We start from the raw sequence: 115343 nt of genomic DNA, 5'->3' as shown, positions 1-115343 counted from the left end.
GCGTTTTTCCTCTACCTTTTGTTCACTACGGAGCGAAGGAAGCTCTGGATTATAACTTTCTTGAGTTTGCTCGAAAGAAGTAAAATCAATGTCCGCTGCCACTTTTGCCCTTACTCGGCCATAGCCTAAAAGCGGCGTTAAAATATCTTGGATTTTTTGCACGTATTGCTGTTCAAGCATCTGACGGTAATCCATAAACCGCTCGGTATTGGTAAATAAAGTTTGTCCGCCACCCTCACTTAGCAATTGGCCATTTTGATCAACAACCGTGACCCTGCTAGCCGAAAGATTAGGAATACTCGAAGCAACGAGGTTAATAATGGAAGCAATGGTTTGTTTTTTTAACTCAACTCCTGAGTAGACATCGATGAAAACTGAGGCACTTGGTTCACGATTATCTCTTACGAACGCCGATTCGCGTGGAATCGCCAGATGAACCCGAGCTGATTTTATGTCATGAAATTGGCTGATAGTCCGTGCTAATTCAGTTTCTAAAGCTTGTTTATAACGCGCATTCTCCATAAATTGGCTGGTATTAAAGGTGCTTTTATCAGCGAACAATTCATAGCCAGTACCATTTCCACGCGGCAATCCTTCTTTAGCTAACTTCATCCGTGCATCTTGAATCTCATCGGCAGTTACCAAAATTTGGCCTTGATTTTTATCTATTTTGAACGGTATGTGATTACGTTGCAAAAGATCAACAACCTCAGCTGCATCACGTGAATTGATTTCATAGTACAAAGGCAGATAATTTGGTTCCCGAGACCATAAGACCACCGCCACACCAATAGCAACGCTGGCGGCCAATCCTGCCAATAGGCCTATTTGCCTAGGAACAGATAACTCAGCAAACCTTGCAGCCGCAGTTGAAGCATTGTCAACCAATGCCATGATTTACTCCTGTAACTAAAAATCCAACTCAACGAGGTAATTACCCACGCCTATCTCGTTTCGACGTCCAGCAACTTGTGCGCGGGATCCATTCATCGAGGGGTCGCTGGATTCCGCGAATTAAACCGCAAACGACGAAGTCCAGTGCTTTTGTACGCCAATTTTATTAATTCATTTCCCATTAAATCGACATATTCATAATATCTTGATAAACATCAACTAATTTATTGCGAACTCGTAAGACAGCTTCAAAGCCTAAATTTGCCTTTTGCGTTGCAATCATGACCTCTCCAATACTCACACTTGGATCTCCAAGTTCATAGCGGCTCTTTAATGCGTCCGCGGATTGATGCAATTGGTTCACATCTCCTAGCGCCCGTTGCAAAACCTCACCAAAAGGCTCCTGCATTGCATTAAACTCAACACTTGAACCTTCAGCCTTAGCTGCCATTAAGCGCATTTGATTTAATAAAGATACGGTATTAACTTCGCTCATATGCTTCCTTACAAAAATATTCAGCAGCTTAACGTTAAACTGCATACCCTTCTTTTCGCATTTTTGCCAATTTATAACGTAAAGTACGTTCGCTAATTCCGAGCATTGCAGCCACTTGTTGGCGATTTCCATGATGCTCTTTCAGCGTTTGTTCAATCAAATCAAATTCATGATTTTGCAAACTTTTGCCGTCATTCTTACACTCTTCTTTATTTTTACTACCCATATGACTCAGGGGTTTGTTTGTTTTTTCTTCAGCATCTTCCATTTCCTCCGAAGGAAGCTGGAGATGGGACACTTCAATAATACCGTTGGTCTGTAAAACTAAAGCGCGCTGCACCACATTATCCAACTCACGCGCATTACCCGGCCAGCTATATTCTAAAAGGGCAAGCTTAGCCTCCTCACTCAGCGCGGGAATTAAAGGATAGTGATTCTGACAATGCCGCCGTATCAAATAATTTGCTAAAGGAATAATATCGCAAACCCGCTCACGCAAGGGTAACCAGTGTAACGGGAACACATTTAACCGATAATATAAATCCTCGCGGAAACGGCCTGCTTTCACCTCTTCAAGTAATTTTCTGTTCGATGTCGCTAAAACTCGAACATCAAGATTAATGAGTTTATTAGCTCCAATCCTTTCCACTTCTTTCTCTTGCAACACCCGCAATAATTTAGCCTGCAAAGCTAAGCTCATTTCGCTTACTTCGTCGAGCAATAACGTGCCTCCTTGAGCCTGTTCAAACTTTCCAGGAGTCGATTTATACGCACCTGTGAATGCCCCTTTCTCATAGCCAAATAAGGTTGCTTCCAGCATTTGTTCAGGAATCGCAGCGCAATTGATTGCAATGAAAGGATGATTTTTGCGTGGTGAATGATCATGAATAAAATGAGCTAGCACTTCCTTACCAGTACCGCTTTCACCACTGATCATGACTCCCACGTCGGATTGAGCCACTTTCAATGCCATCGACAGCAAAGCTTGGCTTTTTGGATCTTGTGCCACTGGTTGGCTATCATCGTCGGTTAAAGCAGGCTTGATGTAGCGGTTTATTTTTTCAGTCAACGCATGGGCACTGAAAGGCTTTTGGAGATAATCCACTGCACCGTGGCGCATAGCAGCGACTGCATCTTCAACTGAACCGTGCGCTGTCATTAAAATGACAGGTACACCCGGATTACGCCGCTGTATTTCAGCAAGTAACTGCTGGCCGTCCATTTTATCCATGCGGATATCGCTTAAGACAATTGCAGGACTATGGCGTTCAAGCATAGCAAGCGCTTCTTTACCATCCTTTGCTGCCAAATAAGAATGCCCCGCAAGATTCATTGTTTCTGCAAGTGCTTCGCGTAAAACGGGATCGTCTTCAACAATTAATACATCACTCATAACCAAGTCCTTTGTTCAAATATTCATTATCCTAAATTTACCCATAAAATCCATGGGTCTTTTACCCAATTATCCTGGTAGATTAATCGTGATACAACTCCCTTTACCTGACGAAGAATCTAATAAAACCTCTCCACCGTGTGCTTTTACTACTGCGTAAACTACAGCTAAACCTAAACCTGTCCCTTGGGCTTTTGTTGTAAAGAAAGGAGAAAACGCTTGTGCCTTAACTTCCTCTGACATACCTACCCCATCATCGGTAATTCTTAGTTGCACCCCTTCCTGCTCATTTCCCTTAACAATCAGGCTAATGCAATTTGCTTGAGCTTGCAAAGCATTAATAATTAAATTTAACACGGCTCCAATCAAAGATTCACGATGTAGCGCTACCACATCCGCTTTGAGTTGGTTTTCAATCACGAGTTGGGCTGATGCGGCTTGAACCAATGGTTGTGCTCTTTCCATCAATTGCTCACACCAATCCTGCATCGAGGTTGGGACAGATTCGAGTGATTCACCTTTAGCAAACAGTAAAAGATCACGAATCTGTTTCTCAATACTGGCATGACAACCTTGCAATTTCATTATCCATTGAGTGTAGCGGGTGTCATTATAAGATAAATTGGCTAAATGCTCAGTGTATAATATTGCTGAGGACAGCGGGGTTCTAATTTGATGGGCCAATTGCGCTGTCATTCTTCCGATGGCTGCTAACCGCCCTTTGTGCGCTCTTGCTTGTTCATAAGCTCGAGTTGCAGTCAAATCGGTCAATGTGACTAATTGCCCGGGTAAACTATTGAGGGAGGAAATAGCCACATGGACTCGGCGTCCATCAGTTAAAGAGACTTCATGGCCATCGTCCTCTCGCGGAGAGAAAGCCGTATGAATGACTTGCCGCCAAGCGATCCCTTTCAACCCGGTACCGAGTAAGCCCTCTGCAGCAGGGTTTAACCAAAGAATATAACCTTGGGCATTAAGCACAACCAAGCCACAAGGTAAACTTGCCAGCATATCGCGTTCTGGCAAATTCACTTCAACCTGTGTCTTTTTCAAAGGTACTTCCGTACACTGCATAATATTGGCCTTAAATGCTTTTGATAGAACCTAAAATTAAAATATAAATATAATCAGATAATTAGTCTATATCTGTTGGCAATTCTCATCTTTGCATTTCGCGCCCGATAAAATTTCAACGACTTTAGCAAGCCATTGTTTATCCTTTTTCCTTATTATTGTATTGGTACGCCCATAGATAATAGCATTCTTCCCACACGGAATATATTTTGTGATTACTTCATTGCACTGTACTGCAAAATAATGCCGATCATCGTTCAATGTTTCTATCTTGTGTGTTGCTAAAAGCTTCCCGAAAGGAATTTGAGTGTTTAGCACAGCGCTTACTATCTTTTCAGGTAATGCGTTGAAATTGATTGTGATAAAAGCTAATTCCACGACAAGTGCATCTTTTTTCACTTGCGCCATTTTGACGTTATTACGAGCGTGATCCCGATCAACCAACATCGTAATCACCCGTGAATAAGTATTTGCTTTTGCATTTTTTAAAACATGGATTGCTCGTATTTGCGGAGTACGGTGATAATACTGCTCTACACCCATAGTCATGAGATGTTGGGTAAGTAGGAAATCATAAGGCGGCGGCAATTTATTTTGATCTACTTCAGTAAAAACAATTACTTCCCCTAAAAATCGATTCATTTGTTCTAATTGATATAATTTGTTTTCTGTGCGGGAAGAGAAATTTGTTTCAGCTACAGCAGTGCCCAGCATAGTAATTGCGATGAAAAAATGAATGGCTTTTTTAACCCTGATTGCATTGGGCATCGCTATCCTTTAGTAACTCAAAATTTTAGAGATTAACCTTTTTATCATATAACCAACAACTGTCATCCACCAAAGGAACAACAGGAGGCGGTGCTTTTTTGCCGAAAATGCTGTAAGAAGGAACATGTTTTTCTGAAGGAGCCCAATAGGCTTGCCTTAATCTGTTTTTCACGGAATCAAAAAGTGTTGTCGTTTTAATCTCCCAAACCAGAAACTCGACAACAGATCTAAGGTTTGGATCCACAGTTCCGGCTCTAAAATAAAAAGACAATGCATCATGCATTCTTTTTTCAGTCGTTGCCCATCTGTCACTTCCCCAATTATACGAAGCAATTTTACCTTGTGCTAAGAGACCACAAATTAGTAGAGATAATCCATCATTTTTTTTCTCATACCATTTAATTAGCCTATTGAATAACCCTTGATTAATGTTTACTGGTAAAGTAACTTGTTCAAAATTGACACCTTGGCTTCCTTCCCTGGCCACAACTTCTTGTACTTTCCTAGTCAGTAACTCTGCCCACACAGTTGACGGCTCAACAACTTCATCATTACTTAAGTAAAAATGCCTAATATTATCGGGCAAAGCTTCGCATAATTTCTCTATTATCGCTTGTTTTGCATCACCAAAGTGATGGCTATCAAAACGAAGTTCCAAGTTTGGAGGTAATTGACTGAGTGCTTCCCTGACTTGAACAGTCGACACCTGCTGTAAATTAGCCCAATGAATTGAAAGAGATGTTAATGTCGCTTTAAGATGTGCTTTTATTAGAGAAAAGAAGGATTGATCGACGGCATTACTAATTTTTATACTAGTTTTTAGCGCCTTAACAGATGGTGGAATAGCGGATAAAACTCTCACTTGCTCGTCGATTTTTTTTCGTTCAAAATTATTCCAACATAAATCAAGTTCAACAATGTGTTCAGGAATCTTACTTAAAAATTTAATCAGTTCCCCCGTATCCATATTCCCTAAATTGTTACCGCTTAAATTCATCTTGGTCACGGTTTTAGGTAAAGCGGATAAAATGGTAATTAGCTCATCGGCACTGTATCGATTGAATTGATTAACACTTAAATTTACTGAATCAACCCCTACTGAAATAGTGCCCAAAAATTCAGCAACCTCATTCGCTGTTTTATGAGCCAATTCATTACCTGATAAATCCAAATTCCGGGCTTTTGGCAAATTGCCCAGGTTAAAATTTCTAAGATTACCTCTGCCGAATTCGTTTCCTCCTAAATCAAGCGTATCCAATGGATGATCAAAATGACTTAAAAATTTGCTAAATTCTGAGGCTGATAATTCCCTTAATTGGTTTCCAGAAATGTCTAAATAAGAAATAGAAGCTATCTTTTCGGGGGAAGGACAATTAAATTTGTCCTTGATGCGCTGCAATCGGTAATACTTCATGTTTCACTCCTGCAGATAAAAATATCGTCATCGTACTGTTTGTTCAATTTAAAGTCAACCAAGCTTAGCCCCCTCACTTCTATTTCAGGGGTGTTCTTAAAAATTTTTCCTTAATATTTCCTTAAGTTATACGTAATATTTCTTTAATAATTTTTATTTAAACTATACAAAATTATGATCAGAATGTGTTTATAAATATGAAAGCAAGACGTGAAGTTCAATTAGTCATAGATACCAAAGAAAACGTTTTAGTTAAATCTCATCAGGGTAAAATAAAATCTGATGGCACAGTCAAACCACTCAAAGGACAAGAAGGCGTTACTTGCACGATTGCTTCGCGTGAAAGATTAAGAATCTTCTACGGTAAAGAAGCAGAAAAAAGCGAGGATTTAAAAGAAATAAATGGAAGAAAAAACGAATTAATCCTTAAAAAAATCAAAAAAATTATGGCGACACAACCCCTGGATTACTCGGCTTTGCTTGAAGAATGTACCCGTGGTTTGGAGCACTTGAGTTTTGATCCAATCACTGAAATTTTCAAACATCCTGATTTTATCCGTAAAAAGACAGAATATTTTCAATCGGGAAAATCGACAACCTCCATTAAATTTTACAACATGGCAGATGATTGTCTTCGGGGTAAATGGGCATTCTTTGCTTTAATGGACAAACTCGATCAGCAATTTGGTTTCGAAAATCTAGATTGGACTATTCAAGATGGATTTGAAGGTTTACAACAGGCACTGCGAGAAAATGGGCAAATCATTTTTCAAGGCAAATACGGCATGTGTTTCCATGGTAGGGCTAACGTTCAATTTCACTCACAAGAAAGTACAACAAGTCGCCAGGTCTATTTCTTTAAAAAAGGCACATTGCATGCCTCAACATGGACCCATTGCGTGATTGTTGATCAAGTCAAACTCATTGATGGTAGGCCATTTGTTTTCTTCAGGGATCCTTATAATGAATCCATCCCAGGTGAACCAGATAAGGCTTATATGCTAAGTTACGAAAGTTTTATTCAACGAATATCGGATAAATACGGTAATGTTGGAGGGCCGGAAACCACTTATGGTTTGGTTATAGAGCAAGCAAAAGCAGTAGGGCTCGATGTAGATGAAGAAAACGCATCGAATCATGAAATTGGGACAGTAACTTCTACCCCGGATTTTGTATAGTATGAGATAAGAACTCAAAAAGAATACGGAGAGCCAGGAGCATGACTGGGCGCCTTATCGTCCACTTTGCTTCTTGTCCTCTGATGGGCTTCTTGAAAAACCCTACCCACATACCCCTGAAATTGTTCAAAAGTAAGTCGAGTATCTTGAGGCATTGGTAGCGTTTCAACAAGCTCTTCTTGAAGAGCTTTTGTCTCGACTAAACTGGTATTTTTATACTCCTCAAAAGTGAAATCCCGAGGATTAATAGTATAATTCGTGAGCTGACTAAAATTGGGGTCAGTGACCTTAGCTTCTAGCATCACTGCAGTGACTGTCTCATGAAGGCTCTGACGGAAAAAATCGCACAACTCAGGGTAACCCATAGTAAGTTCGAAACAATGTCCTCTTAAATCAATGCGCTGCAATGCCCTTAGATTTCTAAAGTTAGGTAACTCGGTGCTTTGAAATTCATTGCTGGAAACATCTAACTCAAGCAATGGAGGAAGGGCACCACAAATTTTATCCATATGGGCAATGAATTTGTTCAATCCATTTGTACTCAGTGATAACGATCGAATGTGCCTAGGAAGATTCTTTAGGAAAACAAGGAACTCTTCTAAGGACAAATTATCAAAATCATTCTGACTCAAATCCAGGTTAATTAGATGAGGCGGAAGAGATTTTAATCCCACGCTAAAAGGTAAGAAATTTGCGGGGGTAACGTTTTGGTTCGATACAGTAAGAAAATTGATATTGGGTGGAATGGCTTTAATAATTTTTTCTTGGGTTTCTTTATTCCCCGCTGCAAGACCAGGCCCTTCTATGCTTAAATGACTAACTTGAGTAGCACTCAACATAGTTAACAATTGACAGATTTTTTCAGTTGACTGCTGGCGGAAACTCGCTGGATTTAAAGTAAATTTGGTCACATGTGGGGGTAAGTTTTTGATAATTTGTGCAACCGTTTTGCAGTCATCCAGTTGGGTTACATCAATTTCTTTAATCGAGTCGGGCATCCCTGTGAACAAGCTTTCAAAATTAATATCATGATTATTCGGATACTGCGTAAGAATTAACGTATTATTGTCAGTAGGGATACCTCTAATTTCGTTGACTAAAAAATCCATTGATCCACTACTTAAATCCAGCGTATAGAATGACATCTATCTTTTCCTGTTTCATTTGCTCATTTTGCTCACATTCTTTGTCAAAATAACTCTTTTTGCAATTTGTTTTACAAAATTATTTTATTCAATCTTTGACTTAACAATATCCATCGCCTGGAATCATTGCTATCATTTATAAACAGAGATAAGCTTTCGCAACTAAAAAAGTAAAACAGCTCATGGAAAATTTACATCATTTTTTGAACTTTATTTTACATATCGATAATTACTTACTCAATTTTGTTTCCACTTATGGCACTTGGACCTATTTAGTCTTATTCCTTATCATTTTTTGTGAAACAGGTTTGGTCGTAACCCCTTTTCTTCCAGGCGATTCTTTACTTTTTGTGGCAGGCAGTATTGCCGCTCAGCCTACTACCCCACTGCACATCATGCTCCTTCTTTTCCTTCTTATCGGAGCATCGATACTGGGTAATCAATTAAATTACTTTATCGGCCGTTTAATTGGACCGCGCATTTTTTCAGCCGAAACTTCCTGGCTATTTAATAAAAACCATTTAATTGAAACCCATCAGTTTTATGAAAAGCACGGTGGCAAGACAATCATTCTTGCCCGTTTTATTCCTATAATCCGTACCTTTGCCCCTTTTGTAGCTGGGATAGGATATATGGGAACTTATCAATTTTCCCTCTACAATATCACCAGCGCACTGCTTTGGATTGGCAGCTTGCTCGGTTTCGGCTATTTTTTAGGCTCATTACCATTCATTAAAGAAAATTTCTCGCTCGTCATTTACGGCATTATTTTACTTTCAGTGACTCCACCTTTTATTGCTTTTGCGTATCGAAAAATAACCCCAAATGGGCGCAATAAATTAGAAACAGAGATTGATAGAAAATTAAACTGAGCTAAGGAGGGATTTAACTAATAAGCGTGTTTATCAGATGAGCGACTAGTTAACCCGATAACCAAGGATACGGATTAAATAATGACAACTGCAATTACTGCAATCGGTACTGCTAACCCTGCTTATAAATACAATCAGAAGAATGTTGCAGAGATTTTAGCTAATTTATTAAATCTCAATCTCGTTAAAAAAAGGCTGCTCAAATCAATTTACAATTCATCAGGAATTGAAAGTCGCTATAGCGTGTTAGCTGATTCCATTGAAACGAAAGATCAATTTACCTTCATACCTAATACACCAGCAGCGGGCTATCCTAGCACCTCAGCCCGAATGGAGATTTATCGTAAAAACGCACTTAACTTAGCCCTAGCAGCAATAGAAAACTGCCTAGTCAATCGACCCGGTTTTAACAGACAGCAAATTACCCATTTAATTACGATTAGCTGCACAGGTATGTATGCTCCTGGGATCGATATCGAGATTATTCAAACATTGAATCTAAATGCAAATGTCAAGCGCACTGCAATTAATTTTATGGGATGCTACGCAGCATTCAACGGCATAAAAACCGCCGATGCCTTTTGCAAAGCGGATAAAAATGCAAAAGTTTTAGTAGTTTGTGTTGAATTATGCACTATTCATCTTCAGCATAAACAAGATTTGGATAACCTTATATCGAATGCAATTTTTGCTGACGGTGCAAGCTGCGCGCTTGTTGAAGCTGAGCCTCAGCAGGAAAAATATTTTAGCTTAGAGACTTTTCATTGTGATTTGCTTCCTCAAAGCACAAAAGAAATGGCGTGGCACATTGGTGATCATGGTTTTGATATGGTACTTACTTCTTACGTACCCCAGGCCATTAAATCGGGGATAGCAGCCTTCACTCACAACCTTATTGCCCAAAAAAAATTAACCCCTGAAATGATAGATATTTTTGCAATTCACCCAGGGGGAATTAAGATTCTGCAAGCTTGTGAAGAAGCTTTGGCTATTTCAAAGCAAAAAATCAAATATTCTTACGATGTATTACGCCAATTCGGCAACATGTCTTCTGCAACGATCTTGTTCGTTTTAAAAAGTATCTGGGATGAAATTAAACCACATACCGGTCACAACAAAATGATATTTAGCTGTGCTTTTGGCCCTGGATTAACTTTGGAATCCATGCTGCTCAAAATTAAGCACGGTAAAGGAGATCAAAGCCATCTGTAAGGATGGGAATTGCTCAGGTTCCCGATGTTGGATTTGGTACACCAGATTTTGAATATTGGTTGCGAGAATACATGGTAAAAATCGCTGTTTGATGCAAGTAGTTTTTGCTCGGTTTTCTCGCAAGATGAGCCGTTTCCTGATAGGGCTGCTCTATCACTGAAGAAGCGAATAGGAACGGGCGTACTTGTATCCGCTTGCTCATACTCATGGAGGGCTTGGTTAATTTTGCCCACTGATATTTATTTTTTGCCAGCTTCCTCATCCAATTTCCGTAAAAACGCCATCTTTTCGGCAATTTTAGCCTCCAAGCCTCTGGAAACAGGCTCATACCAATCTGGTTCTTTCATTCCATCTGGAAGATAGCTTTCACCGGCAGCATAGGCATACGGTTCATCATGTGCATAACGATAAGCATGTCCATATCCGAGATCTTTCATTAATTTCGTTGGCGCATTGCGCAAATGAATGGGAACTTCCCGGGATTTATCCTGTTTTACAAAGGCCATTGCCTTGTTAAATGCCACATAACCAGCATTACTCTTCGCTGCCATGGCCAGATAAATGACAGCTTGCCCCAATGCAAGCTCACCCTCGGGGGAACCTAGGCGTTCATAAGTCGCTGCAGCATCATTAGCAAGTTGCATTGCCCTCGGATCAGCAAGACCAATATCTTCCCAGGCCATTCGGATAATTCGACGTGTAAGATACAGCGGATCTACCCCTCCATCAAGCATTCGGCATAGCCAATAAAGTGCAGCATCAGGGCTAGAACCACGCACTGATTTGTGCAGAGCCGAGATTTGATCGTAAAAATTCTCTCCCCCCTTGTCAAAACGGCGGCTAGCTGGACTTAATGCATTCCGGATGAGATCCGCTGTCACCTTTGCTTGGCCTTGCGCCTGTGCCACATTGTCAATCTGCTCTAACAAGTTGAGCAATCGGCGAGCATCACCATCAGCATAATGCACAAGATGTCCTATTGCTTCTTCATCAAACTGCAGATGAGCAAGAACTTGCTCCTGTGCACGCTTTATTAATTGTTTTAAATCCCCTTCATTTAAGGGTTTTAAAACATAGACCTGTGCCCGAGAAAGTAGCGCTGAGTTTACTTCGAAAGAAGGATTTTCAGTCGTAGCGCCGATAAACGTAATTAAGCCAGATTCAGTATAAGGAAGTAACGCATCCTGCTGAGATTTATTAAATCGATGAATTTCATCGATAAACAAAATTGTGTGTCTGTGTTGGCTAAGATAATGCTTTGCTTGTTCAACTGCTGCACGAATATCTTTAACTCCAGAAAAAACAGCTGAGAGGGCAATCCATTCGCAATCAAAAGCACTCGCGCTTAACCGAGCCAGAGTTGTTTTACCAGTGCCAGGTGGCCCCCATAAAATCATGGAATGGGGTTTTCCTGATTCAAAGGCAAGCCGTAATGCCTTCCCTTCACCAAGTAAATGATCTTGGCCAATTACATCGTCCCAGTGTTTTGGTCGTAATAATTCAGCAAGTGGCGGCTTTGGTTGCGTGTCAAATAGACTCATTGTTGAACCACATCTGTACCCTTAGGAGGCTTAAACTGGAATAAGCTTGCTGCAACTTTAGGATTAGATTTCACATTAGATAAACTCACAATCGTGTGTTGACCTAATTGATCAAACATTTCAATTGTACTCAATGTGTTTTGATTAAAGATCAACTTTAGCCGTTGGAAATTCGCTTTATTGGATTTGGAGCGCAAATCATAAGATTGCTTTGTACCTGAAACACTTTCAGTAACCTCGAAATCTCGTGTCACCGTGTTGTCGTAACCACTCAAAAACAACGCGGCAGTACCTTCTAAGCTTGCGTCCTGCTTTTTTACAGTCACTTGTTCCAAATCAACATCGTAAACCCATATTTTTTGGCCGTCAGCAACAACAAGTTGCTCCATAGGGTCTTTGGTTTGCCAGCGAAAACGCCCTGGGCGCTCTAACGCCATAGTACCTGAGGAACGTGATATTTCCCGCTCTCTGGTTTTAACAATTTGTTTAAACGTAGCAGTTAAACTACGCATTGCATTGAGCTTAGTTTGTAACGTATCTGCCGCGGATTCACAAAAAGCAGCATGAGCAAAGACAACTAATGCGAGTAGGACAATTTTTCTCATTTCTAATCCTCTGTTACTGTAGACACCAATACATCTCTAAAACCTCCGTCCAGAGGCCCTACAATACCGGTTCGTTCCATTTCTTCAATTAAACGCGCTGCACGGTTATAGCCTATTTTTAAGCGGCGTTGCACCGCCGATATGCTTGCTTTCCTAGTTTGGATGACGAATTCCACAGCTTGATCATAGAGCGGATCAGCTTCTTCTGTATCCTGCCCTCCTTCGTCAGCAAACCCGCTACCATCGGTATCATTAAGAATTTTAGTAATTTCGTCGATGTATTCAGGTTCACCACGCGCACGCCAATCATCTGCAATCCGGTGTACCTCTTTATCATCCACAAAAGCACCATGCACACGTAATGGTGCGCCACTTCCTGGGGCTAAATACAGCATATCCCCATGACCTAATAATTGTTCAGCCCCTTGTTGATCAAGAATAGTACGGGAATCAATTTTCGAAGACACCTGAAAGGAAATTCGCGTCGGTATGTTAGATTTGATCAATCCCGTCAATACATCAACCGAAGGCCGTTGGGTAGCTAGGATTAAATGGATGCCTGCTGCCCGCGCTTTTTGTGCGATGCGGGCAATGAGTTGCTCTACTTTCTTACCCACCACCATCATCATATCAGCCAACTCATCAATGATAACTACGATGTAAGGTAAGGTGTTTAATTCTGGCGCGCTCTCACTCATTGAATCAATCGCCTTCCATAAAGGATCGAGTAAGGGCTCGCCTTTTGCTGCCGATTCTGTAATTTTTGCATTGAAGCCCGCTAAATTTCTTACCCCAAGGGCTGCCATCAACCGGTAACGCCTCTCCATTTCTCCAACGCACCAACGTAAAGCAGATGCCGCTTCTTTCATGTCAGTGACTACAGGGGTTAAAAGATGGGGGATGCCATCATAAACGGATAACTCAAGCATTTTAGGATCGACCATGATCAGACGAACCTCTTGAGGTGTCGACTTAAATAAAAGACTTAAAATCATGGCGTTAATACCAACAGATTTTCCTGAACCCGTTGTTCCTGCAACCAGTAGATGCGGCATTTTTGCCAAATCAACTACCATGGGATGACCCGCTATATCGACCCCTAACGCAAGCGTAAGCGGTGAATGGGCTTGCTGATACACATCTGCCGAGAGTACTTCTGACAAACGGACCATTTCTCGATGCTGATTGGGCAATTCCAAGCCAACTACTGTTTTCCCCGGAATTACTTCGACAACCCGCACGCTTGTTACTGATAAAGAACGCGCCAAATCTTTTGCTAATGCGGAAAGTTTTGATACCTTAATACCGGCTGCTAATTGCAATTCAAAACGCGTAATAACCGGTCCGGGATGGACAGCAACCACGTCTGCTTGAATCCCAAAATCGAGCAGATGCTGCTCAACTTCACGTGATAAAGACTCTAATTCCTGATGGGTGTATCCCCCCATCGCTTTCCCAGGCTGCCCTTTATCCAAAAGATTCAAGGATGGCAAGCTGCCTACTGCTTGAGACAAGGATTTCAATGCTCGTACTTCTTTTACGCTTTCTTTCGGTGGCTTCAAGGCAGGTGCAACAGGGGCATTTACTGATGGCGTAATCATTGGCATTATTGCTGGGGCAATAGCCGAAGTAACTGTTTCGGTGTTTGCAGATGGCATTAAAATAGGTACCGGTTTTTCTTTCGAAAGCTTAACGTCGCTTTCCTTCTTAATGCCAGGGAGTTTCGGCTCTGCTTTGGCCAAAATTTTGGGCTGTTCATGCCCCTTAATGTGTTTTATTTTTGCCCGTACCAGGCGAGAGCTGGCAATTAAATTCCGTATGCTCCAATGGCAAAAACCTAAAGCATACGAACCCAGCGATTCGACTGCAAGAATCCATGAAAGACCCGTTAACAGTGTTATACCGACTAAAAGAATAGCGAATAAAAGCAGGTTTGCCCCCTGCATGTTTAACGCGTATTCAAATCCTTCAGAAACGAATTTTCCAAGAACACCGCCTGCACTATGGTAAGCATCCAAAGGTTCAATTTGCGGTTCTAAGCTTAACAAGCCGCATCCACCAATCATCGAAAAAACTAAGCCGCTAGCCCGCAACCCGATTGCAGGTCTATTTACCATTTTTAAGGCACGATGATCTTTTAGAACCAACCAAGCAATATAAGCGATACATATTGGTAAAAGAAAAGCGAAATAACCAAACATGAAATAAAACGTGTCAGCAATATAGGCACCCACTTGGCCTCCTGCATTGGCGACTTCCGTATTTGCTTTACTCACATGCGACCAACTCGGATCGCTTAATTCATAGCTACTTAAGGAAAGCAAGACAAACAAAGCACAAGCAGTAATGAGGATAAAACTCCCTTCGCTGACTCGTTTGAGCAGAAAAGGGGGCAAGTTTTTCTTAGAATTTTTTGCCTGGTTACCCACTTGATGTTTTCCCATAGGTATTTAAATGTGTGGTATTTTGTCATAATATCAGCAATCTTAACATAACTAATGAGGAAGGCAGAGATAATGGGCAAAAGCAACCACCATCGCTTGATAATTCTTGGCTCAGGCCCTGCTGGATACACTGCTGCTGTTTACGCTGCTCGCGCCAATTTGAATCCTGTGTTGATTACCGGTATGCAACCTGGTGGTCAATTAACCACAACAACCGACGTCGATAACTGGCCTGGTGATGTTGAAGGCCTGCTGGGGCCAGTGTTAATGGAGCGCATGCAACAACATGCCGAACGCTTTGAGACCAAAATTATCTTTGATCATATTGTCAGTGCTGATTTACAGCAACGTCCTTTTACGCTGCAAGGGGATAGCGAAACTTATACCTGCGATGCTTTAATCATTGCCACCGGTGCTTCAGCACGTTATTTGGGCTTAGAATCAGAAAAGGCCTACCAAGGCCGCGGCGTATCTGCTTGTGCAACTTGTGATGGTTTTTTTTACCGCAATAAAGCGGTTTGTGTTGTTGGCGGCGGAAATACCGCTGTTGAAGAAGCCCTATATTTGTCGAACATTGCCTCCACAGTAACCCTTATCCATCGCCGCGATAGCTTGCGTTCTGAGAAAATCTTGCAAGATAAGTTATTTGAAAAGGCAAAAACAGGCAATATCAAGTTACTTTGGCATCACGTTGTTGACGAAGTACTTGGCGACGGAATGAAAGTCACCGGGGTACGCGTCCAAAGTGTACTTGATCATACCACGCAAGAACTTAGTTTTGATGGTGTTTTTATTGCAATTGGCCATGACCCAAATACAGCTTTATTTAAAGGCCAGCTCGAAATGAAAGACGGTTATCTTATGATCAATTCCGGTCTCAATGGTATGGCAACCGCAACAAATATCCCTGGTGTTTTTGCGTGTGGCGATGTTGCTGATCATGTTTATCGACAAGCGATTACTTCGGCCGGTTTTGGCTGTATGGCTGCTTTAGATGCTGAAAAGTATTTGGATTCATGCTCATAAGGGTGGAGCGTTTGGCCTACATTTGAATAGCTCCGAAAAATTGGGTCGACAACAACACTCGGCTAGCATTGAAGTAACAAGGAGATAACTATCCCACTTCCAACATTGCTGAATAAGGATAATCTAGACTTTCCGAACCCAGAACAAAGTGATCCTCATGGCCTCGTTGCTATAGGTGGCGATCTATCGCCACAGCGCCTATTAACAGCCTATAAACACGGTATTTTCCCATGGTATGAACCAGGGAGCCCTATCCTCTGGTGGTCGCCAAACCCTAGGCTTATTTTAAAACCAAACCACTTTAAGTTATCCCGCAGCCTGGCACAATCACTGAAAAAGCCACATTTATTCACTATCGATAAAGCCTTCACTGATGTCATTTCTTCTTGTGCACGAGCGGAAGGCCGAATTAACCACACGTGGATTACTGATGAAATGCAAGAAGCTTATACGAAGCTTCATATCCTGGGGTATGCACATTCTTTTGAAATATGGTCAGATAACAGTCTAGCGGGTGGTTTATATGGACTCAACCTTGGACATGCTTTTTTTGGGGAATCAATGTTCCATCGTCAGCGGGATGCTTCAAAGATGGCTATGTATTACCTTTGCCGGACTCTTGCTTCCTGGCAATTTGATTTCATTGATTGCCAATTACCAACAGCCCACTTACAAAGCCTTGGTGCGGAGGTCATTAATCGACCGGAATTCCTACATCTTTTAGAAAATGCCTTAGCACACCCCACTCGCCAAGGTCTTTGGACATCTTTTTCGTGACTAAACAATACGCCATTGCCATTTTTCTCAATTTAGTGCACTATCTGCGATTTATTCGGACTATTTTTTTGAGAGGCTCATGGCAAAAGAAGATCACATTGAGATGCTGGGTACAGTTATTGACACCCTACCAAACACTATGTTTCGCGTAGAACTGGAGAATGGCCACATTGTAACGGCTCACATTTCAGGCCGTATGCGCAAAAATTATATTCGCATACTTACTGGCGATAAAGTAAAAGTGGAATTAACTCCTTATGACTTAACCAAAGGACGTATTATTTTTAGGGATAAGGGTTAAAACTGGTGCCGTCATTGCGGGCATACTGCTTCGCAATGACGAAGGAAATGTTTAACCAATAACCGACCTATTAATGACCCGCAACCATCATTTCTTCGATCAACACTGAGCCACAACGTGTCGAAATGTTAGGATTAATATCATTCCCCACTGCAGCGATAATCTTAAACATCTCCTTTAAATTACTTGCGATAGTTATTTCTTCAACCGGGTATTGAATTTTGCCGTTCTCAATCCAAAATCCTGCTGCCCCACGGGAATAATCGCCGGTCAAACCATTTACACCCTGCCCCATTAATTCGGTGACTAATAAACCTTTGTCCATTTTTTTTATTAATTCTGGTAAATCGCCAGCCGTGGGATCAATTGTTAGATTATGGACCCCACCACTATTAGCAGTTGTTTTTAATCCTAAGCGACGAGCTGAGTAACTGCCTAAAACATATTGACGGATGATGCCATCTTCGACAAAAACATTATTTCGTGTTGGGACTCCCTCGCCATCGAAAGGTGAACTCCCTAACCCCCCTAAAAGATAAGGTTGTTCATAAATTTTAAATCCTTGGGGAAAGACTTGCTGTCCGATCGAATCCAATAAAAACGAATTTTTGCGATATAAATTTGCGCCATTAATTGCACCAATAAAACTGGAAAAAAGACTACTGGAAATACGTGAGGAAAATAATACAGGCACTTTTTGCGTTTTTATTTTTTTAGCACCCAAACGGCTTGTTGTTCTTTCAACAGCTGTTTTCGCAAGCAATTCCAATGCGGCTAGTTGATTAGGATTTCTCGCGGTGGTGTAGTCATAATCTCGTTGCATGGATTTCCCTTTTTTCGCAACCAAGGAACAGCTTATGCTGTGTCGGGTGCTTTGAATGATGCCTTCTCCTCCGTAGGTATTGGCAAATCCATTACAAAACTCGTAAGTTGAAAAATTAACACCGTCTGAATTAGTAATGCGTTTATCCAAAGACAACGCGTGGGCTTCACAAGCTAAAGCCTGCTCTATGGCTTGTGGCGGCTCAATATCCCAGGGGTGAAAAAGATCCAGATCAGGGTAACGGTTAGTCATTAATTCGCGATCAGCTAAGCCAAAGCAAGGATCTTCAGCGCTAACTCGTGCAATATCGATCGCTGCATTCACCAAAGTATCCAAAGCCGCTGACGAAGTATCGGTACTGCTCGCCCCCCCTTTCCGATGGCCGATATAAACAACTAAGCTCACCCCTTTATCTTCGCTAAAAGCCACTGTTTCAACTTCGCCCATCCGTACATCAACCGAATATCCGCTGTCATGATTTACAGAAACCATTGCATCTGTTGCCCCTTTGGCATGTGCTCGAGCTAAAACATCTTGCATTAATTCAGCTAATTTTCGGGTTGACTTAACTACTACTCTATTGTTATTTTCCGGTAATGTTTGCATGGTGGTTCTGCCGCTATCAAGTTTGTTATAAGGATACAAGATTAATATGCCCAGGCAAACCATTGTTTCTTTAAAATGGCTGACCCGAGTCTTCCAAATTTTAATGACTTCTTCCTTATTGCTTTTAGCGACTTATGCCCACTGCTCGGATGACTGGCGAACTCTTGCGCCGGGCATCGAGTATCAAGATCTTGATGGTAATTTCCTAACCCCTTGGTCACATATTCATGCCTTTCGCATTGATTTAAAAGAGAATGAATTATCACTCATCTCGGCTAAAGATTTATCTCGCGATCATGCTTCTGTTGACGAGTATGCACAACACAGTAACGCATTGTTAGCGATTAATGGCGGCTTCTTTGATAATAATTACAAACCCCTTGGCCTTAGGATTTATAATAACCATCAACATAGTCCTCCTAAACATATCAGTTGGTGGGGAATTTTTTATATTAAAAATCAAAGGGCTTATTTAACCAATATCAGTCAATATCATCCTAGCAGCCAAATTGATTTTGCCATCCAAAGCGGCCCACGATTGCTAATTAACAATCGTATCCCACCTCTAAAGCCAGGAAGGGCAGAGCGCTCAGCTTTATGCATTACCCATGATGGCCACGTTATCATTTTAGTCACTGATAATTTACCTTTATCGACCACCGAACTTGCACAAATTATGAAAGCCCAGCCTCTAAGTTGTGAAAATGCCCTTAATCTTGATGGGGGTAGTTCAAGTCAGTTACGCGCCAATGTAGGTTCTTTTCAGCTCGAAGTTCATGGTTTTTCCAATGTCAGCGATGCGGTGATTGTTAGACCTCGTAGGTAGGCAGCCCCCTTAAAATTTTAGAAAATTAAACTCCACAAATTATCCACAGGTTTTCCCAAATTTATTCCCTTGACCTGAACTTAAAAACACAATATATAGGATTAAAAACTTTTTAACTACAATATATTGTGTTTTTAATCAGCTATACTTAAGATATAGAACTATCTGTTTTGGTATTACCTCCTCCTTTCATGGAATGAAATGAGGCTATAACAACAACACCTTCCGTGGAGAAAATATGTCTGAGATTCTAGAGCCGGTAAAAGATGTATCGCAAACAAGTCAACTGGAATTGACCGCTAACGCCCCAGGTTCATTGAAAACCATTAAGCGTAATGGCAAAGTTGTCTCCTATGATGACAGCAAAATTAAAGTTGCCATTACTAAAGCATTTATTGCGGAAGAAGGTGGTAATGCGGCTGCCTCCAATCGTATCCATCAGCGGGTTGAGGAAATCACCCAACAAATCACGCAAACGTTTAAGCGTCGGCTTCCAAGTGGAGGCACCATCCATATTGAAGACATTCAAGACCAAGTCGAACTTGCGTTAATGCGAAATGGCGAGTACAAAATTGCGCGCGCTTACGTACTTTATCGAGAAGAGCATCGCAAAGCACGCGAGGCCAGTTTAAAACAACAAGCAAGCGATTCCAAAACCCTACTCATTACCATGCCCAATGGCGAACTGGCGCCTCTTGATATGGATCGCGTGAGTACAATTGTTGCTGAGGCTTGCCGTGAATTGGAAAACGTCACAGCAGAACCTGTTATTAAAGACGCACTTCGTAACCTCTATAACCAAGCCAAACTTGAAGACGTTCATAAAGCATTGATCATGTCTGCGCGCACCATGGTCGAAAAGGAGCCTAACTACACTTATGTCAGTGCGCGCCTGTTGCTAGATAATCTGCGTTCAGAAGCATTAAGCAAGTTAAAAATACAAACTGAAGCGACCTTTGACGAGATGGCCGCACTCTACCCTACTTACTTTAAAGCTTATATTGCACACGGTATAGCCCAAGGTTTACTCGATCACCGCCTAGGTGAATTTGATTTAGATAAACTTGCTAAAGCATTGTTACCTGAACGGGATATGATGTTTACCTACTTAAGTTTGCAGACCCTCTACGATCGCTATTTTCTTCATGAATTTGGGGTGCGTTACGAATTACCACAAGCCTTCTTTATGCGTGTGGCGATGGGGCTTGCTATTCGTGAACAAAATCGTGAAGACAGGGCAATTGAGTTCTATCTGCTCCTCTCTTCTTTTGATTATATGTCTTCCACCCCTACTCTCTTTAACTCAGGAACTGTAAGGCCGCAGTTATCAAGCTGCTACTTAACCACTGTACCTGATGATCTGGATGGCATTTATAGTGCGATTAAGGATAATGCCTTGTTGTCCAAATTTGCGGGTGGATTAGGTAATGACTGGACACCCGTACGCGCCATGGGTGCACACATCAAAGGTACTAATGGCAAATCACAAGGAGTTGTACCTTTCTTAAATGTGGCTGATGCCACTGCCGTGGCTGTTAACCAAGGCGGTAAACGTAAAGGTGCTGTTTGTGCATACCTCGAATGCTGGCATCGCGACGTGGAAGAATTCCTCGAACTCCGTAAAAACACAGGAGATGATCGCAGACGTACTCATGATATGAATACAGCACTGTGGATTCCTGATCTTTTCATGAAACGCGTTCATGAAGAAGGTGAATGGACATTATTTTCTCCCGATGAAGTACCGGATTTACATGATCAATACGGCAAAGAATTTGAGACGTTGTATATTGCTTATGAGGAAAAAGCACGCCAGGGTCAAATTAGAAATGTTAAAACCTTATCTGCCCTCAAGCTATGGCGACGCATGCTTTCCATGTTGTTTGAAACCGGCCATCCCTGGATTACCTTTAAAGATCCTTGTAACTTGCGTTCACCCCAGCAGCATGTGGGAGTTATTCATAGCTCTAATCTCTGTACAGAGATTACGTTGAATACCTCAGAAGATGAGATTGCTGTTTGTAACTTAGGTAGCGTCAATCTACCGGCGCATATCCGGAATGGTAAAATTGATCGGGAAATGTTAAGAAGCACTGTCCGCACCGCGATTCGCATGCTCGATAACGTCATCGATATTAACTACTATTCAGTGCCACAAGCACGTAATTCAAACCTAAAACACCGACCAGTCGGTTTAGGACTGATGGGATTCCAAGACGCGCTTTACATGCTTAAACTCGATTATACTTCTAAGGAAGCCATTGAATTTGCCGATGAGTCGATGGAATTAATCAGCTATTATGCTATCGAAGCGTCTTGTGAATTAGCCAAAGAACGAGGTAGTTATTCAAGCTATGAAGGTTCATTATGGAGTAAAGGTATTCTACCTATCGATTCTATCAATTTGTTACAGCAAACCCGGGATAAATACCTCGAGCAAGATCGCTCACAGCGCCTAGACTGGGAGAGCTTACGTGTTAAAGTTCGCACTCAAGGTATGCGCAACTCTAATGTAATGGCAATAGCACCGACAGCAACCATTTCGAACATTTGCGGTGTATCCCAATCCATTGAACCGACCTATCAAAACTTATACGTGAAGTCGAACTTATCAGGCGAATTCACTGTGGTTAATCCTTATTTGGTGGCTGATTTAAAAGCGCTCAACCTTTGGGATGAGGTGATGGTTAATGACTTAAAATACTTCAATGGCAGTGTGCAACCAATCAGCCGTATTCCTGCTGAATTAAAAGCCCGTTATGCCACTGCGTTTGAAATTGATCCGATATGGTTGGTTGAAGCAGCCTCTCGCCGACAGAAATGGATCGACCAAGCTCAGTCACTTAATATTTACATGGCAAAACCATCCGGTAAAAAATTAGATCAGCTGTATAAGCATGCGTGGATACGCGGTTTAAAAACAACCTATTATTTACGTAGCTTAGGGGCTAGTAATGCTGAGAAATCGACTGTTACCGATGGCGCGCTTAACGCAGTTAAAATTGAAGAGCCTAAAGTGTGCTCCATTCTTGACCCTGATTGCGAAGCATGCCAATAATGAGGAGAAAATAAATGTCTAGTGCTACTAGTGGACAACAAACCAAAGCACCTGAGTTTTCAGGTTTAACAGGCTTAGAAGCCATAGAAATGGGTGCAAGCCGTATTCATGTTGATGATAAGCAAATCATCAATTGCCGTGCCGATTTAAATCAATTAGTACCATTTAAATACAAATGGGCTTGGGACAAATATTTAATCGGCTGTGCTAACCATTGGATGCCTAATGAAATTAACATGAGTGCCGACGTGGCTTTATGGAAAGATCCTAATGGCTTAACGGCTGATGAACGTCTTATTGTTATGCGCAACTTAGGCTTTTTCTCAACTGCTGACTCATTAGTTGCAAATAATTTAGTCTTAGCCGTTTATCGTCATATTACTAATCCTGAATGCCGTCAGTACCTTCTACGTCAAGCGTTCGAGGAAGCTTTACATACCCATGCTTACCAATATGTTATTGAAAGTTTAGGGCTTGATGAAGCCGCAGTCTTTAACATGTACAGGGAAATTCCCGCCGTTGCTAATAAAGCGGCTTGGGCTCTACCCTTTACCCAAAGTCTGAGCGATCCCAACTTTCATACAGGAACTCCTGAAAATGATCAGCGCTTATTGCGTGACTTAATCGCTTTCTACGTCGTTTTTGAGGGCATCTTCTTCTATGTAGGGTTCACACAAATTCTTTCCATGGGAAGACGTAACAAAATGGTAGGCACTTCTGAGCAATTCCAATACATTTTACGTGACGAATCCATGCACATGAATTTTGGCATCGATGTGATTAACCAAATCAAAATCGAAAACCCTCATCTTTGGACCCCTGCTTTTAAAGAAGAAATGATTCAAATGATTAAGGAAGGGGTTGAATTAGAGTATCAATACGCTAGAGACACCATGCCACATGGTATTTTAGGCATGAACGCAGAAATGTTTGAGGGATACCTACACTTTATTGCCAACCGCCGCTTTAGCCAGATTGGCCTACCCGAGCAATACCCAGGTGCGGAAAACCCGTTCCCTTGGATGAGTGAAATGATGGATTTGAAAAAAGAGAAAAATTTCTTTGAAACTCGAGTCATTGAATACCAAGCTGGCGGTACATTAAGCTGGGATGATGAGGATTAATTACGAGTTTAGTTTTCCTGTTCGGCAAGCCCAAATGCGGGCTTGCAGAGTGAACATTTGCTTGGCTGCGCTAACGAAGAAGCTCAAAGTATTTTTGATAAACCCCAGTATTCCAACTCTATTGGTTTTCGTCTGATGCACCTAACCAATGATGCGCGTTTTTTAAACACCCTCCTGCAAAGATTATCTAAATCGGAATTCATATTTTAAGTATTTTAAACTAATTTCATATTTTTAAGCATTAGCTATATTCAAGGGAACATGAATGTACCAACGATTCAAAATAGGAAATAAAAACAACGATAAACTAATCCATAAAATTAAGGAGCTGAAAAACTCTGGAGTAGCAGAGCTTGATATGCGTTCAAGCGGCTTTGAAAAAAAAACAGCAGAAGAGATTGTGGCCATCTTGTCTAATCTGAAAGACTCCGGAATAACCCACCTTAATTTAAGTTGGAATAAACTTGGAAAACGAACAACAAATGATCTGGTAATCATTTTAGGAGCTTTAAAAAACTCCGGGGTAACTGATCTCAATTTGACCGGCAATAACCTTGAAGAAAAAACAGTTGAAGAGCTCATAATTATTTTAGATGCTCTCAAAAATTCAGGCGTAACCCATCTTGATTTAAGCTTTAATTATCTTGGAAAAAAAACGGCACAAGAATTAACAACCATTTTCAGTACTCTGAAACAATCAGGCATTACCTATATTAAATGGACCGGTAATGATCTTTGGAATTTAAAAACCGTGGAAGAGATAATAACTATCCTTGACGCCCTAAAAAAGTCAGGTATAACTCATTTAAATTTGGGCGATAATTCCCTCAGTAAAAAAACCACGCCCGAGATAATAACCATTTTCGATACTCTCAAACACTCTGGCATAACCCATCTTCATTTATGCAATAAAGAATTTTTGGGGAAAACAGCGGAAGAACTGGCAACCATTTTAAGTACCTTAAAAAACTCAGGGATAACCCATCTTGATTTAAGTTACTGTGAACTTTGGGGGAAAACAATAGAGGAACTGGTAATTATTTTAGGCGCATTAAAAAATTCTGGGGTAACTGATCTCGATTTGAGCTGGAATAATCTTGGATCAAAAACAGCCGAAGAACTGACAACTCTTTTTACTGCAATTCCATTCGATATTGAATCTGTTCGTTTTGGGCTTTACGAGTTACAATGGATAGCATTAGAGCAACGTCAGGCTATTCAGACGCGTTTTCCGGACTCTGAACATATCATTTTAATCAATGGTTGTTCAGGTAAAGGATTAAATCCAACGTGTAGCAGAGTAGACGCGAATATCTACAGAAAACTGGGATTTAAAATGCCACCTCCATCGCTGCTCAATATGTGTGGCTTTTTTACTGCCAATCGAATATCCCCAAAAAAATGTATGGAAAAATTACCTATTGAGCTCTATGAACAAATACAGCAATTTAGAACATAAATTCGCTTCGGGTTTTATTTGATTCATTTAGCTAAGTGATTAATATCATGAACCATTATTTTCAGTATTCTTAAACATTGGCATAAATTTATTGTTTATCTCCTGCCCAGAAGATTGATTAGAAAGAGCAGCTGAAATTTCTTCTTTTGAGAATTTAACTATCATTTCAGATTTTTTGCATCGAGAGGAGTCATTGCATTTTATATCGGCAATAAAATCGCCTGAATTGTCTATACTCCACCCAATGGAAATGTTGGAAGTGCTTACTCCAGCAGACTTGGCAGTATTGAGAAGTTCTTTATCAATAATTAATAAACCTCGTTGGTAATTTTCAGTACTTGTGCTGCTATACGCTGGATAAAAGGTAAACAGTAGTAATAGATAGCTAATAGACAGAATTTCCTTTTTTGTGAGCATGATAAAATTCCCTAATCAGTTAGTCGCCGCCTTATCTATATGAATATAGCCTAATCTTAAGTTTAGTGGCTACTTAATCCAAAAACTCATAAAGCTCTGTGGGAGTCGAATAGTTGGCCTTCCCTGGATGCGAATAAGATTCGATAGTCAGGCGATCTAACTCATTTCTCCTACCTTGATGTTGACGACAGAAATTTGCTTGTGCTAGCTTGTAATTCGATGAAACTAAAAGGAGTTAGGAATGGATCTAGTCAGTTTGTTGATTAGCTTAATCAGTGGAGGAGTTGGCGGTAATATTCTTGGGGCTGCTTGGAAAGATAAAAGCCTTGGTGCAATCGGTAACTCGATTGCCGGAGCAATTGGAGGAGCAGCGGGTTCTTACATCACCATGGCTGTTGGCGTTTTAAATACGTTAGGTTTAGGCAACATGACAATGGGCTCACTTCTCGGCAATGTCGGTTCCAGCGCGGTGGGTGGTGCTATTTTAACGGCTATTGTTGGTGCTATAAAAAGCGCGATGAGTAAAAAAGCATAATCTCAGCTTATCGCTTGAGAATCAGAGCGTTAATAATTCCTCTCTTGACGTCTTGAGACCGTGCGGGATCCCGTGATGGTAAACATTCCGGATCCCGCGGTAAGCCCACGGGACGTAGGAATAAAGAAAAATGGCAACTACGGTTCGTCCCAACCATCCGGTTGATTGTAACTTCTACGGATTACTATCCTGCGGACGCATATGCGGAAACAGGATAACATCACGGATTGACGGTGAGTTTGTAAATAACATAACCAGTCGATCAATGCCTATCCCTTCACCTGCCGTTGGCGGCATACCGTACTCCAGAGCCTGGATGAAATCACTGTCAAAATGCATTGCTTCCAAATCGCCAGCATTTTTTTCTTCGACTTGCTTTAAGAAACGCTCAGCTTGATCTTGAGCGTCATTGAGCTCAGAAAATCCATTAGCAATTTCTCGTCCAGCAATAAAAAACTCAAACCGGTCAGTGACTTCCGGATCGTTATCATTGCGGCGGGCAAGAGGCGAAACCTCTGTTGGATACGCCGTGATAAAGGTGGGTTGGATCAGCTGATGTTCGACCTTTTCGTCAAATAGGATCATTTGTAATTTGCCCAACCCATCACTGTCCTTATAATCAAACCCGAATTGATCGAGTAAAGCTCTACAACCTTCCACCGTTTCAATCTGTTCAGCTTTAAGTTGCGGGTTGTAGTGAAGAATAGCTTCTTTTACAGTCATGCGTGCGAATGGTTTACCGAAATCGATAGTGTGCTCTTGAAATTCGATTTGCCGCTTACCCAATACAACATCACAAAGATAATGAAGCAACTGTTCAGTAAAATCCATTAAGTCATTGTAATCCGCGTAAGCTTGATAAAATTCCACCATAGTAAATTCGGGATTATGACGAGTAGAAAGCCCTTCATTGCGAAAATTACGGTTAATTTCATAAACGCGTTCAAAACCACCCACCACTAAACGCTTCAGATACAACTCCGGAGCAATACGTAAAAACATCTCCATATCCAGTGTGTTATGGTAAGTGATGAAAGGTCGGGCGACCGCTCCCCCAGGGATCGGATGCATCATTGGCGTTTCTACTTCTAAAAACTGATGATTATCCATGAATTGGCGGAACGCCTTGATTAGTTTCGAGCGTAAAAGGAACGTTTGTCGGCTTTCTTCGTTCGCTATTAAATCAACATAGCGCTTGCGATAGCGCATTTCCTGGTCAGCCAAACCGTGAAACTTGTCAGGCAAAGGGCGTAAAGACTTAGTTAATAGCTCGATATCCTCTGCGTTTACAGTCAATTCTCCAGTATTGGTTATAAACAACTCACCTTTTACACCGACGATATCGCCAAGATCCCAATGCTTAAATTCCTCATAGACTTCGGGCAAGTCATTCTGGCGCACATACACTTGGATCCGCCCTGAAACATCTTGAATATGGAAAAAGCTAGCTTTCCCCATAATACGGCGTAAAACGATACGTCCTGCGACAGCAACTTTCACTCTTTGCGCTGCTAAAGCTTCTTTATCGATTCCTGCATACTGATTTTGCAGGTTAGCTGCCAAATATTGACGGCGAAATTTATTGGGGAAATTAAATCCCTTAGAACGCAAATCCGCTAATTTTTGCTTACGAATTTGGTAAACTTCACTCTCGTCTAAATGCTGTTCTTCTATCATACTACCCCAACTCCCGCTTTCAAACTTGCAACAATAAATTGATCTAAATCGCCATCTAAAACCGCTTGTGTATTCGAAGTCTCAACACTCGTGCGTAGATCTTTCACCCGTGACTGATCTAATACATAGGATCGAATCTGCGAACCCCAGCCAATATCTGACTTAGAGGCTTCAAGCGCTTGTTGTGCTGCGTTCTTTTTTTGCATTTCCATTTCGTATAACTTCGCACGCAGTTGTTTCATTGCCTGATCTTTATTCTTATGTTGGCTTCGATCAGTTTGGCACTGGACAACGATTCCACTGGGCACATGAGTAATTCGCACAGCAGAATCAGTACGGTTAACATGCTGGCCGCCAGCTCCGGAGGCACGATAAGTATCAATACGTAAATCTGCCGGGTTGATTTCAATCTCAATGTCATCATCGACTTCTGGAGAAACAAACACCGCAGCGAACGACGTGTGACGACGATTTCCGGAATCAAAAGGTGATTTTCTTACCAACCGGTGAACACCTGTTTCAGTGCGTAACCAACCATAGGCGTACTCACCACTGAAATGAATCGTGGCACTTTTAATTCCAGCAACTTCACCTGCGGAGCATTCAACTAATTCAGTCGCAAAGCCATGGTGCTCACCCCAGCGTAAATACATACGCAATAACATCTCGGCCCAATCTTGTGCTTCTGTCCCCCCTGAACCGGCTTGGATGTCTAAATAAGCGTTGCAATTGTCCATTTTACCGGAAAACATACGCCTGAATTCAAGCCCAGCAACTTTTTGTTCAATCGCCGTAACCTCAGCAGCCACATCATGAATGGCACTTTCATCCTCTTCTGCACGAGCTAACTCAAAAAGCTCATTTAAATCAGTAATGCCCTGGCTTAACACTTCTAATTGATTTACAACTGCTTCCAGTTGTGCCCGTTCGCGTCCCAAAGCTTGTGCTTGCTCAGGATTATTCCAGATTTCAGGCGACTCTAACTCGCGTATGACCTCTTCTAAACGTTCGCGCTTACCATCAAAGTCAAAGATACCCCCGAAGCGCATGAATTCGCTCATCTAAATCCGCCAAATCAAGAGTAATTTGATTTACTTCTAACATGAATATCCTAATTAAAATTTTTAATCAAAACTGTTATTGTATCGTGAAAGCGAAAAGCTGGCCAATAGAATGACCTCTTTCGCACATCGATTTCTAATATATGTTCATTTTTTAATCATTAAAATGAAAATTATTCGATCATTTTCGAAAATTTAAAATTTTTCCCCTTTTCCTCAATATATAATAGAACTCTAAGTTGAAACCGTCTTGCTATACTATAGAAATAGAGAAGACAGTTGTATCATTACCGGAGATTGAAATGAGTTATGACAAACGTGATGAAGAACTGAGGAAGCAAAAGGCTTTAGAAGAAGAGGCAGCAAAAAAGAAAGCACAAGAGGAACAGGAAGCACAGCGTCTAGTTGAAGAAGAGAAGAAACGTGCAATCGAAGCGAAAGCGGCACAAGAAGAGGAAGAAGCCAAAAAGAAATCTCCTGAAACAGAAAAAACACCTGAACATATTGCCTATCGCGTTTTTGAACATCTTGATGAAAAAACGAAAAAAGAATGGAAAAAGGACACCGATGATCTTATTGGTGACTATAAAAAACAATTCCCCGATAGAGAAATAGACGCAAAAGGAACTTTGGTCTTTCACAGTCAAGAAGAAATGATGAAATTTTTCACTGACCAAGCTCAACAAGGAAGAAAATTCTTATGTGCAGAAGTGGATGCAAGTGGAAAACCCACTGGTCAGTACCAGTTTTCTTGTGGTGATGGTAAGCTTTATTCAGGCAGCCTTGAGCAAATTCAAGCTGCAATGATGAAAAATCAAAGCACTGCTTCCCCGGAAAACCAAAAATTACTATCCGCAGGCCTCACCATGATTGATAAGCTTCTTAATCCGAAGCCTAATCCTACTCAAGATATTAAAGAACGCTTAAAAGCAAGTCAAAGTGGTGCCACACCTCCGAAAAAAGAAGAAGTCAGTGAATCGCAACCGACTGCCCCTAATCCTCTTTCTACTGTCCCGAGATTGTAGTGCGGGATTGGTTTAAGCCGTTTGATTCAACATTTGAACTAAGTAGCAAATGTTGAATCCTTGACAAACCGTCAGGCTAAAAAATTTTTCTTGATGATGAACAAAAATCTCCCTGTAACGCGAAAGAGATTTTTTGGGAAGCAGGAACTATCGCGAGAGAAGAAATAATTAGCGCAGTAGCCTAGGAGCCAGAATTTTAGGGTAGTGTTTAAATAACTGTGTCATCTCTTTTAACTTGTTATAATTTCAACACTTAAAAGAGGTGCCCATGAGTAAGAATAAAAAGATAGATTTATCCAATTTTGATTTCAATGATTTTAAGTCTGAAGCCTTAACGCAATTAAAGTCTGGCCAGTCCCTTACTGGTAAAGACGGTATCTTAACTCCTCTGATCAAAGAGCTTCTTGAAGCAGCCTTAGAAGGTGAAATGGAGGCTCACATTTCTGATTGTCATGATTCAGGCCTAACCAATCGTCGCAATGGCAAAACATCCAAGTTAATGAAATCTACAACTGGTATTTTTGAATTAGACACTCCACGGGACAGAGAAGGACTTTTTGAGCCTGAAATTGTTAAGAAGCGCCAAACAGTATTGAATGAGTCATTAGATAATAAAGTGCTGGCCTTATATGCCCTAGGTATGAGCTATGAAGCCATTAGTGAGCACCTGGCTGAAATGTATGGTCTAGACGTATCCTCAGCTAAAATAAGCCTCATCACGGATAAATTGTTGCCTATGATTACCGAATGGCGCAATAGGTCTTTAGAGTCTATATATCCTATTGCCTTTTTAGACGCGATGCATTTTAAAGTACGTGTTGAGGGCAAAGTCACAAGTAAGGCATTTTACACGGTCCTTGCCGTTACTCCTGAGGGCAAGAAAGATATTTTAGGGCTTTATTTGTCAGAAACTGAAGGCGCGCGGTTTTGGCTTGGTGTCTTAAATGACCTTAAAGCACGAGGGGTAGAAGATATTCTTATTGCGAGTATCGATGGACTTAAGGGTTTTCCCGAAGCTATTGCTGAAGTCTTTCCTAAAACAGAAATCCAACTATGTGTAGTTCACCAAATACGAAACTCCCTGAAGTATGTTGTTAGTAAAGACCAAAAGGCATTCATGGCTGATTTAAAGCTTGTGTATAAGGCCTCTAGCAAAGATTTAGCTGAGCATCATTTGCTTGAACTAGAGGAGAAATGGGGCAAGAAATACCCAGCAGTTATGAAGTCATGGAATAATAACTGGGAGGCTTTGTCTCAATACTTCAAATACCCCGAAGAGCTAAGACGTATCATTTACACCACGAACATCGTAGAGGGGTTCCATCGCCAAATTCGCAAGTACACCAAAAACAAAGGCGCTTTCACTAGTGAAAACGCACTGATAAAGCTTATTTATTGTGCCTGCCAAAAAGTACTGGAAAAATGGAGTCAGCCCATGCACAATTGGGCGCTTATCGCGTCTCAGCTTCATATTTATTTTGAAGACCGTATGAACCTGAGACTTAGATAATCAATGAGGTGACACAGTTAGATGAACACTCTCAATTTTAGGAGAAGTTAACATTACTCTTAGTTCTTCACTCAATGACTGTTCTTGTTTGTTTTTTTATCACCGAACGATAAGCGTGTAAGTTCATGAGTAATTCAGCTTCGGCATTTGATAAATGGCAACTGTCAATGATTTCATCTTTATTGCCTCCCATTTCCAGTATGCGTAAAGCATGCTGATATCCGCCATCGTTATCACGCTTATTTTCTAAAGCTTGCAGTTGATTATCCATGCTGATAAGTTGGCGATTAATTTCGGCAATCTGTTTCGCGAATCCTAAATCCGCATTGACTAGCAAATTGTGCTTAATTTGATACTGTTCTAATTCTGCCTTAATTTCCTTCACTTGGCGGGTTAAGCGAATAAAAGCACGACGATAAGAGAGGATTGCTCTCACAAAAAAGAAAGATAACAGCAATCCTGCGCTTACTAAAGTAATCATGGTATTTCCTTATTATTATTTACATTGGTTGATTCAGTATTCGTCGCTCCAGGAGTTGAGACCCCTGTCTGTCCAGCCTTCACTTCATTACTTGGATTTTTGTTTGTAAGACTCATTGAAGGATCTAATAACCGCGGTACGGCTTTATCTTTCGCGATGATGACATTAACCCGTCTGTTTAGGGCACGGCCTTCTTCTGTATCATTACTGGCAACAGGGTATTGCTCACCATAACCTGTTACTGACATTTGTTTTTGATCCACACCAAAAGATGTCAAAGTACGAGCGACCGCAGCCGCCCTGGCAGAGGACAATTCCCAGTTGGAAGGATATTGCTCGGTGTCAATGGGCATGTTGTCAGTATACCCTTCAATCGCGATTGGATAGGGAAGACTCTTAATGATTGAGGCCAATTTCATTAATTTTACAACCGCTATAGGTCTTAAATCTGCACTACCGCTATCAAACAAAGCACCTGCCTTAATATCCAATTCAACCCAACCATCGCGTGGGTTCATTTGATAATCCGAGTCTTGCAAATCCGATAGAGCCTTAATCAATTGATTGAATTGATCTTTTTCATTAATGGGACTTTCCACGGCTTTTTTTAGTTCTTTTGTTGTCTGCGCAACATTCGACACAGACTGCCCCTCGCCTTTCGAAGTAAACGCGGAGTGCATCCCTTCAGCAAGTGATTTATATTTTGAAACGTTAACCGAGGAAATCGCATACATCACCACAAAAAAAGCAAAAAGGAGAGTGATGAAATCCGCGTAGGAGACCATCCATCGATGGGTATCCTCATGAGGAACAGAGTTCTTACTTTTTCTTCCTCTCATCCTGGCGACGTTGTCCGTAATTATTTAATTTCAAGTTTAGCATATTTGGACTTTCCCCGCTTGCCATTGAAACCATTCCCTCAACGATCATCTCGTCATGATGAGCCCTGTTCGCAATGCAACTCTTTATTTTGTTTGCAACAGGTAGGAAAACTAAATTGGCAAGACCCACGCCATAAATGGTGGCAACGAAAGCCACTGCAATGCCATGTCCTAGCTCATGAGGCTCGGCAAGATTCCGCATGACCTGAATTAACCCTAGAACCGCCCCTAAGATACCAATCGTCGGACTATAGCCGCCCATACTTTCAAAAACATGTGCAGCGCGTAAATCTTGGTCTTCACAGCGTTCTATCTCAGACTCTAATACCTGTCTTATGTTTTGTTTATCAACTCCGACCACCAATAATTCAAGCCCCTGGCGCATCAGCGGATTTTTTTCTCTCTCAAGATGTTCCTCCAAAGAGAGTAAACCAAACTGTCTTGACTTTCGTGCCATCTCAATTAATTGCTCTCGGCTTTTTTCATAAGGCTGCTTGGGCGGGCGAAAAATCCACGGCAGGATCCTAAAAGCATGTAAAAACGTGTGCAGTGGAGTTTGGATCATCACCGCCCCCAAAGTCCCTCCCACCACAATGAATAGAGCGGGTAAATTCATTAAAGAATGGATATCCCCACCTTCAAGCATTTGTCCAAAAATAATTGCTAAAAAAGCGGTCATCAAACCAAGTAAGGTCAAACCATCCATAATTTTATCCCATCACTCTGGTAATCGAGATTTTATACGAAGCATTGCTTGGCTATGAATTTGCGACACTCGCGATTCACTCACGCCCAAAACTTCGCCAATTTCTTTTAAATTCAGATCTTGTTCGTAATACAAAGACAACACTAAACGCTCATTTTTGGGTAAGCTTTCTATGACTTGCGAAAGATGATTAACCATATCATCTCTTAAGACATTCTGCTGAGGTTCACTGAATTCTTCCCCATCTATTTTTAAAATATCATCAGTTACACCAAGATCATCAAACCCATAAAGTTGACTGCCAGCCGTGTCCTTAAGCATTTCATAGTATTCGTCCAAACCCAAACCAAGTTCAGCCGCAACCTCCTGATCCTTAGCATCACGGCCAAGTCGATTTTCTACTGTCCTCACAGCATCAGCAATCATGCGTGCGTTACGGTAGACTGAGCGAGGAACCCAATCATTACGCCGTACTTCGTCCAACATGTGGCCACGAATACGAATTCCTGCATAAGTTTCGAAAGAGGCGCCTTTTGTTGAATCGTAATGTCTCACCGCTTCAAGCAATCCTAACATTCCTGCTTGCACAAGATCATCGAACTGTATGGAGTGCGGCAAACGCCCCAACAGATGGTGTGCTATACGTTTGACTAATAGCGCATGGGTTTTAACCAGCATCTCCTGAGTTTGTTGATTCACTTTGCCGTAGGCAGCCAAAGCATCCACGACTCTCTCCTTTTCGCTGTACTCAGCCCCTGTCAAGGAACGTCGTATTTCGTGCCTCTTGCGAGAAACCCCGCCAAATCCGACCGTTCGATTAAACATCAACTCAGGGACTCTGAGTTAGTACGTTTCGCTTGCCTTGGAAAATACTTCCTTTGCCAATTGCATTTTTAGTGTTACTCAGCCTGTTTAATAAAGAATTACAGAAAATCAATGCAGCTCTTCTAAGTTTAGCAAATCCAAGGCAAACATTTTTTTCAATATTCTCCTGCGACTAACCGTTCAATAAAAAAACTTGTATTACCTCCTAATAATGGCTTATATGGCCAATCCTCCACCGTATCGGCTAATTGTATAAATGACTTTGCCGCTGTTGACTCCGGATAAGAAATAAGCACAGGTTTTTGTTTTTTTACTGCCTCATGGATTTTGTCATCAAAAGGAATCGCCCCTAAATAGTCGAGGCGAACATCTAAAAACTGTTCTGCAACCCGATATAATTTGTTAAAAAGCTCTTTCCCTTCCCGTGTACTTCTCACCATATTGGTAAGAATATGAAAATGGCTCCACTCGTAGCGTTTGGACATGACTTTAATCAGCGCGTAAGCATCAGTAAGTGATGTGGGTTCATCACAAACGATAACAATCAATTCTTGAGATGATCGTGCAAAACTTAACACCGTATCAGAAATACCAGCTGCGGTATCAATAATCATGTAATCGACATCATCCGTTAATTCATTAAAAGCATCGATAATACCGGCATGTTCGACCGAGCTTAATTGAGTCATGTATTCCGTTCCTGAGGCAGCAGGAATTATTCTTATGCCGTTAGGTCCTGTAAGGATAATGTCACTTAAATGACAAAGGCCTTGAACGACATGGGAAAGATTATATTTGGCATGTAATCCCAACATGACATCAATGTTAGCTAACCCTAAATCGGCATCAAGCAATAACACATTTTTTTCTCGTTGGGCTAGAGCTAAAGCCAGGTTAACTGAGACATTACTTTTACCCACTCCTCCTTTTCCTGCAGTTACAGCAATCACCTTAACTGGTTTTGAACGGGATAAATGACGTAATCCGGCCGCTTGGTCTACCATCTCTTCCTTATCCTTCGACATATAACCTCCCTGCAACAGCATGCGGTGCCTTATGTTCCTGACCATTTATTTGGTTAAGCGTAACCTCTTGGCTAGTTAATTGCTCGATTAACTGATGGCGGGTAGCAATTTTAATATCCTCTGGTACACGTTGGCCGTGTGTCAGATAACTGACTCCAATGCCCGTTTCAGCAATGGCACTTAAAATACCTCCTAGAGCAAGCGATTCATCTAGTTTTGTGACGATACATTGTTCAATGCGTTCTACATGAAAGCGTCTAATCGCATCAATGAGCACCTGATAATGATTAGTCGCCTGTAAAACCAAAACGATTGATATCGAGTGCAATCGGGAGCTTAAGATGTCCATCTGCATTTCCACTCTTTCATCAGCAGGATTCATTCCTGCGGTATCAATTAATATTAATTTTTTATCATTGAGTTGGCGAATTACTCGCGATAATGCGACCTCATCCTGTGCAACGCAAACTTGTACTCCAAGAATTTTACCGTAAAGCATCAACTGTTCTTGGGCTGCTATTCGGTAAGTGTCCATCGTCACTAAACCTAATTTATCTGCCCCAAATCGCAAAGCGAAGCGGGCTGCAATTTTGGCAAGCGTGGTTGTTTTTCCAACCCCTGTTGGGCCCACAAAAGCATAAATACCCCCCTCTTCTATCCGCCGGGAATCGCGAATAGGCAGCGCATCGGAAAAAAGAGTAAGCACTTGCTGCCAAGCACTTTGCTGGTTAAGACTTGGATTAATTTTGGTGACCAGAGACGAAGCAGTTGTGTGGCTTACTCCTAGATTGAGTAACTTTTGCATTAATACAGTATGCAAAGGCTCACCATGACCTGCATAACCACGTAATTGAGCTTCTAACATACCCCGTAGGGTAAGAATTTCTTGACGCATATCATCCAAAGGGGATGAAGGAGTTGGGGTATCTGTTGCTTTGGTTATTGGTTCAGCAGTGGCAATAGCAGTGCTGGTCGCCAGTACAGTCTCATCAAAATCAACAGCAGCCACTATCTCTACGCCACCTTCGACACGACTGCTTGATAAGATAACGGCGTCAGGACCAAAAGTCGCTTTAATTTGTTGCATTGCGCTACGTGTATCCGGGGCAACAAAACGTTTTAATTTCATAGAAACTCCATCTATCCTACTGTACCAATAATCCTTATTCGTTTGTTATCAGGAATTTCCTGATACGATAAAACATGTAAGTTACTGGAAATATTACGCACAAAACGTGCCAAAACAGTTCGTATACTTGGTTGTACAACTAATACCGCTAACTCTTGTTTTGCCTGCTGCTGAGCAGCAAGCTGCGTCAACGAATGCTGTAATTTATCGGCCATTCCTGGTTCAAAACTCACTCCCTGGCCGATATTGTTTTGAATAGTATTTTGCAATAACTGTTCCAACTCGGGTTTCAAGGTAATAATTGGCAGTTCCTCATTCAGACCGCTAATTTTTTGCGTGATTAAACGCGACAAGGCAATCCTAACCTGGCTAATAAGATAATCGGTATCCTTCGATTTTGACGCAGACTCCGCCAAAGTTTCGACGATAGTGCGAATATCAGTTAATGGAATGTGTTCAACCAATAAACCTTGTAAGACTTTACTTACCGCGCCTAAAGATAATGCTTCCGGTACAAGCTCTTTCACGAGTTTAGGCGAAGTGCTTGCCAATTTATCCAATAATTGCTGAGTCTCTTCGTACCCTAAGAGCTTATGGCTATTCTGCTCAAGTATCTGACTTAAATGAGTCGCTACCACCGTGGAGGCATCCACCACGGTATAACCAAACGTATGCGCCCTCTCCTTTTGGCTATCGTTAATCCAAACTGCATCCAAGCCAAAAGCAGGATCTTTTGTTTCTTGTCCCTCTAAAACACCAAATACTTGGCCAGGATTAATTGCTAACCATTTATCGTTGAATATTGGCGCCTCCCCCATGACCACCCCGGCTAAACTTATACGGTAATAATTCGGTTTGAGATCCAAGTTATCACGGATGTGTACTGTCGGGATAAGAAAGCCTAATTCTTGGGATATTTTCTTACGGACTCCTTTTATTCGTGCCAACAGCACTCCACCTTGCGAACTATCAACGAGAGGAATTAGGCGATACCCTACCTCTAAACCAATGACATCGACAGGATTTACATCATCCCAAGATAATTCAGCGGTAATGGGCTCGCTGATGGCTGTGGAGCTCACTTCTGTTGGCTTTTCAGCTTTAGATTTTTGCTTAATTTGTTTAATCATTAAGTAGGCTATTCCACCCAATCCTATTGCTAAAATCAGGAATGCGATGTGTGGCATACCCGGAATCAGGCCGATAATGCCAATAATTCCAGCGGCAATGATCAACGAACGCGGATTACCAAAAACTTGTTTCACTACTGCATTGCTCATATTTTGAGCACTAGAAACACGAGTGACCATGATTGCCGCAGCAGTAGATAAAACAAGCGAAGGCACTTGGGCGACTAAGCCATCGCCAATAGTCAGTAAAATATAATTATGCAGCGCTTCGGTTAATCCCATGTTGTGTTGCAGCACACCAATAATCAACCCGCCAACAATATTGATGAGCAGAATTAAAATGCCGGCAATGGCATCGCCTCGTACGAACTTGCTTGCACCGTCCATTGAGCCATAAAAATCAGCTTCTTGCGCAACCTCTGCACGACGATGGATCGCCTGCTCCTGGTTAATCAAACCTGCATTCAGATCTGCATCGATTGCCATTTGTTTGCCAGGCAAGGAATCTAAAGTGAATCGTGCACTGACTTCAGACACACGCCCTGCACCTTTAGTGACCACAACAAAGTTAATGACGACAAGGATGATAAACACCACCAGACCAACCGTGTAATTCCCCCCTATCACCACCTCCCCAAATGATTTAATGACTTGCCCGGCAGCATCTGTCCCGGTGTGACCGTTCAGTAATACAATGCGGGTAGATGCCACGTTTAAAGCGAGTCGTAATAAAGTTGCTATAAGAATAACTGTGGGAAACACAGCAAAATCGAGCGGCCTGTCGCTGTAAATTACAGCAAGAAGAACTACCAATGAAAAAGCGATATTAAAAGTAAAGCAAATGTCTAAAAAAAAAGGCGGCAAAGGCAGCATCATCATGCTAAGCATAACGATAAGCACAAGCGGAGTGCCTAAACCTTGTTGCAGCCACTGACGTAGTGTATGGAAAACCGCATTGACATTCACCATCAGACATTCTCCTCAACATCACGTTTTAGCTCATCGGGTATTGGTAGATTCTGCAAAACTTCCGGCTTTCTTTGATAATTTTGTTTATCTTTTAACTGAAAAATATAAGCCAGGACTTGGGCAACTGCGACGTATAGCCCGCGCGGGATTTCCGCATTTAAATCGGTTGAGTAATAAAGCGCCCGTGCTAAGGGAGGCACTGAAAGTATGGGTATTCGATGGGAGAGCGCAACGCGATTAATTTGTAGGGCAATTAAATTCTTGCCTTTAGCCACTACGATTGGCGCACGATTTCCATGTTGCTGGTATCTTAAAGCAACCGCATAATGAGTTGGGTTAGTGAGTACCACATTCGCTTTGGGCACTTCAGCCATCATCCTCCTCTTGGCAATTTCCTGTTGAGTGCGACGAATTAAACTTTTAACCTCTGGTTTACCTTCAGTTTCTTTAAATTCATCTTTTACCTCTTGTTTAGTCATTTTTAATTGCTTTTTATGCTCATACAATTGAAACGGTACGTCCACAGCAGCTATGAGAATAAGACTTGCACTCATGATTAAAAATGACTTGATCACCAAGCCCATGCCTGTGCCCAAAGCGCCTGCTAAAGGGTAATCGGCTAAAGAAAGCAACACGGGTATTTGCATTTTCAAAACAAGAATAGCAATGGATGCAACAAGTAGAAATTTAAGCAGCGACTTAATCATTTCCACCAAGCCCTTAAGCGATATCATGCGCTTTAAGCCTTTCAATAAACTTAAACGGGAAAACTTTGGTTGCAAAGACTCCACACTAAAAGCCCACCCCCCTATTAATAACGAAGCGAGTAGAGAAAGTACTAGTATCATCATGAAAAGGGGAATGACCGCGCCAAAACCAAGCTTTACCAAGTAGTAGAGCTGATGTATCCCTAAAACTGGCAACGTTAAAATAGAGCTATCAAAGTCAAACGCTTGACGCATCATCAACATAAACTTTGTCGAGATATACTTGCCAAAAATTAAAAGCGCCACTCCAGAAGACAATAAAATTAAGGTCGCATTAAAATCTTTCGAGCGTGCAACCTGTCCTTTTTCTCTTGCTTCTTTAAGCCGCTTAAGCGAAGGCTGTTCAGTCTTTTCTTGTGCTTGTTCTTCAGCCATTTAATGCAGAATTCCTATAATAAGCCGCATTCCTTGATCCAGACTATCCGAAATTTGGGCAGCCACTCCGGGTAAACTAATACGGATAATAACCATTCCCATCATTAGTGTGATGGAAAAGCCGATGGAGAAAATATTTAATTGGGGCGCCACTCTTGTCATTATCCCAAAACCTAAGTTGACGATTAGTAAAGATAATATTGCTGGCAACGCTACAAGTACTGCCTCTTTAAACATCCAGCCCGAAAACGCTAGTACCGATCCAATGGCAGCAAGGCCAAGACTTATTTTTCCTACCGGCATTTTCTGAAAACTACCTAACAAAGCATCAAACACCGCTAAATGGCCGTTAATGGTAAGGAAGATCAGGCTAATCATCATTAAGTAAAACTGACTCACCAAAGGGACAGATGCTTTGGTAGCGGGATCAACCATGGTTGCAAACCCAAGTCCTGCTTGCATGGCAATCACTTGGCCTCCTAGTACAAAAACCTGAAAAACCACTTGCAAAACAAAACCCATTAAGAGACCAAGCAACAACTCATGGACAATAATAGCGACATACCCCCCGTCAAAATGCAAAAAAGAGAGATTTTCGTTTATAAAAGGGGCACATAAAAAAGCTACAGTGAAAGCAAAAACAATCCTTATCCGTGTAGGTACAAGCACAGAAGAAACAAGTGGCATGGTTAAAAATAGGCCACTAATGCGTGGTAGCGGCCATATGATCTGGCTGAATTGGTTAATCATGGCCTGATAATTCAAATTCATGCTTAACCTATCAAATAAGGAATGTTAGTGAACAAGGAATCCGTGTAATTCATCATGGTTTTCAAAAGCCAAGGACCCGCGAACACAAAGACCAAAAATGTAATAAAAAGTTTTGGAATAAAACTTAAACTCATTTCGTTAATCTGGGTTGCTGCTTGAAACATGGAAACCAGTAACCCCACGATGAGGCCGGGAATGATTAGCACCGTTAAGATGATTGTCATGATATATACGCTTTCACTAAATAGTGAAACAACTGTTTCAGGTGTCATCCATTTCTCCTTTCGAATCCCTGTAATCGATCAGTCTGGCCTATTACGAATCCCTCGTGCGAATCAAATAGCCAGAACGCAAGCATTGCCGTAAAAAAGGCTTTATCTTCGATCTCCCCTCATTACAGCGACGACTAGCTCATCGCAAAACTAGAGGCTAATGATCCCAACACCAATGTCCATCCATCTACCATTACAAACAACATGATTTTAAAGGGCAACGAAATAATCAGCGGTGAGAGCATCATCATACCCATTGCCATTAATACACTCGCAACCACTAAATCGATAATTAAAAACGGCAAAAACAAAATAAAACCAATTTGAAACGCCGTTTTTAATTCGCTGGTAATAAAAGCCGGAATCAAAATACTCATAGGAATCTCGGCAAGCGAGGAGTAAGTCTTACTGCTAAATTTTTCAAAAAGCGCCAAATCATTCTTGCGTGTTTGATTAAGCATAAAACCACGCAAAGGCTCCTGCGCTTTGGTCATGGCTTGGGGAAAATCCAATTTATCTGCTAAATAAGGCTGTAAAGCTTGCTCATTGATTTGATTGAAAACAGGCGCCATAACAAAAAAAGTCATGAATAAAGCAATACCTATGAGGATCTGATTGGTTGGTGTTTGTGCCATACCTATGGCTTGCCGCAAAATTGACAACACAATAATAATTCGCGTAAACGCGGTCATTGCCATTAATAACCCAGGCAAAACACTCAGCAGCGTCATAAAAATTAAGATTTGTAAATTGACACTGTAAGTCTGACCACCGTTACTCGCTGGCGAAACGGTAACAGCAGGTAAAGAAGTTGTAGCGGCTTCAGCTATCCAGGGGAAAAAAATTAATGCGGCGCAACTAATTAAAAAAATCCTTTTCATTCTGATTTTCCAAGAGCAGTTTTCAGAAACTCCGAAAATGATGGTTTAGGCTCTGATGAAAAAGATGGGGGTAGTTCTTCACCAAAATCATGCAATGTATTAATGCTTCCGGAAGTTACCCCCAGAAGAAGAATACGCGATCCTACCTGAACGAGCATGATCTTTTCCCTAGCACCTAAATTCATGCAGGCAATTATTTTAAAACCGCTCGCATTCGCGAATTTAGCGCCATTTAAGCGGCGTAGAATCCAAGACAATAAAACAATCACAGCCACGACGATCAGCAAGCCACCGAGGACACGCATGAGCTCGCTGCTGCTTAATGCCGGCGAATTATGAGTGGATAAAGTCGTCGCTCTGGATATTATAGGTAACAAGTTACCAACCAAAAGTCCAATAGAGCCTAAAAAAGTTAATTTCATCTTAGGCGTTTGATGCGTTCTGCTTTGCTCACAATATCAGTTAAGCGCACACCAAATTTGTCATTAACAACCACAACTTCGCCGTGAGCAACTAATGTCCCATTAACCAATACATCCAAAGGTTCACCCGCTAACCGATCGAGAGCTACAATACCGCCTTGGTTGAGCTGTAAGAGATTGCGTATCGTCATTTTGGTACGGCCGATTTCTACTGTGACAGCTACCGGAATATCCAAAATTAATTCCATTTTTTCTACATCTGCATCTTGAGGCACAGCATTCTGTTGTTGGGTTGCTGTTGTTGTCACCTCAGTCTGATTTGCCATTTACTCAACTCCTAGTCCCTAGTAACTAATTTTCTTAATTATCTTTACAGCTCTTTTATCGTTAGCACTCCCAATCGTTGCAGTAAAACCCGGAGTCCCTTCGATATCCAATGTTACAACCTCATTCATTTCCAAAGGAATAAAATCACCCACCTGCCAACTCATTACTTTGCCGAGGGTACTGTTGGTTTGAGCCATTACCGAGCTGACAACCAGCTCCACATCCATTAATTCTTCTTTCAGGGACATCACCCAGTTAGGGTCAATTTCATCATCTGGCCTTGCCGCCCCAAGTTCTAACTGTTGCTTGATCGGTTCTACCATCGAGTATGGAATAACAAAATAGAAAGCACCGCTTTCTTTACCAAAATCAACATTAAAACGACTTACTAACAATACCTCATTTGGCTCACCAATGTGAACCAGTTGAGGGTTCGTTTCATCACCTACTTTGATTGCTTCTAATTTAATAATTGGTGCCCAAGCTTGCTCAATGCAACGAACCAATTTACCAATGACAATTTCCATGACCCGCAGTTCTGTCGCAGTAAAATCGGTTCTGCTTTTTTGTGCAAGAAATTGCGAACTGCCGCCAAAATAATAATCAACCAAATCATAAACAAAGGTACTGTCAAATAAAATTAAGGCCTTACCCCGGAGCGGCTTAAAGCGCCGGATGGTCATCAAGGTAGGGTTTGGTAAGCTGCCTAAAAATTCTCTATGCTTAACGATCGATAACGCTTCTTGCTTAATTTGTAAATCTTTTGCCATTAACTGATAAATATCATTCGCGAAAAAGCGGGCTGCCCGATCATGAATTTTATCCAGAACAGGTAACTCACCCCTGACAGTACGTTCTTGGTTGGTAAAATTAAGAACTTGTACCTGCTCAGGGTTAATTTCAGAAAAATCATTCTCTGCCTTATTATTTTTTAGGTGAGCTTTTTGTGAGTCAGGAGGAGCGCCCTCATCAGTGGATTTTTCTTCAGCTTCCACAGTATTCAGCAGAGCATCAATCTCTTCCTGCGATAAAATTTCTCTGTCAGCCATAATTTTCTCATTATTTTTATAGCGCTATTGTTTAAGGCCATGGTTTACAATGGCCTTCGAGGCATAAGCAAAATGTATGCCAAATTCAAATAATTCCTAAGGTTGTCATCTGACTGCACACGTGCCAAACTTAAAGGAGTTCGCTTGAAGTAATGTGACATGCTCAGTAAAAATAAGCAATTTTCCAATTTTAGTCATGCTAAACAAACCACATCGGATTGTTTTCGTCCGGATGATGAACAAGAGGTTGAGCTTCTTGCCACTTTGTCGTCGGAGAAAGGACTGCTAGCAAGGGGAAATGGTTCAAGCTATGGGGATTGCTGTCTTAACGATGATGGCGTCATCATTGACACCTCTCGCTTAAATCATCTTTTGTCTTTTGATGAAGATTCAGGGCTTTTAATTTGCCAGGGAAGTGTAACTTTTGCTGATCTCCTCCATATTAACCCCCATTACATCCCTCCTGTTATTCCAGGTACTCTACGCGCTACTGTAGCAGGTGGCATCGCTAATGATGTTCATGGTAAAAACAATCATAATGCTGGAAGTTTTGGTGAGCATGTAGAATGGATTGATTTGCAATTAGGGAATCACAATTTTCACTGTGATCGAAAGACCCATTCGGAATTATTTTATGCAACTATTGCAGGGCTTGGTCTAACAGGCATTATTAAACAAGCGGCGATTAACATGCGTAAGGCCTCTCATTTTGTATCGGTTCGCTACGAAAAACATTATGACTTTACTGGATTGTTACAGCAAATGAAAGGCCAGGGGTGTCAGTTTGATTACCAAGTTGCTTGGCTTGATTTACTGAATGAACCTTGTGCTTTACTATCATTGGCTAATCATTGCGACAGTATGAACCACCCTCAGCCCCCCCGTCATTTTACGGTTCCCAAATTACCGGTACGTCTTGTTAATCCATGGGTAATGAAGCAGTTTAATCGTTTTTATTTTAAATTTCATCCATCAACGCAGAGAACACTCACACTCAAGCAATTTAATAATCCGCTTGATTCAATTTCACATTGGAATCGTTTATACGGTAAAAAAGGGCTTTTACAATTTCAAGCAGTTGTTAATGAAGAAATCTCTATGGAAGCACTTAACGAATTACTAAAAATCATTCACGCTCATCAAGCTGTGCCAACGCTTGCTGTACTAAAATACTTTACTAAAGGGGGAATCGGACTCCTGTCTTTTACCCAGCCTGGCTATACCGTGGCTATTGATTTCATTAATAATCCAAACGCCCAAAAGGCGATTTCGGCGATGAATGAATGGATTACTGAGGCAAATGGGAAGGTTTATTTAGCTAAAGACTTATTGTTGACACAAGAGCAGTTCGTTAAGCAATACCCCAATCATGAGCAATTTTCCCAATTACTCAATCAGTATCAAAGCACAATGCGATCTGATTTAAGTCATCGACTGGGTATCACACCATGAATGCCCGAACATGGATTATTTTAGGTGCTACCTCGATTATTGCGGAAGAATTCGCCCATTTTGCTGCTAATGCTGGCAATAGGTTGATTTTAGTAGGTCGTAACACAGGGCAACTTGCCATTATCGCTGCTGATATACGCCTTCGCTATAAGGTCGACTGTGATTTTATTTTTGCTGATTTTTCGAACGATTCAGCTCAGTTAATGCAAATTCTTCTGCGGGATACTGGAGAGGTTGATTTATTTATCGCCTACAGCTCCATTATAGAGAACTGTGGCTTAACCCAAGAAAACATAAGTCAACTCATCAGAGTCAATATCGAAAGCACCGCGCAATTCATCCACGCTTACATCAATAAACAACAGATCGAGCATCATCTTGTTTTTCTAAGTTCTGTTGCTGCGTGTAGGGGTCGGGCTAAAAATAGTCTCTATGGCGGAAGTAAAGCGGCTATAGAAATTTATTTAGAAGGTCTGCAACAAAGTGCAAGGCCTAACGTTCATATTACTATCGCAAGGCTTGGCTTTATCGATACGGCCCAAACCTTCGGCTCACCAGGAATTTTCTATGCTTCTCCCCCAAAAACTTGTGCCAAAGCATGCTGGCGTGCTGCTATCGCGCAAAAAAGACTGATTTATCATCCTTTTTTTTGGCGCTTCATCATGGGGGTAATTCGCTGGTTACCTTTTCCTCTATATAAAAAATTAAAGTTATAAGATTTCTGCGAACACATCATTTTTGCTTAACGAATTAATTTGATCGTTGGCAAAATATTTTTCACCACGCCAAAAAATTGCAAAATATAAATGATTAATACGATCAAAACTAACAGGTTAAGCAAGCTTTTAATCGCTCCTGGCATCGGGATAAACACATTCACCAACCACAAGACAACACCAAATACGATGATAATGAGGAATAGATTGAGTAACTCAGCCATGGAATTTCCCTATCGGTAGCTTCAAGTTAATTGTAGTACAAAAACAAGGTAATTATCTGATTTTTAAAAATATAGAGTTACCGTTGTTCACTCTATAATGATTTTTCCTGTAAGACCGTATAACCTTTACAATTCGACCTTATAAGAAAAGATTATGTCGCTCGCTAATTCCAACCGATTCGCGCCTTAATACTGGAATTAAGTTTATTTATCTCAAATTTTCCAGATTTCATTTGATACAAAAATCAGCTCATTTTGAGCTGATTTTTAAGGCTGAGTAAAAGGCAATTATTATCGTATCTAGTATTAAACACGACGCTTTAACTTGCCTCCGAATGTAGGTGCTTCTGCATGAGGAGATGGTCTTGCCGGAGCAGGTATTTCTTTACCAAGCATACGTCTAGCAGTAGGAGCTGCACCGCCTGCCTCGTTCCCTACAGCTTGGGTTATACTTATTTCTAATTTGCCAGACTCCAGTCCTTCTAGTTTTTCATCAGGTAAATTACAAATTTGTTCCTTAAACTCGGATACTAACGTTTTAATCAATTTGTTACGGTTCATGGCATAATCCTCACAAAATCTAGCACTCCAACGGAATGCAAACCCATCATAAAACAGTCAATCTAATCCTTGAGTAACTTGTCTCTATGACATCTTTCTAGGAGGTGTTTTGACTTACCGCCAGCCTTACCATCCGTAGAAACTAAATCTTGTCTTTCGTTTGCTAGACTTAGCTTCCATTTTTAGCGGTAAATTCCTTGTTTTTCTTTCACATGGAAAGACATCGAAATTAAATAAGATTTCCATTCTCCTATTCAATTTCTTGCGAATCTTGTAAATTACTAGCATGGCTAGTTATATAAGTTTAGTTCAAGGTTAACCCGACTACAAAATGCATTAGAGTAATTATTATTTGATGAGCTTATCTTCTGGACGGCGGCTCCAAACGGATTGGAAGCTCAGTCTTTCCTCTCCTTATGTCTCCTGGTGACCTCATACCAGCCCCACCCGCTTCTTGCCCTACAGGTTGAATTAAGTTTAACTCTAATTTGCCCGATTCCAGTTCTTTTAGTTTTTCATCAGGTAGCTTCCCAATTTGTTGCTCAAAACGTGATACTAATGTCTTAATCACTTTATTACGGTTCATAGCACAATCCTCACAAAAATTTTTACCCAGTAAGGCCAGTCATATAAGCTTAGTTCAAGCTAACCAGACTACAAAGACCCCTTAATTCGATAAAAAAAATCAGCTAAATTAGCCGATTTTAAAAAGAAAATTAAAGATTATTGTTGTAGGAGTTACTAAATCATCCTTGCCTTTGTAGCTGTAGCTGTTGCTGGAGCTGGTTTTGTCGGTTGTTTCTTAACTGGAGCAGCCGCACCGCCAGCTTCGCTACCTACAGCTTGAGTTAAACTTATCTCTAGTTTGCCAGATTCTAGCTCTTCCAATTTGTGATCTGGTAATTTGCTGATTTGTGCCTCAAACTGAGAAACCAAAGATTTAATAAATTTATTACGATTCATCACATAAATCCTCATAAGACTTAGAAAACTAGCATTATAAGTGTAGCCCAAAAAACATGATCGAGAGACGCTGACTCAAGAAATAAAAAAGATGAGCTAACTAGCGATAATCCATTATTAAAATAATGGCCCATAATATGCTTTTATTGGACTAACGTGCCATATTCTGAAGCCAATTTTCTGCTAAATTTTATTTATACTGATAAAAGTTATACCTTTCTTGAGGAGAGGTTATGGAAAAAGATATCGCTGAAAATTTAGAGTTGTTTAATTTCCTGAAAAAACTCGAGTTTTTCAGTAAGCTAAGCAAAAATGCTTTATGGCCCCTGGTTGATCTTGCAACAATTCGCAATTATTCCCCAAATGAGATAATTATTAACGAAGGAGACAATCCTGTCGGTATCTTTATTCTACGCAAAGGTACCGTACAAGTTTTTAAGACATTAGATGACGGCAAAGAGCTTATCATTACCACGCTCAGTCCTGGTCAAATTATTGGGGAAATTTCTGTTATCGATAAATTAAAAACAACCGCTTCTGTGCGTGCTCTAGATAGTGTGGAGTGCGTTTTTATTTCTGAATGGGATTTTACAACTCAAATCCATGCTTATCCTGAAATTGCCCTTGAGCTTCTACCCATTTTAGCTGCCCGTATTCGCATTATGCATGAGAAAATGATATGAAAGATTCCGAGCTATATCGCAAACAAGCTATTGAATCTGCTCAGGAAAGGGATGAATTTCAAAACGCCATTCGTATCATTACGCCTAAGGCATGGATTTATTTAGTTATTTTTTTAATGTTATTTATCGGATGCCTTTTTTGGTTAATATTTGGACAAATATCCGCTATTGTTGAAGGTCAAGGAATAATCCTGGCTAAAAATGCAGCAATCATTAATGTCATGTCTCCCATCTCTGGAGGCTATGTGAAAGCCGTTTTGGTGAATCCGGGGGAAAAAGTCAAGAAAGGCCAAGTTTTAGCGACATTGACTAATCCAAACATGGCTGCAGAAGCAAAAGAATTGCGCAAATATATCGATCAAGAGAAGACTAAATTAAACAACCTCACTGCAACAGCACAAAAAGAAATTGCAATTCGTTTAAAAAGAATTGAAGAATCAATGAATTATGCAAAAACAATTAATGCTAATTTACAAGAAAAAAAACAGCATCTCGAATCTCTGCTAAAAATCCAGGAAACCGCATTTCAAAAAGGCATTTTGTCTCGACTCGAGCTCAATGACATGCAAGTAGCTTATTATGATGCCAAAGAACAAATCAGTAAAAACCAAAATACACTGGTTGAACTTAATCAAAACAGGAATGATTATATCGAGTCGTGGAACACGAAATTGAGGGAGCAACAGGAAAAAGTTGCCCAATCGGAATTCAACTTACGCAAGCTTCTTGAAAATCTCCAATTAACAGAAACTGTGTACAGCCCTGTCGATGGAGTTATTGCCACAAACTATGTCAAGAAAGGCGATTTTTTAACTGAAAAGCAAACACTAACTAACATCCTCACACACAGTAATGATTTAGAAGTGGTTGCCTTTTTTAATGCTGATGAGGGTAAAAAAATTAAAGTCGGCATGCCGGCAAAAGTCTTTCCAAAACACATTAATGCACTCGAATATGGAGGCATTGTAGGACGAGTAACCTATATCAGTGAATTACCAATTAACCCTCCAAGCATTGAAAGTACAGTTGAGAATCAGAAATTAGTTGATAAATTTATTCAACAAGGTCCTGTTTTTAAAGCTAAAATTTCGCTTGTTCATTCGCCAAATACACCCAGTGGATATTTATGGACAACATCAAACGGACCTAAAGAAAACCTGTCTGTTGGTTCTGTTTCAAGTGTGGGAATTATTGTCAAAAAACAACATCCGCTTTCGATAATAATTCCAGTCATTGAATCAGCAAAAAACTGGATGATAAGTAAAAATGATTAAATTTGACTTTGATCTTGGCTTATCCGAAGTTCATCATAAACGCGTGAAAACGCCCAGCATTCTACAAATGGATGCCATGGAATGCGGCGCTGTATGCCTTGCGATTGTCCTCGCTTATTATGGTTTGCACATTCCTGCGGAAACAGCCCGGGAAGCATGTGGCGTAACACGCGATGGTTCTAAAGCAATTAACATTATTAAAGCTGCTCGCAATATGGGCATGAATGCGGAAGGGAAGCGGATAAAAGATTTAGATTCATTAGGCTATATGCCAACACCTTTCATTGTATTTTGGAAATTTAATCATTTCATTGTGGTGGAAGGAATCATAAAAAATACAGTTTATATTAATGATCCAGCCACAGGGCCGCGCAAGATCACACTTGATGAATTTGATAAAGGTTACACCGGCGTTCTTTTACGTATTACCCCCGGCGAACAATTCAAACCGAGCGGAAAAAAAGAAAAATCCGTTTTCGGGTTATTAAGTGATTATCTTGAAGGGGATCTTGTGGAGCTTGGCTATCTCTTCTTTGTTTCTGCCCTGTTGTCGCTGCCTCAAGCCTCTTTAGCACTATTTATTGAATTTTTTGTTGATAAAATTATTGTTGATAATCAAGAGCAATGGATGCTGGGTTTTGCTTTAAGCATGAGTTTTACAATACTCTGCATGATACTTCTTCTTTGGATCCAGCGATACTATTTGGTGCTCTATAAGATTAGATTCTCAATTAAGAAAATACCTCGATTTTTTAATAAAATATTGCACTTACCTATGTCATTTTATATCCAGAGGGCAACCGGAGATATTTCAAATCGTATTTATATTTTTGATGAAATTTCACAGAAAATTACAGATGGATTTTCTGAGGTTATTATCGACAGCCTAAGCATTATTATTTATACACTCATCATTCTTTTAATTAACAAATATATTGGATTAATTGCAGTATTTATAACCATTCTAAACTTTGCCTCAATTATTATCACCAAACGAATAATCATCGACCTTGGCCGTCGATTCTCCCAAGATCAAGCTAAAATGCATGGTATCGAATACAGTGGTGTACAAATGATGGAAGCACTGAAATTCATGAATGGTGAGAATCGATTTTTCAGCCGTTGGTTAAGCTATAAATCTAAGTTGATTGATTCGCAACAAACCATTGATGTTTATACCGCACTTATCTCGCTACTGCCCAATGCACTGTATTTTTTAAATTTAGTCCTATTAATTATCTTAGGTGCTCATTTTGTGATGCAAGGTACAATGACTGTCGGCGGAATTATCGCAATCTATACTTTATTGCTCCTTTATCCTGAACCCGTCATTAGCATTGTTGACAATTTCTTAAAAATAAATGAATTAAAAGGCGATCTGCTACGGGTAAACGACGTGCTTTTATACAAAGGTAGCAAAGAAAAAAACGAAGAAACCAAGCAAATAAAATCACCCAATTTAGTTGATATTAAAGATGTTTATTACGGCTACTGCAAATTAGAAGCACCCATACTATCAGAGATTAATATCAGTTTAAAAAAAGGAGATAGCGTTGCCATTACAGGTATTTCAGGTGGTGGAAAATCCTCCTTATTAAACTTAATCACCGGGCTTTACGACCCTTGGTTTGGCGATATTTACCTTCATGGTAAAAATATTAAAGACTATTCTCCCGATGAATTATTTAAACTCGTTTCCTACGTGGACCAAAATATCTTTCTTTTTGAAGGAACAATTAGAGACAATTTAACGATGTGGGATGGAAGCATTGATGAAGCAACAATCATAGAAGCCCTGCAAACAGCTTGTGTTTACGATGTGGTGAGTATGAAAGGAGGTTTAGATTACCGCATTCTTGAAGGGGGGGCTAATATAAGCCTCGGACAAGCCCAACGCATTGAAATTGCTAGGGCATTAATCAAAAAGCCTGAATTGATTCTTCTCGATGAAGCTACTTCTGCACTCGATTCAGTGACAGAGGCAAAAATTTATCAAAATTTGAGCAAAATGGATTGTAGTTTTATTATTGTTGCTCATCGCTTAAGTGCGATAAGGCACTGTAATGAAATCATTGTGATCGAAGATGGCGCAATCGCAGAGCGAGGGACGCATAAAGAGTTATTGAAGTTAAACGGTAAATATAAGCAATTCATCGAAAAGGATTACTTACTATGAATGACAAAGAATTTGAGAGAATTGCTCCCGGTTTATTAAAAATAAGACAAGTACTCAGTCGAGAAGATTCTACGAAATTTGCTACTTTTGATAAAAAGAAATTATTAATAGACGCTTGTCTTCATCTTGCTGACTTACATGGGATGACCCTTGATCTTCCGAGCGGTGATTTAGAAGATGATATTGATGAAGCAATGGAACGAATCTCTGTTCACTCAGGTGTTCGTATTCAAAAAATTGCTCTCGAACAAAAATGGTGGGAAAAAGACCATGGAATTATCTTGGCTTTTATTGATGGACTCCCTTGTGTTTTAACACCTAAACAAAATGGCGGTTATGAACGATCAACCCCTCTTGGAAAGGTACCTTTGAAACACCATGAATTATCTGCAGTAGAACACTATGCGTTTTCTTTTATCAAACCGCTACCCGATAAAATAAATAAGCTCTTCGACATTTTGAAGTTCTCGTTTGGCCGCTTATTTTCTGATTTAAGATCAATTCTCTATTTGCAACTCATGTTAAGCTTTTTATTGATGAGTTTACCCATTTTCATGAGTTATTTTTTTAATAATTTTACTCATTTTGTTGAGACCAGCCAGATGACTGTTTTGAGTGTTTCACTAATCATGAATACATTCATTTATTTCTTCTTATCAATTAATCAGTCCATTATGATGCTGCACTTACGTTTCAAAGTGCAAATGCGGATTGAACCTGCCATCTGGGATAGACTGTTAAAATTAAATCCGATTTTTTTTCGCCAATTTAATGCCGGGGATATTGCTTACCGGGCTGGGGTTGTTTCAGCCATTCAGGAAATGCTTACCCAATCCACCGTCCTGTCACTTTTTAGTATTGTCGTTTCCATCGTTTCGTTCGGCCTAATGTGCTATTACAGTCTGACCTTGGCATTGTTATCTTTGTTCAGTTTTATCATCCTTGCTATGTTAATTATTAGCCTGAGTAAACGCTTTTTGACCCATCAACGAAAGGTATATGAGTATGTGATTAAGCAAGCGGGGTTCGTTTTCCAAGTCATTAATGGAATTATTAAATTTAAAGTATCAGCAAGCGAGTATCGGGCTTTTAATATCTGGTCTGACTATTTTTCCAATCTACTCATCGCGAAATTCAAAGCCGAAAAAATAGGTATCTATTTACATATTATTCATGGTTCACTACTTATGGTGGTGACATTAATTCTATTTTGCATTTATTTTTATCAAAAAAATCAGTTGCAAATTGGTACTTTCATTGCATTTAATGCTGCATTTTCCCAATTTTTTGCGGCCCTGATTACGCTAACCACTTTCGTTTCTTCTATTCTCCTTATTATTCCTCTTTTCGAACAATCATTAGTGATTTTCCAGGCCAAAGTTGAGCCTCGTCAACGGGGCGGAAGCCACGTGAAACTAGAAGGAAAAATTCAGATTAAAAATTTATCTTTCCGTTACGACGAAAATCAGCCCCTAGTGTATAAAAATATCAGTTTAACCGTTAATCCTGGTGAAGTTGTTGGACTTACTGGAAGTTCAGGTTGTGGCAAATCTACCTTATTCCGCATTTTACTAGGTTTGGAAAAACCGCTAGACGGCCAGATTTTTTTCGACGACGTTAACATGGATATGATTAATTTATCCTCTTTACGACAACAGATTGGAGTAGTTACACAAAAAAGTGTCCTTGTTCCAGGAACTATTTTAGAAAACATTATTGGTAATGATAAGCGGCTCACCCGTAATGATGCCTGGGACATCGTTTATCAGTTGGGTTTAGAGCATATGATTTCTGGATTCCCGATGGAAATGGATACTTTTATTAATGAGGGCATGCAATCGCTCTCTGGAGGCGAGATGCAACGAGTTATCCTCGCACGTGCCTTGGTGAAAAAACCAAAGATCCTATTCCTCGATGAAGCCACCAGTGCTTTGGATAGTCAAAGCCAATTCAGAGTCCAAGAATACTTGAATAAATTAAAAGTTACTCAATTAGTTATCGCGCACCGTCTTTCCACTTTACGAAATGCAAACCGTATTTTAGTCATTCAGGACGGACAAATCATTCAGGAAGGCAATTTTGATCAGTTAGTGAGTGAACCAGGATACTTCGCTGAGCTAGCCAAACTTCAATTTGCCAATTTACAGAACATAGAAGGCAATCCCAGGTCTAAATAATTAACACACTCAACTAGGGTCTGTTGACATTTCCCATCGCTTCCCTTTCAATAAAAAGATTGAATTTATTTAAGTTGTATTGATTCTTTAATCTGCTCATGGCATTCCTGTTTAGCAAGGATCAATTTTGTGTAGTCAATGGTATCTTCAATCGCTTTATTAAAGGCTCGTTCATTACCATTCCACAATAATGTAATCGCATCAATAGTCTCAAACCCCTCAATGAAATTAAAATTATCATTAATTTCAGGGATTTTGAGTACAGCTAAAAATTCATTATATACGTGCCCACCACTATTAAATAATAAACTCGATGTAAAACACTTGAGAAAAGTAGAGAATTTCTCTAGAGAATCAAACTCCATTTGTCCATTCTCTTTTAAACTTTTCATGCATCTTAACTGGCTTAAAGTAGTTCCTGAAATTGAACATGAAAACGGATTAACCAAGGTTGAAAAATTTTTTTTCGGCCAGGATGCGGTTGGGTCGAAAGTATTTTGATCAGATGGTTTAACAAAATTAAAGCCGTTTTCCGCAAAAATAACATCCCCTTTTGGAACAGGCATATAACTTTTCATTAAACCAAAATGGTTAGAATAATAAGGCATTCGTTTTAGGAACTCTTCTGACATTGGTGCAACTTGACCTTGTTTTGTGATTCTACCGCGGTCTTTTTCAGAGAAAAAACCAGTTCCATAAAGATTAAGCGGCAAAGCTGGGAATTTAGCCATAGCCATCATTACCCCTAACCAGGAGCATTTTAAAATTAAAACTAAAGTGTCCTTCTGTGTATCTGAAAAATGAGAATAACTTTCGCTTGTTTTTATTTTTGCAAAAGCATCCATATACTCTGTGGCAAAATTATCATTCTTTGGCACGATTTGCCCTGCAATATAACCATCGAATTTATTTCGAAGCTCTTCGGAAAGCATAGAATATAAAGCATTATAATGAGCAGTAATATCAGCCAATTTAAGTTGATCAAGAGAGACAAATAATGTTTCATAGGCCAGATGGGTTTCAAAATATCTTCTTGAGGAATCTTCATTTATTACACTTGCATCAGTGGAAATTTCATACTGGCTACCTAATCCACTTTTATGAAATAAATCCATTATTTTCTGGTAATCCTCTGCAGTCTCAACTCCTTTGATGTAGATCTTTTTGAGGTTCTCAGTTATTGCTTCATCTGCTCTATAATGATCCATCAGTAATAAAATTGCTTGACCAAAAGATAATACAACCATAGCGCTACAAATCCATACATATTGAATATAAAAATTACATTCAAAGTATAAATGAAGCAGCTTAAATAAATATTAACACCCTTGATATTTTGGGCTTTTGACACAACGAGATATTTAGCGGATCAATCCTCGACTGTGACCAATCAGAATACCATTCATTAACACGCTTAGAATTCCGATTTTCCACTTTCATAATCAGTAACAGGTAAAGCCAATTCTTTGGGGTATAACTTCCTCGTTTATATAAGAACTTTACCTTTTTATAATGGTTATGAAACAAAATGAGTTGTTTTATTCCTCGATTCCTGAACTAATTAATTTCTTATAAAAATCAGGTTCCGGATAATTGCGATAATTAATCGTTGTATCCATTCCGCCTTTTGCATGATAAAGAATATGGCAATGCATAAACCAAATGCCTGGATTATCCGCATCAAACTGCAACTTCATGCTAGAATTGGGCAGAATCAGTACAGTATCATGTAGTGGACCATCCTCTATGGGCTTACCGTTAATTCCGGTTACTTCAAACACATGTCCATGAAAATGCATGGGATGGGCCATGCCGGAGAGATTAATGTATTCAATCTCAACTCGCTGCCCTTTTTCGATAAGAAAAGGGGTTACTTTAGGCCATACTTCATTATTTATTTTCCAAACATAGGTTTTCATATCCCCTTCAAGCTTATAAGTTAATACTTTATCGACTGTTTTTTTAGATAACGGATTGAGTGCTTTGAATTGGTATTCTTGTGCATTAGTTAACGCCGGGGCCGTTGTATTCGCTTTCTCGCTGAGCTGAGGAATTTTGGAGCCGGGGGTTGCTAGGATCACACCAGTTTGACTATTCGTCCCTTCAGGTTGTGCCAAAATAGGGTAAGCCCCCTCTCCTTCTGGGATAGTAAGAAGAATATCCAACCGATTTGCTAATGCTAATTCGAATTGCTCACTGATTAAAGGCTTAACCGCAGCGCCATCCACAGCAATAGCTTTGCCCGATAATTTCCCTGTATAAATCCAATAATTAGTACTGGCTGAAGCATTAACAAGCCGTAACCGAAGAATTGAGCCTGGTTTTACCCGGATAATTTCTGGATTTTTTAATGTTCGCCTATTTGCCAGATAGGCATCAAATTTTACATCGTTTAAATCCATTTTCATCACTCTGTTTTTCATGTCCATTCCTGCCCCACCCATACCCATTGCCATAGGATGTTTATGGCGCAACTCCTCATAAATTTGCAGAGGATTACGAAAGGTGAAATCTTGCAACATGACAACCGCTTCCTGATCAGCCATTTTCCTTTGAGCTGGATCGTGGATAATTAACGGGGCTGCCATCAATTTCTGAACTTGTAACTCCTCATGAGAATGCATCCAAAATGTTCCGGCTTGAACCAGCTTAAATCGATAGTGCTGTTTTCCACCAACAGGGATAGGCAATTGAGTCACATAGGGAACACCATCTTGATTATTAGGGTCAATTAATCCGTGCCAATGAATCACAATGGGAACATTCGTTTTATTCACTACAAGCACGTTAAATTCTTGACCTTTTACCCCTTCAAAACCTGCTTTACCATTGGGTTGGCGAATATTAAATACGCTACTTTGTTTATCATTCACGCGGATTGGCTCACTGACCACATTTAGTGTGATCGGCTGATTTTCAGCCGAAGCCCCATACAGCATAAATGGTATAATCATTAATACACCAAAGACATGCTTGTTTATTTTTAGGATAAATTTCGAATCCATTCGGAATGCTCCCATGAGAGGTAAATGAGAATAAATGTTTAGTATTAGCTTAGACTATTTCATTAAAGTTCAGATTAACTAATTTTAGGTTGGTCTTAAGCTAACATTTTAGAACATTGCATTACCTGAGTGTTGGATTATAACCCAACCCTTTTATTATTTAATCCATAGCCCTATTGTTATCTACAAGCCCCAAGTGCAATAATCAACGTGTGCAAGATTTAAGGGATAATAAATTGAAGAAGAACAAAAAAAACATTACACAGGGCAAACAAATAAATTTTATGTTTTTTCTATTTTGTATTAGTGTTTATTTTCTAGGTATTTCCAATGCGTCCGCCTTTTCATCCAACTACACCAAATACATTTCCTATTCTGATTTCGGGCGGGGGGAACCCTTGGTTTTACTTCATGCCTTTCCCACGGATAAAAATTTATGGTTGCCGCAACACCAGGGATTGAAGCAATATTTTCGCGTGATTAGTTTAGATTTGTGGGGCTTTGGTTATTCTGAGGGAACTACCGGATCGGCAGTCACAATGGAAGAATATGCCGATGAGGTTGCTCAATTGCTTGATCAGCTTTCCATTAAGAAAGCAATTATTGGCGGTACTTCAATGGGGGGGTACATTGCTCTTGCATTTCTTGCCAAATATCCGGACAGGGTCAATGGACTAATACTCTCAAACTCGCAAGCCATCACCGATAGCCCTGAAATGAAAAAATCAGCTAACTCTCTCGCTTCGGATGTCCTTACTGACGGGACACAAAAGTTTGCAAACGATTTTATAAATAAAGCCTTATCAGCCGAAGCTCCTCAACAAATACGCTTATTTTTACAGAACATACTATTAGACCAAACTCCTTTTGGCTTAGCCTCAGCGCTGCGTGGCATGTCGATACGCCAAGATTTTTCTAACGTTCTTGCGACAACATCTATTCCTATGCTTATTATAACGAGTGATAAGGATACTGTGATTCCGCCCCAACAAAGCGCAAACATGCATGCTTTGGCAAAAAACAGTAAATTAGTGGTTATCTCCGATGCAGGACACTTATCGAACCTGGAACAACCCGAGCAATGGAACAAAGCAGTTATTGAGTTATTTGGGCAGAAAGCTCAGGCTTGATCCAGCTCTCTCTGAACTTTCCAAAACAATCCCATGCATTCTCAGGTATTTTCACTGATGAGTGTTTGCGTTAATTAGCAATGCCTTAACTGCATATTTTTCTGCAACCTCAGGATGATTTGCAGCCAGAGCCAGGTTTGATAAGAATATAAGCGTATCACGATCATTTATCAGCTCCTCAGGCAATTGCTGTGCAAAAAAAAATGCTTCCTGAACATGATTCGCTGCCCATAATGCTTTTACTACCTTTAATCCATATGTTTTTTTCTCTGCTTCATTAAACGTCTTACTGTAGATAACTTTGTAAAATTTTGCACTATCTTGTTGGGCATTAGCTTGTAAAGCAATATTGCCTCCTTCAAGTAAATCTTCAGGGGAATTTAACTCATTCATATCAAACAAACGGTTGTAAAAGGTTAACGCTACTTTAGGTTGGGCAACATAGAGGCTTTCTCGAGCGATTGTTTTGAGCTGTTGTGGGTTGAGATCAGCATTTTCTAAAGCCGCGGTCATTTGACGTAATTGGCGTAAGTAAGAAATGCGTTGAGAGGTATTGGGTTTTGAATTGTAGGCTTGATAGCGTAAAATTAGAAAATCTATCCAGCGCAGTTGATTTAAGATATAGGGGTTAGGAGCATTTTTCCTGAGTTTTTCAGCGTTTTCGCGTGCCTGCTTTATTAAACCTAATCCTATTTCTTGTTCGATTATGCGGATGGAGAGTTGCACATCATGGGGATATAATTTGCTAAATGCCTGCAAATAATTCAATACAGCAGGAGATGGCACACTGTAACTTAATGTTTTTTCTAAAAGACGTTGTGGAAAAAATATAAAAAAAGTGAGGCTAACAACGACAATAACGATGATCACTTGCCACCAAGGAAAGAATGATTGCGCTTTTTTTTCTTCAGCAATCAAAATGAATTTCATTATTAGTCTCGGAAGAACTATAACTTATTGTTTTATCAGAATTATGAGTTGCCTTCAATGGAAACTTCGATGACATTTTACATTGAGCAACATTCGCAAAAGTAAATTGTACAGGCATATATCCTGCAAATTTTACACTCAATTTTTTCTTCTTTCTGGAGTAATCTACGATACGCGCATTTGCCTCAATCAGATAAGGTTGAGTGGGTTCAGTTTTTTGATATTTTAACGTTGTAAAATGACTTGAACCCAAATGGATATATAATTCATCATTGATTTTTTTAAAACCAATGACATTCTTGCTGTTAATCAAATCAGGGTAGCCAAAATGGAGTGGGGATCTAAATTCACGCACCTCACCATTTGTAGTAATAACCCAGGAACCATCAATTTTACCGATAGAGGTTTGATAAAAATCCAAAACCTTTTTAATGTAATCCGAAATAAAAATATTCATCACCGGTTGGTTTAAAGCCCACTGATATACTTTTATGAGCGCTTGCAAGGCGGCAGGATAGCTTGCTGAATAAAAATGATAATAAAGATCAATTGGTTTGTAGCGGTGTGGTTTATCCGTTAATTCTAAAGTTTGGATTACTTTTTCGTAACCATACAAAGGCCCCGCTAAATTATTCATATAATAAAAATCCAAATCGATGGGTGCAAAAACCTGATAATAACCGCCAAGCTCAAGTCCCCTTGGCCGAATACCTGTTAGAGAAGGATCATTTTTATCAATATGAGTACCGCTTACCCCATTAATATTCAATAAATTGTCTTTATAAGTCAGGGCTAGCGCTTCTTTACTCGGATCCGCCAAACCTGACCAAAAGAAGAGATGACATTTTTTATCGGCAGGTGCAAGATTCTTATTGATAAAATCGACTGATCCTGTGATCTCCGTAGCTAAGTTAAATTTATAATTGGGAATGCGCATGCCGTAAGTAGATTCTTCACCCAATTCATTGAATCGTTTACTCTGTGGTTGCCAATTAAGTGGATGGGAAAAAGTATGGGAAGCTATCTCTACCCAAGGAAGAGCAAAAATACTTCGGGCAACTTCCATCAATTCTGGCGATTTTTTAGGTTGGTTACCATTAGGTGCTATTTCTCCCGTAATTACTGAAACACTTGTTGGTATGGGAAATCGCGTCAATATTCGATCGCGTAATTCCACCGCAGCAATACGGCCCCCAATCCATCTTGCCGGATAAGAGAAGCCATCGCCATCAATATGCACTGACATCAGTCGCCGGCCGTTTTCGGTTGTTGTATCGGGAATAGGAAAATCTTGCAACCGTAATGCCTTACGAAAAAATGGGAATGGATTAATTACCCATCTTGTCGATAAATTTGGCATGTATTGAATAACATCAGGTATGAGTGCATACCCCCCCCAAGGCGTGATGGCGACAACGTCGGAGGTTTGTTCGTACACGTTTTTTACCTTTAACAAAATTTGGCTGGACGCAGCGTTTAATACAACAAAATCATAAGGTGTCAGTATTGGCGCTATTTCATGCCCTATAAACTTAGGATCCATCTTTGCTATTCGTAAGGATGCATCAGATTCTTTTTCTGAGGAAACAAATAAACCCAATTTAGTCAATTCCGGATCAGCGTAAGGCACTCCAAAACTATTTAAAAAAACAACTGGAATTTTGTTTTCAATTTGCGTTTGTACCCAGCCCATGAATGAGTCATTTTTTACAGGGTCAATCAACCATAAGACAATACCCGCATAGCGTTTACTTAAATCTCCGCTTGGTAGTTGGGTTATTTTGTTTAAATCAAGATATTTAGGGATGTAGCCCATGTGCTCTAGGATTGGACCAACAAACTGCAATGGGGCCCCAAACCGTACCGGTAATTTATTTGTGTATGCCACCAATATTTGCCGTTGCATTTCCGGGTATTTTCTTATGTAGATGGATTGGAGCAGGCTATCCGTTATCCAAGGAATAAAACCTTGCTTTGACAACTGTTCGGCTAGTTCTTTAGCTTTGTATTGTTGATTTGGTGGCAAATAATCAACAATGATGATGGGTAAATTCATCGCACGAATTTTATTAATTTCTTCAAACAATTGTTTTCGCTCTGCAGGTGGAGTTTCCTCATATGCCCTTTCCTGTTGATGCCATGCGTTGTAAAGAGACTCAATAAGTACTGCATAAATATCCGAATGGATGTAAGGTAGTAATACAAAACCACGGTTTAAAATTATTTTCGCATCAGGATGGCGGATTTTGATTTGACGGATAGTCTCTACCATCCCTTTGATTTGTTTTTCTTGCAGCTTAGGATCATGGACAGCTAAGTAATAAGAATCCAAGGTATCTAAAAAAAATCCCCGGTACCCTTTTTGCCATAAGGGCTCAATGATTTGATTTAAGAAAAATTTTTGCCAACCCGGGTTGGTTTGGTCAAGCACTTTATTGTTATTCCATGCTTCATTTTTTCCAATGACCCAATTAGGCTGAATCAACTTAAAATAAGGAGAGTCTAAAGAAACCTCGCCTAGACTTGCATAAGCGAAAATTTTACTGTTAGGGCAATCCCTTTTCGGATTAAGATCGGAATAAGGATCGACGATGATAATATTGTAATTGCAAAGCTGGTTTACTGGAATCTGTGACCCGTAAAAAACTGCAGCGCTTTGTTGGCTAAATGCTTGGTTGCAAAAAATGATTGCTAGCAGTAATAATCGTTTTAAACTGGGAACGCACACAAATATCCTTTTCATGTCAAAACTGTGGTATTAATAACACAGAATCTTAAGGGCCTGCAATATCTAGAAGGGATTGAAACAACTCCGCCCAGGCAGGGATCCATACGATTTGCGAGGGGCTGTATTAGGTCACTTTCCCCATCAAACAGTTCCTTGTTCACGATGAGCAATATCTTTAATCGTTTCTTTAAGATCCCATTTTAATGAATAATCGATTATTGACTTTAGCTTTTTCAAATTTGGCTTACGATTTTGAATAGTAATGTACTCTTTTCCGTAGGCCTCATCGTAGTTTTGAAAAATGAGCTCCGAGTTTGATCGGGTTACGTCTTTCACCAGATTAGCCAGATTCAGAATACTTATCGATTTGTCGCTGCCAACGTTGACAACTTCCCCAACGCTTTTGTCCGTCATTGCCAATTGATGAAGGAGATGGCACATATCACGTACATCACAGAAAGACCTTGTTTGTTGGCCATCTGCGAAGATGGTAATCGGTTTTCTTTCTAGCGCTTGTTTGACGAATCTTGGCACAACCATGCCATAACGCGATGATTGCCTCGGTCCTACGGTATTAAAGATACGCACAATGACTACAGGAACTTGTTTTTCCTTGTAATAAGCTAATCCTGCAAGCTCATTGCACAATTTGCTTACTGGATAGTTAGCGTGCGTTTTATAAGTGGTTTCAAGAATCAACTTATCGCTTTCTTTCATACCACTTAGTTTTGATCCATACACTTCTGAACTTGAGGCGATGACAATAGGCGGCTTATGTTTTAATCGGCTAATTGCAGTGAGTAAATGCTCCGTAAGATTAATATTGATTCGTAATGTTGCTATAGGATGCTCCAATACATTAAACATGCCCACAATAGCCGCCATATTATAAACCAGTTCACAGTTTTCTAAGATTGGAATTAAATCGGGAAAATTGAGCAGATCGGATTGATAAAAGGTAAAATTAGGGTGGTTAAGATGCTTACTAATGTTATCAAATTTTCCAGTGCTCAAATTATCAATAGCAATTACTTCCTTATTTAAATTCAAATAATAATCAACTAAATATGAACCAATAAATCCTGCTCCTCCCGTGACTAAAATGGCCATGCTATAAGCTCCAATATTGAATGTTGTCATAGTTTTTAGTGGAGTCAGCGAATAAATTAGGAATATCCATAATGATTTTTTTACTGCCCATTTTGGTTAAAAATCGTTCTATACCTGCCTCGCGATAAAAATCATGGGCAACGATAATAATTGCAACTGAAATGTCTTTTATTTCTTCAAATTCCTGAATCTGGATATGATATTTATCGAAAACATAATTTTTATCAACCAAAGGATCGTGAATGAAGTAATTCACTTTTGTTTCATTAAGTTCTTTAATAAATTTAAGGGCAAGGCTATTGCGTATATCAGGGATATTTTCTTTATAGGTAAGGCCAAAAATACCTATCGGACAATCCGGAACTGTAATGCGGTTTTTGATTAAAATATTAATCAGTTCATGCTTAACGAATCTTGTTATCCCATCATTTACTTTTCTTGCTGTTAAAATTAAATCGTGCTGGACGTCGACGCGCTTCGCTTTAAAAGCCAAATAAAGTGAATCAACAGAAATACAATGACCTCCAACAAAACCCGGTTTAAAAGGAACAAAATTCCATTTGGTTTTTGCTGCTTCAATGATTTCATGAACATTGAGATTTAAAGCATGCATGATTTCTGAAAATTCATTCATAAAGGCGATATTCACGTCCCTTTGTGTGTTCTCTAAAATCTTAACTGCTTCAGCAGCCATGATGTTAGAAACAGGATAAGTTGTTTGGCAACACGTCTTATAGACTTCCTCGATGATTTTTAGGCTTTCTTTATTTTGTGCAGAAATTATTTTTGGCGTATTGGCTAATGTGTGTTGAAGATCGTTAGGATTAATTCGTTCTGGTGAATAGCCAATGCTAAAATCCTCGGGGCTTTTTAGACCACTGATTTCTTCAAGCAATGGTTGGCAGACTTCTTCTGTTGTACCTGGATAAACTGTGGATTCAAAAACCACTACATCGCCTTTTTTCAAGATGGTAGCGAGCTGTTTTGTTGCTTTAATTAATGGCTCTAAATTAGGCAATTCGTAATAATAGGCTGGAGTCGATACGCTTACAATATAAAAATCGGCATGTTTAATCGCTTGAAGGTCGGTGACATATTCGATGTTGCTCTCAGAAAGTTCTTCCTTAGTAAACAAATGATTGCGGTCAACATTATTTTTTAATTCGCTTATCCTACTTTTAGAAATATCGTAACCTAATACCGGATTATGTTTACCTAGCGATTGCGCTAAACCTAAGCCAACATAGCCAAGCCCTATGACTGCAATCTTTCTCATGTTCAATCCTTTGATATTAAGAAGTTAATTAAATTATAGAATAATACTCATAAGATACTTAAAACATTAACCACCAAATTATAATACTTGGTGTGTGCAATCTAAAATTAATCAACTACTCTTAGACATAAGAGAAGTCTAGAAAGAAAGGGAGGTCATTTGAAAAAGGTATTAGTAACAGGGGGAACCGGCTTTATCGGTAATTATCTGGTTAGACAGTTACTATCCTTAGGTGTTGAAGTACTGGTAATCGATAAATCCATTCATAGGCCCACTTATTTCGATATTAGTAAAGCTGAACTCATAGAAGGCGATGTACTCTCACAAGGCCTGTTAAGGCAATGCTTGGAGCAGGTTGATACGTGTTTTCATTTGGCTGCTATATTGTCTTTCACTGTGTGTGCTCGTGATTGGCTTTTCAGCCATGCGAATAACGTTTTGGCTTTTAATGGTTTACTAGAAGAGTTGAGACGGGCAAGTCACCCTGTTAAGTTAGTTTATGCCTCATCCTGTGCAGTCTACGGGGATTCTAAAGACCTACCTTCATCCGAGTCACATAAAACTAGCCCTCTTACCTCTTATGGTGCTGATAAATTGTCGAATGAAATTTATGCGCAAGTTATGTCAAACATGTATGGTATAAATTCAATTGGCTTGCGTATATTTAATGTTTATGGCCCCGGACAATTGGAATCAAGTTCTTATGCAGGTGTAATTACATTTTTTAAGAATGCCATCCTCAAAGGGCAGCCCATTACAATCTTTGGCGATGGAAATCAAACAAGGGATTTTATTTATATTGACGACGTAGTACAGGCTCTTTTAGCTGCAGCAAAGAAAGCCTCAAGTCAATCAGGGATTTATAATGTTTGTACCGGACATCCCACTTCTATTTTAGGATTAGCTGAATTAATGATGAAATTATCAGGTAAAAAAGTACCTATTATTCATCAACCTGCCCGACCAGGGGATCCGTATCATTCTCTAGGAGACAATTTGTTAGCTCAAAAAGAATTAGGTTTTAGGCCACTTACCTCGATTGAGTCTGGCCTAGCCAGTCTATTTACCGACTCGACAAATAAACCATCCTAAGACTACCACCATGCATATTACCTCAGTTCGCTAAAATCGCTTCTATAATCTAAGGTAAATGATAATCAACAAAGGCAAAATGTAATGATAATTACTTACCTTGGGCATGCTGGCTTTTGTGTGGAAACTAAAGAAACTATAATTATCATGGATCCATGGTTGTCACCCTATGGTGCTTTTGATTCAGCCTGGTTTCAGTACCCCAAAAACCATCATATGGGTGATTATGTACGTGATTTAATGAATCATAGCCCTAAAAAAAAGTACATTTATATTAGCCATGAACATAAAGACCATTTCGATTTACCTTTCCTAAAAACCATTCAAAATAGGGATTTTTCCATCATTTTAGGTGCTTTTCATCGTGAAATTGTAAAAGAGAACTTAGAAAGGGATCATTATCAATGTAAAGAAATAATAAGTTTAAAAAATAATGAAGAACTTTGCCTACCCGATGCGACCATTACTTTGTTTTTGATTGATGCCGAGCTTGAGTCGGATTCGACCCTTTTGTTACAAACGAAATCGCATAAATTTTTAAATATGAACGATTGTAAGCTGCATGAAAAATTACCTGAGATTATCAATAAGTATAAAGAAATTGATGTTTTTGCTGCTCAATATTCGGGAGCAATTTGGCATCCGACTTGTTATGACTACACTAAGAAGCAATACGAAAAGATATCAGCAAACAAAAAGCATATTAAATTTGAGTTAACCGCAAGAGCGATAGAGACTTTAAAACCTAAATTCTATTTTCCCTCAGCCGGACCAGCCTGTTTTTTAGATCCTCTCCTCCTGCCTATTAATTTCGAAAAACTCAACATTTTTCCAAGGGCAAAGGAACTTATTGCTTACCTTGATACTCGCTGTAAGGATTCGTTGACTCAATGGCCGGAAATTTTTCCGGGAGATACACTAGATATTTCCCATGGTAAATTTATTAAGCTTGCAGAAGATAGAGTGGATGAGAAGGACTTTAAAAAATACATTAAAGGATATGCAAAAGAATATGAAACTTATTTTCATAATCGCACACTCGAAAACAACAAAATTAATCCTGAAAAAGTTTTTTTAGGGCTAAGGGCTGATCTTGAGAAAAAAATTGAACAATTACACCTTGTGCACACCGAGATCACTACCCCTCTTTATTGGCAGATCGAAGATTACCCAAAATTGTATTGCATCAATTTTCATGAAAAAGCACTATGCGTGGTGGATGAAATTGTTGATCGAAATAATTTTTATCATATAAAGGCGCCAGCTTGGCAAGTAAATAAAGTATTAACCAAAGAAATGAATTGGCCGGATTTTGCCCTCACTTTCAGAATGAAATTGTCAAGAAACCCTGATGTTTACCATACATTAATCCATGGATTTTTAACCTTGGATGCTGAATCGCTTGCAAGATTATGCACCTTAATCAAAAATTTTCACGAGAGCCACGAGCGTATGATCATAACCGTTAACGGGAAACGTTATTCCGTGCTTCGTTTTTGCAAGCACCAAGGCGCTGATTTGAAAGAAGGTTGGTTGGAAAAATCCTGCCTTGTTTGCCCAAGGCATCGTTGGCACTATGATATCCTTAATGAAGGAAAGTGCACTACTAATCTTGAATCAATTGAAGCAATCTGCCTTGATGAGGATACCGATTCTTGAATTAAAAATAGATTTTATATCGTATGCCAACCATGTAATTAATTGCGTTCGCCACTGAGGAAGCTTGCCCCCTTTCTAAATAAATTAATAAGGAATCACGGCCAAAGACAGTTCCATTTATTCCTCCTTTTATATCGTTTGAGAGGCGGGTGATGGAGTTATAAAATAAACTAGCCCACAAATAAGGACGCCATACATGGGTATATTCCTGAATAGTATCACCAAAACTAAAGTATCCTCCAGCCTCCCTGTAAGTTTGGGGGATTAATTGCTTAAAATCTGAATCAATTATACTGGGTAACTCGGATATATCCGATATTTGCCCTGGAGCAAGATTTGGAAATAAACGGGTAACATTGCCGCTAAAACTTCCGTTTCTATTGAAGGTATATAGGTGACCAAATACACCTAGGGTGAAGTCAGGATAGTTTAGGAAAAACTTATGTTGCAATGTGGCGAACAAATTACACCCACTCGCTAAGTAATGCCTGTCTTGAGAATAATATTTAAGCCCCTGTACTTCTAAAGATAAAAGATCTTTTTTTGTTATATTGTTATACAATATTAAGTTGATTTGATCTTGTACTCCCCCAAGCCGCAAAAAAGAGTTCTGGAACACTTCTTGGTTATAACCCAACAAAAGGTTTGCAGACCATTTATGCCCAAGTTCATAATTAATATCAATGGAAGCCGGTATGAAACCACTTAGTGCTTTTCTATAACCTAAAGTATATTTTACTTCCCCTCGATGAATTTTTTGCTCCAATTTAATTTTGGTTTGATAATCATTAGGCACATTTGTTATTTGATCAGGTTTATTTGATTTTACAGACCAGGCGCTCAAACTAGGTGTTAACCTTAAAGAGTTTGTCAGCCTAAACCGGGTTTCAAAATTTGTTTTCGGCCCTACGACGTCAATAAACTGTTCATACTGCTCACCAGCCTCAAAATAACTAGCAAGCTTCAACGCATATATCGTATATTCAGGAAATATTTCGTGTGCTGTAGGGCGGTCAGTGAGCTCTTGAAAAGCAAAATCTACAGCTAATGGGAGATTTTCTAAGCGTTCGGCAGCATTAATACGATCTGAGCGTGGCCAAGCCCTTTCTTTATGCTCAATAATCGTTTGCAAGGTTGGTAAATCATTTTGTATTAAAGCTAAATTGATACCGGCCCAATCAGGTAATACATTGTGATAATAATTTGCTTTAAAATAAGCCATTAAGCCGTAATAATTCCTAGGTACTATCCAATTTAATAGGATATTGAGATCATCAAGGTTTAATTCCTTACTAAGCATCGTATTGAACAGCTCTATTTGATCCGTGCCTGATACAAAATGGGGAGAAAGTTGAGCAATCGCTTGCAATGATTTTTTATCGAAAAATGAAATTTGACTTGCTTTTAATAATTCTTGTTGCCAAATAACTAGCCGCATATCATAAGCGTCCTGGTAGCGTTTCGCCCTTTCCAGCACAGCGGTGTAGTCTATCAGTATCTGAGCATCTGGCCATGTTTCCAAAATATGCTTTTGGAAAACTAAAATTGAGGTGTAAAAACGATTTAAGGTATCAAATCCCTGGGCAAACACATGCCATATATAGGGGTTATCCATTAAATTTTGTTCAACGACATACTCCATCAACTTTTTTATCCATAAATCTTCGCCATTTGAGATTACTAACCAGAGTAAATCGCTTGTGACCTGGTACATTTTGGGATGTAGGCTTATCGCTTTGAGTAAAACCTTCCTTTCTAAGTCTTGGGCACCCAGTAACGCATAGTAATAAGCTTGCGTTTGCCAGAACAATTCATTTTTCTCGACTAATTTTAATTGCTTGTCAGACAAGCTGAGCAATAGATGAGAAATCAACCGCCAGTTATTGAGCCGTTGGGCTAAATTTAGGGCTGATAAGAAAAATTGGGGATCCTTAAAATCATGCCAACCTTTCAAACTATACTTGAGGGCTTGCAAAGGGTTATTTGCTGTTTCAACTTGAATAAGCGCTAACACCGTTGATAGATCATTGGGTAACCGAGAGTAACTCAATATAATCATAGGCCTATCATTTATTATCCATGCTAAATCCGCAAGAGTCTGCCAAAAATCAATGTCTTTGTTTTTAGCGACTGGTATCCCCCGCTTTAAAACCTCAACAGCTTCCCTAAATTGTCCCCTTGAATAATAGATGACCGCTTGTGCCATAACGCTTTTAACGCTAGGCCCATACATTGCGTCAATTTTTTGCCATACTTTTAACTCATTGTCCCATTGACCCAAGTCATCATAAATCTTCCCAGACAGCTCATAAGCAGCCTCGGTAGGATTTTTTGAGTTTATGCTTTGTAAAGTGGATAAAGCCCGCTGTGGTTGCCCTTCCCGATTTTGTGCTTGCGCTAATTCAACATAAGCTGCTGTATCATTCGGTTGTTTTGCAAGATACATTTTCAATGTATCAATCAACACGCCTTCGAAACCCAACGTTTTTGAAACCTTAATCAGATAATTCAATGCTGTAGGGTCTTTAGTCCTGTTAACGACATAAAACCATTCCTTCAAGCCTGTGCTGTAATCCCCAGCCCAAAGGGCAAGCTCGCCAAGTTTCTTCCGCCAAGTTAAATTATTTGGCCTATTTTTTACAGCAATGAGGGCAAGTTGATATGCATCGGAAATGTGCGCGTTATAAACCATGGTTTGCACGGCTAATTTAAACAAATCGTCGTTATAGGGCATTGTTTTAATTTGATTAATCATTTCCTCGGACAACAAAGTATCTGATGGGGCTTTTAATTGGGTAAAAAGTGATACTGGCTTCTTTGTCTCTTTCAATAACTTTTGCAAATTGGCAAAAACGAGTTGATAAGTATTTAAACTAAATAGATAAACATCGGAAACAGGAAAATGATAGGTTAGCATGTGAACTGTAAATTTAGCCCATTGATTGTTATTAAAAATTATTTTAACTTTCCCAGCTATTTTATTTAATAAATTATAAGGGTTTATACGCAGTGAAGCGGTCTTGGGTTCATAAGAAATGAGGGTATTTGCCTTATGATTACCATTATAAGAATAAGGTTTCGTGTTAACGGATTGTTCCGTCATTGAAAGCAGATGAGAAGGTATTTCCGTTCCTGCGAACGCTAATTGCGCTAAGCTTGGATGGTCCAGTGGTTTATCTTCTAAGACGGAAGAACGAGTCTTTTCTGGAATCATTATTTGATTATCACGAGTTTCTGCTAAAGAAAAAGGTTCGGTATTATTGGGTGATCGTCCTTTAGCAGCCGCCCTTATTCTCTGTTCTTCCTCTGCAAGCCCAAGAAATAAATTCTTCTCCCAATTTTGATCCTCCTGATGTTCATGGTTTTCGCAATTGTTATGGGTGAAATTACTCATGTTCTGATTTAGCAAAGAAAATACTTGAAATTTGTCCCTCTCAATTCTTTCCTGATTTTTTAAAGTCACATCGATCTCTTTCGGGGTTGACAACAACGGTGATTGATAAAGCGATTGATCATCAGGGGCAATGGCAACGAGGGGGCTGTCGTTTACTGCAGAATTCTCAAAACCGATCAATAAACTACTCTGCCAATTCCGCTCATTCTCCTCGATTAAATTCTCATTAGACGTTTGCGCGCTTAATTGTGAACTTTGGGCTGCGTTAACTGGTTTTGGGTCTTTTGAAGCAGGTTGTCCCCCCCTCACGGTTTGTTTCTCAATAACATTACCTTCGATTTTCTTTTGTCTTCTAAGTTGGGAGAATTGGCCAGAATGCGGAACGATGCCTTGTGAGCCTGATATCTGGCGCTTACCTAGTTTGACCCATTTTTTGTTTGTTGCTGGAAAAGCAATCCTTCTTGTTTTTAACTGTTTCTTAGTTTTTTTTAACTCAGCGTACCTTACTGGGTTGAGATGTAATTTCTTATTTTTTGCTGGCTTTATCCTTTGGGCTTTTGCAATCTTAGCTAGCAGTTGATGGCTAATATTAATCAGATTCGCTGCATTTGGGATAGGTCCAATAATGACATTGTATCGAATGGGAATACCTTTAACCGGTACGATATGAACAGGGTTATCCGTTTGTTTGGCGATCAGATTCTTGAAATTGACAGCATTCGCATGGCTTTCAAACGAACCGAGCTGCAATATATATTTTTGAGTTGAATATTTAGGAACCTTTAAGCGGATTCCTTGCTCTAATCCGTAAATGGTGGTTGTTTTGCTGGAAGACAGGGCATAGGCTTGGTCAAACAGTATGAGCGGTGCGCAGCACAGTACAACCAAAGATGACTTTCCCATGTCAAGCTTGCTCCACACGATTTCTTACCGGTTTCAGCATACCAAAAATACAGAAATGTACAAGTAACCGCCTACCTAGTTCCCACAACAGCCGTCTTTAACGCGGCATCGGAGAAGATAAGAGGCCAATACTGATAATTATTTGATCAAGATCAAATTGTGGGAAATAGCAGTAAGCACGGTTGTCTCATTTTTAATGGGTGCAGCCTGTAACTGTAAGTGATAAACCTAGAACATCGAAAATTTGTAATATATAATAAGGGTTTGATGGATTGAGAAGGAGTTCATTGTGCTAAGAAAATGGATTTTTTTATTCGTAGTACCTTTATTTCTACTTACTTCTTGTGCCAGTGTTCTCAATTACAGCTCATGTGTGCCAGTTGATCTTAATTCCAAAATAGCGATTATTCCATTCGCCAATAACACTGAAACTCCTTTAGCTGGCGATAGAGCCATGTCGATAACAGCTGCGGTCTTAGAGTCCCGCGGTGCATGTTGTGTTGCAGTGTATCAACGTCGTCAACAGGGTAAGGTTTTATTTCCGGGAATGACTGTGGTTGAGTCACGGAAAACTTTGTTGAAGTGGGCCCAAAACATCCATGCACGTTATGCGCTCACAGGTAGCGTCAATGAATGGACTTATAAGGTAGGTTTAGATGGAGAGCCTGTGGTGGGCATCTCCTTACAACTTCTTGATGTGAAAACGGGGCGCATTCTTTGGACGGCTGTCGGTAGTTTGAGCCGAGGCAGTCGGACTGCCGTAAGTACAGCCGCACAAATATTAGTCAACAACCTGCTCAATGGATTATTCCGTACCAATTGCCCCGGTGGTAAAGTTCCTTATGTTAAATAAGAAGGAAGTTGAACATGTGATGACTGGGTGGGTAGAGTCGTTTGTGATAACGGCTCTATTTATATTTGTGAGCGAGATTTTACAAAACCCGTTGTTTTTAGAAAGCTCTTTTCCCTGGATATGGTTCGCTCCAGTACTTGTTGGTTTACGTTATGGTTTATGGCCAGCAATGATGAGCATTATTTTGTTTTTATCAACCTACCTTTATGACCATCCTGAGCAATTATATACGATACCCTTTCAATTATATCTCTTAGGTGGTTTTTTACTGACTCTTCTTTGCGTGATTTACCAGAGGATCGGGGAAAAAAAAATCCGCTACAGCGAGGAAATTTCAACCTACTTACAAAACAGGATCCAGACAACTGCCCATGCTTATAAAGTAGTTTTATTTGCCTACCAACACCTCGAGCACAGCCTCATTTCCAATCCTGTGACCCTTCGGAGCTCTTTAGCGGAATTAAGAGAACTTTTGGCTAAGGGCCATGACAAATTAGAACCCGAACTGATGTACCGTTTTTTAAACATCTTGGCTTCCCATTGTGGTTTAGAAGCAACCGCTATTTTTCCTGTTGAAAACAACCATGTTTTTGCCCAGCCGATCGCCTCAATTGGTTTTGTAAAAACACCATCGCAGGAAGATTTTTTAATCCGAGAATGTATAGAAAGGCAAGCAATCACATACATCACCACTCAGCAAATCTTAAAAGAATATTGGGGCAATTATTTAATAGTGGCCCCTTTTTTAGACCAAAATAACGAGGTGTATGCCCTTTTAGTGGTACAAGAAATGCCATTTTTAAAACTTAACATGGATAACTTAGATAGTATCGATTTATTTTTGAACTATTTTACCGAAGGCAATTGCGACGTAAATGCGGATAAAATCTTAGAAAAATTTCCAGATTGTCATGTCGATTTTGCGAATGAATTACAGCGATTAGTTAAATTAGAAAAAAATACAAAACATGATAGCGCCCTTTGTGCCTTTTTATTTTTAGACAACCCGCACCGGGAAGAGTATATCTACGTAATAAAAAACGAAATTCGAGGGATTGACACGTATTGGGAAACCAGCAAAGAAGGTCAAAAAATTTTATTAATTATAATGCCTCTGAGTAATCGCTTAGCCATTGAAAGTTATAAAAACCGTATTGTTAGCCTGTTATTAGAGAAATTCAATATTGAGTTAAACGGTAAAGAGATCAGGTTTAAATCATGCCTTCTCTCTTCATTCAAGAACCCTGTTGATCTAATCGATGATATGCTGAATATAAAATGAACATAATTGCGCAATTATTTTTTCTCATTAGCCTGATAGTTGAATTTAATGCTGCGCATTTACTTCTTGAAAATAAGATCGGAAACGCCTTGATATCCCATCTTATCGTAAGCAGCCTTGTTACGTTTACAACCCAAATATATCTAAGCGGTGCCTTTAGAAAAATAGACTGGCCTTTCTATTTATTTGTTTTTTTATTAGTTTGTTTTGTTCCCTTTGGGGGAATTTTGATTAGCCTTTTTATCATCATCAGCATTCACCGGCTTCGCACTAAATTTCATGAGCATGCAGAAATATTAGATAGTGCTATAAACATTACCCAACTGAAACCAGTTCATTTCAAATATGGTGCGGGGGGAGCATTAAGAAAACTGATGCATCATGAATATAATCCACTTGAGCGGACTGGTGCTTTGTTTGCAATAGGTCAGGAAAAGTTCTCTGATATTAATAAATTCATGTATGAACTGCTGGTCGATGATAGTGATGAAATTCGTTTATTGGCCTTTAAAATCTTAGAGCAACAAGAGACTATCATTACAGAAGATATTAAAAAAACACTGCAGATCCTTAAAAACCAGGACTTTGAGAGTGATTCAGAAAAACATGCAAAATATGAGAAGAATTTGGCCATGCTCTATTGGGAGCTCGTATACAGTAATTTGGTTTTCCAAGAGTTAGAAGCATCCATTTTACAAAAAGCATTATCTTATACCTTATCAGCGCTGGAGAATTTACATGAGGATGCTGTCTTATGGACTTTACTTGGCAAGATATATACTCGTATACATCAGTATAGGAAAGCAGAGGAAGCTTTTGCCAAGGCTATTTCATTTAATGTTTCCCCCTCCCAGGTATTACCTTATCTGGCGGAAATTAAATACAAAGAACGCAACTATGTTGCAACAAAGGAATGTTTGAATTTAGAAACCCTCCTCGATGTGCCACTTGTTGCTCCGGTTAAAAAATTTTGGGACCTCACATGAAGCATTTATACTTCCCCACTGCACAAGAAGCTGATATTTGCTTGATCCTTGAAGGTACTTATCCCTTTGTCGGCGGCGGTGTAACTCACTGGGTCAGTGAATTAATTCGTGTCTTACCCGAATATCGTTTTGCTATTATTTTTTTAGGCACACGCGAAGAGGATTATTCGGGTTTTCATAGTCCTCTTTTTGATAACGTTGTTCACTTACAAGCCCACTACCTCTTTGATATTCATGAATCACCGAAATTCACAACCCAAGATATTCCTCAGGAGATTAAGGAAAAAATTGAGGAGATGCATAAAAAATTTGAAACCTTCATCACCGATAATTCTGATACGATGCCTGAATTATTCGAACTACTAAAAAATAAAGACTACATTAACCGTGGGTTATTCTTACGTTCAAAGGGAGCTTGGGAATTATTAGTCAAACGCTATCATGAGAAATACTCCGAACAGTCCTTTTTTGATTATTTTTGGGGGATAAGAAATTTACACCATCCCTTTTGGACCTTAGCAAAAATTATTGATGATATCCCTAAAGTGAAAATTTTACACAGCGCTTCAACAGGCTACGCCGGTTTTTTAGGCGCTTTATTACAAAGGAAGTATAACCTCCCCTACATTATTACAGAGCACGGCATTTACACTAAAGAACGATGGATTGAATTGATGGGCTATTATTTTTTCGAACACATTGTTCAGGAGAATAAATCCTTAAATAAACGCCGAGGCTTGATTGATGTTTGGACCCATTTTTTTACCATCTTAGCAAAAGTTTCTTATCGCGCCGCCAACCCTATTATTAGCTTATTTGAAGAGTACAGGGAGCGCCAAATCAGGGATGGAGCACAACCCGAAAGAACCCGGATTATTCCGTATGGTGTCGACTTTAATCTTTATCCATTCCTCGGCAAAAAGCTTAATAAGGAAAACCCCGTTATTGCTTTTATGGGACGTGTTGTGCCTGTTAAAGATGTTAAAACCTTTATTCGGGCTTGTGCGTTGCTCTTCATTAAATTACCCAATGCAAAGGCGTGTATTGTTGGTTCAACCCAGATTGATGAAGAGTATGTTGCAAACTGTAAAAATTTAATTGAAATGCTTGGGTTAGAAGAAAAATTTGAATTTTTAGGCGAACAAAATGTAATGCAAATCTTTCCTACCATCGATTTATTGATGCTAACCTCTATTACAGAGGGTTCACCCTTCGTTATCTTGGAAAGTTTTGCTGTCGGCATTCCTGTTGTGACAACTGACGTTGGCGGTTGCCGGGAGTTAATTGAGGGCAAAAGCGCTGAAGATCAAGCGCTTGGTTTAGCTGGACGATTGGCAAATCTTGGTGATGCAGAAGGCCTATGCGATGGTACCTTCGAGTTATTGACTAACGAAACCGCATGGAACAGCGCCCAAAAAGCAGCACTAGAAAGAATTAGAAAATACTATAGTATGGAAAAATTAATAGAAAACTACACATTAATCTACGAAGAAGCGCTCTCCCATGGCCGGAATAGGATTTGATTTATTAAGATTATGGAAACAGGGTTCGTACCAAAGTTTGATGCGGGCCTATACCTTAACAACAATGATGGTTTCAGGGCCAGGCTTATTCATTGTCGTTAGTTTAGGGATTGTTTGCTTTTTTACCCTATTTTCGACGCTTAATTATCTAATTGGTTACCAATTTCTTTCAGTAGTGACTTATTTGTTATCAAGCAGCATGATAGTTAGTGCTTTATTGCAATATACTTTTACCCGCTTTATGAATGATCAACTATTTTCCCGGGACTTTAAACAAGTAAGCCCTAATTTTATTGGTATTCTCTTATTGCAACTTATCATCAGCATTTTTTTTTCGATACCCGTAGTATTTTATTTTTTTTCTGAGCATAGCCTGATTCTCAAATTACTGCTCATATCTAATTTTATTATTTTATGCATGATTTGGATGTCTGTCGTCGTGTTAACTGGAATTAAAGCCTATCGCCTTATTATTTGGGGATTTGCTATAGGTTATTACGTGATGATAGTTGTGCATTTATTATGGGGAAGACCTGATATCCGCTTTCTCCTATTAGAATTTTTATTGGCACAAATTATCCTACTCTTCTTCTTGCTGTATGCGATTTTAGATTATTACCCTACCAATGAATGCATTAAATTTGATTTTTTGAAAAAAGAGAACTTTTATTTCACCTTAGTATTCTCCAATTTTTTCTATGCGATCGGATTTTGGGTTGATAAATATCTTTTCTGGTTTAACAGTGACACCGGATTTCTGATATTCCCCCCTTTGCGTTTATCCCCTCTTTACGATTTACCTTTGTTTATAGCCTACATATCAACCATTCCCGCCTCTTCGGTATTTTTACTTCAAATTGAAGCAAATTTTGCATTGAAGTATCCGAGTTTTATGCAAACCATTTTTCAACATAAAACCTTGGATGAAATCAATGCAATTCGGGATGAGTTGGTATTGGCAGGTCGAGGGGCCGTCCTTAGTTTATTTAAAACGCAAACAACCATGATTATTATCATGCTTTTATTGGCATGTTTTCTTTTTTCAGTACTGCAAATTCTTCCTATCTATTTAAATCTATTATTTATTCTTCTTATTGCGGTTGGCCTAAATGTCATTTTGTGGGGTTTGTTAAATATTTTATATTACTTGACACAATACCTTCACGCCCTTTACGTAAGCATTCTTTTTGCTGTAAGCAATTGCCTCTTCACCCTCATTACACTCCATGCTGGCCCTTACTATTTTGGATATGGTTATGGTTTTAGTGTGCTGTTATCCATTGCTTTTGCGTTGATTTTCATAAACAAAGATTTTAAAGACCTTGAATATTATACCTTTATGATGGCAGATTAAGGCAAAGTCTTTTCTCTCGACCATTGCAAAATCCTTTATACAGGGCAAAAATATAAAGCAGATAAAAATAACAACCTTCTCGGTTTATATCTCATGCGGAGGAAAAAAGGTCAGGCATTTATGCAAAAACACTGGGTAACCGGGAACGTTAATCTTGGAGGAAAAAGTAGTGTTTGGGTTTTTGTCCTGCACTAGCGGAAAATCTTTAGAATAGTCCTTTTTAAGGGCTATAATTCGCGTATAATTTAGGTATGATTTCTATTCCCAACAGTTTAGCCTGGGCGCATCCTCTCGTTCGTGATTGGTTTATTAACAAATACAATTCCCCAACTGAACCACAAGAACAAGGATGGCCATCTATTTTGGCAGGCTTCACCACACTCATTTCTGCCCCTACAGGTTCAGGAAAGACGTTTGCAGCTTTTTTGATTTGTATTGATCAATTAGTAAGACAATCATTGACCGATTTAGCTGATCAAACCAGTGTCATCTACATTTCACCGCTAAAAGCCTTAACGAACGACATTCAAAAAAACTTGCTCGAACCACTCGAGGAAATTCAAGCTTTAGCCAATGAACGCGGTTTGCATATGAAAGAAATCCAAGTTGCAGTAAGAACGGGAGATACACTGGCTAAAGACAGACAAGCGATGTTAAAAAAACCGCCTCATATTCTCGTGACCACACCCGAATCGTTTTATTTGTTACTAACAGCTGAAAAAAGCCGCACCATTCTTAAAGATATTAAGACAGTTATTGTGGATGAAATTCATGCACTCGCCAATAACAAACGCGGCTCACACTTATCGCTCTCGCTGGAGCGGCTCGAAGCATTTACCCTTCAAAAACCGGTACGAATCGGCTTATCCGCAACTCAAAAACCACTTGAGCTTGTTGCTGACTTTCTAGCAGGCATAGGCGGCCCACGTCCGGTAATTGTGAATATTCGTCATAATCGACACTTAGAACTTAAGGTCGAAACACCTGAAACCGAATTAGGAGCTGTGGCCACGAATGAAATGTGGGATCAGATTTATGATCGCATTGCTGAATTAGCCCGTCAAAATCGCTCCACTTTAGTGTTTGCTAACACAAGGCGCTTAGCTGAGCGTGCAGCCCACCATCTATCAGAACGGTTAGACAAGGAGAAGGTGGCAGCCCATCATGGCAGTTTATCACGCAAATTACGTCTAGCTGCAGAAACTCAATTGAAAACGGGCAAATTACAAGTCCTTGTCGCCACAGCCTCTTTGGAATTAGGGATTGATATCGGCACAGTCGATTTAGTCTGCCAACTTGGTTCCCCTCGCTCGATTGCCATTGCCTTACAGCGTATTGGCCGGGCAGGCCACTGGCGTGGCGCCATTTCCAGAGGCATTTTTTTTGCCACAACCTGCGACGAATTACTCGAATGTGCCGCCCTTGTCTATGCGATCCGCACAGGGGATCTTGATCGATTAATTATCCCAGAAGAGCCACTGGATATTTTAGCCCAGCAAATTGTTGCAAGTTGCGCAACTAATGACTGGTCTGAAGAGCAATTATTCAATTTAATCCGAAAGAGTTATCCCTATAGAAATTTATCGCATCAAACATTCACCGCTTTATTACAAATGTTATCGGACGGAATTGCAGGTTCTCGAGGACGGTATGGCGCCTATCTGTTTCGGGATCAAGTTAACGGGGTAGTGAAAGCTCGTCGAGGCAGCCGTTTAGCCGCCATCACCAGTGGTGGCGCCATACCCGATAACAGTTTATTTACGGTCATCACCGAGTCAACTGGTGTTGTGGTGGGCACACTTGATGAAGATTTTGCTATCGAGAGTAACCGTGGGGACATTATTTTACTTGGTAATACTTCGTGGCAAATAAAACGTATCGAGAGCGCAAAAGGCCGGGTTTTCGTTGAGGATGCGCATGGCGCTCCGCCGAGTGTTCCCTTCTGGCTTGGCGAAGCCCCTTCAAGAACGGATGAGCTTTCCGTGCAGGTATCTAATCTGCGTAACCGAGTTCAGAAGATGTTATGTGACCCTGACAAACCTGTCATCCCGAGCGTAGTGAGGGATCTCCCGGCTCTTGGCAGTAACCTCAAGAAGATCCCTCATAATGTTCAAGACTGGCTAGTCACCCACTGTGGTCTGGATGATCATGGCGCCCAACAAATCCTTAACTATATTCAAACAGGCACAGCTATTTTAGGCAATGTTCCGACACAAGAAACAATCATTGCGGAACGTTTTTTTGACGAATCCGGGGGCATGCAGCTCGTCATTCACTCGCCTTTTGGGGCACGAATTAATAAAGCATGGGGGCTTGCATTAAGAAAACGGTTTTGCCGTTCTTTTAATTTTGAGCTCCAAGCGGCGGCAACCGATAATGGTATCGCGATCTCTCTCGCTGAACAACACAGTTTTCCTCTGGCTGATGTCTTTCATTTCTTGCACCCGAATTCCCTGCGCCATGTTTTAACCCAGGCTGTCTTGCAATCGCCGATTTTTACCACCCGATGGCGCTGGGATGCGTTGCGTGCATTAGCAATCGTGCGTTTTCGCGGCGGACGAAAAGTTCCTCCCCACATTTTGCGTATGCTTGCTGATGATCTTTTAGCTGCGGTATTTCCTGATGCCGCAGCTTGTCAGGATAATTTGGCGGGACAAGATATCGTGCTTCCTAATCATCCCCTTATTAACGAAACAATCAAAGACTGCCTAACCGAAGCACTCGATATCGAAGGACTGATTAAAATTTTAAATCAGATTGTGGAAGGAAAAATTCAATGCTTGGCAGTTGATAGTCCTACCCCCTCTGTATTCTCACATGAAATATTAAACGCGAACCCTTATGCGTTCCTTGATGATGCCCCTTTGGAAGAACGGAGGGCGAGAGCGGTTGAGATGCGTAGAATATTACCAGAATCCCTGCTTAAGGAAATTGGCCAATTAAACCCAGCGGCAATCATGGATGTGCAACAACAAGCATGGCCAGATATCCGTAATGCAGATGAATTACATGATGTTTTACAAACCCTAATTGCCCTACCGACTGACATTCATTTAAACGATCACCAAAAATCCCTTCCTTCTTGGGATAGTTTCTTCGCTGAACTCAGCGCACAAGGGCGTGCTGGGAAAGCCTCTGCCGATCATCATTTTTTTTGGCTAGCAACAGAGAAAGTACAGGCTTTCCAAAGTATTTACCCCAAAGCGATAGTCCATCATCAGCTTAAACCCTTAAAACAGGAAGAGCTTAAACCAGAAGAAGCAATCATCGAAATGATCCGTGGATGGCTGCAATACCTTGGGCCTGTAACAAAAGATGAACTGGTTGAAATTTTAAGGCTTGATGCCAGCGAAGTAGAAAAAACTCTTTTAAAATTAGAGTCCACAGGATTAATCCTAAGAGGCCACTTTAGGGCCACTAACCAACTTGAATGGTGTGATCGCCGATTATTAGCCCGAATTCATGCCCTAACCCTGGGCATTCTTCGAAGGGAAATAGAACCAGTTACTGCGACTCAATTCATGAATTGGTTATTCACCTGGCAACATCTCGCTCCTGGCTCACAATTACGAGGTGAACACGGTCTGCTGGAGGTAATTAAGCAATTGCAAGGGTTCGAAATTCCGGCGAATGCCTGGGAGAAATTAATCTTTGCAAAACGCATTAAAGATTACGATAAGGATTGGCTGGATCATCTTTGTTTCACTGGGGTCATTGGCTGGGGTCGTGTCTCCCCACATCCAGCAATGTCTGTCACCTTAGACGAAGAGGCTCAATTCAAACGGATTCTGCCAACCAGTGTTACACCCATTACTTTTTTTGTACGCGAAGACGCGGCTTGGATGGCTGGCATACCTCAAGTTAACCCAAGTGATTTGCAAGTTTTAAGTCATACGGCACAATCTATTTACCGCTTCTTAAAGGAAAATGGTGCATCATTTTTTATTGATATTGTGGAAGGAGTGGGTGATCTCAAAACCCAAGTTGAGATTGGGTTATGGGAGTTGGTTGCAGCAGGTCTAATTACTGCCGATGCTTTTGATAATCTACGCGCACTCATTGATCCTCATCGACGTTCAGGCAGACGGGGCCATCGTCTCAACCACCGGCCAGCTGCCGGACGTTGGTCTTTACTCAAAGCAAAAAAATCAGCTAGCCCAACTCCATCTATTGAAGCAATCTGTACCATGCTGCTCAAAAGATATGGCGTTTGCTTCCGTGAGCTTCTGGTTAAGGAAAAAATTGCCCCAAGTTGGCGAGATTTACTCACCGCATTTCGACGTATGGAAGCTAAAGGAGAAATCCGAGGTGGCCGTTTTGTGAGCGGTTTTGCTGGCGAGCAATTTGCCTTACCCTACGCAGTAGAGTCACTACGCGCATTTAAGGGAAAACAGGTTCAAGAAGACTCGTTTGACTTTTCCGCTGTTGATCCACTCAATCTTGTTGGGCTCATCGTACCTGGAAAAAAGATTCCAGCCCTCTCAAAAAATCAAGTCACAATTAAACACTCCCCTCAATAAGGCAATTTGAATAATTACATCTCAATCGAAAACCAAACAAAACTGGATTAAATAGTCTATAATTTCAGTACCTCTCTAGCTAGGATATCGTTATGGACAAAGATACTACCATTCTAGTTAAGGCGTTAATTTTAGGAACCAGTTTAACGCTACCCACACTGAGTCTAGCCTTACCTTATGACATCTGTTCAGACTTATCAAGTTGCCAACCTTTAGCTAATCAGGGCAATTCAGAAGCACAATATAATCTTGGTATCATGTATGGCCAGGGCTTAAGTGGAGTTAGTAGGGACCCAACTGAAGCGGCTAAATGGTATGAACGCGCTGCAAATCAAGGAAATGTACCAGCAATGGTTGCAGTAGGAGACCTTTATTATGATGGTACTGGTGTCCCTAAAGATTATGCACGTGCGGTGAAATGGTATCAGAAAGCAGCAGAACAAGGATCAGCGAAAGCACAGGAATATTTAGGTTATGCTTATGAAAAAGGAGAAGGCATAGAACAAGATTATGCAAAAGCAGCAATTTGGTATACCAAAGCGGCTAATCAGGGCAATACTGCTTCAATGATCTCCCTAGGAAATTTTTACTATAATGGCAATGGCGTTGCACGCGATTACTCTCAAGCATTAAAATGGTATCAACAAGCCGCAGATTTAGGCTCCCCTATGGGACAAGACTTAGTCGGCTATGCTTATGACCATGGCGAAGGGGTTGCCCAGGATTATAAACAAGCAATGAATTGGTATCTTAAGGCTGCCAGGGGTGGGAATACTTTTGCATTGTATAACATTGGTCACCTGTATAAAGATGGTTTAGGCGTACCTCGAGATAATATTCAAGCTTACGCCTGGTTTTCTGCTGCTTCCGCTGCTGTACCTAATAATAAGGATTATCAGAATGCTAAAAATGATGCTTACACTTCAATTCCATCTGATAAACACCAACAGGCTGAACAAGCTGCCCAGGAGTTAATTAGCAAGTATGTAAGCCGGTAACGCGAGAAGAAATTGGTAGCGACTGATGGGGTTGCTTCTATTCATGGATAGGTTCACTAGATTATAGGGATTTATTATGCAATTCATTCTCTCCAGATCCACCCTACCGATTGGGATACGTAATTTTTCTGTCTATCCCCTATTGATCAGTAGCCTATTAATCCCTTCAATCCTGCAAGCCGCACAGCTCTTTCACCCAAAGGATATTCAATCACTGAAACAACACACCAAATTAATGAAGATAGCTTCTCTCGCTTACCACCCTCATTCCCTTATCAGGTTAGCAAGGATAGGGAGTATCGGTGGCCTGGGTGGAATAGGCGGACCCGGTGGTATTGGCAGGCCTGGCGGCATTGGCGGACCCGGCGGTATTGGCAGGCCTGGCGGCATTGGCGGACCTGGCGGCATTGGCGGACCCGGCGGTATTGGCAGGCCCGGCGGCATTGGCGGACCTGGCGGCATTGGCGGACCTGGCGGCATTGGCGGACCTGGCGGCATTGGCGGACCTGGCGGCATTGGCGGACCCGGCGGCATTGGCGGACCCGGCGGCATTGGGGGACCTGGCGGATGGTATAAATACTGATAATCAGTTATGTTATAGCCCGAAGTTGTCGCATAATGCGATTAAGTTAGGAATTTTCTTCGTTCGTTTTAGCTTTAAGTAAGTCCCTGATTTCCGTGAGGAGGGACTCTTCTTTGGTTAATTTTTCTGATTTTTCTTCACGCTTATGTTGCAAAACATTAATGAATTTAATAACAACAAAAATAGAAAATGCAATTATGGCGAAATCAATAACAGTTTGAAGAAATAATCCCCATTTTACTACCGCATCACCAATCTTGAAGGCCTTAGCGGAAATATTGATCCCCCCTAACAATAATCCAATCAATGGCATGATGATTCCATCCACAAGGGATGAAACAATTTTGCCAAATGCCCCACCCACCACGACAGCTACAGCAAGATCCACAACATTCCCACGCATGGCAAATTGCTTGAATTCGCTCCAAAAGCTCATGAATACCAACTCCCTTTGTCGTCAGGTAGATATGTATTATTATTTACCAATCGCCGCTACGCAGTTTGGTTCGGTTAATTCGACCGCTGCAACTACTCGCGACTCATCACGGCTATCGACCTCAAGCCGAAAGATACTGTGTAAAGCCCGGACACCCTCGTCCAACATCGCAGCATCAATTAATACCGATATCTTAATTTCAGAAGTGGCAATGAGTTGTATATTAATCCCTTTTGATGCCAACGTTCTGAACATGATAGACGCAACCTCCGGATGGCTTTTCAGTCCGGCACCGACAAGAGATAATTTTGCCAGGCCATTTGATCCAATCACTGAATTTGCACCAAAATCTTTAACAAGTTGGTTTAATTTGTTCAGAGTAGCTTGGTATTCATCGCGGTGAACAGTAAATGTAAAATCCGTTTTATCATTCGCAGACAAATGCTGAACGATCATATCGATGTTCACCCCTATCTCGCTTATCTCAGTTAAAATACCTGAAGCAAGGCCTGGCTTATCAGGAACACCGGTCAAAGTAATTTTTGCTTCGTTACGACTAAAAGCGATACCGGTTACCATGGGCGCTTCCATACTGCTTTTTTGCTGATACGTGATTAAAGTACCAGGCCCCTCTTGGGATGAAGAAAGAACGCGTAAGGGAATATTGTATTTCCCGGCAAATTCAACGGCACGAATTTGCAATACTTTTGCGCCTAAACTGGACAATTCCAGCATTTCTTCAAAGGTTATCTGCTCTAATCGTTTCGCATCAGGGACAATTCGTGGGTCAGTCGTATAAACACCATCAACATCGGTGTATATTTGACATTCATCGGCGTTTAAAGCGGCAGCAATAGCAACAGCTGTTGTGTCTGAGCCTCCGCGGCCTAGCGTGGTAATATTCCCATCTTTATCCACCCCTTGGAATCCAGCGATTACTACGACTCTGTCATGTTCAAGGTCTTTCAGTATAGGGGTGGTATCAATAGCTTGGATACGTGCTTTCTTAAACTGGCTGCAGGTTTGAATACGGGCTTGTCCGCCAGTATACGAGCGGGCATGGATACCACGATTAATTAAAGCCATGGCCATTAATGCCATAGAAACCTGTTCGCCAGTTGCAACAAGCGCTGCATACTCTCGTTCATCAGGAAATTCGCTGATCTCATTTGCTAACCCGATCAACCTATCCGTTTCTCCACTCATTGCAGATACAATAACAACCACTTTGTGGCCAGCTTGTTTTGCTTTCGTAACTATATCTGCCGCATGATTAATGTGCTTAAGTGTAGCAAGCGACGTTCCCCCGAATTTTTGCACTAATAATGCCATTTTCAGCGCCCCGTCTAATATGTTAACCCGCGTGTTCAGCGATCATTGCCTGAATTTGTGAAATCCTTTGATCCAGATCTTCAGGAACACGTCCTCCACCTTGAGCCATGTCTTCTCGGCCTCCACCTTTGCCACAAAGATGCTTTACTAGATCTGCAGCAGTCGGTACACGGCCTAAAAGGCTTTTGCTCACTCCAGCAACAACGTTCATCTTATCTTCACTGGTAGCAATCAACACAATCACAGCATCATCTAAGTTCGATTTTAATTGATCTAAAGTTGTTCTTAGTGTCTGATTATCCCTATTGTCCAACTGCTTCACCAGCAAGTTCACCCCTTTAATATTTTTTACTTCATTGAGTAAATCAGCACCTGACTTAGCAGCTATTTTTGCATTTAAGCGCGCTAATTCTTTTTCTTGGTGTTTTACATCATGCAAAAATTGTGACAACTTCTCTGTGACATTTACAGTATTTGTTTTTAGTTTGGCAGCAACCTCTTCCAACGCATCTAATTGCTGATTAACCCAATCCAAAGCATAAGCACCAGTAACCATTTCTATCCGTCTTATGCCGCTGGCAATCCCATATTCCGCGGTGATTTTAAAAAGGCCAATGTCGCCTGTTCTTGAAACATGTGTACCGCCACATAATTCTTTAGAAAATTTTCCTAACGACAGCACTCTCACGGAATCCCCATATTTTTCACCAAAAAGAGCCACAGCCCCACTTTTCTTGGCTTCTTCAATACTCATGATTTCGGTCACCGCTTCATCATTGGCACGGATTCTCTCGTTCACTAACACCTCTAACCGGCGCAATTGGGCTGGGCTAAGGGCTTCAAAATGAGAAAAATCAAAACGAGCGCGCTCGGCATCCACCAAAGACCCTTTTTGCTGTACATGCGGGCCAACGAGCGCTTTCAAAGCAGCGTGTAACAGATGGGTTGCAGTATGATTAAGACGGATTGCATTGCGTCTAGCGACATCAATGCGTGCATTAACTTCCTGGTTAACAACGAACTCTCCCTCGAGCACTTCACCATAGTGGACAATCGCTTGCCCTATTCGTTGCGTATCATCAACACGAAAAACAGCTTGGCCATCAAGCAACTTGCCACGGTCACCTACTTGCCCCCCGCTTTCAGCATAGAATGGGGTAGTTTCAAGGATAATCGCTCCCTTATTACCCTTAGTTAACTTAGAAATTTTCTTATGATCTGATAGCAACGCGGAGATTTTTGAATGCAAGCTCTCTTGTTGATAACCATGGAACTCTGAAGACTCAGCGAGTTGGGCTGAGACGGAATAATCGGCGGCAAATTGGCTTGCCGATTGGGATAACTCTCGTTGCTGCTGCATGCAGCGATTAAATTCTTCCATATCAATCGTTAATCCCTGCTCGCGCGCAATATCAGCCGTCAAGTCCAGAGGGAATCCATAAGTATCATACAGTTTAAAAACAACTTCGCCGGCAATTTCCTTCCCTTTCAATGATTGAATTTGTTCTTGTAATAAGCGCAACCCCTGTTCAAGTGTGCGGGCAAATTGTCCTTCTTCCTGTGCTAGAACCCGTTCTATTTGTTCTTTTTTATTTTCTAATTCTGGGTAAGCATCGCCCATCACCTCAACCAAAGGTTTTACTAAATTGCAGAAAAACGGAGTAGGTAATCCTAATTTATTGCCGTGGCGCACTGCCCGTCGGATAATACGGCGCAAAACATAACCCCTGCCTTCATTACTGGGAATAACACCGTCAGCAATTAAAAATGAACAAGCGCGAATATGATCCGCAATGACCTTCAAAGAAGGATGTCCAGGATTAACTGATGGTGGTGCAAGTTTGCAAATTGCGCGGATTAAATGTTGGAATAGATCAATATCATAATTATTGTGTACGCCTTGTACCACTGCTGCAATGCGTTCAAGCCCCATACCCGTATCGACAGAAGGTTTAGGCAAAGGATGCAGATGCCCTGCCTTATCCCGGTTGTATTGCATAAATACCAGATTCCAGATCTCAATATATCGATCACCATCTTCATCCGGGCTACCAGGAGGGCCCCCGGCAATTTCTGGCCCATGATCGTAAAAAATTTCAGTGCAGGGACCACAAGGACCTGTGTCGCCCATTGACCAGAAATTATCTTTTTCGCCACAACGGGAAAACCGTTCGGGTGAAACACCTAACTCTTTTAACCAAATATCAGCTGCTTCATTGTCATCTTTATAGACAGTAACCCATAAACGCTCAGGAGGTAGTTTGAGTACAGTTGTTAAAAATTCCCAAGCGTACCTAATGGCTTCACGTTTGAAATAATCGCCGAAACTAAAATTTCCCAGCATTTCGAAAAAAGTATGATGTCGTGCTGTATAACCCACATTTTCGAGATCATTGTGTTTGCCACCTGCACGTACACAGCGCTGGGCACTCACAGCCCGAGCATAGGGGCGCGTTTCTAAGCCAAGAAAAGTGTCTTTAAACTGCACCATACCAGCATTTGTAAAAAGTAAAGTTGGATCATTACCCGGTATGAGCGAGCTGGATTCAACGATTTGATGATTTCTCGCAGCAAAATAATCAAAAAATGCTTGTCTTATTTCTGAACTTTTCATGTTCTCACAATTCGTAGTTATCATTTAATAGTTTATGTAATTGTTCGCAGGTGCGCAAAAAAGTGCCCATCCTGCACACTGGCATTCAGGGCCACAACCCTTTCACGCAACCACTTCGGCAATAACCTTTGCGATAATATCAGCGGAAAATCCACGGTATAATAAAAACCGCTGCCGTTTTTGTAATTCCTCAAAAGATATATCGCCCTGATCCCTAAATTTTTTATGCCAAACCGCTAAGGCATAAGTTACCCAATTCTCTTGCTCTTGCTCAAGCGCATTATTGATTAATTCACGGTCGATGTGTTTAGCTTGTAATTCCTGACTGATTTTTAAAGGACCACATCCTTGACGAATACGAGTATGACACAACGTTTCAACAAACCGGGCGTCGCTTTGCAAACCAAGACGCTGACATTTAGCAATTGCTTCAGAAACCTCTTCAGAGCTATAACCTCTTTGTGCTAGTTTAGTTATGAGTTCACGAGCGCTGTGCTCGCGCCTACTCAATAGGCGCATCGCACAGTCAAAAGCGCTAGTCATCCACGCTCTCAAGCATTTCATCCTCAGCAATTGGTAGTTTTTTAACTAACAACTCAGCCCGGATCTGTTGCTCTAACTCCTGAGCGACTTGCGGATTTTCTTTCAAATACATCCGTACATTGTCTTTGCCCTGACCAATTTTTTCTTGTTTATAAGAGTACCAGGCTCCCGATTTTTCGATAAGTCCTAGCTGGGCTCCTAAATTGATGATTTCGCTCTCCCGAGAAATGCCTTCGTTGTAGAGAATATCAAAATCGGTGCTTTTGAAAGGTGGAGCCACTTTATTTTTAACCACTTTAACTCTTGTTTCACTCCCTAAAATCTCTTCACCTTTTTTGATTGAGCCAGTGCGACGTATATCAAGGCGAACGGAAGCATAAAATTTTAACGCGTTACCACCAGTTGTCGTTTCAGGATTACCGAACATCACCCCAATTTTCATACGAATTTGGTTAATAAAGATAACCAATGTATTAGAACGCTTGATGTTTGCAGTCAGTTTACGCAAAGCTTGAGACATTAATCTTGCTTGCAGGCCTACATGGGCATCACCCATTTCACCTTCGATTTCCGCTTTAGGTGTTAATGCAGCAACAGAGTCAATGATAATGACATCAACAGCGGCAGAACGAACAAGCATATCAGTGATTTCTAATGCTTGTTCTCCTGTATCAGGCTGCGAAACGAGCAATTCATCAACATTAACACCGAGTTTTGCCGCGTAACCAGGATCAAGGGCATGCTCTGCATCAATAAAGGCGGCTGTACCCCCTTTTTTTTGGCATTCTGCAATCACTTGCAAAGTTAATGTCGTTTTACCAGAAGACTCAGGGCCATAAATTTCGACAATACGCCCCTTGGGTAACCCTCCTATGCCTAGAGCAATATCAAGCCCTAATGAACCCGTTGAAATAGCCTCTATATCCCGGGCCACGTTGCCATCTCCCATACGCATCACAGAGCCTTTACCAAATTGGCGTTCAATCTGAGCGAGAGCCGCACTTAGTGCTTTTTGTTTATTGTCTTCCATAATAAGTCACCCATGTTGTGTGCAAAGGGCAAATTATACCCAAGATCCTTTAAAATGCTAGGTTTTGAAAGAAGTCTATTCATCCATAAAATTCATCAAGATAAGCAACAGCACCTTCTAAAGCTTGCTTGCAAGCGAGATGTCGTACTTTTTGACGGGAAACATCTGGGAAATAACAATGTAAGCTTCGCACAGGCAATTTAGGCATAGCCCAAGCAAACCAAACTGTACCAACGGGTTTTTCGATAGTCCCCCCATCAGGACCGGCAATACCGGTTACTGCCAGAGCAAGGTTAGCTACACTATGAGTAAGTGCACCTACAACCATTGCCTCAGCGACTGCTTTGCTTACTGCACCATGTACCCCTATGAGTTCTGGGTTAACACCCAACATTTCATGCTTTGCTAAGTTACTATAGGTCACGAATCCACGCTCAAACCACACTGAACTTCCGGGCAATTCAGTCAGTAATCCAGCAATCAATCCTCCAGTACACGATTCCGCAGTAGCAATTTTAAAATGTTTTATGCGTAATCCATCAGCTAGCTTCTGGACTAATTTAGTTAGGTTGTTCACTTCAATCTTCACCTACTCAACAATTCATTAAAAAAAAACCCCGCAACGCGGGGTTTAAAAAACTACTTTGAAAAACCTTATTGACCACTTTGTTGACCAGTTTCGCCAGTGGTACCAGTACCTTGTTGTTGCTGTACAGCATTAGTAGCGCCAGTTTCTGCTTTTCTTTCTGCACTTTCACCACAAGCAGAAAGTATAACTGCTACAAAAGCAGTGACTGCTAAAAGGGCCAAACGTTTCATAATCATTCTCCGTAGTTGATCATAGGTATTAACACCCTTAAATAGTCTAACAAAAATTTGCCTTAAGTGAAGGACTTATGAAGCGATTGCAGCAAATATAACTCTCCTTGTCCCAACCAAAGCTTTTTCTGGCTATTTAAGGTCATCCCTGAGGATGTACTTTTAAAAACGCTGATTATCCATATACCTACGTAACAGTTCTTAGAAAATCAACGTCTTGAGCTCATTATAGTCGAATTATCGGCAAATCTTAAATTTGCATTAGTTTTTTATTCTAAGACCAATCTTCCTACACAGCCGCAAATAAATTCTCCTCGCCCATATGTTAGAAATTAGACGGCTTTGCCCCAGCAACTTGCGATTTACTGACTTAAAGTGAGGCATTTGTTAGAATTCCCCCAAATTCATTTGCTTTTGAAAATCTATGTCTGTCACGCATACCCCCATGATGCAGCAATATTTACGCATCAAATCAGAATACCCTGACATGCTCTTGTTTTACCGGATGGGTGATTTTTATGAGCTTTTTTATGAGGATGCCAAACGGGCAGCTAAGCTCCTAGACCTAACCTTAACCCACCGGGGCCAATCTGCGGATAAACCGATTCCCATGGCCGGTGTCCCATATCATGCCGTAGAAAATTATTTGGCCAGATTGATCCGAAAAGGCGAATCGGTTGCCATTTGTGAGCAAATTGGCGATCCAGCAACCTCAAAAGGACCTGTTGAGCGTCAAGTCACCCGTATTATTACTCCAGGAACGGTCACTGACGAAGCACTCCTTGACGCAAAAAAGGACAACATTTTACTCGCTATTCATGGGGACAATAAGCAATATGGCCTTGCTTGGGTTGACTTAAGCGGGGGGCGTTTCCATTTATTACAAGTTAAAGATGAGGCACAACTTTGCGCAGAAATTCATCGGTTGCAGCCTGCTGAAATTTTAGTCCAGCAGTCGTTGCCTATTGGCCAATTCACCGTAAAAATTCGCCCGCAATGGGAGTTTGATTTAACGCGCGCCCGCCAACTTTTGTGCGGGCAATTTGGAGTTAGCAATTTAACTGCCTTTGGTGAACAAGAGTGTGCTATCGCCTTTCCTGCTGCCGGTTGCCTATTAACTTATTTACAAAGTACCCAACGGCAAGCCTTGCCTCATTTAACCCATATCACTTTGGAACAAAATGAGGATTATTTGCAATTAGACGCTTCGACCCAAAAACATCTGGAATTATTTGAAAACAACCAAGGCGGCCGAGAAAATTGCTTGCTCGCCGTTCTTGATTATACAGCATGTGCGATGGGAAGCCGTTTACTCAAACGCTGGCTTGGCAGGCCTCTCAATCAACCGAACCTCATTCGGCAACGTCAAAATGCAGTGAGTGAACTCATTGAGAAAAATCAAGCAGCCCTTCTCCATCCCCTGTTAAGACAAATTTGTGATGTTGAGCGTATTGTCTCACGAGTTGCTTTGAAATCAGCAAGACCCCGTGATCTTGTCCAATTACGGCAAACGCTGGCAATCCTTCCTGAACTTAATCAAATCATTGAACAAAATAAATCGAGTCTGCTCAGTGAACTAACTAACCATCTAGTTGCACAACCCGAGCTCCAAAACCTTCTCAATACTGCCATTGTTGATAATCCGCCAATGCTTATTCGCGATGGTGGGGTAATTGCCCCTGGATTTGATGAAGGCCTCGATGAATTGAGGGCATTAAACGAGAATGCGACAGAAAAGCTCATCGAATTAGAACATGCAGAAAAACAACGTTCTGGCTTGTCGACATTGAAATTTGGTTATAATCGCGTGCAGGGTTACTACATTGAGTTATCACGTAATCAGTCAGAAAAAGCACCTTTAAATTATCAACGTAAACAAACTTTAAAAAATGTCGAACGCTACATCACACCTGAACTTAAACAATTCGAGGAAAAAGTACTTTCTGCGCAAGTGAAGGCGTTAGCACGCGAAAAATGGCTGTACGACAATTTACTGGAAGAGATGCAGCAATATATCAAACCGCTCACCCGGTTAGCCCATGCGCTCGCCCAACTTGATGTACTGGCAAATTTTGCCGAACGTGCACAATCACTCAATTGGAGCTGTCCCGAATTTATTACCCAAGGGGGCATTCATATAGTACAAGGCCGCCATCCAGTGGTTGAGCTTGCTTTGCAAGAGCAATTCATTGCTAATGATTTAGATCTAAACAGTAAAGAAAACATGCTGCTAATTACAGGACCCAATATGGGTGGAAAATCGACTTATATGCGGCAAAACGCGTTAATCGTACTGCTGGCACATATAGGCAGTTACGTCCCTGCAAAACAAGCACGGATAGGTCCTCTGGATCGCATTTTTACTCGCATCGGTGCCTCAGACGATTTGGCCTCAGGCCGCTCCACCTTTATGGTGGAGATGACCGAAACCGCCTACATTTTACGCCAGGCAACAAATAAAAGCTTAGTACTAATTGACGAAATTGGCCGTGGGACAAGTACCTACGACGGCATGGCCTTAGCGTTTGCCACTGGTGTTTATTTGGCTAATACCATTAACGCCTATACTTTGTTTTCTACTCATTATTTTGAACTCACCCATTTACCAGAACTCTTCAATCGCATTCGGAATATTCATTTAAAAGCCACGCTGACAAACAATGGCATTGTGTTTCTCTATCACGTGGAAGAAGGGCCTGCTAATCGCAGCTACGGCTTAGAAGTAGCCCAATTAGCAGGAATTCCCAAAGAGGTATTGCAACTTGCCAACCAACATTTAAATCAAGTCCAATCACAAACCGAAAAAAAAACCATTGCTGTTGAACAGACTTATTCAGCAATCATGCGGGAACTGGCAAAAATTGATGCCGATAACTTATCGGCTCGCGAAGCACTGGAGTTCGTCTATCACTTAAAGGCACTGGAAGCCAATGCAGTAACAGGGCTTGCATGAACAAGACACGCTTTCTTTTTATTGTCTTCCTGCCATTATTAATGGCCGCAACCAAAATGAATTTTTATATTATTGGTGTGAAAGGAAAGCTATTAACTAATATCCAATCGCGTCTAATGGAAATTGAACAAACCAAATCCTTAAACCAAGAATCTGATGAAACGCTTAAACAGCAAATCACACAGGCAATGCAACCTTACGGCTATTTTAAACCGCAAATTACGCTAAGAAGACAGCCCTTACAAATCCAGATTGATCCTGGACCTCAAATGCTAATCACGCAATTAAACATCAATCTTAAAGGCGAAGGAGCAAATAATTCCGAAATTAAAGCGACCTTAAATAAATTGCCGATAGCACCTGGCCAACCTTTAAATAGCGCCAAGTATGAACAGGCTAAACAAATGCTGGCGGATGCGGCTGAGCAACAGGGATATTTACATTCGTCTTTTGAAAAAGCAGAAATGCTTATCGATTTAAATCATTATACCTCGCAAATTGTTTTGGTGTTCGATACAGGGCCCCAATATTACTTTGGCCAAGTTAAGTTTGATCCTACTAATATTTCAACAGAATTATTACATCGATATGTCCCTTTTAGCTTCGGTCAGCCCTACTCCACGGATCAAATCCTGGCATTGAACACACAATTAGTAAGCAGCGGCTACTTTCGCAGCGTTGCAGTCAAACCGCAAATTGGGGGCTATAAGCGTGATATCCCCGTCCATGTCCATTTACAGCCGATTCCCCGTACGAGCTATTCTTTTGGTGTTGGCTACGGTACAGACACAGGGCTGCGTGGACGAGTTGGATACCATATTGTTCCAATCAACCGTGCGGGACATAAATTGAATTTGATTGCGTTAGGCTCTGTTGCTCAAAGCGCGCTAAAAGCCCAGTACGTTATACCCGGTAAAAATCCAGTGACTGATCAATACCAAATTAGCGGAAATTTATCTGCTTTGAATTACGATTCAGGATACAGTAAATCCTCTTTACTCTCTTTCTCGCAGCATCATACTTTAGCTAATTTTCAGCGCGTTTTATCCATAAATGCCCTTTATGACGATTATCACTATTATCGCAAGCCAAATGAGAATAAACGTGCAATATTCCCGAAAGCAAGCTTTACTTGGCTTAAAACCCAAAATAATCTTTTTTCTCCCTCAGGATACAACATCACGGTTCATGGGCTCGGGGCGAGTAAGGCATTTCTTTCAAACGAAAATTTTGTCCAAGCTTCAATCAATGCAAAAGCTGCTCTTACCGTTCCTCTCATTCGTACCCGTTTCTATTTTCATACTATTCAAGGTATCACGCAAATTAGGGACATTAACCAATTACCCCTATCACTTGCCCTATTGTTGGGAGGTGCCGAGAATTTAAAAGCCTATAAGTTTAATTCCATTGGCCCGGGTAAAATTTTGACCTACAGTGGCCTAGAAATCCAAAAAGAAACCAAAGAAAATTGGTATCTAATCGGCTTTTTTGACAGTGGCGATGTTTACCGGCCAAACCTTAGAAACCTAAAAAATGATATTGGTATTGGCCTTATGTGGGTATCGCCAGTGGGGCCTATCAAGATAGGTATCGCCCAAGCAGTAGGCACCCATCATAGTCATCATGCGAAACGTCCGAAATTTGTGGTTAACATGGGACCAGATTTATAATGCGCTACTTTCTTACTATTATAAAATCGCTTATAAAAAGTTTAGTTATCCTTTTTATTTTATTAGGAGTTCTGTTTCTTTTTTTGCTAACTACTACACCTGGTCTTTTTATTACTACACAATTGGCGAAAATCACTTTACCTGGCAAGCTGACTATTGAAAAACCACAAGGCAGGCTAATTGATGATTTTTCTTTTACCCACCTCAATTATCAAGGCGTGCAATTGGTGCTTGATTGCGAAAATTTTAACTTAAAATGGCAGTGGCGATCCCTTTTAAACCGTCGATTATTGATCGAGGCTTTTCACGTAAAGATGTTATCTATAGAATTAAAAAATAACAAAGATAACTCGGAAGAAAAAAAACAAATTACATTACCACTTAATATTGAAATTAAAGAGGCTTTAATTGATAACCTAAAAATAACAAAAACCGAAAACAGTTATCAATTTTTCAACCTTAAATTAACAGCCAATATAACCAATAAAATCTGGCAATTCAATAAACTTAGCTTTACTTTTTCTGATATAAATTTTGCAATTTCAGGACATGCTCAACCCACTTTACCTTACGCAATATCAGCCAATTTACAATTAAAATCACAGAAACTTGCTCAAAATATTAAGGGTTTTTTAAACTTAGGAGGAGATATTTCCCTCTACTATTGGCATGGCGAAATGCTTAAACCTAAAGGGACAGTAATTAACGGTACACTTCGCTATGGGAAGGAAATACATCATTTAGCCACTTGGCGTCAGTTTATCTGGCCTCTCGATAAAGAACAAATGCTCGCAAGCAGCGAGGGCAGGCTGCAAATTGACGGCACTATTCCTAATGTGAATGTTAATCTTGACGCCAAACTCTCGTCGCCCATTCGTGCTGATATCCAATTTACTGGCCAGACCACAAAACAATCACTGCAAACCCAAAGCACTATAAAATTAGCCCAGGGGGAGATGAATGTGAATGTCGCTTATGATGAAAAAGCAGCACCTAAAATACAAGGTCAAATTCTTGCAAAATCAGATGAATTGACAGGGACAGACCAACCTATTCAGCAGCTTAAATGGAATACCGCTTTTAGTGGAAACTCACTGGATAATTTATCGTTAGACTCCGCGTTAACAACACTGTATTTTGGCAAGGTTCTTGCGGCAACGCTTCATTATCAAAATCACCAGTTTAATGGCCAAGCTTCTTTGGGTGTAAATCAACTTCAAATCAAGGGATTATTCCCCTATCAATGGCAACTTCGAGCAATAATCCCTACCCCTTCATTGCTACATCCTAATCTTAAACATTTGCAAACTGGATTTGATGCCAATGCCTCAATTACTAGTCCTGCCAATGGCGAGATGAATATAACGATTCAGCCAGGAAAATATCAACTTTCTGATGAAGATTCAGCAGCCGTTTTACCATTTACAGGCGGCCAAATTCATACAGATTTAAATCCTAGCCGCTTGCAAGTCGAAGGAAATTTAATTCTTGATCAATATAAATCCCTTAGATTAAATCTTGAATTACCCCGATTTCGGTTAAACGAAGGCCTGCCTGCTAACCAACCCATTAAAGGTAATTTAAATTTGAACGTAAATTCCTTAGCTTTTCTGGAAAAATTCAGTAATGTAGCGAGTAATATTGAGGGCCAATTAAATGCTTTGCTCAATCTGAGCGGAACAATAAACAACCCGGTAATAGAAGGGGCACTTAATCTCGATAAAGCAAAACTTCTTATTCCTCAGCTTGGGCTTAATTTGAATCCCATCCAGATTACTTTTCAAAACCATAATAAACGCTGGACTACCCAAGGCGCTATTGCATCGCAAAATAAGATCCTTTTGTTAAAAGGTAATGGTGATTTTACCCCAGAAATGACCGGATCTCTTTCTTTAAGCGGGAATGATTTTCCACTCATTAAAACAGATGAATATACAATTAATTTATCACCCCAATTAGCTATTCATTTTAAACCAAATTCAATTGATCTCACCGGACGAATCTTAATTCCCACTGCTCAAATTAAACCACAAACTTTTACAAGCACGACAAGTTTATCCGAAGACGCCGTTTTTATTGGTACAAAACCCGCTTCACCGCCTAACCCGCTTCATCTCAATACTGATATTTACTTGGATATGGGAGAGAATGTTGCCATTGATGTTAAAGGTCTACGTGGATTTCTTACTGGTAGTATCCGCCTGCTCCAATTACCGCAAGGCCCCCTAAATGCAAGCGGCGAACTGAATGTTCGCGATGGAAAATACCAAGCTTATGGTCAAGATTTAGCAATCGATCAAGGCCAGCTTATTTTTACTGGAGGATCCATTGATAATCCAGGAATCAGTATTAGGGCTGTTCGTCGTTTTAACAATTCAAATGCCTCTTTTTCAGGTTCCAATCAGTTGTTCGATTTCAATTCAGCTAACTTACAAAAATTAGATTTTGGTACTGAGGTTACAGTAGGCATAAATGTGAGCGGCCGACTGAGCTCACCGAAAATTCAGCTGTTCTCTGAGCCTTCCACATTGTCGCAAGCAGATATTTTATCCATGCTTTTATTAGGAAAACCCGCAAATCAAGCTAACCAGGCAGGCGGCCAACTCCTCTTGAATGCCATTAGCTCAATGAAGCTGGGAGCTGGAACAAGTGGTACGCAATTATTATCTCAATTGAAGCAGACTTTAGGTGTAGATTTGAATATAAAAAGCAACACCAAGTATAATCAGCAAACTAATGAAATCACCGAATCTAACTCTGTTATGGTAGGAAAATCGCTAACCAAGCGGATTTATGTAAGTTATAATTTTGGGCTGGCCCAGGCTGATTCGAATGTATTTACCTTAACCTATTTATTGAACAAATTTTTAAGTATTCAAGTTAATGCCAGTCTGACAGCCAGCGGCGCTGATTTGCTATACACGCATCAAAAGGAATAAATATGTCCAATATTCATCTCCCCCTACGTTTAAGACGGCTACGTCTTAACCCTGCGGTAAGAGCTTTAGTGCAGGAAACCCATTTACATCCGCAGCAATTTATTGCGCCATTATTCATTGCTGAAACACTTGCCGGCAAACAAGAGATTAAAAGCATGCCAGGTCAATTTCAACTGGGGTTAGATAACTTACCAGCCGAGATTGATCAACTTTCCGAAGCTGGGGTTAATGCTGTTTTACTTTTTGGTATTCCTGCCCACAAAGATGCCATTGGCAGTGCATCCTTAAGCTCAACAGGAATTATTCAGCAAGCTGTGCGTGTTATTCGCGAAACCAATAAAAACATGCTGATTATCACTGATGTTTGTTTTTGCGAATACACTGATCACGGTCATTGCGGCGCTCTTCACGATGAAAAATTGGACAATGATAAGACCTTAGAATTACTGGCTCAACAAGCAGTAAGCCATGCCGATGCAGGTGCTGATTGGGTGGCTCCAAGCAGTATGACTGACGGGATGGTAGCGGCTATTCGGCAGGCTCTGGATAAGGCTGGACATTCTGACACGGCAATTTTGAGTTACGCTGTGAAATACTGCTCAAGCTTCTATGGCCCCTTTCGCGAAGCTGCACAAGGTGCACCTAAATTTGGTGATCGGAAAACCTATCAAATGGATCCAGCAAATTCTAACGAAGCATTAAGAGAGGCTGCTCTTGATTTAAAGGAAGGCGCTGACCTGCTTATGGTAAAACCAGCTATGGCTTATCTTGATATCATTTATAAGGTAAAACAACATTTTCCCGAAGTACCTTTATGTGCTTATCAGGTCAGCGGGGAATACGCCATGCTAAAAAATGCGGCAGCTCAGGGTTTGCTTAATGAGGAACAAGCAATGGTAGAAAGCCTGATAGCAATCAAACGGGCAGGCGCCGATCTCATTATCTCCTATTTTGCCAAGGACATTGCTAATTTTTTGAAGAAACAGTCAACTTAAGAACTATTAATTGGAGTCCAAGATAAACATTTTGTTTTTAAAAAAGACAAATTTAGTTAATCCGCTACGCGACCTCAAATGAAAATGTTGTCTCGATAATAACATTCCCCTATAGTAGTGCCCCGTTGCCTTGTGCTTATGACTAAATACAAGGCAAACGAATCCTTTTGTAATGGAGTTAATTTTATGAATCGAATGTTAAAAGGCCTTGTTGTCACTGCTTTAGGGTTAAGTACAACTGTAGCTTTGGCTAATCCAACTAATTTAGTTATTCGAAATACCACTAAGGTGGAAATGAATGAATACATTGATGGAATTATTCCTGCGATACCAACTCCACCTGAAAGTAAAGGCACTGTACCATGGAACTTGATTCGAATGGCATGTTATGGTCATACGGTTAATAACAAATGTTCTGCTTTAATTAAGCTCGCTACCGACACCAACCGGCCCTTCAATCTTGGAACCATTACTATCGACATAGAGACAGGCGAAATTAGCCCGAAATCGATCACTGGACCAAAAGGCTACAAATTTACTGTCACAGGTGCTGGTGAAGCGACTTTAACAGTATCAGCTCAATCTGTACAAAGAAAAGCGCACTAGTTTAAGACGCCTAAGTTTGAACTTATTAATTAAGCTTTGGAAAGCGTAATGGATAAGAGCTCCATACTGGATTAGGCACAATCAGATTTGAGCACAAGTGCGAGAACAGATGGTCAAAACGCAGCGCTGTCTACGTAGATAGATTTGTGGCATTTTTTATCGCAAGATGGGCCAAATATGGCCTTTTCCTTTTGGGGTTAATCTATTAGTAAAACTACAAGATAATATGCTGGGTTGCAAAAGAACCTTCAGATTAGCCTTTAAAAGCAATAAAAAAACCACGCAAATGCGTGGTTTTTTTATTGTCCTAGAAATCACTTAGTAGGCACAACAGGGGCTGGTTGGTCAAGAACCCAAACTGCCTGGATACCCAGCAAATCAGCACGCGCTTTAATGCCAGCATTAACATTATAAGTGCTGCCTGATCCTACAGTATCGGTACGATTCACTTTATAATGCCCAGCAGAGAATAGGTGTGTGTAACCGAAATCAAAGCCAACTGTGGGTTGTAATTGATAATGTGCACCAATTGAAGCAGCCCAACGGCTAGTATCTGGTACACGGATATCCCTGAAAGCATCCCGGGTGGGTGTCTGATCCCAACCACCGCCTACCCGCAGCATTAACACATCTGTAAGCTGGTAGTTAGCCCCTAAAGCAAAACGCCAGGTGTTGCGATAAAACTCTGTCGTTGCGGAATTAACAAGCACTTGACCTACTTGAGGAGCATAAGCCGCAACACGTTGTAACTCCAGCGTTCTTAGGGTATTCCAGCCTGTATAAACTGCAGAACCTAAAAGCGCGAGTCTGCTATTAACATCTTGATATGCGCTTAAAGTTGTAACAGCTGGGAATATTACCTTATTACTCGTTAACGTATCACTCCAGAATATTGCTTCACCATCTGCGGCCAATATTGCATTTTGTGAGAGCGTAGGACCTAAGCTAGCTAAGCGCCCTTGCAGACGGCTGAATCCGTTGAAACGGTGCCTAACCTGTGATTGGTAGTTTAAACCAATACGCGTGTGATCTTGATTAAATAAAGCCATACCTCCGGCATGGAATCCGACACTGAATGTATGCCCTTTGTTGTAGCTTAGAGAATCAAGAAACATGGGTAAATTAAAGCGCTGTAATAAAGTCGGGGCTCCCAAAACGCGATGGAATCTAACCCTTGCATACTGCAAGTCGATACCTAGACCAAGAGCAAGGTGCTCGTTTAACCGTCCGCCAATTTCCGGGGAGACGTCGGTGGTCACTAAGTTACTTGTAGTTGCTGCATAGCGTAATGGACCGGAGCGATCCCATTGGGTAGCCAAGCCGAAAGGCGCTACGACACTTAAACCAAAAGCAAAGTTCTGACCGAAAGGAAGCGCATAATGGAACGAAGGAACGTACCCTGTTTTCCCCCCATTTAAGCGATTAAATGTTTGGATATAACTTGGCATTCCTTGTGAGGCAAATGTGCTAGTACCTGACAATTTAGCCGAGGGAAATACGGTTACTTCACCAAATACGAATTCTTGCTTATGAAGTAAGGAAAGGCCTGCTGGGTTATACCAACCCGTTGAAGCGTCTGCCGCTTCAGCAGCAATGCCTGCAGCATAGTTACCGATCGCAGCCGGACTACTTTCAGTGTACAGGGAAAAGCTCCCCGCGTTAGCGGCATTATTTGCCATCACCGCCAAGACGGCTGCACTGGCGATGGTTCTTATGGGTCTTTGCATGCTCTTCACTCCACACTCCTTACCTGAAAAAATACATCCCACGATGTTGCAAAAACAGAGAGTGATGATAAATGAATTCAAGCGCTTTTCAACCGCTTAATGAAAAAAAATTTATTAATGAAATCATAAAAATCCATATAAAATCCAATATGTAATTATTTAGATCATGATGGTTAGTAAATACCTTTTATGGAGTGAGTAATGCCATAGGATTCACTTCTCGAGTTCTGCTTGTCAATGGTCTTTAATCCATGATAATGTGTTCTTTTTTTGCGCGGACTTTTGATATGCAACAGGTTGTTACAAAATTTGGCGGAACAAGCGTTTCTTCCTTACAAACTTGGGAAAATATTGCAGAAATTACAAAACAGCATAGAGCTAATGGTGTGCAACCTGTCATCGTCTGTTCAGCGCTCACACAAGCTTCAAATAAGCTTGAGAAAGCAATCGAAGCAGCACTTCTTAATCAACATCAAAACATAGAAGCCGAAATTGCCCAGGGTTATGTAGAACTAGCTGAAGCCCTGCAAGTCCCTTCCGAATTAATCAACGCCGACTTGGAGCAGTTAAAGCAATGGCTAACAGGTATTGCCCTTTTAAAGGAAGCCCCTGCTAAAACCCGTGCTCAAATTTTAAGCCTAGGTGAACTCATGATGACCCGCCTAGGCCATGCTTTCCTTCACAATAGGGGGATTAAATGCTTGTGGCTTGATGTGCGCGAGGCCCTCGTTTCTACCCCTATCCCAGGAGGCGATTCCGTAAACTATCTGGCTGCCCGTTGTAATTCGGAACCCAAACCTGAGCTGAAACAAAAATTAATTGACAGTGGTGCTGATGCCATCATTACCCAAGGCTTTTTCGCAGCTAATCCGCAAGGGGATACTGTACTGTTAGGAAGAGGGGGTTCTGATACTTCAGCTGCCTTGCTTGCAGCACTTTTACAAGCAAGTATTTGTGAAATCTGGACTGATGTACCGGGTATTTACACTGCTAACCCTCATCAATTACCTAATGCCCGTCTTCTAAAACAACTAAATTATGATGAAGCGCAAGAAATTGCATCGATGGGTGCTAAAGTTCTACACCCTAATTGCCTGCCGCCAGTACGTAGGGCTGGAATTCCTATGGTCGTTAAATTCACGCGTATGCCAGAACATTCCGGCACCCGCATTTCTAAAGAAAGCGATGAAAAAGCCCCCCCAATTAAATCCATTCAGGTTAAAAACAATATTATCCTGATCTCAATTGATACATTAAACATGTGGCAGCAAGTAGGATTTTTGGCCGATGTTTTTACTGCATTTAAATTACATGGCTTTTCGGTTGATTTGCTATCATCCTCAGAATTTAACGTCACACTCTCTTTAGACAGCAACGCTAAACTCCGTGATCGCTCCGCTTTGGATGCATTGCTAGCCGATTTAAATCGATTTGGCCGCGCTAAACTTATTGAACCCTGCAGTGCGGTAAGCTTAGTTGGTCATCACATCCGCACCGTACTTCCGCAATTAGGCCCAACCCTTGAAGTGTTCGATGCCCAGCAAGTGTATCTGATGTCTTTAGCTTCAAATGATTTGAATTTGACCTTTGTCGTCGATGAAGGCCAGGCCGATAAATTATGCCAAAAATTACATGCCTTATTAATTGAAAATAATCCTCAAAGTTTTTATTACTCCAAGAGCTGGCAAGAAGAATTTGGCAATGGCGGATCAAGGAATAAACCTTGGTGGGAAGTCGAACGCGAGCGCTTGCTTGACCTTGCAGCCACAAACTCACCTTGCTATGTTTACCATCGGCCGACTCAAATTGCCAAAGCGAATGAATTGCTTAGCTTAAAATCAATTGATCAATTGTATTACGCGATCAAAGCAAATCCTAACCCAGCGCTTTTACAAACCCTGTACCAAAAAGGAATCGGATTTGAATGTGTTTCACTTGAGGAACTTAAGCATGTCTTAAGCACCTTTCCACAGATAAACAAGCAACGCATCCTCTTTACCCCTAATTTTGCCGCTAGAGAGGAGTATGAGTTTGCTTTTTCTTTAGGGTGCCATGTGACAGTAGATAATCTATATCCTTTGGAGAATTGGCCCGAGATTTTCAAAAAGCAACACATTTTAGTACGAATCGATCCGGGTTGTGGCGCGGGTCATCACAGATATGTCTGCACAGGGGGCAATGAATCCAAATTTGGTATTCCGCACACTGATTTATCAAAGCTAATTCCATTAATTGAACAAAACCATATTAAAGTCATCGGACTTCACTCCCATTCTGGTTCAGGCATTCTAACTCCTGAGCTCTGGCAACAAGCCGCGCTGATGCTCACTTCCTTACTTCCTCAATTCCCCGATGTGAAAATCATTAATTTGGGGGGTGGATTAGGTATCGTTGAAAAGCCTGGGCAACAAGCTTTGGATTTAGCCGCATTGGATGCCTCGCTTATGGCTGTTAAATCAAGTTTCGCAAATTTGGCATTTTGGTTAGAGCCAGGTCGATTCTTTGTTGCTGAAAGCGGTGTCCTTCTTGCTAAAGTGACGCAATGCAAAGAGAAAGGTAAAACCCGTTTTATTGGTATTGAAACGGGCATGAATAGTTTAATACGCCCTTCTCTTTATGGTGCTTATCATGAAATTGTGAACTTGACTCGATTGAATGAAGAAAAAGCTGACTTTGCGCACATTGTTGGCCCTATTTGTGAGTCGGGCGATACTTTAGGCTATGATCGGCCCATGCCTAAAACGCAAGAAAAGGACATTATCCTGATAGCAACCGCTGGAGCTTATGGACATAGTATGAGTTCAAATTATAATCTCAGGCCACCTGCACAAGAGATCATACTGGATTAACCTGGATTATGCTTAGGGATAGTCAACAGCGTACACAAGCTACCGATCCGCGGCGCTCGTTTATAGTACAGGCGCCCGCGGGTTCAGGTAAAACCGAAATTCTGACGCAACGTTACTTACGTTTGTTAAGCACAGTCAACGAACCAGAGCAAATTGTAGCGCTTACGTTTACACGAAAAGCAGCCAGTGAAATGCGCGAGCGTATTTTGTGCGCGCTTAAACAAGTGGCTTGCGGTGCGAAAGCAAGCACCCCTCATCAGGAACAAACCTATTACTATGCTGCAGAAGCCCTTACCCATGCAGATAAGAAAAATTGGAGGTTGCTTGACCATCCAGGACGCTTACGCATTATTACGATTGATTCCCTATGTCAAATGCTATGCCATGCAATCCCCTTGCATGAAAAGCAGGTTGCTTTTGCCCAAGTCAGTGAAAACCCTGAAATTCATTATCGAGCTGCAGCTAAAGCGTGTCTTGCGCACGCACTTGAGGACAAAACTCTTCATCAACCTCTAAAGACACTATTGGAACATTTAGATAATCGCCAAGACCGAATCCTTAACCTATTTGGCGAATTACTTGCCACGCGTGATCAATGGTTACCCTCTTTATATTCTGCACGCATGCAGAACAAAGCTAATTATGAAGAGATGTTGGCATCCATTGAACAGCATGAGCTTGCCCGCTTTGTGCAGACTGTTCCTTTAGATTGTCGTGATGAATTATGTTCATTGGCTTGTCAAATAGCTAATATTGAATCTAAACCTGAATCAGCGCGTTATGCATTACGTGAATGGGAAAATTTCAACCAAATAAACCGCAAAATTGCGGCTGGTTTGGCCTCTCTCCTCCTTACCGCCGAAGAAAAGCTAAGAAAGGGCTTTGATCATCATGTTGGCCTCAGAAAAGGCGCTTGCGAAGATAGGCTATACGATAGACTAAAAGCAAATTCCAAAGCACTTTTACTTAAGCTTGATGAAACACCCGAATTTCTTGAGTCTTTAATCAAAGTCAAAAATCTTCCCCCACCGCAGTATGATCCTGAGCAATGGCAAGTACTGCAGGCTTTATTTGTTTTGTTGCCCCTTTTGGTTGGCCATTTGCATGTGATTTTTACTCAGCAAAACGAAGTAGACTTTACCGCCATTTCCCAGCAAGCCTTGAATGCTTTAGGGGATGATGAGCAACCTACCGATTTAGCGCTCTACCTCGATAACACCATTCAGCACCTATTGATTGATGAATTTCAAGATACTTCAATTCAGCAGTTTCAGCTATTAACCAAGCTCGTACAAGGTTGGCAGCCTAATGACGGCAGAACTATGTTTGTCGTGGGTGATCCCATGCAATCGATTTATCGTTTCCGTCAGGCAGAAGTTGGCCTTTTCTTAAAAGCAAAACAGACAGGAATTGGCTCGGTGGTGTTAGACAGCTTAGAGTTATGTTGTAATTTTCGCTCCACTGCAACCATAATTGATTGGGTCAACCAACAATTTAGCACCATTTTTCCGCAGTACGATGATGTGGAATCTGGAGCGATTTCTTTTTCTCCTTCCGTAAATGTCAAAACTGACAGCGAAAGTTGCGCTATTGGGGCTTGGCAATTTTCAAATCGTCGCCTGGAAGCACAAGCTTTAGTCGAATGCGTAGCAGAAGAGTTAAAAAAATACCCAGATGATCAAATTGCAATCCTTGTTCGTTCGCGCACACAATTAAGTGAAATCATTAATTTATTGCGTGAACAAAAAATCCCTTTTCAAGGGGTGGATATAGAACATTTAGCCGGACTCTCACATCTTCGGGATCTTTGGTCATTAACTCAAGCACTATTATTACCGGCAAACCGCTTAGCTTGGTTAGCGCTGTTGCGTAGCCCTCTTTGCGGTTTATCGCTCAATGATTTGCATTCCGTTGCCAATTTCGACCGAAAAAAACCCATTTATTACGCATTATCTCAATCAGAGTGTTTGACCCATTTGAGCGAAGACGGGCGTAGGCGTGCACAATTTATCTATGCGGTACTCCACAATGCACTTGCCTGTCGTTATCAACAATCTTTGGTTGAGTGGATCGCTCAAACACTCAAAGACTTGCAGGTCGATAAAATTCTCGATACGGCTCAGCAAGATGATTTAGAGCAGTTTTGGTTATTACTTGAGCGCTTCGCGCCTCCTGGCAAACCGCTTGATCTGAAGGCTTTTAAAACCGAATTCGACAAACTTTATTCGCAACGGGTTAACCCTTCACGCTTGCAAGTCATGACCATTCATAAATCCAAAGGATTGGAATTTGATTGTGTGATTTTGCCGGGCTTGAGCAGCAAATCGCAAAATAAAGATCAACCCATGCTGCGCTGGTTAAAACTTCCGAGCAAGAAACAAGGTGAGCTTTTGCTTGTTTCACCGATTAAAGCAGCACATCAAGGGCAATGTTTGTTGTATGATTATCTTGGCCAATTAGATGCCGAAAAAGATTGTTACGAATTGCAACGCTTGTTTTACGTGGCTGCAACACGTGCTAAAAAACGCCTCTACCTTTTTGATAGCAGTGAAAAGGAAACCAAAGGCACTTTTCGCAGCTTCTTAAAAAATCAAGAATTTTTAACGCAAACTGAAGAAAAACTGGAAGAAACAGCTGGGCAATCTTTACCACTACTCTATCGATTGCCTATCGAGGCTTATCTCCATCTTCCTTCTGCCCCAGAAACCTTAGGGAAAAAATCAGTGCTCTCCGTCCCGCATGGGCCAGCACGGCAAATGGGTATCGTAGGACATGAATTATTGCAATGGATTTGCGATAATCACCCGATTTCGATTAGCGAAATACCTTGGGCAATGGTTAAAAGGCAGTTTAAACGTTTGGGATTTACCCCCAAAGAGCAAGATGAAGCGTACCTATCGCTTAACCAACAAATCACCCATTTATTCAAGGATCCTATAGGCCAATGGCTAATTAAAGCGCATCAAGAAGAACATAATGAATATGAGTTTCTCGTTGATGACAGAGGGTTAGTGTCCACCAGAATTATTGACCGAACCTTCGTTGAAGACGGTATTCGCTGGATCATTGATTTTAAAACTGGCAGTGAAGAAGAAGCAGCACAACTACAACATCGTCAACAGGTGAATCATTATGCGCAACTAATGGCAATTCGCTCCCAAGAACCTATACGCTGCGGCCTTTATTATTTAGCGAGCAGTCATTGGGTTACCTGGGAATATCAATCAGACTTAAACCTGTGTCATCTTAGTAATGGATAAATAAATGAACTTAGAGAATCGTGTTTTTGAAATTCTAACCAACACCCCTGACGAATTACTCGGTTTAAACGCTAACCAATTAGGCTTACACGCAAAATTAACCGCAGAAGGAAAGCAAATCTCTTTATCCTTACAGGGAGGCTTTCCCACACTACCCCTGAAAACCGCTCTTTTACCCACATTGCAAAATGCCTTGGAGCAAGCCTTACCCGATTATAAAATTCAAATCAATCTTGAGCATTTCATTAAAGCACACCGAACCCAACTTGTTGGCAAAGGATTGCGCGGCATTAAAAACACTATTGCAATTGCTTCTGGAAAAGGCGGAGTCGGAAAATCAACAGTAGCAGTTAACTTAGCCATTTCATTGGCTAACGCTGGGGCTAAAGTAGGCATTTTAGACGCAGATATTTATGGCCCAAGCATTCCTCTCATGCTAGGCAAGGTGAATCCTGTGGAAATCAGTGGCGAATATTATCTCCCGGCATCTGCCCACGGCATACAAGCCATGTCAATTGGTTACCTGACCGACAGTGAGCAAGCTTTAATTTGGCGCGGGCCAATGCTGGCCAAATCACTCATCCAAATGCTGGATATTACTTTATGGGATGAATTGGATTACTTGATTATTGACTTACCCCCTGGGACGGGTGACATCCAATTAAGTCTAGTGCAAAAAATCCCTTTAACTGCGGCTGTGGTTGTAACCACGCCACAAAACATAGCCACTTTGGACGCGCAAAAAGCAATCAAAATGTTCGAAAGAACAAACATCGACGTTTTAGGCTTAGTCGAGAATATGTCCTTACATGTTTGTAGTCAGTGCGGGCATCAAGAAGCAATTTTTGGCGAGGGCGGTGGACAAAAATTGGGCGATAAGTTCCACGTCCAATTGCTTGGCCAATTACCCTTAGACAGTCGCATCCGCCAGGAGTGTGATGAAGGCCACCCTACAGCAGCTAACCCGGATGATCCGTTGGCTAGACCCTTCTTGCAGACTGCAATGCGTGCTGCGGTTGCGCTAGCTGGTAAACCCTTAAATTATGCAGACAAATTCCCGAATATTGTGGTTGAGTAATCGATTTAACTAGTGACCAGTCAAATCCTGTCCCGTCATTGCAGGGAACGCAGTGAAAAAGCAACCCAGGGTTGAACAATGGAACTTCTGGGTTGTTAACAAGAAGCTCATCCATGCATGTAATCGGGATGTGTCTTAACCCCTTCTAGAAGTGCCTCATTTTCATGTTAAAATAAGTTTTTTACCCGAGAGTATCCATTAATGTCTGAAAACTACACAGCCGAAGCGATAGAGGTACTAAGCGGCCTTGAGCCAGTTCAACGTCGTCCAGGTATGTACACTGACACGGCCAGACCTAATCATTTAGCTCAAGAAGTTATCGATAACAGTGTTGACGAAGTGATTGCGGGCTTTGCAAGTCAAATTATTGTTACTCTCCATGAGGATGGCTCAATTGAGGTCGAAGATAATGGCCGAGGGATGCCAGTTGATCTCCACCCGCAACTCGGTTTGAGCGGGGTTGAAGTCATCATGACTCGTCTGCATGCCGGTGGAAAGTTTTCCGATAAAAATTATCGCTTTTCCGGTGGACTGCACGGCGTTGGGGTATCCGTGGTTAACGCCCTTTCAGAACGTGTTGAAGTCACCATCAAACGAAATGGTATTGTCTATCAGATGTCCTTTGCCAATGGCGACAAGCAGCAGGAACTCAATGAAACCGGTGTCACTAAAAAAAGGGATACAGGGACAATTATTCGCTTTTGGCCAAACGCTAAGTATTTTGACACCACCAAAATTTCGATCAAACAACTAACCCATGTGTTACGTGCCAAAGCAGTACTCTGCCCTGGCTTATCCATGACTTTTATCAATAAAGCCACCCATGAAGAAACCCATTGGTGCTATGAGAAAGGACTGGCTGATTATTTGCGGCAATCATTACCTACAGATTACTTTCCTGACGAGCCTTTCACTGGTGAATTTTCCAGCGAAGAAGCAACTGTAGATTGGGCGTTAGCTTGGTCACCCGCTGCCAGTGGCAATTTAAGCGAAAGCTATGTGAATTTAATCCCAACGGTTCAGGGCGGCACGCATGTCAATGGTTTGCGTACAGGACTTCATGAGGCTTTGTCCTCCTTTTGTGAATTACGCAATTTACTGCCGCGCGGTGTCAAATTAACTGCCGATGATCTCTGGGAGCCCTGCCAGTATGTATTATCCGTTAAAATGAAAGATCCACAGTTCGCCGGCCAAACGAAAGAGCGTTTGAGTTCGCGGCAAACAGCAGGTTTCGTCAGCAGTGTGGTCAAAGATGCTTTCGCCCTTTGGCTGAATCAACACCGCACCCAAGGAGAAGCAATCGCCGCGTTTGCTATTGAACGTGCGCAGAAGCGTCTGCGCCAAGCCAAACAAGTTGCTCGCAAACGAGTGAGCCAGGGCCCAGCACTGCCAGGAAAATTAGCCGACTGCCTGCAACAGGATCTCAGCCAAGCAGAGTTATTTCTGGTAGAGGGCGATTCTGCAGGAGGTTCAGCTAAACAGGCTCGTAATAAAGACTTTCAGGCTATTCTGCCGTTGCGAGGGAAAATTTTAAATTCCTGGGAAATTGATTCTTCACAAGTGTTGGCTTCACAGGAAATTCACGACATTTCTGTGGCGATTGGTATTGATCCAGGTTCAGAAGATCTAAGCGGCTTAAGATACGGTAAACTGTGTATTCTTGCCGATGCCGACTCAGATGGCGCACATATTGCAACACTTCTATGTGCTCTGTTCTTGAGGCATTTTAAACCTTTGGTTCAGGCAGGCCATGTTTTTGTTGCCATGCCGCCCTTGTACCGAATTGATGCGGGCAAAATTGTCCATTATGCCTTGGATGATGAAGAAAAAGAAAAAATAATTGCTGAACTCACCCAAACAACAAAAGGCAAAATTAATGTTCAGCGCTTTAAAGGATTAGGTGAAATGAACCCCATGCAATTACGTGAAACCACCATGGATCCCAATACCAGACGATTAGTGCAATTGACTCTTGATGATGAAGAAGCGACGATGGCAATGATGGACATGATGCTTGCCAAGAAAAGGGCGGCAGATCGCAAGACTTGGCTGGAAACAAAGGGGAATTTAGCCGAAATATAAGGAAATAATCATTTATGGAATACATCACATTAGGTCAGTCTGATCTTAAAGTCTCCAGACTTTGCTTAGGATGCATGAGTTATGGTGATCCAACCAGCGGCCATTATTCCTGGGTTCTCAACGAAAAAGATTCACGTCCTTTTATTAAACAAGCACTTGAGCTAGGGATTAATTTTTTTGATACCGCGAATATGTATTCCTTTGGAGCTAGTGAGCGAGTTCTTGGGAAAGCATTGAAAGATTTTGCGAAACGAACCGAAGTGGTTATTGCGACAAAAGTTTTTTTTCCCATGAATAAAGAGGATCCCAATAGCGGTGGTCTTTCAAGAAAGTCCATTCTTCATGAAATCGACCAAAGTTTGACCCGATTAGGCACAGACTACATCGATTTATATCAAATTCATCGCTGGGATTATAAAACACCCATCGAAGAAACCTTAGAAACACTTGATGAAATTGTGAAGGCAGGAAAAGTCCGCTACCTTGGCGCTTCGTCCATGTTCGCCTGGCAATTCGCCAAGTGCCTCTATTTAGCCGAGAAGCATCATTGGCATCGATTTATTTCCATGCAACCGCACTACAACCTGATTTATCGTGAAGAAGAGCGCGAAATGCTCCCGTTTTGCAAAGTTGAAAAAATCGCGGTAATGCCTTGGAGCCCTCTTGCCCGGGGAAGATTAGCTCGACCGCTTGAGAGTCAGGAAACTGCGCGTTTTGTAACCGATTACGTTGGCAAAAAACTTTATGATAAAACTCAAGAAGCGGATAATTTAATCATTAAGCAAGTCAACCGCATTGCCCAACAAAGAGACATCGCCCCCTCCCAAGTCGCCCTTGCTTGGCTCTTCAAAAATCCGGTGGTAAGCACACCAATCATTGGTGCAACAAAACCTCACCATCTCGAAGATGCAGTAGACGCATTAGGGATAAGATTAACAAAAGAAGAAATACGGTTACTTGAATCACCTTATGTTCCTCATGACATTGTCGGATTTTCATAAAATACTTCAAAAGCATCTAAATCATTAATTTCAATAGCATAATGGTAAGGTCGTTTAGACCTAACCTAGATTTGATTAGATCTAAGCGTGATGATAAAATCAACATTCTGGACAATAAAAACCTATTTTTTATTTCCTTTAGTTAAGCTTAACTTAATATTTTCTTGGTATATTTTACAACTCCTAGTTAATTTTGATTGACCTAATGTACCGATTGACTCAGCAATTCAGAGAATCATTAATCAATTTTTTGCGTGATCCAGAAAATCCCGCAAATAAAACAAAATTAGCAGCTGCCGCTTATGCAATTTATGAAGAAGCCTCCACTCTATATGGTTCTGAGCCAGATAAATTTATGCTTCATGTGGATACTCGAGTAAAACCGGCAGTGAAAGGCATTCGGATTCACCCGGATCTCGGCAAACTATTGGATAACTTTAACCGAGAGTTAAGTTTGTCGGACTCAGTACAAGAAAGACTAGCTTTTCATCCTCTAACCCTCACTTACTATGAATATCTGAAAAAAAATTTACTTGACCCTGAACAAATAACCAGAGATAAATTAGATATAATTCAACAAACTATTCAACAAGTGAAAGCCGAAAATAACCCTTATGCCAAGGAGTTAGAAAGCGCTTATATTAAGTTGAAAACTTTAGTTGATGAGCATTTTGAATTACCCCAGACTGCCCAATCCGCTCACTATGAACATTTCAAACGGAAACTAGAATTTGTATGCTCTGAGCATAAACAGGCTATCCAGAGCAATGTGCGAATTAAAACGGTTTTTTATGATTTTCTTGCAGTCATTTCTAGCCTCTTAATCTATATCGGAGAATATCTGTCTAATCTGTGCCAAAAAAAGGTTAATTTTTTTAAGGTGTCTTCTATTTTACCTAAAGAAACGTTGTCTAATTTTTCTCTTGGAACTTCAACAATAGAAATTACGGAATACGATGAAGACGAAGACAGTGATCTTCAATCTTCTACCAACATGATCTATTTTTAGTTTAACTGTAATTTTTATACATTTCTTTGAAGTTCGATACTTCGTCAATAATAATCTATAATCAAGCACCTTGCGTTGAAAATCCACTTTACTTTACGAGATAAATTCACTCTATGGGCTACCAAATAGATTTGATTTCACCAGAGAAAGCAGAGCAACTATGCTGCAAAATCATTGCGAATTTACCCGAGTACTTTGGCATACCTGAAGCAAATGCGTCTTATACTTCAGGGGTACGTACAAACATCAATTTTGCAGCTCAACTTGATGGGGTTTACATTGGCCTTTTAAGCCTCAATTTTCCCTACCCTTCTAATAGTAACATTTATTGGATGGGGGTGATGCGTGAATATCAACACCAAGGAATTGGTCGATTGTTACTGCAAGAAGCCTCGGCTTACGCTGTCAAAGCACAAGCAAAAACAATGACCGTGGAAACTTTATCACCCGGCGAGAAGGATGAGAATTATTTAAAAACGTACCAATTCTATCAAAAACATGGGTTTTCCCCCCTTTTTAATTTAAAACCCACTGACTACCAATGGAATATGGTTTATCTGTTTAAACAACTCAATAGTCCTTTGCAAGAGCTCATTGTTATCGAAAGGGAAGCACGGGATTACGGTTTCGACTGGCCTAATCACGAGATGATTATTGAGCAAGCAATTTCGGAATGCGAAGAAATTAAAGAAGCGATTGCCGGTAACGAACCGAAATACCGTATTCAAGAAGAAATAGGTGACTTGTTGCACACCGCTATTTCATTATGCCTCTTTGCAGGATTCGATCCCGACCTTACCTTAGCCCAAATCGTCACGAAATTTACGGCACGGATGTGTTCTCTTCAAGCAATTGCAAAAGAGCAAGGATTAACTACGCTGAAGGGGCAACCTACGGAATTGATGATTGAACTGTGGAATAAAGCAAAACGGGTTGGCCGTTGATCCCCACTATCCCCACCTTATCAAAGGTACAATATTGGAGTAATCGTCTGTCCATAATCGGCTATCGTTTCCTGCAGCAAATCGCCAGCCTTCCATCCGCATTAATTCGAGGGCTAAGGGTTGATTTGCTGTAAGCAGTGCCCATTCGGCTGTCAACTTTCCTTCAGTCTCATTTCCCTCTTGTTTTTTATGCAATACAACCAATTGCAGTTCACGGCCTGCAGCAATAACAACAGGAAGCAAATGCAAATGACGATTACTGATATTAATTAAGATGCCCCCATTCTCCTCAATGGTTTGTTGATATAATTTAAAGGCTTCCAGTGTTAATAGATGAGTGGGGATTGCGTCAGAAGAAAAGGCGTCAATCACTAAAAGATGCGCACGCCTGTCTTGATTATGTTCTAAAATTTTTCGTCCGTCTCCTTCATGGAGCGATATTACCGGTGGGCAATCATGTAGGTAAGTAAAATAATGATTATTGCTTGCAATGCGAATAACCTGTTTATCAATATCAATGATTTTGAGCCTATCGCGATTGCGAAACTGACAGGCCATCATTCCAGTACCTAACCCGATTATCGTCGCATCAAGCTTAGGGAATATCCCCTGAAGACGGCGAACCACGGGCAATACAGAACCATAATAAGCCATTGCAGCATTTTCTTGCTGACTATATCCATTCAGTTGAAAACCATGCAAGGTATTCTGGCTTACCAATACGTGCGCATTACTTAGGGAAAGCACTTGTTTTACACCATAAAAATTGCGCTGCTGTGTTAATGTTTCTATTGATTTAAACCAAGGGCTAAACAGAAAAACAAATAAAATCGCCATTCCCATAAAAAGATTGATTTTATTTTTAGGCCAAATCACGAGGATACCCAGTGCTAAAATCGCCAGGATATGATGTGTTTTCATCCAGCAATGTTCAGGCAAAAAACAATTAATTAACAATAAAACAAAGAGAATAATTGAGGTATAAACAGATGATCGGGGTAAAGAAAAACAAAGCATAGCAAGGGCAAAAACCAAAGGGTATTCATAAGCACCATCGAAAAGACGTGGTGCTATTACCCCATTAAACAAACCAGCTAAACTGCCTCCTAAGGCAATACAAAAATAAAAACTGGTGAGTTGATTAGTTGTTGGCCTCATTCGTACTAATTCACCATGACATAAAAGCGCAAGCATAAACAAGCTTGCTAAATGAAATAGGATAAGCGCCCAAGCCGTTAATAAGTTGGCCCCTACAATAAATCCAATGACAGGAAAAATAATAAAAAATAAGGTATTTCGGGTAACCCATGCGTGAGGAATGAGGGGATTTTTCGCAAAAGTAATGATAAAAGAGAGTAAATAAACAAGAAGAGGAATGACCCAAAATAAAGGGGTTGCGGCAATATCAGTGGAGATGTAAAAAGATACACCTAACATTAAACTGCAAGGGATAAAGCTATAGCTAATCCAGCGTAAGCGAATCGACCAAGTTGCCTTATTTTTTTTACGCTCAGGGGTTAATGATTGCTGTTTTGGGATAAACAGTGCAGCCAATAAGACAATCATATAAATAACAAAACTCAAATTCCAATAATGGAACTGCAGCTTTAAGCCAATATAGCGCTCAATTATCCAAGGATAGGCCAATAAAGCAAACAAGCTTCCTACATTCGATGCGACATAAAAAAAATAAGGATCACTTGCGTATTTCGCCTTTGTCTGGCTGTATGCAAATTGTAATAAAGGTGCAGAAGCACCGATGACTAGAATCGGCAAACCTAAATGAGTAATTAAATGGCACAAAATCGCCAAATCAGGTGAGGTTAAGTTAAAAGTGGGGGATACCGTTAATGGAAGAGCAGTTAGACTCAGCAAAACCAGCGAAACGTGCACTAAGCGCCATACCCAATTATTGGCAATTCGGCTCAGCACCCAAGCGTAACCATAAGCAAGCAAAAGCATGGTTTGAAAAAACAACACGCATATTGTCCAGACAGCAGGGGTGCCCCCGTACACAGGAAGTAATAATTTTGCAACTATCGGTTGGATAACAAAAAGCAGCAAGGCGCTTAAAAATAAAGGAATGGAAAATAAAAATCGTGTCACTGATTCATCCTGAAAATACTTCGCTTTTCAGCACGTTTAAATTAGACAATTGTGGCCTATCTTTACTGTCTAGAAAAGACTTTTATTTTACATTACAACTTCGTTTACAACTGTTCGAATTAACATGACAACTTCAGGGATGACAACTCTGTTGCCCTGTTAACAAGGGCGAACTGATGATAAATTGCTTAGCTCTATCACCTTTGAATCGCCACTGTTGTTTTCCTTACATCCCTGTAATCGAAAGACTATCTCGGGTATTTTTATTTGTGCCAATTCAAGTATTGTATAACCCTTATTATTTCTCACATTATCAATACCAGGAACAAACTGTCTTGCCTGCAAGAAAACTGGAATAATTTTATCCACATCAAGGCTATTTTCTAGTGCCCAATGAAACCAGGTATTGCCCTCATTATCTTTTTTTGTTAATTGATTAAGTAGATGTGCCTTTCTACAAAACTCATTAAGAATTTCATTTCCAAAAACAGAATTACCAAATGTAGAAGTACAAAGCCGGTATAAAG

91 protein-coding genes (2 of these 91 running past the window's edge) are annotated in these 115343 nt (G+C 40.7%); 42 read left to right on the top strand and 49 right to left on the bottom strand.

What is annotated here, in order from left to right; all coding sequences use genetic code 11:
* The 6 genes from fliF to LMI_RS05235 all read right to left on the bottom strand — a co-directional run.
* Positions 1 to 894, bottom strand: partial view of a flagellar basal-body MS-ring/collar protein FliF gene (gene fliF, locus LMI_RS05260; protein WP_045098856.1) — the 5' portion only. 756 nt of this gene lie to the left of the window's left edge; 894 of the gene's 1650 nt are visible here — the first part of the coding sequence; its start codon is at positions 892 to 894; its stop codon lies off the left edge, out of view.
* A 181-nt stretch (positions 895 to 1075) separates the two neighbouring features.
* Positions 1076 to 1390, bottom strand: coding sequence for a flagellar hook-basal body complex protein FliE (gene fliE / locus LMI_RS05255; protein ID WP_045100585.1), 315 nt, complete (start codon positions 1388 to 1390; stop codon positions 1076 to 1078).
* A gap of 34 nt (positions 1391 to 1424) precedes the next feature.
* The gene (locus LMI_RS05250; RefSeq protein ID WP_045098855.1) at positions 1425 to 2783 is read right to left on the bottom strand and encodes a sigma-54-dependent transcriptional regulator; all 1359 of its coding nucleotides are present in this window, start codon (positions 2781 to 2783) and stop codon (positions 1425 to 1427) included.
* A 69-nt stretch (positions 2784 to 2852) separates the two neighbouring features.
* Positions 2853 to 3857 carry a sensor histidine kinase gene (locus tag LMI_RS05245; RefSeq protein WP_045098854.1) on the bottom strand — a complete coding sequence of 335 codons (1005 nt, stop codon included), beginning with the start codon at positions 3855 to 3857 and terminating at the stop codon, positions 2853 to 2855.
* A 66-nt stretch (positions 3858 to 3923) separates the two neighbouring features.
* Positions 3924 to 4625, bottom strand: coding sequence for a hypothetical protein (locus LMI_RS05240; RefSeq protein ID WP_074454203.1), 702 nt, complete (start codon positions 4623 to 4625; stop codon positions 3924 to 3926).
* Positions 4626 to 4650: 25 nt separating this feature from the next.
* On the bottom strand, positions 4651 to 6039 hold the full coding sequence (locus LMI_RS05235; RefSeq protein WP_045098853.1) for a leucine-rich repeat domain-containing protein: 1389 nt from the start codon (positions 6037 to 6039) through the stop codon (positions 4651 to 4653).
* A 197-nt stretch (positions 6040 to 6236) separates the two neighbouring features.
* Between LMI_RS05235 and LMI_RS05230 the strand changes: the two genes are divergently transcribed.
* Complete coding sequence (locus LMI_RS05230; protein ID WP_045098852.1) at positions 6237 to 7217, top strand: hypothetical protein; 981 nt, start codon at positions 6237 to 6239, stop codon at positions 7215 to 7217.
* Between the two features lie 14 nt (positions 7218 to 7231).
* Here LMI_RS05230 and LMI_RS05225 read toward each other — a convergent pair whose 3' ends face one another.
* Complete coding sequence (locus LMI_RS05225) at positions 7232 to 8362, bottom strand: leucine-rich repeat domain-containing protein (protein ID WP_045098851.1); 1131 nt, start codon at positions 8360 to 8362, stop codon at positions 7232 to 7234.
* A 182-nt stretch (positions 8363 to 8544) separates the two neighbouring features.
* Between LMI_RS05225 and LMI_RS05220 the strand changes: the two genes are divergently transcribed.
* Both LMI_RS05220 and LMI_RS05215 read left to right on the top strand, forming a co-directional pair.
* Positions 8545 to 9234, top strand: a complete 690-nt coding sequence (locus LMI_RS05220) for a DedA family protein (RefSeq protein WP_045098850.1) — start codon at positions 8545 to 8547, stop codon at positions 9232 to 9234.
* A gap of 81 nt (positions 9235 to 9315) precedes the next feature.
* Entirely contained in the window at positions 9316 to 10446 is a 1131-nt protein-coding gene (locus tag LMI_RS05215) for a type III polyketide synthase (protein WP_045098849.1), read from the top strand.
* A gap of 239 nt (positions 10447 to 10685) precedes the next feature.
* Here the strand turns inward: LMI_RS05215 and LMI_RS05210 are convergent, their stop codons facing one another.
* Genes LMI_RS05210 through LMI_RS05200 form a run of 3 tightly spaced genes read right to left on the bottom strand, consistent with a single transcriptional unit; the run spans position 10686 to position 15036 of the window.
* Positions 10686 to 11987: a replication-associated recombination protein A gene (locus LMI_RS05210; protein ID WP_045098848.1), complete on the bottom strand. Its 1302-nt coding sequence runs from the start codon at positions 11985 to 11987 to the stop codon at positions 10686 to 10688.
* On the bottom strand, positions 11984 to 12592 hold the full coding sequence (gene lolA / locus LMI_RS05205; protein ID WP_045098847.1) for an outer membrane lipoprotein periplasmic chaperone LolA: 609 nt from the start codon (positions 12590 to 12592) through the stop codon (positions 11984 to 11986). Before lolA ends, LMI_RS05210 begins: the two co-directional genes overlap by 4 nt.
* A gap of 2 nt (positions 12593 to 12594) precedes the next feature.
* On the bottom strand, positions 12595 to 15036 hold the full coding sequence (locus tag LMI_RS05200) for a DNA translocase FtsK (protein ID WP_045098846.1): 2442 nt from the start codon (positions 15034 to 15036) through the stop codon (positions 12595 to 12597).
* A 72-nt stretch (positions 15037 to 15108) separates the two neighbouring features.
* On the opposite strand from LMI_RS05200, the gene trxB reads away from it, so the two are divergent.
* The 3 genes from trxB (at position 15109) to infA (ending at position 17140) form a co-directional block, all read left to right on the top strand.
* Positions 15109 to 16062, top strand: coding sequence for a thioredoxin-disulfide reductase (trxB, locus tag LMI_RS05195; RefSeq protein ID WP_045098845.1), 954 nt, complete (start codon positions 15109 to 15111; stop codon positions 16060 to 16062).
* A gap of 105 nt (positions 16063 to 16167) precedes the next feature.
* Positions 16168 to 16839: a leucyl/phenylalanyl-tRNA--protein transferase gene (gene aat / locus LMI_RS05190; protein WP_416419540.1), complete on the top strand. Its 672-nt coding sequence runs from the start codon at positions 16168 to 16170 to the stop codon at positions 16837 to 16839.
* Positions 16840 to 16918: 79 nt separating this feature from the next.
* A complete protein-coding gene (infA, locus tag LMI_RS05185) occupies positions 16919 to 17140 on the top strand; it encodes a translation initiation factor IF-1 (protein ID WP_045098844.1) in 222 nt (73 codons plus the stop codon).
* 70 nt (positions 17141 to 17210) lie between these two features.
* On the opposite strand, the gene pmbA is transcribed toward infA, so the two are convergent.
* Positions 17211 to 18569: a metalloprotease PmbA gene (pmbA, locus tag LMI_RS05180; protein ID WP_045098843.1), complete on the bottom strand. Its 1359-nt coding sequence runs from the start codon at positions 18567 to 18569 to the stop codon at positions 17211 to 17213.
* Positions 18570 to 18615: 46 nt separating this feature from the next.
* Here pmbA and LMI_RS05175 point away from each other — a divergent pair, with 46 nt between their 5' ends.
* The 4 genes from LMI_RS05175 to LMI_RS05160 all read left to right on the top strand — a co-directional run bounded on the left by LMI_RS05175 (position 18616) and on the right by LMI_RS05160 (position 25036).
* The gene (locus tag LMI_RS05175) at positions 18616 to 19395 is read left to right on the top strand and encodes a phosphodiester glycosidase family protein (RefSeq protein WP_052679460.1); all 780 of its coding nucleotides are present in this window, start codon (positions 18616 to 18618) and stop codon (positions 19393 to 19395) included.
* Positions 19396 to 19633: 238 nt separating this feature from the next.
* Complete coding sequence (locus LMI_RS05170) at positions 19634 to 22453, top strand: ribonucleoside-diphosphate reductase subunit alpha (protein WP_045098842.1); 2820 nt, start codon at positions 19634 to 19636, stop codon at positions 22451 to 22453.
* 14 nt (positions 22454 to 22467) lie between these two features.
* Positions 22468 to 23577: a ribonucleotide-diphosphate reductase subunit beta gene (locus tag LMI_RS05165; RefSeq protein WP_045098841.1), complete on the top strand. Its 1110-nt coding sequence runs from the start codon at positions 22468 to 22470 to the stop codon at positions 23575 to 23577.
* A 265-nt stretch (positions 23578 to 23842) separates the two neighbouring features.
* Positions 23843 to 25036, top strand: coding sequence for a leucine-rich repeat domain-containing protein (locus LMI_RS05160; RefSeq protein ID WP_052679459.1), 1194 nt, complete (start codon positions 23843 to 23845; stop codon positions 25034 to 25036).
* A gap of 45 nt (positions 25037 to 25081) precedes the next feature.
* Here LMI_RS05160 and LMI_RS05155 read toward each other — a convergent pair whose 3' ends face one another.
* A complete protein-coding gene (locus LMI_RS05155) occupies positions 25082 to 25453 on the bottom strand; it encodes a hypothetical protein (protein WP_045098840.1) in 372 nt (123 codons plus the stop codon).
* A gap of 241 nt (positions 25454 to 25694) precedes the next feature.
* On the opposite strand from LMI_RS05155, the gene LMI_RS05150 reads away from it, so the two are divergent.
* Positions 25695 to 25988 carry a hypothetical protein gene (locus tag LMI_RS05150; protein ID WP_045098839.1) on the top strand — a complete coding sequence of 98 codons (294 nt, stop codon included), beginning with the start codon at positions 25695 to 25697 and terminating at the stop codon, positions 25986 to 25988.
* Positions 25989 to 26162: 174 nt separating this feature from the next.
* On the opposite strand, the gene lysS is transcribed toward LMI_RS05150, so the two are convergent.
* Both lysS and prfB read right to left on the bottom strand, forming a co-directional pair.
* Entirely contained in the window at positions 26163 to 27665 is a 1503-nt protein-coding gene (lysS, locus tag LMI_RS05145) for a lysine--tRNA ligase (RefSeq protein WP_045098838.1), read from the bottom strand.
* Positions 27662 to 28769 (bottom strand): peptide chain release factor 2 gene (gene prfB / locus LMI_RS05140; protein ID WP_102010545.1). Its coding sequence is split into 2 segments (ribosomal slippage): positions 27662 to 28693 and positions 28695 to 28769, totalling 1107 coding nucleotides; the frame shifts between segments, so codons are not numbered across the junction. Before prfB ends, lysS begins: the two co-directional genes overlap by 4 nt.
* Before the next feature lie 259 nt (positions 28770 to 29028).
* Between prfB and LMI_RS05135 the strand changes: the two genes are divergently transcribed.
* Positions 29029 to 29751, top strand: a complete 723-nt coding sequence (locus LMI_RS05135; RefSeq protein WP_045098837.1) for a hypothetical protein — start codon at positions 29029 to 29031, stop codon at positions 29749 to 29751.
* 268 nt (positions 29752 to 30019) lie between these two features.
* Positions 30020 to 31261, top strand: coding sequence for an IS256 family transposase (locus LMI_RS05130; protein ID WP_045098241.1), 1242 nt, complete (start codon positions 30020 to 30022; stop codon positions 31259 to 31261).
* A gap of 67 nt (positions 31262 to 31328) precedes the next feature.
* Here LMI_RS05130 and LMI_RS05125 read toward each other — a convergent pair whose 3' ends face one another.
* From LMI_RS05125 to fliM, 14 genes are all read right to left on the bottom strand, one after another.
* Entirely contained in the window at positions 31329 to 31739 is a 411-nt protein-coding gene (locus tag LMI_RS05125) for a DUF2802 domain-containing protein (RefSeq protein ID WP_416419603.1), read from the bottom strand.
* On the bottom strand, positions 31739 to 32581 hold the full coding sequence (locus tag LMI_RS05120) for an OmpA family protein (RefSeq protein WP_074454245.1): 843 nt from the start codon (positions 32579 to 32581) through the stop codon (positions 31739 to 31741). The genes LMI_RS05125 and LMI_RS05120 overlap by 1 nt, the downstream gene beginning before the upstream one ends.
* Positions 32562 to 33329 (bottom strand): flagellar motor protein, encoded by a 768-nt coding sequence (locus tag LMI_RS05115; RefSeq protein ID WP_045098835.1) that lies wholly within the window; start codon positions 33327 to 33329, stop codon positions 32562 to 32564. Before LMI_RS05115 ends, LMI_RS05120 begins: the two co-directional genes overlap by 20 nt.
* Positions 33330 to 33341: 12 nt before the next feature.
* Entirely contained in the window at positions 33342 to 34055 is a 714-nt protein-coding gene (locus LMI_RS05110) for an RNA polymerase sigma factor FliA (RefSeq protein ID WP_045098834.1), read from the bottom strand.
* A 254-nt stretch (positions 34056 to 34309) separates the two neighbouring features.
* The gene (locus LMI_RS05105) at positions 34310 to 35179 is read right to left on the bottom strand and encodes a MinD/ParA family protein (protein WP_045098833.1); all 870 of its coding nucleotides are present in this window, start codon (positions 35177 to 35179) and stop codon (positions 34310 to 34312) included.
* A complete protein-coding gene (gene flhF / locus LMI_RS05100; protein ID WP_045098832.1) occupies positions 35166 to 36308 on the bottom strand; it encodes a flagellar biosynthesis GTPase FlhF in 1143 nt (380 codons plus the stop codon). Before flhF ends, LMI_RS05105 begins: the two co-directional genes overlap by 14 nt.
* Before the next feature lie 11 nt (positions 36309 to 36319).
* On the bottom strand, positions 36320 to 38407 hold the full coding sequence (gene flhA / locus LMI_RS05095) for a flagellar biosynthesis protein FlhA (RefSeq protein WP_045098831.1): 2088 nt from the start codon (positions 38405 to 38407) through the stop codon (positions 36320 to 36322).
* Positions 38407 to 39549, bottom strand: coding sequence for a flagellar biosynthesis protein FlhB (flhB, locus tag LMI_RS05090; RefSeq protein ID WP_045098830.1), 1143 nt, complete (start codon positions 39547 to 39549; stop codon positions 38407 to 38409). The genes flhA and flhB overlap by 1 nt, the downstream gene beginning before the upstream one ends.
* On the bottom strand, positions 39550 to 40320 hold the full coding sequence (fliR, locus tag LMI_RS05085) for a flagellar biosynthetic protein FliR (RefSeq protein WP_045098829.1): 771 nt from the start codon (positions 40318 to 40320) through the stop codon (positions 39550 to 39552).
* A 2-nt stretch (positions 40321 to 40322) separates the two neighbouring features.
* The gene (gene fliQ / locus LMI_RS05080) at positions 40323 to 40592 is read right to left on the bottom strand and encodes a flagellar biosynthesis protein FliQ (protein WP_045098828.1); all 270 of its coding nucleotides are present in this window, start codon (positions 40590 to 40592) and stop codon (positions 40323 to 40325) included.
* Between the two features lie 134 nt (positions 40593 to 40726).
* Positions 40727 to 41473: a flagellar type III secretion system pore protein FliP gene (gene fliP, locus LMI_RS05075; RefSeq protein ID WP_045098827.1), complete on the bottom strand. Its 747-nt coding sequence runs from the start codon at positions 41471 to 41473 to the stop codon at positions 40727 to 40729.
* Positions 41470 to 41895: a flagellar biosynthetic protein FliO gene (fliO, locus tag LMI_RS05070; protein WP_052679458.1), complete on the bottom strand. Its 426-nt coding sequence runs from the start codon at positions 41893 to 41895 to the stop codon at positions 41470 to 41472. Before fliO ends, fliP begins: the two co-directional genes overlap by 4 nt.
* Positions 41892 to 42221: a flagellar motor switch protein FliN gene (fliN, locus tag LMI_RS05065; protein WP_074454246.1), complete on the bottom strand. Its 330-nt coding sequence runs from the start codon at positions 42219 to 42221 to the stop codon at positions 41892 to 41894. Before fliN ends, fliO begins: the two co-directional genes overlap by 4 nt.
* 18 nt (positions 42222 to 42239) lie before the next feature.
* The gene (gene fliM / locus LMI_RS05060; protein WP_045098826.1) at positions 42240 to 43271 is read right to left on the bottom strand and encodes a flagellar motor switch protein FliM; all 1032 of its coding nucleotides are present in this window, start codon (positions 43269 to 43271) and stop codon (positions 42240 to 42242) included.
* 159 nt (positions 43272 to 43430) lie between these two features.
* Here fliM and LMI_RS05055 point away from each other — a divergent pair, with 159 nt between their 5' ends.
* The gene (locus tag LMI_RS05055) at positions 43431 to 44723 is read left to right on the top strand and encodes an FAD-binding oxidoreductase (RefSeq protein ID WP_045098825.1); all 1293 of its coding nucleotides are present in this window, start codon (positions 43431 to 43433) and stop codon (positions 44721 to 44723) included.
* Entirely contained in the window at positions 44720 to 45439 is a 720-nt protein-coding gene (locus tag LMI_RS05050) for an SDR family NAD(P)-dependent oxidoreductase (protein WP_045098824.1), read from the top strand. Before LMI_RS05055 ends, LMI_RS05050 begins: the two co-directional genes overlap by 4 nt.
* 26 nt (positions 45440 to 45465) lie before the next feature.
* Here the strand turns inward: LMI_RS05050 and LMI_RS05045 are convergent, their stop codons facing one another.
* From LMI_RS05045 to LMI_RS05030, 4 genes are all read right to left on the bottom strand, one after another.
* A complete protein-coding gene (locus LMI_RS05045; RefSeq protein ID WP_045098823.1) occupies positions 45466 to 45663 on the bottom strand; it encodes a Thivi_2564 family membrane protein in 198 nt (65 codons plus the stop codon).
* Between the two features lie 306 nt (positions 45664 to 45969).
* The gene (locus LMI_RS05040; RefSeq protein ID WP_045098822.1) at positions 45970 to 46224 is read right to left on the bottom strand and encodes a hypothetical protein; all 255 of its coding nucleotides are present in this window, start codon (positions 46222 to 46224) and stop codon (positions 45970 to 45972) included.
* 361 nt (positions 46225 to 46585) lie between these two features.
* Positions 46586 to 46810, bottom strand: coding sequence for a hypothetical protein (locus LMI_RS05035; RefSeq protein ID WP_045098821.1), 225 nt, complete (start codon positions 46808 to 46810; stop codon positions 46586 to 46588).
* 155 nt (positions 46811 to 46965) lie between these two features.
* On the bottom strand, positions 46966 to 47187 hold the full coding sequence (locus LMI_RS05030; RefSeq protein ID WP_045098820.1) for a hypothetical protein: 222 nt from the start codon (positions 47185 to 47187) through the stop codon (positions 46966 to 46968).
* 233 nt (positions 47188 to 47420) lie between these two features.
* On the opposite strand from LMI_RS05030, the gene LMI_RS05025 reads away from it, so the two are divergent.
* From LMI_RS05025 to LMI_RS05010, 4 genes are read left to right on the top strand one after another with little or no spacing between them, the layout of a single operon-like run.
* Entirely contained in the window at positions 47421 to 47870 is a 450-nt protein-coding gene (locus tag LMI_RS05025; protein WP_045098819.1) for a Crp/Fnr family transcriptional regulator, read from the top strand.
* Positions 47867 to 49144, top strand: coding sequence for an NHLP bacteriocin system secretion protein (locus LMI_RS05020; RefSeq protein ID WP_045098818.1), 1278 nt, complete (start codon positions 47867 to 47869; stop codon positions 49142 to 49144). The genes LMI_RS05025 and LMI_RS05020 overlap by 4 nt, the downstream gene beginning before the upstream one ends.
* A complete protein-coding gene (locus LMI_RS05015; RefSeq protein WP_045098817.1) occupies positions 49137 to 51320 on the top strand; it encodes a cysteine peptidase family C39 domain-containing protein in 2184 nt (727 codons plus the stop codon). Before LMI_RS05020 ends, LMI_RS05015 begins: the two co-directional genes overlap by 8 nt.
* A complete protein-coding gene (locus LMI_RS05010) occupies positions 51317 to 53497 on the top strand; it encodes an ATP-binding cassette domain-containing protein (RefSeq protein WP_045098816.1) in 2181 nt (726 codons plus the stop codon). The genes LMI_RS05015 and LMI_RS05010 overlap by 4 nt, the downstream gene beginning before the upstream one ends.
* A 65-nt stretch (positions 53498 to 53562) precedes the next feature.
* Here the strand turns inward: LMI_RS05010 and LMI_RS05005 are convergent, their stop codons facing one another.
* Together LMI_RS05005 and LMI_RS05000 are read right to left on the bottom strand one after the other, a co-directional pair.
* Positions 53563 to 54744: a hypothetical protein gene (locus LMI_RS05005; protein WP_045098815.1), complete on the bottom strand. Its 1182-nt coding sequence runs from the start codon at positions 54742 to 54744 to the stop codon at positions 53563 to 53565.
* A 291-nt stretch (positions 54745 to 55035) separates the two neighbouring features.
* Positions 55036 to 56502, bottom strand: coding sequence for a multicopper oxidase family protein (locus LMI_RS05000; RefSeq protein ID WP_052679457.1), 1467 nt, complete (start codon positions 56500 to 56502; stop codon positions 55036 to 55038).
* A 236-nt stretch (positions 56503 to 56738) separates the two neighbouring features.
* Between LMI_RS05000 and LMI_RS04995 the strand changes: the two genes are divergently transcribed.
* Positions 56739 to 57632, top strand: a complete 894-nt coding sequence (locus LMI_RS04995; RefSeq protein WP_231852242.1) for an alpha/beta fold hydrolase — start codon at positions 56739 to 56741, stop codon at positions 57630 to 57632.
* A 51-nt stretch (positions 57633 to 57683) separates the two neighbouring features.
* Here LMI_RS04995 and LMI_RS04990 read toward each other — a convergent pair whose 3' ends face one another.
* The 4 genes from LMI_RS04990 to LMI_RS04975 form a co-directional block, all read right to left on the bottom strand.
* Positions 57684 to 58562: a hypothetical protein gene (locus tag LMI_RS04990; protein ID WP_045098814.1), complete on the bottom strand. Its 879-nt coding sequence runs from the start codon at positions 58560 to 58562 to the stop codon at positions 57684 to 57686.
* On the bottom strand, positions 58540 to 61290 hold the full coding sequence (locus tag LMI_RS04985; protein ID WP_045098813.1) for a bifunctional glycoside hydrolase/polysaccharide deacetylase family protein: 2751 nt from the start codon (positions 61288 to 61290) through the stop codon (positions 58540 to 58542). The genes LMI_RS04990 and LMI_RS04985 overlap by 23 nt, the downstream gene beginning before the upstream one ends.
* A gap of 141 nt (positions 61291 to 61431) precedes the next feature.
* Positions 61432 to 62400, bottom strand: coding sequence for an NAD-dependent epimerase/dehydratase family protein (locus LMI_RS04980; RefSeq protein ID WP_045098812.1), 969 nt, complete (start codon positions 62398 to 62400; stop codon positions 61432 to 61434).
* Between the two features lies 1 nt (position 62401).
* Positions 62402 to 63676 carry a nucleotide sugar dehydrogenase gene (locus tag LMI_RS04975; protein WP_045098811.1) on the bottom strand — a complete coding sequence of 425 codons (1275 nt, stop codon included), beginning with the start codon at positions 63674 to 63676 and terminating at the stop codon, positions 62402 to 62404.
* 159 nt (positions 63677 to 63835) lie between these two features.
* Here LMI_RS04975 and LMI_RS04970 point away from each other — a divergent pair, with 159 nt between their 5' ends.
* Both LMI_RS04970 and LMI_RS04965 read left to right on the top strand, forming a co-directional pair.
* Complete coding sequence (locus tag LMI_RS04970) at positions 63836 to 64768, top strand: NAD-dependent epimerase/dehydratase family protein (protein WP_045098810.1); 933 nt, start codon at positions 63836 to 63838, stop codon at positions 64766 to 64768.
* Between the two features lie 84 nt (positions 64769 to 64852).
* Entirely contained in the window at positions 64853 to 66427 is a 1575-nt protein-coding gene (locus tag LMI_RS04965) for a Rieske 2Fe-2S domain-containing protein (RefSeq protein ID WP_045098809.1), read from the top strand.
* Position 66428: 1 nt separating this feature from the next.
* Here LMI_RS04965 and LMI_RS04960 read toward each other — a convergent pair whose 3' ends face one another.
* The gene (locus tag LMI_RS04960) at positions 66429 to 70724 is read right to left on the bottom strand and encodes a tetratricopeptide repeat protein (protein ID WP_045098808.1); all 4296 of its coding nucleotides are present in this window, start codon (positions 70722 to 70724) and stop codon (positions 66429 to 66431) included.
* A gap of 289 nt (positions 70725 to 71013) precedes the next feature.
* Here LMI_RS04960 and LMI_RS04955 point away from each other — a divergent pair, with 289 nt between their 5' ends.
* The 8 genes from LMI_RS04955 to LMI_RS15470 all read left to right on the top strand — a co-directional run bounded on the left by LMI_RS04955 (position 71014) and on the right by LMI_RS15470 (position 82823).
* On the top strand, positions 71014 to 71577 hold the full coding sequence (locus LMI_RS04955) for a hypothetical protein (protein ID WP_052679456.1): 564 nt from the start codon (positions 71014 to 71016) through the stop codon (positions 71575 to 71577).
* Positions 71567 to 72859: a PelD GGDEF domain-containing protein gene (locus LMI_RS04950; RefSeq protein ID WP_045098806.1), complete on the top strand. Its 1293-nt coding sequence runs from the start codon at positions 71567 to 71569 to the stop codon at positions 72857 to 72859. The genes LMI_RS04955 and LMI_RS04950 overlap by 11 nt, the downstream gene beginning before the upstream one ends.
* A complete protein-coding gene (locus LMI_RS04945; protein ID WP_045098805.1) occupies positions 72856 to 73845 on the top strand; it encodes a tetratricopeptide repeat protein in 990 nt (329 codons plus the stop codon). The genes LMI_RS04950 and LMI_RS04945 overlap by 4 nt, the downstream gene beginning before the upstream one ends.
* Positions 73842 to 75368 (top strand): GT4 family glycosyltransferase PelF, encoded by a 1527-nt coding sequence (gene pelF, locus LMI_RS04940; protein ID WP_045098804.1) that lies wholly within the window; start codon positions 73842 to 73844, stop codon positions 75366 to 75368. The genes LMI_RS04945 and pelF overlap by 4 nt, the downstream gene beginning before the upstream one ends.
* Entirely contained in the window at positions 75349 to 76722 is a 1374-nt protein-coding gene (pelG, locus tag LMI_RS04935) for an exopolysaccharide Pel transporter PelG (RefSeq protein WP_045098803.1), read from the top strand. The genes pelF and pelG overlap by 20 nt, the downstream gene beginning before the upstream one ends.
* 251 nt (positions 76723 to 76973) lie before the next feature.
* Positions 76974 to 81242, top strand: coding sequence for a DEAD/DEAH box helicase (locus LMI_RS04930; RefSeq protein WP_045098802.1), 4269 nt, complete (start codon positions 76974 to 76976; stop codon positions 81240 to 81242).
* A 92-nt stretch (positions 81243 to 81334) separates the two neighbouring features.
* The gene (locus LMI_RS04925) at positions 81335 to 82240 is read left to right on the top strand and encodes a tetratricopeptide repeat protein (protein ID WP_052679455.1); all 906 of its coding nucleotides are present in this window, start codon (positions 81335 to 81337) and stop codon (positions 82238 to 82240) included.
* A gap of 76 nt (positions 82241 to 82316) precedes the next feature.
* Positions 82317 to 82823 (top strand): hypothetical protein, encoded by a 507-nt coding sequence (locus tag LMI_RS15470; protein WP_052679454.1) that lies wholly within the window; start codon positions 82317 to 82319, stop codon positions 82821 to 82823.
* Positions 82824 to 82869: 46 nt separating this feature from the next.
* On the opposite strand, the gene mscL is transcribed toward LMI_RS15470, so the two are convergent.
* From mscL to LMI_RS15305, 7 genes are all read right to left on the bottom strand, one after another.
* Complete coding sequence (gene mscL / locus LMI_RS04915) at positions 82870 to 83259, bottom strand: large conductance mechanosensitive channel protein MscL (RefSeq protein WP_045098801.1); 390 nt, start codon at positions 83257 to 83259, stop codon at positions 82870 to 82872.
* 39 nt (positions 83260 to 83298) lie between these two features.
* On the bottom strand, positions 83299 to 84591 hold the full coding sequence (locus tag LMI_RS04910) for an aspartate kinase (protein WP_045098800.1): 1293 nt from the start codon (positions 84589 to 84591) through the stop codon (positions 83299 to 83301).
* A 22-nt stretch (positions 84592 to 84613) separates the two neighbouring features.
* A complete protein-coding gene (gene alaS / locus LMI_RS04905; protein ID WP_045098799.1) occupies positions 84614 to 87205 on the bottom strand; it encodes an alanine--tRNA ligase in 2592 nt (863 codons plus the stop codon).
* Between the two features lie 102 nt (positions 87206 to 87307).
* Positions 87308 to 87748 (bottom strand): recombination regulator RecX, encoded by a 441-nt coding sequence (gene recX / locus LMI_RS04900; RefSeq protein WP_045098798.1) that lies wholly within the window; start codon positions 87746 to 87748, stop codon positions 87308 to 87310.
* Positions 87741 to 88778, bottom strand: coding sequence for a recombinase RecA (gene recA, locus LMI_RS04895; RefSeq protein ID WP_045098797.1), 1038 nt, complete (start codon positions 88776 to 88778; stop codon positions 87741 to 87743). The genes recX and recA overlap by 8 nt, the downstream gene beginning before the upstream one ends.
* A 79-nt stretch (positions 88779 to 88857) precedes the next feature.
* A complete protein-coding gene (locus LMI_RS04890) occupies positions 88858 to 89355 on the bottom strand; it encodes a CinA family protein (RefSeq protein WP_045098796.1) in 498 nt (165 codons plus the stop codon).
* Between the two features lie 77 nt (positions 89356 to 89432).
* Complete coding sequence (locus LMI_RS15305; RefSeq protein ID WP_153280297.1) at positions 89433 to 89597, bottom strand: hypothetical protein; 165 nt, start codon at positions 89595 to 89597, stop codon at positions 89433 to 89435.
* 424 nt (positions 89598 to 90021) lie between these two features.
* On the opposite strand from LMI_RS15305, the gene mutS reads away from it, so the two are divergent.
* The 5 genes from mutS (at position 90022) to LMI_RS04865 (ending at position 98760) form a co-directional block, all read left to right on the top strand.
* A complete protein-coding gene (gene mutS / locus LMI_RS04885) occupies positions 90022 to 92550 on the top strand; it encodes a DNA mismatch repair protein MutS (protein ID WP_045098795.1) in 2529 nt (842 codons plus the stop codon).
* Positions 92547 to 94220: an autotransporter assembly complex protein TamA gene (locus tag LMI_RS04880; protein WP_045098794.1), complete on the top strand. Its 1674-nt coding sequence runs from the start codon at positions 92547 to 92549 to the stop codon at positions 94218 to 94220. Before mutS ends, LMI_RS04880 begins: the two co-directional genes overlap by 4 nt.
* Positions 94220 to 97159 carry a translocation/assembly module TamB domain-containing protein gene (locus tag LMI_RS14835; protein WP_052679453.1) on the top strand — a complete coding sequence of 980 codons (2940 nt, stop codon included), beginning with the start codon at positions 94220 to 94222 and terminating at the stop codon, positions 97157 to 97159. Before LMI_RS04880 ends, LMI_RS14835 begins: the two co-directional genes overlap by 1 nt.
* Before the next feature lie 2 nt (positions 97160 to 97161).
* Entirely contained in the window at positions 97162 to 98154 is a 993-nt protein-coding gene (hemB, locus tag LMI_RS04870; protein WP_045098793.1) for a porphobilinogen synthase, read from the top strand.
* Positions 98155 to 98340: 186 nt separating this feature from the next.
* The gene (locus LMI_RS04865; protein ID WP_045098792.1) at positions 98341 to 98760 is read left to right on the top strand and encodes a hypothetical protein; all 420 of its coding nucleotides are present in this window, start codon (positions 98341 to 98343) and stop codon (positions 98758 to 98760) included.
* 314 nt (positions 98761 to 99074) lie between these two features.
* Here LMI_RS04865 and LMI_RS04860 read toward each other — a convergent pair whose 3' ends face one another.
* On the bottom strand, positions 99075 to 100496 hold the full coding sequence (locus LMI_RS04860) for an OmpP1/FadL family transporter (RefSeq protein WP_045098791.1): 1422 nt from the start codon (positions 100494 to 100496) through the stop codon (positions 99075 to 99077).
* A 278-nt stretch (positions 100497 to 100774) separates the two neighbouring features.
* Here LMI_RS04860 and LMI_RS04855 point away from each other — a divergent pair, with 278 nt between their 5' ends.
* From LMI_RS04855 to LMI_RS15080, 7 genes are all read left to right on the top strand, one after another.
* Entirely contained in the window at positions 100775 to 103336 is a 2562-nt protein-coding gene (locus tag LMI_RS04855; protein WP_045098790.1) for a bifunctional aspartate kinase/diaminopimelate decarboxylase, read from the top strand.
* An 8-nt stretch (positions 103337 to 103344) separates the two neighbouring features.
* Positions 103345 to 106596 carry a UvrD-helicase domain-containing protein gene (locus tag LMI_RS04850; protein ID WP_045098789.1) on the top strand — a complete coding sequence of 1084 codons (3252 nt, stop codon included), beginning with the start codon at positions 103345 to 103347 and terminating at the stop codon, positions 106594 to 106596.
* Positions 106597 to 106600: 4 nt separating this feature from the next.
* Positions 106601 to 107674 (top strand): iron-sulfur cluster carrier protein ApbC, encoded by a 1074-nt coding sequence (apbC, locus tag LMI_RS04845; RefSeq protein ID WP_045098788.1) that lies wholly within the window; start codon positions 106601 to 106603, stop codon positions 107672 to 107674.
* Between the two features lie 201 nt (positions 107675 to 107875).
* Complete coding sequence (gene parE / locus LMI_RS04840; protein ID WP_045098787.1) at positions 107876 to 109756, top strand: DNA topoisomerase IV subunit B; 1881 nt, start codon at positions 107876 to 107878, stop codon at positions 109754 to 109756.
* A gap of 14 nt (positions 109757 to 109770) precedes the next feature.
* On the top strand, positions 109771 to 110757 hold the full coding sequence (locus LMI_RS04835) for an aldo/keto reductase (protein WP_045098786.1): 987 nt from the start codon (positions 109771 to 109773) through the stop codon (positions 110755 to 110757).
* Between the two features lie 205 nt (positions 110758 to 110962).
* Positions 110963 to 111766 carry a hypothetical protein gene (locus LMI_RS14830; protein WP_052679452.1) on the top strand — a complete coding sequence of 268 codons (804 nt, stop codon included), beginning with the start codon at positions 110963 to 110965 and terminating at the stop codon, positions 111764 to 111766.
* A gap of 113 nt (positions 111767 to 111879) precedes the next feature.
* Complete coding sequence (locus LMI_RS15080) at positions 111880 to 112710, top strand: GNAT family N-acetyltransferase (protein WP_082050704.1); 831 nt, start codon at positions 111880 to 111882, stop codon at positions 112708 to 112710.
* A 6-nt stretch (positions 112711 to 112716) separates the two neighbouring features.
* Here the strand turns inward: LMI_RS15080 and LMI_RS04815 are convergent, their stop codons facing one another.
* The gene (locus tag LMI_RS04815; RefSeq protein WP_045098785.1) at positions 112717 to 114816 is read right to left on the bottom strand and encodes a spermidine synthase; all 2100 of its coding nucleotides are present in this window, start codon (positions 114814 to 114816) and stop codon (positions 112717 to 112719) included.
* 159 nt (positions 114817 to 114975) lie between these two features.
* Positions 114976 to 115343 carry the final stretch of a DEAD/DEAH box helicase family protein gene (locus LMI_RS04810; protein WP_045098784.1) on the bottom strand. The gene runs 3460 nt beyond the window's last position, so only the last 368 of its 3828 coding nucleotides appear in the window; its start codon lies off the right edge, out of view; the stop codon is at positions 114976 to 114978.

Source organism: Legionella micdadei (assembly GCF_000953635.1).
In the GTDB taxonomy this organism is placed as follows: Bacteria; Pseudomonadota; Gammaproteobacteria; order Legionellales; family Legionellaceae; genus Tatlockia; species Tatlockia micdadei.
This window is presented reverse-complemented; position numbering and strand designations above follow the sequence as displayed.

Bases quoted from the DNA above. Each gene is read 5' to 3' on its own strand.
- pmbA (WP_045098843.1), bottom strand. From the start codon at position 18,569: ATGCAAACATTACCGGAAAATAACAATAGAGTAGTAGTTAAGTCAACC.
- LMI_RS05150 (WP_045098839.1), top strand. From the start codon at position 25,695: ATGGATCTAGTCAGTTTGTTGATTAGCTTAATCAGTGGAGGAGTTGGC.
- LMI_RS05200 (WP_045098846.1), bottom strand. From the start codon at position 15,036: ATGGGAAAACATCAAGTGGGTAACCAGGCAAAAAATTCTAAGAAAAAC.
- LMI_RS05055 (WP_045098825.1), top strand. From the start codon at position 43,431: ATGCTCAGTAAAAATAAGCAATTTTCCAATTTTAGTCATGCTAAACAA.
- LMI_RS04835 (WP_045098786.1), top strand. From the start codon at position 109,771: ATGGAATACATCACATTAGGTCAGTCTGATCTTAAAGTCTCCAGACTT.
- hemB (WP_045098793.1), top strand. From the start codon at position 97,162: ATGTCCAATATTCATCTCCCCCTACGTTTAAGACGGCTACGTCTTAAC.
- LMI_RS05000 (WP_052679457.1), bottom strand. From the start codon at position 56,502: ATGGATTCGAAATTTATCCTAAAAATAAACAAGCATGTCTTTGGTGTA.
- LMI_RS14830 (WP_052679452.1), top strand. From the start codon at position 110,963: ATGTACCGATTGACTCAGCAATTCAGAGAATCATTAATCAATTTTTTG.
- flhA (WP_045098831.1), bottom strand. From the start codon at position 38,407: ATGGTGAATGTCAATGCGGTTTTCCATACACTACGTCAGTGGCTGCAA.
- LMI_RS05010 (WP_045098816.1), top strand. From the start codon at position 51,317: ATGAATGACAAAGAATTTGAGAGAATTGCTCCCGGTTTATTAAAAATA.
- LMI_RS05175 (WP_052679460.1), top strand. From the start codon at position 18,616: ATGCCCAGGCAAACCATTGTTTCTTTAAAATGGCTGACCCGAGTCTTC.
- LMI_RS04865 (WP_045098792.1), top strand. From the start codon at position 98,341: ATGAATCGAATGTTAAAAGGCCTTGTTGTCACTGCTTTAGGGTTAAGT.
- fliP (WP_045098827.1), bottom strand. From the start codon at position 41,473: ATGAAAAGGATTTTTTTAATTAGTTGCGCCGCATTAATTTTTTTCCCC.
- flhB (WP_045098830.1), bottom strand. From the start codon at position 39,549: ATGGCTGAAGAACAAGCACAAGAAAAGACTGAACAGCCTTCGCTTAAG.
- LMI_RS05235 (WP_045098853.1), bottom strand. From the start codon at position 6,039: ATGAAGTATTACCGATTGCAGCGCATCAAGGACAAATTTAATTGTCCT.
- LMI_RS05135 (WP_045098837.1), top strand. From the start codon at position 29,029: ATGAGTTATGACAAACGTGATGAAGAACTGAGGAAGCAAAAGGCTTTA.
- fliN (WP_074454246.1), bottom strand. From the start codon at position 42,221: ATGGCAAATCAGACTGAGGTGACAACAACAGCAACCCAACAACAGAAT.
- fliR (WP_045098829.1), bottom strand. From the start codon at position 40,320: ATGAATTTGAATTATCAGGCCATGATTAACCAATTCAGCCAGATCATA.
- LMI_RS05245 (WP_045098854.1), bottom strand. From the start codon at position 3,857: ATGCAGTGTACGGAAGTACCTTTGAAAAAGACACAGGTTGAAGTGAAT.
- LMI_RS04975 (WP_045098811.1), bottom strand. From the start codon at position 63,676: ATGAGAAAGATTGCAGTCATAGGGCTTGGCTATGTTGGCTTAGGTTTA.
- LMI_RS05040 (WP_045098822.1), bottom strand. From the start codon at position 46,224: ATGAACCGTAACAAATTGATTAAAACGTTAGTATCCGAGTTTAAGGAA.
- LMI_RS05045 (WP_045098823.1), bottom strand. From the start codon at position 45,663: ATGGCTGAGTTACTCAATCTATTCCTCATTATCATCGTATTTGGTGTT.
- LMI_RS04850 (WP_045098789.1), top strand. From the start codon at position 103,345: ATGCTTAGGGATAGTCAACAGCGTACACAAGCTACCGATCCGCGGCGC.
- LMI_RS15470 (WP_052679454.1), top strand. From the start codon at position 82,317: ATGCAATTCATTCTCTCCAGATCCACCCTACCGATTGGGATACGTAAT.
- LMI_RS04930 (WP_045098802.1), top strand. From the start codon at position 76,974: ATGATTTCTATTCCCAACAGTTTAGCCTGGGCGCATCCTCTCGTTCGT.
- LMI_RS04965 (WP_045098809.1), top strand. From the start codon at position 64,853: ATGATAATTACTTACCTTGGGCATGCTGGCTTTTGTGTGGAAACTAAA.
- alaS (WP_045098799.1), bottom strand. From the start codon at position 87,205: ATGAAAAGTTCAGAAATAAGACAAGCATTTTTTGATTATTTTGCTGCG.
- LMI_RS05030 (WP_045098820.1), bottom strand. From the start codon at position 47,187: ATGAATCGTAATAAATTTATTAAATCTTTGGTTTCTCAGTTTGAGGCA.
- LMI_RS05005 (WP_045098815.1), bottom strand. From the start codon at position 54,744: ATGGTTGTATTATCTTTTGGTCAAGCAATTTTATTACTGATGGATCAT.
- parE (WP_045098787.1), top strand. From the start codon at position 107,876: ATGTCTGAAAACTACACAGCCGAAGCGATAGAGGTACTAAGCGGCCTT.
- LMI_RS04910 (WP_045098800.1), bottom strand. From the start codon at position 84,591: ATGGCATTATTAGTGCAAAAATTCGGGGGAACGTCGCTTGCTACACTT.
- LMI_RS05210 (WP_045098848.1), bottom strand. From the start codon at position 11,987: ATGAGTCTATTTGACACGCAACCAAAGCCGCCACTTGCTGAATTATTA.
- LMI_RS05025 (WP_045098819.1), top strand. From the start codon at position 47,421: ATGGAAAAAGATATCGCTGAAAATTTAGAGTTGTTTAATTTCCTGAAA.
- trxB (WP_045098845.1), top strand. From the start codon at position 15,109: ATGGGCAAAAGCAACCACCATCGCTTGATAATTCTTGGCTCAGGCCCT.
- LMI_RS05015 (WP_045098817.1), top strand. From the start codon at position 49,137: ATGATTAAATTTGACTTTGATCTTGGCTTATCCGAAGTTCATCATAAA.
- LMI_RS05250 (WP_045098855.1), bottom strand. From the start codon at position 2,783: ATGAGTGATGTATTAATTGTTGAAGACGATCCCGTTTTACGCGAAGCA.
- LMI_RS05130 (WP_045098241.1), top strand. From the start codon at position 30,020: ATGAGTAAGAATAAAAAGATAGATTTATCCAATTTTGATTTCAATGAT.
- LMI_RS14835 (WP_052679453.1), top strand. From the start codon at position 94,220: ATGCGCTACTTTCTTACTATTATAAAATCGCTTATAAAAAGTTTAGTT.
- LMI_RS04925 (WP_052679455.1), top strand. From the start codon at position 81,335: ATGGACAAAGATACTACCATTCTAGTTAAGGCGTTAATTTTAGGAACC.
- mscL (WP_045098801.1), bottom strand. From the start codon at position 83,259: ATGAGCTTTTGGAGCGAATTCAAGCAATTTGCCATGCGTGGGAATGTT.
- apbC (WP_045098788.1), top strand. From the start codon at position 106,601: ATGAACTTAGAGAATCGTGTTTTTGAAATTCTAACCAACACCCCTGAC.
- LMI_RS15080 (WP_082050704.1), top strand. From the start codon at position 111,880: ATGGGCTACCAAATAGATTTGATTTCACCAGAGAAAGCAGAGCAACTA.
- LMI_RS05170 (WP_045098842.1), top strand. From the start codon at position 19,634: ATGTCTGAGATTCTAGAGCCGGTAAAAGATGTATCGCAAACAAGTCAA.
- LMI_RS05020 (WP_045098818.1), top strand. From the start codon at position 47,867: ATGAAAGATTCCGAGCTATATCGCAAACAAGCTATTGAATCTGCTCAG.
- LMI_RS05240 (WP_074454203.1), bottom strand. From the start codon at position 4,625: ATGCCCAATGCAATCAGGGTTAAAAAAGCCATTCATTTTTTCATCGCA.
- flhF (WP_045098832.1), bottom strand. From the start codon at position 36,308: ATGAAATTAAAACGTTTTGTTGCCCCGGATACACGTAGCGCAATGCAA.
- LMI_RS15305 (WP_153280297.1), bottom strand. From the start codon at position 89,597: ATGAAACGTTTGGCCCTTTTAGCAGTCACTGCTTTTGTAGCAGTTATA.
- recA (WP_045098797.1), bottom strand. From the start codon at position 88,778: ATGGAAGACAATAAACAAAAAGCACTAAGTGCGGCTCTCGCTCAGATT.
- LMI_RS05160 (WP_052679459.1), top strand. From the start codon at position 23,843: ATGTACCAACGATTCAAAATAGGAAATAAAAACAACGATAAACTAATC.
- LMI_RS04990 (WP_045098814.1), bottom strand. From the start codon at position 58,562: ATGAAATTCATTTTGATTGCTGAAGAAAAAAAAGCGCAATCATTCTTT.
- fliO (WP_052679458.1), bottom strand. From the start codon at position 41,895: ATGAAATTAACTTTTTTAGGCTCTATTGGACTTTTGGTTGGTAACTTG.
- LMI_RS04960 (WP_045098808.1), bottom strand. From the start codon at position 70,724: ATGGGAAAGTCATCTTTGGTTGTACTGTGCTGCGCACCGCTCATACTG.
- pelG (WP_045098803.1), top strand. From the start codon at position 75,349: ATGGCCGGAATAGGATTTGATTTATTAAGATTATGGAAACAGGGTTCG.
- LMI_RS05155 (WP_045098840.1), bottom strand. From the start codon at position 25,453: ATGCTCACAAAAAAGGAAATTCTGTCTATTAGCTATCTATTACTACTG.
- fliE (WP_045100585.1), bottom strand. From the start codon at position 1,390: ATGAGCGAAGTTAATACCGTATCTTTATTAAATCAAATGCGCTTAATG.
- fliM (WP_045098826.1), bottom strand. From the start codon at position 43,271: ATGGCTGACAGAGAAATTTTATCGCAGGAAGAGATTGATGCTCTGCTG.
- LMI_RS05035 (WP_045098821.1), bottom strand. From the start codon at position 46,810: ATGAACCGTAATAAAGTGATTAAGACATTAGTATCACGTTTTGAGCAA.
- recX (WP_045098798.1), bottom strand. From the start codon at position 87,748: ATGACTAGCGCTTTTGACTGTGCGATGCGCCTATTGAGTAGGCGCGAG.
- LMI_RS05225 (WP_045098851.1), bottom strand. From the start codon at position 8,362: ATGTCATTCTATACGCTGGATTTAAGTAGTGGATCAATGGATTTTTTA.
- LMI_RS05115 (WP_045098835.1), bottom strand. From the start codon at position 33,329: ATGGATGGTTTGACCTTACTTGGTTTGATGACCGCTTTTTTAGCAATT.
- LMI_RS04945 (WP_045098805.1), top strand. From the start codon at position 72,856: ATGAACATAATTGCGCAATTATTTTTTCTCATTAGCCTGATAGTTGAA.
- LMI_RS05105 (WP_045098833.1), bottom strand. From the start codon at position 35,179: ATGTCGAAGGATAAGGAAGAGATGGTAGACCAAGCGGCCGGATTACGT.
- LMI_RS05220 (WP_045098850.1), top strand. From the start codon at position 8,545: ATGGAAAATTTACATCATTTTTTGAACTTTATTTTACATATCGATAAT.
- LMI_RS05215 (WP_045098849.1), top strand. From the start codon at position 9,316: ATGACAACTGCAATTACTGCAATCGGTACTGCTAACCCTGCTTATAAA.
- lolA (WP_045098847.1), bottom strand. From the start codon at position 12,592: ATGAGAAAAATTGTCCTACTCGCATTAGTTGTCTTTGCTCATGCTGCT.
- LMI_RS04880 (WP_045098794.1), top strand. From the start codon at position 92,547: ATGAACAAGACACGCTTTCTTTTTATTGTCTTCCTGCCATTATTAATG.
- LMI_RS05165 (WP_045098841.1), top strand. From the start codon at position 22,468: ATGTCTAGTGCTACTAGTGGACAACAAACCAAAGCACCTGAGTTTTCA.
- LMI_RS04855 (WP_045098790.1), top strand. From the start codon at position 100,775: ATGCAACAGGTTGTTACAAAATTTGGCGGAACAAGCGTTTCTTCCTTA.
- LMI_RS04950 (WP_045098806.1), top strand. From the start codon at position 71,567: ATGTTAAATAAGAAGGAAGTTGAACATGTGATGACTGGGTGGGTAGAG.
- pelF (WP_045098804.1), top strand. From the start codon at position 73,842: ATGAAGCATTTATACTTCCCCACTGCACAAGAAGCTGATATTTGCTTG.
- LMI_RS05050 (WP_045098824.1), top strand. From the start codon at position 44,720: ATGAATGCCCGAACATGGATTATTTTAGGTGCTACCTCGATTATTGCG.
- fliQ (WP_045098828.1), bottom strand. From the start codon at position 40,592: ATGACACCTGAAACAGTTGTTTCACTATTTAGTGAAAGCGTATATATC.
- LMI_RS05120 (WP_074454245.1), bottom strand. From the start codon at position 32,581: ATGAGAGGAAGAAAAAGTAAGAACTCTGTTCCTCATGAGGATACCCAT.
- LMI_RS05230 (WP_045098852.1), top strand. From the start codon at position 6,237: ATGAAAGCAAGACGTGAAGTTCAATTAGTCATAGATACCAAAGAAAAC.
- mutS (WP_045098795.1), top strand. From the start codon at position 90,022: ATGTCTGTCACGCATACCCCCATGATGCAGCAATATTTACGCATCAAA.
- infA (WP_045098844.1), top strand. From the start codon at position 16,919: ATGGCAAAAGAAGATCACATTGAGATGCTGGGTACAGTTATTGACACC.
- lysS (WP_045098838.1), bottom strand. From the start codon at position 27,665: ATGATAGAAGAACAGCATTTAGACGAGAGTGAAGTTTACCAAATTCGT.
- LMI_RS04980 (WP_045098812.1), bottom strand. From the start codon at position 62,400: ATGGCCATTTTAGTCACGGGAGGAGCAGGATTTATTGGTTCATATTTA.